The organism is Corynebacterium sp. c25Ua_47 (assembly GCF_039907205.1).
GTDB lineage: Bacteria > Actinomycetota > Actinomycetes > Mycobacteriales > Mycobacteriaceae > Corynebacterium > Corynebacterium hiratae.
Genome location: NZ_JASBOH010000002.1, coordinates 229915 through 345257, shown reverse-complemented (window position 1 = coordinate 345257; position 115343 = coordinate 229915). Strand labels below are relative to the sequence as shown.

The window sequence follows — 115343 nt, the reverse complement described above, 5'->3', positions numbered from 1 at the left end:
CGCGCGCAGCACCCTGGCATGATTTCGCTCAAGCACTGTTGAGAACTTCGCCCGTGAAGAAGGGGCGAGCGCAGTTATTGCGCGGGCTCAACGAGTGGAAAGACTCCATTACCTCTGTAGATCTTCAACTGGTCTTCCTCGTCGAGGAGCCGCCAAATGATTCTGTCTCCGTCGAGGATGCAGCATGGCCTATTCGTCTGCTGGTTCGCTCCGGCACGGATTCGCCGCTGCCGGTGCGGCAGGACCAGTTGGATCGGGGGAGCGTCGAGAAGCTGCGCGAAGTCCGCCGCCATGCCTTCGACGTGGCACCGCGGCTGAAGTACAACTCCGCCCCGGCGAGCCGGAATGCGGGTGACTGGGATGTGTACCTGACCACGGAGCAGCTCGTGGATTTTGTCACCCACGACGCCGCCGCCCTGCGCAAAGCCGGCTTTACCGTGCTGCTGCCCAAGTCCTGGTCCCACATGGAGACCAAGGCCAAGCTGGAAACCACGGAGGTGCGCGATCCAGCCGATGCCGCCACCAAGGCGCACATCGGCATGGAGAAGCTGTTCAGCTATGACTGGAAGCTCTCGGTTGGGGATACGCAGCTTACCGACGCCGAAATGCACGAGCTCATCTCCTCCAAGTCTGGTCTCATTCGCCTGCGCGGCGAGTGGGTCATGGCGGATACCCAGGCTTTGAACAAGATCTCGCAGTACATGCGCGAGTTGGCGGACACAGCCCGCAAGCGCGCCCTGAAGGAGCTGGAGCAACTCGCCGCGACCGCGGAGATGGCCCGTCAGCTGGAACAACCCGGCTGGGAAGAGCTCGTGGCCGAGGTGGAGCGCCGTCGCAAGGAATTCAATGAGGGCGAGCAGGAAGAAGCGGTCACGCTGGCGGATCTGCGCGAGATGGCATTGAAGTCGATGGCGGAGGACCCCGTTGCCTTCACCGGCTCCGAGTGGCACACGTCGCTGCTCGGCGGGCTGGATAGCACCGCGCCCGACCGCGTGGAGATCCCCGATACGGTCCATGCCGAGCTACGCGAGTACCAGCGCCGGGGTGTGGACTGGCTGTATTGGATGTCCCGCAACAACATCGGCGCGGTGCTGGCGGATGACATGGGGTTGGGCAAGACCCTGCAGCTGCTGTCTTTGTTGGCGGTAGAAAAGGCCGCCCATGAGTCAGCTGAGGAAGCGGAGGCGTGGAAGCCCACTCTGGTGGTTGCCCCGACCTCCGTGGTGGGTAACTGGGCTAGGGAGGCCAAGCGCTTCGTACCGGATTTTAAGGTCATGGTGCAACACGGCACCGGGCGCCTGAAGGGCGAGGAGCTGGTCACGGCGGCGCAGAACGCCGATATCGTCATCACCTCATATGGCACGGTCAGCCGTGACTTCCTGACCTTGAGCAAGGTGGAGTGGGACCGCGTGGTCCTCGATGAAGCCCAAGCGATCAAGAACGCCTCCACGCGCTCCTCCAAGGCCGTGCGCGCCATCCCCTCGCGCCACCGCGTGGCGCTGACCGGCACGCCGATTGAGAACCGCCTGTCGGAAATGCGCTCCATCCTGGACTATTGCAACCCCGGGATCTTGGGCTCTGCTTCCTTCTTCCGCAACCACTTTGCCAAGGCCATCGAGCGCGAAGGCAGCGAAGTCATGGCGGAGCGCCTGCGCCTGCTCACTGGCCCATTCATCCTGCGCCGCCTTAAGACGGATCCGAATATCATCGATGACCTGCCGGAGAAGTCCGAGCAGATCATCACCGTGCGCATGACCGATGAGCAGGCCGCCCTCTACAAGGCCCTGGTCAATGACGTGGAACAGGCCCTGGCAAAGAAGAAGGAGGGCATCTCGCGCCGCGGCCTCATCTTGGCGTCACTGACCCGCATCAAGCAGATCTGCAACCACCCAGCGCACTTCTTGGCCGATGGCAGCGCTGTCACCATCAAGGGCAAGCACCGCTCCGGCAAGGTGGAAGAACTCATGCGGATCATCGACCAGGCCATCGAATCCTCGGAGCGCGTGCTGGTCTTTACCCAGTACAAGGCCTTCGGTGACGTCCTCCAGCCCTACCTGTCTGAGCAGCTGGGCTGCGAGATTCCCTTCCTCCACGGCGGTGTGAGCAAGAATCGGCGCGACCAGATGGTAGAGGAATTCCAGGCCGATAACGGCGCGCCCGTCATGCTGCTCTCGCTCAAGGCGGGCGGTACCGGGCTGAACCTCACGGCGGCGTCGATTGTCGTGCACATGGACCGCTGGTGGAATCCGGCGGTGGAAAACCAGGCCACGGACCGCGCCTTCCGCATTGGTCAGCAGCGCAACGTGCAGGTGTACAAGATGATTACCGCCGGTACCTTGGAGGAATCCATCCAGGACATCCTCGACGGCAAGACGCAGCTGGCCGGTGCCGTCGTGGGCGAGGGCGAGGGCTGGCTCACCGAACTGAGCCCTGAGCAGCTGGCGGATCTCATGAGCTATAGGGAGCAGGAGAAGTAAATGGCACCGAAAAGTCCTGAGGATAATAACGTCATCTACGCCAACTTCGGCACCCGCAAGCGCGTGAGCACTCCGGAGGAGGTCAACCGCGTCGACCGCGTGCGCACCATGCAGCCGGCGGCCACGCGCCTGCTCAACTTTGTCAACCAGCAAACGGATTCCGGCCGAATTCGCCGCGGGCGCCAGTACGCCACGGAGGGCCACGTCGTGGGCCTCGATGTGCGCAATGGTGCGGTGCACGGAAAGGTCGCGGGCTCTCAGAACGAACCTTTCGCGGTGCTTATCCAGGTGCCCTACCGCAATAACGAGGACATCGGGCGGCTGTCGGAGATGTTCGCGCGCACGCCCAACTCCGTGGCGAAGGCCAGGGAGGGCATGCTTGCCGACGCCTCCCTCGACATCCTCATCGCCGAGTACCCCGACGACCTCCGCTTTTCCTGTACCTGCCCCGACCCGGAGTACGTGTGCAAGCACGTCGTGGCGGTGGCAGACCGCCTCGCGGCCCGGATGGATGCCGATCCTTCCGTGATTTTTGCCCTGCGCGGACTCGACTTCGCGCGGCTCGAGCAAGCGGTCATGGAGCAGGCTAAGGCGGCCTCGGAGGATTCCTACTCCGCGAGCGGGGCCGCAGACATCTCGCAGGAGGAACGCAATGCCTTGTTCTGGGAGGGGCGAGAATTGCCGCCGTTGCCGGAGCCCAAGACCGCTCCTGCGGTGGATGATTCCGACCCGGAACTGTTGCGCAAGGCCATGCGCTCCGTCAGCCATACGAACATAGATTTGCTTCGGGCGGTCTCCGATGTCGAGGACCTTTACTATCATCTGACGCACTAGACATTGCCACCTTAAGGGGAGGGGCTCACACGCCCAGCCCTGGACCACGTTGTAGGGAGTTTGCATGGCCGCGGTCACGTTCATCCACACCTCCGATTTTCAGCTGGGCATGACCCGCTGGTTTTTAAGTCCCGCGGCGCAATCGCGTTTTGATGATGACCGCGAGGCGGCGGTGTTGCGCCTGGGGGAGCTGGCCACCGAGACGGGTGCCGAGTTCATCGTCGTGGCCGGTGACGTGTTTGAACACAACTCCTTGAGCAAGTCCACGCTGCTGCGGGCGAAGGATATGTTCAAGCGCCTGCCGGTTCCGGTCTACCTGTTGCCCGGCAACCATGACCCTCTCGTGGCGGATTCCATCTTCTTCAGCTCCTTTGCGGATAACGTGCACGTGATTGCTGATTCGGAGCCGATTGCGGTGCGCCCGGGCGTGGAGATCGTCGGTGCTCCTTACCTGTCCAAGCGGGCTAACTATGACCTCGTGCGCCGCGCGCTGGAGCCGCTGCCGCCTGCCGAGGAGGGCGCGGTTCGCATCGCGGTGGGCCACGGCCAGGTGGAATCCCGCGCGGGCGAGGGCGAGGACTCGGATGCGGATACGATCGACCTCGCCTTCGTAGAGGAGTGCCTGGATAAGGGTGTTATCGATTACTTGGCGCTGGGGGATACGCACTCCACCGAATCCCTCGGTTCTACCGGCAAGGTGTGGTTCTCCGGCAGCCCGGAGACCACGGCCTTCGACGATAGAGAACGCGATTCGGGAAACGCCTTGGTGGTGACCGTTGATGGGGATCGGGTGGACGTCGTCAAGCACCGCGTTGGCCGTTGGGACTTCCGGGCGATTGATGCGGACATCGACTCCATGGAGGATGTCGAGGGCTTCCTGGAACAGCTGGACGCGGTGCCGGAGAAGATTCGCACTGCGGTCAAATACAGCTTGCGCGGCACCGTGGGTTTGAGCACGCAGGCCCGTCTGGAGCAGGGCCTGGCGGAGATGGAGGAGGTCTTTGCCTCCCTCAAGCCGCGCGAGAGAACCATGGATCTGCATCTGGCGCCCTCGGAAGAGGAGCTCAGCGAGCTGAGTTTGAGTGGGTACGCCGCCGATGCACTAGCGGAGCTGCTTGAGGATCTAGATAATCCCACCGCCCGCGACGCTGCCAACCTGCTGTTCCGCCTCAGCGCGAAGGGAGCCTAAACCATGATGCAGCTGCATTCTGTGGAACTGAACAACGTCCGGGGCGTGGAGCATCTGGAGGTCAAGGACCTTCCGGAGACCGGGGTGGTGGTCATCGGTGGGCCGAACGAGGCCGGAAAGTCCACGTTGGTGGAGGCCATCGATTTTGTGCTTACAGAAAAGCACACGGCCAATTCCAAGCCGGTGCGGGCGCTGCAGCCTGCCGGCCGCGACGTGGGGCCTGAGGTCACGCTGGAGGCGACCGTGGGGCCTTACCGCTTCCGCATTCGCAAGCGGTGGGTGAAGAAACGCACGTCGGAGCTGCACGTTTTCTCCCCGCGCCCGGGCCAGTGGACCGGAGCCGAGGCGGATGGGGAGCTGGATCGAATCCTCAGTGAGCACGTGGACCGCGTGCTTCTCGACGCCCTCTTCGTCCGCCAGGACGACGACCACCAAGGCATCGCCGCGGTGGGCATTCCTTCCCTGACCGCGGCGCTGGAGGAGCAGACCGGAGCGAGTGCCGCGGCGGAAGACTCCGAGCTGCTCACGCGCATCGAGGCGGAGTACAAGGAGTATTTCACCGCGAAGACAGACAAGCCGGCAGGAGACTATAAGGCTGCCATCGCCGCGCTGGCGGATGCTGAGGAGAAGCACGCTGCCGCCGAGGCCGCGCTGCGGGAGCTCGACGGTGTGGTGGAGCGCTATGAGGCTGCCGAGCTGAAGAAGAAGGAGGCTGAAGCCGCTCTGCCGTCGGCTGCGGAAGAATGCGAGCGCCGTGACGGTGAGCTAGTCGCTGCCCGAGCCGCACAGGAGAAGGTCACCGCGCAGGAGGCTGCGGTGACTCGGGCGGCGGAGGCCGTGACACGCGCGGAGGAGGAAGCACAGCGCCGTAAAGCTGTGGTTGCTGAGCATGACGCAGCCGTTGATGCTGCTGAGCGTGCCGCCGCCGCGGTTGTGGAAGCCCGCGAACGTGCTGAGGAAGAGGCCGCCGCCCGCACGAAACTAGAAGAAGAGCGCGCCGAGGTCCACAAGCGCTACGAGGCCGTGCGCGAGGAACGCCAGCGCGCCCGCCGCGCGCAGCAGCAAGCCGAGCGCAAGGCGCTGGGCACTCGTCTTGAGGCATTGAACAAACTGGAAGAGACTTTGGCGTCCCGCCGCCGTGAACTGGCCGCGACTCCCGACGTACCGAACCTTCAGGCCTTGGAGGACGCGGTTCGCGAGGTCACCATCCAAGAGCGCTTGCGGGCCGCCGCGGCGGCCAAGCTTTATTTTTCCGGTGAGGGCGCCTTTATCGTCGATGGCGAAGAACGTGCCCTGGAGAGCGGTCAAGAACTGGCAGTCGAACTGCGCGAGGGCACCACGCTGAAGGTCGGTGACATCACCGCCCGCTATGCGGCCGGTGCGGGCGATAGCGGTGAGGAAGGCGTGGAGAAGGCCCGCGTGGAGCTCGCACGCCTGCTGGAGGATGCCGGGTGCGAAGACCTTGAGTCCGCCCGCGCCACCCACGAAAAGCACGCGGAGCTGGCCTCCGCCACGGATACTGCTGCCCGCGAGCTTCATGCTGCGCTGGGCGGGGAGGACCTCGGTGAGCTGCGTGCGCGCTTTGAGGCGGGCGCGGCCGATGCTGAGGACGCCGAGGAGGCCGGCGGGACTACTGAGGACGACGCGAAGCCGCGGGAGCTCGACTTAGTGGAGCGTGAGGAAGAGGAGTTGCGCAGGAAGCTGGATGAGCTTGATCGCGCCCTGGCGCCCTACCGCGAGAACAAGGCGGGCGCGGCACTGGAGGTGGCTATGGTCCGTGCGGAGGAGGCCACCGCGCAGCGCGATGCCAAGGCCGCGGCAGTGGAGTCGGCGCGTGCCCAGCTAACGGATGAAGGCGTGACCGCCGCTATCGAAGCAGCACGGACCGCGCACACTGCTGAGAAGAAAGCGCTGGAGGAGATGTCCGCCGTCGATGTCGACACCGCGGAGCAGTTGGCGCGGGGAGCGCACACGCACGTTGAATCCTTGAAGGCAGCGGTTAATGCAGCGGTGGGGGATATGCGTGAGTTCCGCGGGCTTATCGATATGCACTCGGGCGCGGCCGAAAACGAGGAGAAGGCCGCTGCCGAACTCGACGTTGCTCGTGAGCGCCACGCTGCCATCCAGCGCCGCGCGGAGGCCGCGCGCTACCTGCGTTCGCTCATTCTGCGCCATCGCGACGCCGCCCGTCAGCGGTATGCCGCGCCTTTCGTCACTGCGCTCAACGGACTAGCCCGCACCGTGTTCGGCGGTGACGTGGACTTCGAGCTTTCCGAAGAGCTCAAGGTGCAGGCGCGCAGCCGCAACGGCGAAACCGTGGCCTTCGATGCGCTCTCCGGCGGCGCCAAGGAGCAGTTGAGCATCCTGACGCGCTTTGCCATCGCCCAGCTGGTGTCCAGTGAACCGGTACCCGTCGTTATCGATGACGCGCTGGGCTCCACCGACTCGCAGCGTCTCCAGCTCATGGCTGCGCTGTTTACTAAGGCAGGGAAGACAACACAGGTCATCGTGCTCACCTGTATGCCGCAGCGCTATTCCTGGGTACCCGGTCGCATAGACCTTGACATGGTGAGGCTTAGGAATGCTTAAGAGCCGGAGTGTAGGGTAAGTGCCATGACAGCGGATATTCGATGGCTCACCGGCAGCGAGCAAGAGCTGTGGCGCCAACTCCTGGCCAGCATTCGCAAGATTAATCGCGGCATGGAGGAAACTCTCTTGGCCTGCAGTGATATCTCGGCGGCCGAGTATTCGGTGCTTGTTTCGCTTTCGGAGGCACCCGAGCACACCCTGCGCCTGCGCGAGCTGTGCACAGAATTGGAGTGGGACCGCTCGCGCGCTTCCCACCAGATCACCCGCATGGAAAAGCGTGGGCTCGTACGCAAAGAAAAGTGCGCGGGCGATGCCCGCGGCGTGGAGGTCGTCATGACGCGGGCCGGCCGAGAGCGACTTGAGGCGGCGGTACCGGAGCATGTTGAGTCCGTGCGCCGCATGGTCTTTGACCATCTGGATCCCGCCGATGTTCCGGCGCTTCTGCGCTTTTGTGAAGGCGTGCTCTCGGAGAAAAACCTTCCGGGCTATGACGGCTTCGTGCCGGACGAGCGCCTGGGCACTCGTGACCACTAGCTGCGCCCACCGGGGTAGAGTAGGCCCCCGTCCGTTTACGCACCAGGAGGTGACCTGTCCACATCATGATGGGACAAGAATTGTTCGAGCACCCAGAGCGCCAATACACCACGTACGGCATCACGCCGCTGAAGGAACTCAGCGCTCAGGTAGGCCCCGCCGAGGACCTGGAAGAGCTCAGCGAGGAGCAAACCGCCGCACTCGAGCACGCCCTCGAACAGCACCCGGACGAGGCCCTGACCTACGATGATGCCTCCCAGTTGTGGATAATCGGCGCGGAGGATGACATCGAGCGCATGTTTCAGGACCGCGAGGACTTCGTCGAAGCGCTCAACAACAATGAGGACCCTGGGGTCTAGCCCACAGTCGGTGTCATACTAAAGGCGGATAGCGGCCGAAATATCTGCGTTTAACTACGGTCAGATCTGCATAAACTGCTAAGATACTCTGTGTTAATGGGCGAGCATCCCACACGCCACCAAGAGACTGTTTCCGCGAAAACTTCTCTGGCACAGGGAGCTAAGTGAAAGGACTAAACATGATCGTCGAGCGCGATTTGGCTCAGGAGCAGCGCGAAGCAGCTGCCCGTGACAAGGCTGATGGCTGGGTTTCCGTCTTCGTTGAGTGGATTCCCTCCATGCTTCTTTCCGTGGTGATGCTGGGCGCTTTGATGCTCGGCATGTACTACGTCGAGCACGGCACTCTGGACATCACCCAGCCGATCGTCAACCAGTACATCACCCAGTAACTGGTTCGCTCCTCACGCTGCCGCCCAGCGGGGAGTAGCTTGACTTAAAGCCCCAGCAGTGTTTCCTGCTGGGGCTTCATTCTTCTCACCTGCCGCAACACTCAACCTGTTCCTTTGAGCCCAAAGTCATTGCGGTTTGGGAAGGTTTCACGCATGCGCAGAATCATGTCCGGGCCGCGCAACTGCCCTAGTTGCCAAAACCATCGCTCTCTCTCGCAAGATCTGGTCAGATCTTTGGCAACTGGGGCAGTGTTGAGCCTGAGAGTTAGTTGCCGAGTCATCACTTCTTCGCCCTTCGCGCTCACCGAGAGCCCTTATCAGCCGCCGCCCGCGGCTTTCGGTGAGCGCGAAGGGCGAAGCTGTCTGATAGCCTGAACTCGATGGCCTCTCATATCTACGTTCGCTATCTCAACGGCCCGCTCCTGTGGCTGGGAATTATCGTTGGCCTTGCTGTCGTGGCAGCGGTGGTGCCAACGATGATCGATTCCACGTGGGCAGCCATCCTCTTCGGCACCCTGGTCATCGCTGCAACTGCAGCCTGCATCATGATGCGAGTGAAGATCGTCGTGAGTGACGACGACGTTATGGTTTCCATCCTGGGTATCTTCACGAAGAGGGTTCCACTCAGAGATATCACTGGGGTAGGTATTGGTCCCGTGACTGGGATTAAGGAAGGCGCGGGCCCACGCGTTGTCGACGGCGCACCGGCCTATATCGTTTCTGGGCCGACTGTGCGCATCGAGCAGGGCCGAAGCTCTCTCATCGCTTCGGCGAAGAATCCGGAAGAAGTGGTTGCGGATATTAAGGCGCGCTTGCGTTAGTTCCATATCCCCAGACCTCGAACCCGAAACCTCCAAGTGAGTGGCTTGGTGCCGTCAAGCGCTGGGTGACGCCCACCTGCAGGTTGCGGGTTTCAGGTCTGGGGGAATGCAGAATGGCAGAGTGCGAAAGGCTTTCCCGCACTCGCGGCATCATCAAAAATGCGGGCCGGGGTGCGGCCTATTGGGAGAGAGATGTGGGCATGAAAAAGTGCCCCTGACACAAAGTGCCCCTGACAGGGATCGAACCTGCGACCTTCGGTACCGGAAACCGATGCTCTAATCCGCTGAGCTACAAGGGCATTGCTGGCGAAATACCAACGATGCGATTCTAGCCTATAAAGACTGAAGCGCAGTAATTGGCCTCACGCCGATGGGGGTGTGGCGGGAGGAAGGGGCGGCTTAGCCAGCTAGCTAAGCTGCTCCTGCCTGGTTCTCGCTGTTCCTACTACTGGGCGGGCTGCTCCTGTGCCTGGGGCTGGTCAAAGAAGCCCGGCGCATCCGCGGTGTGGACCTCACCGGTGCGCAGGTAATCAACCACGATCTGGTCGACGGCCTTGTTACCCATCGCGAAGTGGCCGTGACCCGGGCCGTGGACAGTCACCACGCGGGACTGCATCGGATCCGAGAGACCGCGGTAGAAAGCGTACGGGGTCTGCGGGTCACCGGTGGCCTGCAGCTGCAGCGGCTTGGTCTGCAGGTTCTGGCCGGAGACGGCAATCGGGGTGTTGACCGGTGCGCGGCCACCGCAACCCGCGCCGGAGGCGTACATCGAGTTGAACAGAGTGAAGGGGTCAATCGTGACGTAGTTCGACCAGAGGAACGCCGGAATGAGGGTGGGATCCGTCGGCGCGGTGTTCTCATTGCACATGATGATGTTTTGCATGCTCACGGCATTGAGAACGTCCTGCTGAGCCTGCTGCGGATCCTGCTGGGCCTGCTGCTGTGCAGCCTGCTCCTCAAAGTTGATTGGCTCGATGCCGCCAATGTGCTTAGCCAGCGTGTCCCAGGACTCTGGGCGGGGGAGAAGCTCACGGGTCGCGGACAGCGTCGGCGAGGAAGCTTGGACAGCCTGCGGGTTGCGTACCTTGCCGGCGAGGTGCTCCGCCTGCACACGCAGCTCACCGGTAGCAGTCATAATGTTGGCACCTGGCTGGCCGGCGAACTCCAGTCCTGGGGGCAGGTCACCAATCTGGGCGTTAGGTGGAAGCACGGTGGGGCGCACGCCTGCCTCGGCGGCAACAATCTGGGACCAGCGCTCGTAGGCCTTCAGCGGGGTCTTTCCGGCGTGGTAGGTGGCGTCATTCTTGGCCACGTACGCAAAGAAGTCATGCAGCGCATTCTCGTAGCCTGCCTGCTGGGAAGCGAAGATCTGGTTCCACGCCATCTTCGGATTCATACCGGAATCCAGCACGACCTTGTCGGTGTGCTGTGGGTAGAGCGTGGCGTAGGTGGAGCCCAGGAAGGTGCCGTAGGAGAGACCGGCGATGTTGATTTTCTCCTCGCCGAGTGCCTGGCGGACAACCTCCCAGTCCTTTGCGGTGTTTTCCGTCGTCAGGGAGTCCGTGTAGCCGGGGGTGTTCTTCTCGCAGTCATTGCGGGTAATCGCGCCGATCTGCGTGATCTCCGCAAGGGGATTGGCGCCCAGCTCACTGGCCGTGCAGTTCACCTCTCCCGACTCGCGCAGGCCACGCGGCTGCACACCGATGATGTCGTAGCTCTGTTTGACTTCCTCCGGCCACGCGGCGAAGCTCACCCAGCTATACGCGTCACCGCCCGGGCCACCCGGGTTGGTAAACAGGGTGCCCTGTCGGTTTCCGGTGGCCTTGAGGCGGATGAGGCCGACGTCGATGGTGCCTTTCTCCGGGGCATCGTGATAGGTCGGAACGGTCACGTGCCCGCATTCAGCGCGCTCTTCGGTGACCCCTTCCGGGCACGGGCCCCAGTTGATGGTGGGTTGATCGGCGTGAGCAACAGCGGGCGCGGCAACCAGGCCGGCAGCAACAGCTACGGGCCCCAGCACCGAGCCTAAAACGCGAGAAAGACGCATAGAATAAGGCTCCTAAAATCGTTAATAAGTACGTGCCTTATCCTATGCGCCGGGGGTGATGTGAGCCGAGTGTTCGGAAGGGGCGGGTGCCCCCGAACGTCACACTACTTAACAATCACCACAATAAGATCGCGCGGGCCGTGGACACCCTCCACGCGGGAGAGCTCGATATCCGAGGTAGCGGAAGGGCCAGAGATCCACGTTGCCGGGCGCTCCGGGTTCATACGGGAAACCATCTCCGGGACACCGTAGACGATCTGGTCCTTGCGCACGATACACACGTGACGGTCCGGCACCAGGGTCAGCGCGCGACGGCCACAGGTCTCATTGGACTCAAGCACAATGGTGCCGGTCTGCGCGGAGGTGACGTGGGATTCGGTCACCACGGCATCGACAGCGTCGAGCTCGCGCGGGTCCTTGGCGTTGTCGTCTGGGGTGGTGGTGCCTTCGAAGCCGTCGAGAAGCCCAGCGTCCATGCCGGGTGCGTAGACGACGTTCGAGCAACCGCGCTCTTTAAGGATGTCCACGAGGGTGGAGTTCAACCCAGACTCATCGGTGACGTGCACATCAGCCTTGTAGTCTTCGAGGCGGTCCACCAGCATCTCACGCAGCTCATCCTCGTTGAGCGTGCCTTCCTTCTGGTACTCGCGCGGAATGTCTACGTGGTCCGGCAGGCCGGCCTGCTTCTGGGCGGCGGAAATGCGGTTGAGGATTTCCTCTTTGGCGGTGGTCACTTGATGCCCTCCTTCTTGGCTTGGGCGAGGAGTTCTTGAGCTTCGTCAGTGTCGAACCATTGGCGGAAGGACTTCTTCGGCGGAACGGCGGTGTCGCGTACGTCGGACCACCCAGACATGAACAGCGGCAGCTTGTCGATGACTCCGTTGAAACCGCCGAGGACACGGCCGAGCGCCACCATGTGGGTGATCTGGTTCCAGATCTTCGGGTTCTTCCACACCAGCTCAACTACCTGGAAGAGTTTCTCTTCGACCGGCGGGGTGGCGTGGGTGACCTTCTGGTAGCGGTTTTCCAGAATGACCTGGGAGAGCGGGATGCGCACCGGGCATACCTCGTCGCAACGGCCGCACAGGGAGCAGGCATAGGGCAAGCTTGCCGACGGATCGTTGTGGTCCTTCATGCCAGTCAGCTGCGGCGTCAGGGAGATACCAATCGGGCCCGGGTAAACGGAGCCATAAGCGTGGCCGCCGGCGCGCTCGTAGACCGGGCAGACGTTCAGGCAGGCAGAACAGCGGATGCACTTGAGTGCCTCGTGGCCCTTGGGGGAGGACAGAGCAGCGGTGCGGCCGTTATCCAGCAGCACGATGTGGAAGTTCTGCGGGCCGTCACCTTCGGTCACACCAGACCACATGGAGGTGTACGGGTTCATGCGCTCTGCAGTGGAGGAGCGCGGCAGAAGCTGGAGGAAGACCTCGAGGTCCTGGAAGGTCGGGGCCAGCTTCTCAATACCCATCACGGTAATAAGGGTCTCCGGCAGGGTCAGGCACATGCGGCCATTGCCCTCGGACTCCACGATGTTGATGGTGCCGGTTTCCGCCACACCGAAGTTAGCGCCGGAGATGGCAACCTTGGCCTTCATGAACTGCTCGCGCAGGAACTGACGGGATGCTTCAGCCAGTTCCGCCGGCTCGGCCTTGAGGGAGTCATCGGTATTCGGCATCTTGTTGACAAAGATGTCGCGAATCTCTGCGCGGTTGCGGTGGATAGCCGGGACCAGAATGTGGGAAGGCTTGTCCTCACCTAGCTGGACAATGAGCTCCGCCAAGTCTGTCTCTTGGGCGTGGATGCCTGCCTCTTCCAGGTGCTCGTTGAGCGCGATTTCCTGGGTAGCCATGGACTTGATCTTGACCACGTCGGTCTCACCGGTCTCGCGGATAAGGCCCTCGATGATCTCGTTGGCTTCCTTGGCGTCGCGTGCCCAGTGGACGATGCCGCCGCGCTTGGTCACCTGCTCTTCGAACTGAACCAACAGTTCGCCCATGCGCATGGCGACGTCATCTTTGAGTGCGGAGCCGGCGTCGCGAAGCTGCTCCCAGTCCGGGGTTTCATCCACGGCGTGCTGGCGCTTGTCACGAATGGTGGTGGTGGCGTGGTGCAGATTGCGGCGCTGGGTGGCGTTGTTGAGGCCCACGTGAGCTAGCGGCACGAAGGCCTTCGAGCCGCGCAGGTTGCCGTAGCCTTCAGGAGCGCGCGGAGGAGTGGTGTCGAGGAAGGAAGTCATTAGAGCATCTTCTCCTTGGAGTAGGCCGCAGAGGTAGGAGTCCACGGGTGTTCCTTGGTGGAGGCGAGGATTTCCGCCAAGTGGATAGCACGCACGCCGGAGCGCTGGCGAGCCAGAGCACCGCCGATGTTCATCAGGCAGGAGGAGTCACCGCCGGTGACGTACTCGGCCTCAGTTTCGCGGATGTGGCGGGTCTTATCACCGACCATTGCCGCGGAAACCTCGGCGTTCTTGAGCGCGAAGGTGCCGCCGAAACCACAGCATTCTTCTGCATTTGGCAGCGGGGCGAGGTCGATTCCCTCGACCTCCTTCAGTAGCTGGTAGGGGCGGTCACCCAACTTGAGGAAGCGCAAGCCGTGGCAGGAGGGGTGGTAGGTCACGCGGTGCGGGAAGAAAGCGCCGACGTTGGTGACCCCGGCGACGTCGACAAGAAACTCCGGCAGATCCAGGGTTTTGCCGGCTGCCTTCTTGGCGCCGTCCACATCAGCGGCGGTGCCGAAGCGGTTGGCAATCATCTCGTGTTGCTCGCGCACGGCGCCCACGCAGGAGCCGGAGGCGGAGACGACGTAGTCGATGGAGGGGTCCGCGAAGGCGTCCGCATAGGTGCGGATCATGCCCAAGGTCTGCTCCTGGTAGCCGGTGTTGATGTGCATCTGGCCGCAGCAGGTCTGCTCCTCTGGGAAGACGACGTCATAGCCCAGGCGGGAGAGGATGAGGGCTGTGGCCTTGTGGGCATCGGGGAAGAGTGAATCACCGATGCAGGTGGAAAACAATGCTATTCGCATTCGTGAGCGCTCCTTAATCTGCCTCCATGAGGCTTGTCCCGTGCTGGGCACAGCGGAGTTGCACTCGGATGCGCGCTACCAGGACAGCCGCACTGGGCATTTTTCGAGTTTGTACCTCTGAGCCTACCGCCCAAAACACACATTATCGAGACGGGATTATCCCTCCTACCTGGCTTTTTATCGCAACACTAATGTTGTGAAATTCCTAACGTGCAGTGATGCTCGCAGCGGTCGCGGCCGACATGAGTCAACCCCCAGACTGGGCGATGAAGACGCCCGAATCTGGGGGTAGTTAGCGGTGTAGAACTGTGTGGCTAAACCTTTTTAGGGGACCAAGAAGCCCAGCACGTTGGTCATGAGGAAGACGATGATGCACACGACGACGAGGAAGGCCACAGAGTAGCCCACGACGGCCTTGAAGATGCGGGATTCCTCGCCCTCCATCTGGACGGCGGTGGCGGCGATGGCCAGCGACTGCGGGGAAATCATCTTGCCCACGACGCCACCCGAGGTATTGGCGGCCAGCATGAGGTCAGGGTTAACACCGATGCGCTCAGCTGCGGTGACCTGGAGGTTGGCAAAGAGCGCGTTGGCGGAGGTATCCGAGCCGGTCACCGCGGTGCCGATCCAGCCCAGGACGGGGGAGAAGAGCGCGAAGATGCCGCCCACGGACGCCACGAACTGGCCGATGGAGATGGTCTGGCCGGAGTAGTTCATGGTGTAGGCCAGCGCCAGGACCAGGATGATGGTCAGCGCGGAGAACTTCATGCGGTTGACTACCTCGCCGAATTTGGCCACTGGTGCGGAGGCCTCCAGCGTGTAACGGCCGTTCTCATTGAAGGCCATGTAGATGATGGCCACGATGATGCCGGAGATGAGCAGCAAGGTGCCCGGGTTGCCCAGCACATTGAACTTGAAGGCGGTATCCATGGCTTGGCCTTCGGCGTCGAAGACGGTGCCGTCGAGAAGCGGCCAGGCAACGTTGACCTGCAGGAAGCCGAAGATGGCTGGCCACGCGGTGGCGATGGCGAAGACTGCAGTAACCACGGCATAGGGCAGCAGTGCCATCCAGATGCGGCTGCCGTTGAGGTCCGTGACCTCTTCCTGGGCGGGCAACTCCATGCGCTCACGCAGGCTGTCGACACCCTTGGGCTTCCATACACGCAGGAAGAGGAAGCCAGCGCCGAGGGAGACGATGCAGGCCACGACGTTGGTGAGCTGGTAGGCGAAGAAGGTAGCCGCGGCCCACTGGGCAATGGCGAAGGAGATGCCGATGACGGCCGCGGCGGGGCCGGCCTCCTTAACACCGCGCATGCCGTCAAGGATAAAGAGGATGAAGAAAGGCACGACGGCGGCAATGAGCAGGACCTGGAGGGAAATCAACGCGGCGATGTCAGCGGTCTGCTCGGCGGTGCGCCCGCCGACCGAGCCCGCGGTGGTGACTGGGATGCCCACCGCGCCGAAGGCCACGGGCGCGGTGTTGGCAATGAGCACCGTGGTGGCCGCCTTGAGCGGCTTAACACCCAAGGCCAGGATCATGGTGGCCGTAATCGCGACGGGAGCGCCGAAGCCGGCGAGGGCCTCCAAGAGGCCACCGAAGCAGAAGGCGATGAGGATGGCTTGGATGCGGATATCGCCATCGCCTAAGAGATCGAAGGTCTTGCGCAGGTCATTGAATCGTCCGGAAGCCACGGTCACTTCGTAGAACCAGATGGCGGTGATGATCACCCAGACGATGGGGAAGAGCCCGAAGAGCCCGCCGCGCACCGCGGAGGACAAAGCCATGCCGGTTGGCATGCCCATGCCGAAAATGGCGATGAGAACCGCTACGAGAAGCGCTACCGCGCCCGAGGTGTGGGCGCGGGCCTTGAGCCCCAGGAGCATGATGAAGAACGCGATGAGCGGCAGCGTGGACACCAGCGCGGTGAGCCCGACGTTGCCAGCGATGGCGTCGGTGGTGATGTTGAAGGTTGACATAAAGCTCAATTCCAGTTGGCTCCCGCCGGCGTCCCCGTGGAGGTCCCCAGGATGCGGCACCGCATGTGTCAGCCGAGCGAGAGGGCGAAAGGTTGGATCGATTCAGTTAACGCCTTTTAGGGTAGAACTTGCTGCTTTGCTGTGCTGCATTGTTCACCTGATGGGGGTGAGTGACCTTGCTAACCTCTGAGACCTGATAGCGCCTCCCAGCGGCGGAGACGATAGACTTTGGCCCTATGAATCCTGAAGATCTTTCCGTCCTGATCAAGAACACCGCCGCCGCCGTGCTCACCGAGCATGAGCTGGACGCCTCCGTCCTGCCGGAGACCGTGACCGTCGAGCGCCCGCGCAACCCGGAGCACGGCGATTACGCCACCAACCTGGCACTCCAGGTAGCCAAGAAGGCTGGCACCCAGCCCCGCGAGCTCGCGCAGTGGTTGGCGGACGCCCTCGCCGGCAACGACGCCATCGATGAGGCCTCCATCGCGGGCCCGGGATTCCTTAACATTCGCCTCGCTGCCGCGGCGCAGGGAGCCATCGTGGCCCAGGTCCTTAATGCCGGCGCAGACTTCGGCAGCAACACCACCTACCAGGGCAAGAAGATCAACCTCGAGTTCGTCTCCGCGAACCCGACTGGCCCGATCCACCTGGGCGGTACCCGCTGGGCTGCCGTGGGCGACTCGCTGGGCCGCGTACTCGAAGCCTCTGGTGCGGAGGTGACCCGCGAGTACTACTTCAACGATCACGGCGGACAGATCGACCGCTTTGCGCGTTCGCTGGTGGCCGCAGCTAAGGGCGAGCCCACCCCGGAGGACGGCTACGGCGGCGATTACATCAAGGAGATCGCACAGGGAGTCCTCGAGCAGAATCCGGACGCCCTCGACGGCGCCGATGCCGAGGTCCAGGAGGCCTTCCGCTCGGCGGGCGTGGAAATGATGTTCGCCCAGATTAAGGAGTCCCTCCACGAGTTCGGTGTGGACTTCGACGTCTACTTCCACGAAAACTCCCTCTTCGAGTCTGGTGCCGTGGAGAAGGCCATCCAGAAGCTCAAGGACAACGGCAAGCTCTACGAAGCTGAGGGCGCATGGTGGCTGAAGTCCACCGAATACGGCGATGACAAGGACCGCGTGGTCATCAAGTCCGATGGCAACGCCGCCTACATCGCCGGCGATATCGCCTACGTGGCCGATAAGTTCGACCGCGGCCACGACCTCGCCATCTACATGCTCGGTGCCGATCACCACGGCTACATCGCTCGCCTGCGCGCCTCGGCCCAGGCCCTGGGCTATGACCCGGAGGCCGTCGAAGTCCTCATCGGCCAGATGGTGAACCTCGTCCGCGATGGCCAGGCGGTCAAGATGTCCAAGCGTGCCGGCACCGTCATCACCCTTGATGACCTTGTCGAGGCTATCGGCGTCGACGGCGCGCGTTACTCCCTGGTGCGCTCCTCCGTGGATTCCAGCCTGGACATCGACTTGGGCCTGTGGGCTTCCCAGTCGGCGGATAACCCGGTCTACTACGTGCAGTATGGCCACGCCCGTATTTGCTCCATCCTGCGCAAGGCAGCAGAGCTGGGCTTCGACACCGCCGCGCTTGCCGACGGCCCCCTCGACCTCCTCACCCACGAGAAGGAAGGCGACCTCATCCGCACCCTAGGCGAGTTCCCCGAGGTTGTGGCCACCGCCGCCACGCTGCGCGAACCGCACCGCATCGCGCGTTACGCCGAGGAGCTTGCCGCCGTGTTCCACCGCTTCTATGACCAGTGCCAGGTGCTGCCGAAGGCTGGTGAAGAGACCGAGCCGATTCACTCCGCACGCCTCGCTCTGGCCAGCGCCACCCGCCAGGTCATGGCCAATGCCTTGACCATGGTCGGGGTTAGCGCACCGGAGAAGATGTAAGAAAAGGTATCGATGACTGATTTCAATTCTCTTCCGGCCCACGTGTGGCCGCGCAACGCTGCTCGTGATTCCGATGGTGTGGTCTCTATCGGCGGCGTTTCCCTGACCGACCTTGCCGAAGAATACGGCACCCCGCTCTATGTCTTTGATGAGCAGGATTTCTGCTCGCGCTGCCGGGACATGGCCCAGGCCTTCGGCGGTCCTGACCACGTGCACTATGCCTCCAAGGCTTTCATCACCAAGCGCATCGTGCGCTGGGTAGATGAGGAGGGCCTGTGCCTTGACGTGGCCTCCCTCAACGAGGCCAAGCTGGCGCTCGCTGCGGACTTCCCACCGGAGCGCATGACCGCGCACGGCAATAACAAGGAAGACGAATACCTTGAGCTGTGCGTCAACGAGGGGATTGGGCATGTGGTGCTGGATAACGCGGAGGAGCTGTCGCGTCTCAACAGCATCGCCGCGGCCGCTGGCCGTGTGCAGCCGGTGATGATCCGCGTCAAGCCTGGCGTGGATGCCCACACGCACGAATTCATCGCCACGGCTCATGAGGATCAAAAGTTCGGCATTTCTCTGTCCACCGGCGCCGCCTTCGATGTCGCTCGCACGGTGCTGGAATCCGCGAACCTGAAGCTCGTGGGCCTGCACTGCCACGTGGGCTCCTCGGTGTTTAATGCCGATGGCTTCAAGCTGGCCGCCGAGCGCGTGCTGAGCCTATATAAGCGCATTCACTCCGAGCTCGGCGTTGCCCTTGAGGAGCTGGACTTGGGCGGCGGCTTCGGCATTCCCTACATGGAATACGAGGAAGCACTCGACGTCGCCACGCTGGCCAAGGACCTGCTCGACGCCGTGGAGCGCACCGCTACTGAGCTCGGCATCAAGCCGCCTTTCGTGTTGGTGGAGCCCGGCCGCTCGCTGGTGGGGGCCTCCGCGGTCACCGTCTACCGCGTGGGCACGGTCAAGGATGTGGAGACCGGCAAGGCGGATCTGCCGATGCGCCGCTACCTCTCCGTGGACGGTGGCATGTCCGATAACATCCGGCCGGCGCTCTATGGCTCGGAGTACGACGTGCGCGTGGTCAACCGCCGCACCCAGGGCGAGCCCGTAGATTCGCGCATCGTGGGCTTCCACTGCGAGTCCGGCGACATTCTGGTCAACGAGCGCCGTTTCCCCTCGGATATCACTACCGGGGATCTCCTCGCTTTCGCCACCACCGGTGCCTATCAGTACATGATGGCCTCGCGCTATAACGGCGCTTTGCGCCCGGCAGTCGTTTCCGTGCGTGACGGCAAAGCCTCGCTCATGCTGCGCCGGGAAACGGTGGAGGACTTGCTGGCGTTGGACGTCGACTAGCGCGGCGTTGCCACAGCTCACCGCATTTTATTCACAAAGACATGGCCGGTCGCGCGTTGTGCCGGCCATATCGTATAGATATAGACAGCTCGTTCTGTATAGTGATGGGCTAGCACGTAAGAATCTTTTGCAATTTCAACAAGGGGACACCATGACGACGACGAACCGTAGCAAGAAGCCCGAAGGCGAACCCGTAGGAATCGCGCTGCTTGGATTTGGCACCGTGGGCGCTGAGGTTTTCCGCCTCGTGCAGGAGAACGCTGACGCTTTTGCACACCGCATCGGCGGTCCCGTGGAGATCCGCGGCGTCGCCGTGCACAACAAGAACAAGCTGCGTCCAGGCGTGCCGGCGGAGCTGCTGACCGACGACGCCAAGGCGCTTGTCCTGCGCGATGATATCGACCTCGTCGTCGAGGTCATCGGTGGCATTGATTTCCCGCGCGAGCTTGTCCTCGCCGCCCTCAACGCCGGTAAGTCGGTGGTCACCGCCAACAAGGCACTTGTTGCCGCGCACGCGGATGAGCTCGCTGAGGCTGCCGACCGCGCCGACGTTGACCTGTACTTCGAAGCCGCCGTGGCCGCCGCCATCCCGGTCGTCGGCATGCTGCGCCGCTCCCTGGCCGGTGACAAGATCCAGCGCATCTCCGGAATCGTCAACGGCACCACCAACTTCATCCTGGACGCGATGGAGTCCACCGGTGCCTCCTATGAGGATGCGCTGGCTGAGGCTACCCGCCTGGGCTATGCCGAGGCCGATCCCACCGCGGACGTGGAGGGCCACGACGCTGCTTCTAAGGCCGCCATCCTGGCATCCCTGGGCTTCTATACCCGCCTGACCTTCGACGATGTTTATTGCGAGGGCATTTCCAAGATCACCGCGGACGATATTGCCGCCGCTAACCAGGCCGGCTATTCCATCAAGCTGCTCGCCATCTGCGAGCGCCTCGTGGATGAGGAGACCGGTGCGGAATCCGTCAATGCCCGCGTGCACCCGACGCTGGTCCCGAAGGAGCACCCGCTGGCCTCGGTCAGCCAGTCCTATAACGCCATCTTCGTCGAGGCGGAGGCTGCTGGCTCGCTGATGTTCTACGGCAATGGCGCCGGCGGTAACCCCACGGCATCCGCTGTGCTGGGTGACGTCATCGGTGCGGCACGCAACATTGTCCACGGCGGCCGTGCGCCGGGGGAGAACACCTACGCCAACCTACCTATTGCGGAGTTCGGAGAAGTGGAAACTCGTTATCACGTCGACATGGAAGTTGAAGACCGCACCGGCGTGCTTTCTGCCATCTCCGGTGTCTTTGCCCGACACGGGGTCTCCCTGCGCACCGTGCGCCAGGAAGACGGCGACGCCACCGCTCGCCTCATCGTGGTCACCCACGCGGCGAAGGAAGCGGTGCTTGAGGACATCGTCGCCGCCCTCGGCGAGCTCGATGAGGTCAAGGCCGTCCACTCCGTCATCCGCCTCGGCGTCTAAGGGTCTTAGGTACAACAATGAGTATCGATATCGAAGTAGGTACCAAGGTCACCGTCCAGGTCCCGGCTTCCTCGGCCAACCTGGGCCCCGGCTACGACACCCTCGGCATCGCGCTGAGCCTTTACGACACCGTGGAGGTAGAAGTCACCCGCTCCGGCTTGGAGGTAGAAATCTTCGGCGAGGGCGCCGAAGAGCTGCCGCGCGACGGCTCCCATCTCGTGGTCAAGGCCATCCGTTCTGCGCTCAAGGCTGCCGACGTTGAAGTCTCCGGCCTGCGCGTGGTGTGCACGAATAACATCCCTCAGTCCCGTGGCTTGGGCTCCTCAGCGTCTGCCGCGGTGGCAGGTGTTGCCGCGGGCAACGGCCTGGCGGGGTTCCCGCTCTCGGAGGAACAGGTCGTGCAGCTGTCCTCGGCGTTTGAGGGTCACCCGGATAACGCCGCGGCCTCCGTGCTGGGCAATGCGGTGGTCTCCTGGACCACCGTGCCTGTCGACGGCCGCTCGCTTCCGGAGTACCGCGCCGCCACCTTAGAGGTTCACCCAAGCATCAAGGCCACGGCCCTGGTCCCGGACTTCCACGCCTCGACGCAGGCCGTGCGCCGCGTGCTGCCCTCGCACGTCACGCATGCCGACGCCGCCTTCAACGTCTCCCGCACCGCAGTGAACGTGGCGGCTCTGACCGCGTATCCGGACCTGCTGTGGGAGGGCACCCGCGACCGTCTGCACCAGCCTTATCGCGCTGACGTGCTGCCAGTTACCGCGGAGTGGGTCAACCGCCTGCGCAACCGCGGCTATGCCGCCTACCTGTCCGGTGCCGGCCCCACCATCATGGTCCTCCACACCGAGCCCATCGAGGAAGAGATCCTCGAGGATGCCCGCGGACAGAACCTGCGCGTGCTGGAGCTGGAGGTCGCCGGGCCGGTTTCCGTCGAGCGCGGTTAGGCTAGCTAGCTTCATTTTCCACGTTGATTCGGCACACGCCGTTTCCGGACTTTGGGATCAGTTTCAGGCTTAACCTCCCACCGGAATCGGCGGCCGCCTGCTCCAAGTAGCCATCGTGGATGGCACAGACAAAGGGGGAGGGCTCCACACCGGCGCTGACAAATGGGCAGGCGTGCAGTTGCACGGTGGTGCGGCCTTCCTCGGTGAATTGCTCCACCGAGGTTACCGGGTCAAAGCCCATATCGCGCATCGTCCGGTAGAGCGGGGCCAGCGCCTCAGCACCGTGGTCGGTGGCCGTGGCCTTCGCCCAAGCGCGGCCGATCTCTCGCGCTTGCTCGGAAGAAAAGTCATTGAGCTGATCTTTATCCGCCAGTGCTTTGACTAAGACGCTAATCAGCGTGACGTATTCCTCCGCCACTGAACGATTGTCGGGCACCCGTACTTGGAAGATCAGGGAGGGACGCCCGCGGCCTTGCGCTGGAGCAGTAACTACCCGCACCGCGCCGGCGCGAACCAGCTCATCCAGGTGGCCGCGCGCGGTGTTGACATGCATGCCCATTTTCTTAGCAATCTCTGCAGCCCGTGCTCCTTGCGGGAATTTCTGCAAGACCGAGAGGACGTCGCGCTGCTTGGGGGAGAGCTTCATCGTGTCAGGAAAAAGCTCGCTGGAGGAGCGGGGGCTAGGCGTAGCAAATGCGGACATGACTGTGACTCCTTGCAAAACTCTATGAGGATCCTACATCCGGCGCACTGAATTTCTCCCATTGCGGTGCTCAGAGGCGCCACGATCTGCGTGACGACGTGGGTAAAATCCCATGGATTAAGTACGGGTATAGACCGTGAGGGCGTCTGCATTGAGGGCCACGGACACCTTATTCCCGGGGGCGTTGTGGGGTGCTGGCTGGCCCACTGTGAGCCGTTGGCCGTCAATGTCAATAAGGGTGGTTTCGCCCAGATCGGCCACAATGGTGGCGCTCAGTGCGCCAGCGGGATCGAAGCGCAGCGCAGTCTGGGGAAAGGCCGCCCAGTGCTCGCCGTTGCGAGCTGGCTGAAATGCATCATTCTGGTGGTAGCCGCGAAGCACATTGACGCCCGCCAGCTCTGCCATAAAGGGGGTCGGGGGCTGTTCCAGTAGGCGCTCCGCGGGGCCTTGAGAGATGATGTTGCCGGCTTCCATCACCAGGATGTCGTCCGCCAGCGTGTCGAGGTCCACGCGGCTGTGGGTGACGATGACGGTGGTACGGTCAGCGGCTGAAAGGCGCAGTACGTGGCGCCAACGCGCGGCGGATTCTACGTCCATGGCGGCGAAGGGTTCATCCGCAACCAATACAGCCGGGCGCGCCGCCAGCGCGCGGAGAAGGGCAACCTGCGCGGCTTGACCACCGGAAAGCTCGGATACATGGACCAGCTCCTGCAGCCCGGCGGCGTTGAGCAGTTCCTCTGTCCTTTGCGGGTCTTTGGTCACCATCGTCAACGCTTGAGCCACGGTGGCAGTGGGAGGCAGCCCAGGGTTTTGAGAAAGCATGATCACGCGTTCGGCGTTGGTGTGTGCCCCTTGGAGTCGCCCGCTAATGAAACGCAGAAGCGTGGTCTTTCCGGCACCGTTGGGCCCGACCACCGCGGTCACGTGCCCGCCCCGGAACGTGGTGGTGGCGTTGCCGATAGTTACGGAAAGATCGTGGGCTGAGTCCACAGGGGTGGTGGCATCGCGAAGTGCCGCAGGATCCATCGGCTTGAGCATGCGCACCTTCGGCTCGCGGCGGCGTAGCAGCAGGGGCATTCCGGCCGCGGTGAGCGTAAGGATGGCTATTCCAATAAGCACGGCGGAAAGGGCATAGGCGTTGTCCGCGCTGACCTCGCGCTCTAGGTAGATTCCGCTCGGCATGGTCCGGGTCGAGCCGGGCAGGGAACCAGCGAAGGTGATAGTTGTTCCGAATTCACCCAGTGAGCGGGCGAAAGCCAGCGCACCACCGGTGAACACAGCGGGGCGGATGGCTGGGAGAATGATGCGCCGAAGGATGGTTCCCGCTCCCAAGCCGATGCCGCGCGCGCTGGCGATGACCTCAGGATCGAGTTGCCGCAGCGCGGAGTCCACCGCCACCACCGCGAAGGGAAGCGTGACGAAGACATGGGCTGCCACGACACCCGGGAAGGCGAAAGACACGTGCAGTCCAGCCTGCTCCAGAACAGGACCAAGCAGCCCACGGCGCCCCAGCAGCGCAGTGAGAGCCAAGCCGCCCACGACGGGAGGCATGGCCAAGGGGAGGTAGACCACCAGCCTCACCAGGTGGGAGACGCGGTGCAGCTGCTGCAGCCACAGCGCCAAGCAGGTGCCCAGCAACGTGGACAGCACTGTAGACCACGCCGCCGCGGACAGGCTGACGCGGAGAAGATCCTGGGTCGTCGGAGAGTTCAGCGTGTCAGAGAGTTGCCCCCAGGGCACCCGCACTCCCAAGGCGAGGACTGGGGCGAGAATGTAGAAAGCTGCGAGCGCGCCAGCGGCGATGACCGGCCAAGGGGCTCGTTGGCGCTGTTCGCGCAGAATCATGCCCGACACCTAGTTCACCGGAGTGAAGCCGAATTGTTCCCAGGTGCTGTCAAAATCCGACGCGAGAAGCGAGAGGACTTCTTGGGCTTCTTCATGCCGGGATGAAGAAGCCACCACAGCGCCCATGATCTCATTGCGGAAGTCTTCCGCGTGGTCGAGCGGAATAGCCTCGACGTCCTCGCTGGCGGCGGCGTCGGTGGAATAGACCCACCCGGCGTCCGCTTCACCGGAGGCAACCTTTCCCAGAACATCAGCCACTTGGCTCTCCAACGATGATGCGTGCAGATGCCAGCCATTGGCCTTCATAATGCGCGTGGATATGGCTCCGCAAGGCACGCTCGGGTCACAGAGAACTAGGCGTGCCGAGGGCTCCAGGTCTGCTGCGGAGCGCAGTCCTTGGGGATTACCTTTCGGCACGACCATAACCATGACGTTGCTTGCTAAGGGCACGGGCGTCTCCACGCTGCCCTGAGCAAGTGCATTCTCCATGGTCTCCCGAGAAGCAGTGAGGAGAAGGTCTGCGGGCGCTCCCTCATCGACTTGCTGCACCAAAGCAGAAGAGCCGCCGTTGTTGAAAGCCAGGGGAGTCCCGGAGGCGCTAGCAAGCTCGTCATTCAACACTCTTGTCGAGGATGCAGCAAACACCTGCAAGGGCTCTTCGGAGTCAGAGGCGCAACCGGCAACAGTCAGCGCGGCGGCGATGACGGGGATTGCAATCTTTGCGAGGTGCATGGTCAGTCAGCTTACGGAAGCTTTAGGCGGTTCGCGTGAATTTGATGTGGACGTCTTCTGGTTCTTTCTTAAGATACTCGCGAGCGAAAACCTCCTCCCGCTGGTCCACCTCGTTGAGCAGCGGAAGCGGGTCGTGCGGAGCTATGAGGATCATGGCTTCGCCGACGTTGAGGGTGCCGAGTGCCCCATGGATGGCGCCGTGGCGCACTGCGTGAGGGATTTCGGAGGCGTTGAGGGTGGGGATGTCATGGCCCTTGGAGGCGTCGATAAGCGGCAAGTTCATTGATCTTTTCCTTTTCGATTTTCTAGGGGGAGCGGGCGTTGCTACCCCTACAAGCAATTTACTACGATTATATCCGTGCAAATAAAAATGTCAGATGTGCCTCTGCGCGACGTCTCCTTGACTGCTCGCCGGCGCTGGCACACCATCGCCTTTAGCCTGGTTGCCTTGTGGATCGCGGTGGGCGTGGGAATCACCGTGGCGAACTATCTGGGAGCACCCGTGGTGTGGTGGGACCTCATTCATCCTTTTACTCTCGGAGCGCTGACCACCGCCATCCTGGTGTTTAGTACCCACTTCACGGAAGCACTGACCCGCACCCCGGCTGCCGGCTTCCACAGGGTAGGCGCGCGGGTAGGCCTGGTGCAGGTGGGGCTGGTTCTGCTACTTGTTGATCGCGCCGGCTACGACTGGGGAATGCTCGCGGATATTGGCTCCTCACTCGTCATCGTCGCAGTCACGTGGCACCTGTGGACGTTATGGACCAAGCTTCGAGGCTCTCTTTCTGGCTCTTTCGCAGTCACCGTGCCCTTTTATCTGGCCGCGGCCTGCTTCATGGTGGTCTCTGTGCTGTTGGTTATCCTGGCTGCGCACGGGATAGGAAACTATTCGCTGTTGGTAGCAGCGCACTCACGAGGGATGGTGTGGGGATTTGCTCTGCTTACCATCGTGGGCACCGTCGTCACGCTGCTTCCCACCTTGACCCGAACGCCAATTTCATCAGCCGCCCGGGCCCGGTGTGGTCGAGCATTGACCGTGCATTGCGTGGGGCTGGGGGTGGCCATGCTTGCCGACGCCTCCGGGCTCACCCGCGCCGCCGGCATGGCGCAGCTACTCACCGTCCTTGCCGCTGTGTTCATCATTCAGCCAGTACTCGCCGGCGCGCTTGGTGGCGTGAAAACCACGGCAAGCGTGTCCGCGATGGCGGGACTGGTATGGATGTTGGCACTTTGTGCCGGTGACGCGGCGGCCACTCTTGCTGGGGCCTACCCGCGCGCGGTGACGTTGCTGCTGCTACCCGCATTCGTCGGCGCCGGCCTCCTGCAGCTCGTGACCGGGGTACTCCACCACATGCTGCCCATCCTGGCCGGGGCTGCTCATCCCGCGCGGGGCCACCTTCCAGGGTTCGTGCGCGTAGCGCTCATCAACCTTGGCGGCGTGCTGAGCCTCACTGGCATTACTGGCGTGTCCTTCGCCGGGCTTATCATGATGGGGCTAGGCCTCATCGCCAATTGTGCGGCCCTAGTGTGGGCCGTCTCGTCATCTCAAGGAGAAGTTCATGTCAAGCGTGCCCGTTAAAAAGGAGCATTCTGAGAAACAGTGGGCATCCTGGCTCATCATCATTGTTGCCTTGGTGGCGGTCATTGCACTGGCAGTGACCAATTCGCGGATAGGCAAACAAGATCCGGCGATGGTAGCTTCCGCCGATGCCGTCACTGTGGATGTCTCTGTCGACGGCATGGCCTTTGTTCCGTCCTCTATCAACGTGGCTGCGGGCAGCCACCTGGTGGTGAACTTCCATAACACGGGCGACCAGGTCCATGACTTGAAGATCGGACGTGAGGAGACCGGGCGGGTAGAGCCGGGCGAGACCGTGCAACTCGATGCCGGAGTCATCGATGAATCCGTGGAAGGCTATTGCACGATCGCTGGGCACAAGATGCAAGGCATGACGTTTATGGTCAACGTCGACGAGCCAGCATCTGGGGACCATGAGCATGCGGGGGCGTCGGCAAGCAAGGGCACTGCTGGTGCCCCGGCGACGGTGCCCTCAGCAGCCGAGCGCATGGCGGCACGCGAGGGCTTCGACGCCGTCGATGCCTCCCTTGCCCCCGCGGAAGGCGACCTTCACGAGGAAACGTGGGTGATGACTGAAGAGGAAGCTGAGGTCGCCCCAGGAGTGCGCCAAACCCGTTGGCTCTTCAACGGGCAGGCACCCGGCCCAACCCTGCGCGGCAAGGTGGGGGATAGATTCCGCATCACCATCAAGAACGAGGGCTCGATGGGGCACTCGGTGGATTTTCACGCTGGTGAAGTCAACCCGGATAAGAACATGAAGACGATCCAGCCGGGGGAGTCGCTGACCTATGAGTTTGTGGCACACAGGGCGGGTATCTGGATGTACCACTGCTCAACGATGCCGATGAGCTTGCACATTGCCAACGGCATGGCAGGAGCAGTCATCATCGATCCGCGTGGTGAGGATGGACTGGGGGACGTTGACGCGGAGTACGTCATGACGGCCAGCGAAATCTTCCTCGCCACCGCGGGCAAGGAAGCTGAAGGTGCGGATGCGCAGCGCGTCAGCAATGGCGACTATGACCTCACCGCCTTCAACTACTATCCCAATCAATACGACGAGGGCTTAGCACCGCTGCGCGCCAAGGTGGGAGATACCGTGCGTATCTGGTTGGTTAATCTGGGCCCCGATCTTCCTTTGAGCTTCCACGTCGTGGGCGAGCAATTCGACACCGTGTACAAGGAAGGCGCCTACCTCATTAAGGGCGCGAAGGATTCCGGCTCCCAGGCGCTGGACCTCTTGCCCGCCCAGGGCGGATTCGTGGAGATGACCTTCAACGAGCCGGGTACCTACTCCTTTGTGAACCACCTCATGACGAACGCAGAGAAGGGCCAGCACGGGCAGATCATCGTTGAGTAGCTCGCCGCTCGCGGAGTTCGTCCAAGGTATCTATATCGCGTACTGCGGCGGTGCCTTCGACCTCTGTGATGTTCTTCGCGAGTCTCAGTAAGCGCATGACTGACTTATTGCGGGGGTTGCCGAGCTCGTGCAGAGCGCGGGTAATGGCCTCGGTGCGCCACAGTGCACACAGCGGTTGAAGGCGCCCATCGAAGGTGGCCACCGCGGCATCAGCGCCGGAGCTTTCTAAGGCCTGTTCGAGTACAGGCAGCATACGCGGGGAATCCGGGGCATCGACGGCCAAGATGGCGGTCGTGGACTCTGCGGCACCAACCAGCGCGGCGTGGCCCGCGGCGATTCCCGCGGCTGGCCCGCCGAAAAGAGGCCTTTCACATACTTGGGGCATCCCTAGGGGATAGGGTGAGACAACCGCCACCGGCGCATCATAAGGCAACTGGCGCAGGAGGCGGTCGATGAGGCGCTCACCGGCGAGAATGATACTTGCCTTGTCCACACCACCCATGCGTGTGCCGCGCCCACCCGCCAAAATAATGACACCTGACATTGTTCACTATCCTTCCTCACCCGGCAGGTCGCGGGACCAATCACCCGAGCGGCCGCCGGACTTCGCTGTGATGCCGCAGCGCCGGATATAAGCGGAGCGGTCCACGCCTTTCACCATGTCGATGAGAGCTAGCGCCGCAACGTTCACCGCGGTCAGCGCCTCCATTTCCACGCCGGTGCGGTCGGCGGTGTGAACGGTGGCTTCGATGAAGACGTGGTCTTCGCGCAGCTCGATGTCGACCGCGCACCCGTGCACGCCGATGGTGTGGGCAAGCGGTAGGAGATCCGGGACCTTCTTGGCGGCCGCAATACCGGCCACTCGAGCAACCGCAAGCACGTCGCCCTTCGGCACGGTTCCTTCCTGCAGCGCGGTGAGGACCTCCGGCGAGCAGGCCACCTCGCCTTGGGCGGTGGCGGAACGCACGGTGGGCTTCTTATCGGTGACGTCCACCATGTAGGCGGAGCCGGCCTCATTAAGGTGAGTGAACTTCATGGCTACAGCGGGTCCTTTCCTTGGGTGGACCTAGCCTATCTGACGAAGAGTGGGCCGATCCGGCGTTTAGAGGCGCGATCTTTGGCAACAACGGAGGGGTGGGGGATGTGGTGAAGCACCGTGAAGCTAGTAGGGGTAGACGGTAAGTTGCTCCCCTGTGGTGACGGGGCTCGTCAGCAGCGCGAAACCTTGCGTGCCGGGCAGTGCTGCAACGTGGTGGCTGCGCATGCGTGGTCCAGGCGGCGGGAAGGCGGTGATGCTTCCGTCCAGAGCAATCGAGCACGGCTGAATAAGCGGGCGGTGCGGATGCGGGAAGTCAGCCCCAGCGACGGCCGTCAGGTGCGGCCGGTCTAAAACTCCGGTGGGGCGGGGCAGCCCACGCAAGGAACGCATCAGCGGGGTGAGGTAGAGATGCGCGGAGACGAACGCCGCCACCGGGTTGCCCGGCAAACACACCACGGGAACACCGTCCCACAGCGCGTGGCCTTGCGGCGCGCCGGGGCGCTGGTTGACGTGTCCGAACCAATATGAGCCGCGCTCCACGGCATCCTCAACGACCGCGCGAACCACGTCAAAGGCTCCTGCGGAAACCCCGCCGGTGGTGACGATGAGATCGGAGTCAGCGGCAGCCGCGTCGAAGCGGCGGCGCAGCTCAACGGGTGAATCGCCACATACCGTGCGGGCGATGTCAACGGGGCCGGTAGTGCTAAGGAGTGCGTCGAGCATCGGACCATTGGAATCCGGGAGCTGGCCGTTGAGCAGCTCCTCACCCGTGGCAATGACGGTCACCCGCGGGGTGCGGTGGAGCACGGCGGTGTCGACGCCGGCGGAGAGGGCGGCGGCGATAAGGGAGGCGTCCACCAGCGTGGCGGCACCGGCTAGTTGGTGCCCGGCCTCGATGTGGGAGCCGCGCCGCCGGATGTGGTTGCGCTCGGGAAGGCGGTGCACCGTGACGGTCTCAGGCAGTGGCCCGGGGCCTGGTGGAATATCGGTGTCTTCCACGGGGATGACCAGACCATCAAAGCCCGCGGGTACTGGACCACCGGTCATGATGCGCAGCGCAGTGCCGGGCGGCAGGGTTTGGGCCGGCGCGCCGGCAGGCACATCACCCACGACAGGCAAAGTGAAGGGAACGGTGAGACTGTCTGGTGAGGAAGGCTGAGGAATGAGGAAGCCATCCATGGCCGAATTATCCTGCGGCGGGAGGGGAAGGCGGGCGACGAGGGGCTCAGCCAGGACGCGACCCTGCGATAAGGCAGCGCGTTCCGAAGGCAAGGCGCGGACCAGCGCGTGGAGGCGGTCGAAGTATTCCTCGATGCTTAAGTCAGTCCCGGTACTCGTCATTGCACCCAATCTAGCCACCGATGGCGGACATCGGGCGATCCGGCTGGAGGAAACCTTCATCATCCACCCCGTGGCCCGGTAATTTCCTCCACATTTCACCCGCCCACGCGGTGGCGAGCTCTTCATCGCTGGCGCCAGCGCGCATGAGGTCGCGCAGGGAGGTTTCCGAGTTGCCGAAGAGGCAATTGCGCACCGCGCCGTCTGCGGTCAGGCGCGTGCGGTCGCAGTCCCCGCAGAAGGGCCGAGTTACGGAGGCGATCACCCCGATGTGTCCTATGGGGAGGGAGCCATCGCGCGAGACCGCGGACCACAGTGCCGCCGGCGCGGAGCCGCGGGGTTTCTTAGCCGGGGTGAGCTCGAAGTCTTCGGCCAAGCGCGCCAAGATATCCTCCGCGGTGACCATCCGGGAACGCGCCCACTCCTCCCGTGGGCCCAATGGCATCTGCTCGATGAAGCGCAGTTGCGCGCCGCGTTCGAGGCAAAAGCGAGCCAAGGGAAGGATCGCAGACTCGTTGACACCCGGCATGATGACGGCGTTGATCTTGACCGGGTCCATGTCGGCGGCCAGCGCGGCGTCGATGGATGTGAGCACATCCGCTAGGCGGTCGCGCCGGGTGAGCCGGGCATAGAGCTCCGGATCGAGGGTGTCTAAGGAGATGTTGACGCGGTCGAGCCCGGCGCGCTGCAGCCCCGGCAGGCGCTTATCCAGGCCCAGCCCGTTGGTGGTGAGAGCAGTAGTGGGTGCCGTACCTTCGTCGGTCCGCAGGGCTTTGGTCGCGGCGATGATTTTCTCTAAGGAGCCGCGCAGGAGCGGCTCCCCACCGGTGAAGCGCACCTGCTGGATGCCGAGCTTGTCTACCGCGAGGCGGATGAGACGGATGGTTTCTTCATCGCTGAGCGTGTGTTCGGTGGGCAGCCACTCATAACCTTCGGCGGGCATGCAGTAGGTGCAGCGCAGATTGCAGCGATCCGTCAGGGAGACACGCAGGTCGCGGGCTTGGCGGCCGTAGCGATCCACGAGCGCGCGGCGGCCGTCGGGCCCTGGCGCCGGCAGGTCCGTGGGCGGAGTCCCCGCGCCCCGTACGCGCGGCAATGGCAGCGTCAGCGGGGCGGAGGTGTGTGGCGAAGGTTGGGATCGTTGGGCGGACATTGCTGGCAAGTCTAGATCGAAGCCTGCCGTATGAGTAGGAGGGGTGGGGCTAGTCCTCCCCGTCATCCTCTCCGGCATCGAGGCGCTGCGCCTCGCCCGGGCCCTTCAGCCGGATGATGTTGTACTCGCCCTCCGCCAGGTGGGCGCGCAGGTCCTTCTTGTCGAATTTGCCCACCGAAGTCTTATCGATGGATTTCACGAAGGTCCAGTACTCCGGCAGCATCCAGGAGGGAAGCTCAGAGCGCATCCCGTTGCGCAGGCGCTCGGCGGTCTCAATCGTGGGGCTGATGTCCGCGGCGAGCACGGTGACAGCCAGCGGGCGCTCGACCCATTGCTTGTCGGGGTAGCCAATGACGGCGCATTCCAGCACCACCGGGTTGGCCATGATGAGGTTCTCCAATTGGACGGAGTAGATCCACTCACCGCCGGAGCGGATGACATCGCGGGCGCGATCCTCCACGGTGAGGAAGCCATCCTCGGTGACGAAGCCGACGTCGCCGGTGCGCAGCCAGCCGTCGGCCGTGAACTTGGAGTCCGCGTCCTCGACATCCTTGCCACGGAACTCGTGGGCAGCACCGCCGTCCTCCGAAGCGGGCGAGTGGTAGTAAGAACCGGTGACCAAGTTGCCGCGGACCTGAATCTCGCCAGCGTTGCGGTCCGTGGTGTTGACCACGTGGCCGTCATTGACCACGCGGTATTCCAAGGAGGCCGGGAAGCGCCCCTGGGAAATGCGGTAGGCCCAGCGAGCCTCGCCCGAGGCGCCTGAGGGCGGGCGGGCCACCGTGCCCACCGTGGTGGTTTCCGCCATGCCCCACACGTGGACCACGTCCACGCCGTAGCGCTCTTCCCAGCTCTTGATGAGCTGCGGTGGAACAGGCGAGCCGCCAGCGAAGATCTCCGTCAGTGTCATGCGCTCAGGCGGGTTCTTGAGGTAGTGCACGAAGAGCTGAATCCAAATGGTGGGCACGCCATGGGCCACGCGCGGGGAGGTGGCGGCGATGATTTTGGCCAGGGTGGCGGGGGAGACGTCGGCGTCGGGAAGCACCAGCGGCGTGCCCGTCATCCACGCCGCAAAGGGAACACCCCAGCTCAGCACGTGATAGATGGGGATGCAGCACAGGAATGTCTCGCCGTGGGTCACACACAGGGAATCGGAGGAGCGCAGCTGCATTCCTTCCAAGTACAGAGCGCGGTGGGAGTAGAGCACGCCCTTTGGTGCACCAGTGGTGCCGGTGGAGTAACACAGTGCGGCGGCGGTGTGCTCATCCAAAACCGGCCAGTCATACACGGTGGAGCGCCCATCCAGCAGTTGCTCGTAGCTGTAGATTTCAACGTTGCCCGGCAGAGCGGTGCTGGGCTTGCCGACGCCCGTAAACACCACCGCACGCACACAGTCCACACCTTCCAGAACCTGGGCTAGCTGCTCGGCGAGGCGACAATCCGCGACGATGACGCGGACCTCAGCGTGGTTGATGATGTGCCGGATCTGATCATTCATCAGCTGCTTGTTGAGCGGGGTGAACACCGCTCCCTTACAGGCGGTGCCAAAAAGCACTTCGAGGTGCTCGGCGCAGTTCCACATCAGTGAGCCCACGCGCTCGTCACCGGTGATGCCGAGCGTGTCATGCAGGGCGTGGGCGAAGGCGGCGGCGCGGGCGCCGACATCAGCGAAAGTGGTTTCCTCGCGTTCATTGCCGGGATTGGCGCTGTGCCAGGTGATGACCTGGGTTTGGCCGTGGACGGAGGAACCGTACTCCAGGATGCGGGTGAGGGACAGCGGGATATCCTGCATTGTGGAGAGCATGCGCACTACTTTAGCCGTGTCAGTGTGAGCGCGGGGGAAGGATGCGGTATAGTTATCCGCGACTGGTGGGGAACGCTTTCCCCGCATCTCCGAGCTCCCTCCACGGCGCACACACCTGCGGTGACACTCTCATGGCAGTCCAACGGTGCGCGCGACGGTGAGAGGGGAGAGATACGCTCGCAGTCGCCTTCTTAAAATATCTCCCCGCGCTTGACCCGCGGCCGATTCCTTAAGTGCTTTCAGGAGTTCAACAAGGAGTCCTTCACGTTCCGTACCGCCGGGCCGGAGAGGGGGGAGAGCCAAGACAACCACCGCCCACGGGGATCGCGGTTGCGTGAACTCGCTGGTGGCGGAGGACCATCCCAATTACACACTGGCTTCCAACGCCCGCTTGGAACAGCACCACGCACAGTGCAGGTGCGGCAGACAAGACGGCGCGCGTTGGTGAAGCGACGAAAGGATATCCGTGAGCGATACGGACAAGACCGCAGCACAGGATCTCGCCTCCCTGAAGCTGCCGGAATTGCGCAAGCTAGCTGCGGAGCGCGGACTTCGCGGCGTCTCCGGACTGCGCAAGGGGGATCTCATTACTGCCCTGACCACCGGCCAGGTGCCGGCGCGCGGCGCGAAGGCCGCTGCCCAGGGCGAGGCTAAGGACGCACCCGCCGCAGAGGACTCCGCACAGAAGGAGTCGAAGAAGGACGCGCAGCCGCGCCGCGCGACCCGCAAGGCTTCCCGCCCTGCCGGCGCTGCTGACCAGGCCTCCGAGAAACCGGAGCCTGAGAACACCCATAAGGGCGAGGACGGTGCTCAGGAGTCCGAGCAGAAGGACGGCCACGACGAGCAGCGCTACGAATCCCGCTCCCAGGCCCGGCGCGCCCGCCGCAACCGTGCGCGCCGCCAGGAGCGCGAGGCCCGCGAAGAAGCCAAGGGCAATAGCAACGGTGCCGAGGACAAGCAATCCAAGGCCGAGGACAACCAGTCCCGTGGTGGTAACAATTCCGATAACCGTGACCACGGCAACGGTGGCAATAACGGGGGCGGCAACAACAACCGCCGCGATAACCACCGCAACGATGATGACAACAACGGCGGCGGTGGCCGCCGTAACCGCCGTAACCGTCGCAACCGCCGCGGGCGTGACCGCGATGGCGGCGGCAACGGTGGCAATGACCTGCAGATCCGCGAGGGCGATGAAGTACAGGTAGTGGGCGGCATCCTCGAGGTCGTCGACAACAACGTGGCTTTCCTGCGCACCACCGGCTACCGCGCGGCCAGCTCCGATGTCTTTGTCAACAACAACCTCGTGCGCCGCCTAGGCCTGCGCTCTGGTGACGCTCTGACCGGCAAGGTCAAAGTTTCCGGCCCGACCCACACCCACGGCAACGGCCGCAACCGCCGCAAGTACAACCAGCTGGTGGAGGTCGACACCGTCAACGGCCTGGATCCGTCCACCGCGAAGGAGCGCCCGGACTTCGCCAAGCTCACTCCGCTGTACCCGAACCAGCGTCTGCGCCTAGAGACGGACCCGAAGATCCTCACCACCCGCGTCATCGACCTGATCATGCCCATTGGTAAGGGTCAGCGCGCGCTCATCGTCTCCCCGCCGAAGGCCGGTAAGACGACGATCCTGCAAAACATCGCCAACGCCATCGCCACGAACAACCCGGAGTGCTACCTCATGGTCGTCCTCGTGGACGAGCGCCCCGAAGAGGTCACCGACATGCAGCGCAGCGTCAACGGTGAGGTCATCGCCTCCACCTTCGACCGCCCGCCGTCAGAGCACACTTCGGTGGCGGAGCTGGCTATCGAGCGCGCCAAGCGCCTGGTGGAGCAGGGCAAGGACGTCGTCGTCCTGCTCGACTCAATCACCCGCCTAGGCCGCGCCTACAACAACTCCTCCCCGGCGTCGGGCCGCATCCTGTCCGGTGGTGTGGACTCCAACGCCCTGTACCCGCCGAAGCGCTTCCTGGGTGCTGCCCGCAACATCGAGAACGGCGGCTCGCTGACCATCATCGCCACCGCCATGGTGGAGACCGGCTCCACCGGTGACACCGTCATCTTCGAGGAGTTCAAGGGCACCGGCAACGCCGAGCTCAAGCTGGACCGCGCCATCTCCGAGCGCCGCATTTTCCCGGCCGTGGATGTCAACCCGTCCGGCACCCGCAAGGACGAGCTCCTGCTGGTTCCGGAGGAAGCACGCATCATGACCAAGCTGCGCCGCATCCTCTCCGGCCTGGACTCCTTCGCCGCTATTGACCTGCTGATTAAGCAGCTCAAGAAGACCCGCTCCAACGGCGAGTTCCTCATGCAGGTGGCCTCGTCCGCGCCCATGGCGGCTGACACGGATGAGGAGGACTACAAGTAATGTCTAACCAGGTTTCCCTCGTCGATGACATTGTCTCCGAGTTCCAAGGCATCGAAATGCAGATGGCTGACCCGGAGGTAGCCGGTGATCAGTCCCAATTCCGCAAGCTGTCCAAGCGCTACGCCGAACTGCGACCCGTCGTCGCCGTGAACGACGAGTTGGTCCAGGCTCGCCAGGACCTGGCCGATGCCAAAGAGATGGCCTACGAGGACCACGAGTTCCAGCCCGAGGTCGACCGCCTTGAGCCGCTCGTCGTTCAGCTGGAGGAAAAGCTCGCGGACCTGCTGGCCCCGCGCGATGAGCATGACTCCGAGGACATCATCATGGAGATCAAGGCCGGCGCCGGCGGCGAAGAGGCAGCACTCTTTGCCGGCGACCTGGCCCGCATGTACGAGCGCTACGCCGATAAGGTCGGCTTCCAGTGGGAGGTCCTGGGCCTCAACGAGTCCGACCTCGGTGGTGTGAAGGACATGTCCATCTCCTTCAAGTCCAAGACCCCCTCGCGCGATGGCGCGTGGAGCGTGTTCAAGTTTGAGGGCGGCGTCCACCGCGTGCAGCGCGTGCCGGTGACCGAGTCCCAAGGCCGAATCCAGACCTCCGCAGCTGGTGTGCTGGTCTACCCGGAACCGGAAGAAGTCGAAGCCGTCAACATCGATGACAAGGACATCCGCGTCGACGTTTACCGTTCCTCCGGTAAGGGCGGCCAGGGCGTGAACACCACCGACTCCGCCGTGCGTATTACTCACCTGCCGACCGGCCTCGTGGTGACCTGTCAGAAGGAGCGCTCCCAGATCCAGAACAAGGCGCGTGCGCTGCAGGTGTTGCAAGCCCGTCTGGATCAGATGGAGCGCGAGGCCCGCGAGGCCGAGGCCGGCGAGCAGCGTGCGTCCCAGGTGCGCACCATGGACCGTTCCGAGCGCATCCGCACCTATAACTGGCCGGAGAACCGCATCACCGACCACCGCATCGGCTACAAGGCCAATAACCTGGATTCCGTGCTCAACGGTGACATGCAGGACCTCATCGACGCCCTGCAGGCCCAGGAGCGCGCAGAGCGCCTTGAGGCTGAGGACTAGAAGAGAAAAGGCACGGTTTAATTCGGTGACTTTTCACACCTATCGGGAGGCGCTTCGTGATGCCACGGAGCGCCTTCGCGCTGCCGGGGTCCCCTCACCCGAGTGGGACGCGCGGCTGCTGGCTGCCCACCTCATCCACTGCGGCCACATGGACATCCCGCTTAACGAGGCTCCGATGCCCGGCTTTGACGTGGCATATGGGGCGTTGGTGGGGCGTCGTGAAGCGCGCGAGCCCCTCCAGCACATCCTGGGCGTAGCGTGGTTCGGCCCCCTCGAACTCGAGGTGGGCCCCGGCGTGTTCATCCCGCGCCCAGAGACGGAGGTGCTCGCCGACTGGGGAGTTAAATTTCTTACGAAATTTAGCTCGGGGAAGATGACGAAATTTAACTCGTTGGGGACGACGAAACTTAACTCGCAATCTCCCCGCGTCGTGGATCTGTGCGCCGGATCCGGGGCGCTGGCGCTGTACGTCGCCCACTATGTGCCGCAGGCCCAGGTGTGGGCAGTGGAGCTTGCCGACGCCGCCCTGGCCTACACCCGGCGCAATGCCGCAACCGCTGCGCGCGGCCGGGCGGGTTCTGTGAACGTGGTGCAGGGCGACGTCACCGACGCCCAGCTCTTGTCGGAGCTGCACGACACCGTTGACCTCGTGCTCACCAACCCACCCTACGTTCCGGAGACCCCGGACCTGGACCCAGAGGTCTACCAGGATCCGCACGATGCGGTGTTTGGGGGAGCAGACGGCATGGAGACCATCACCGCGATGATCCCGACCATCGCCGCGCTGCTGCGCCCCGGCGGGCGGGTGGGCATTGAGCACGACGACGAGACCTCCCAACAAGTGCAGGAAGCCCTGCGCGCGCACGGCGGCTTCAGCGATATCGAGGTGCTCAAGGACCTCACTGGCACCGCACGATTTGTCACAGCGAAGCGGGGAGTACAGTAGATTGGTCGAAGATTGGTCGACAAGCCGATAGGAACGGGATTAAAGGAGAGACCAATGCAGGGACAGATTTATAACTGTGCGGACGTTGCTGAGCGCGAGGAAGGCATGGCACTTGCCGTCAAAGCAGCCAAGTCAGGCCGACTCGTCGTGATGCCCACCGACACGCTCTACGGGCTGGGCTGCGATGCTTTCGATAACGATGCCGTGGCCAGCCTTTTGGCCACCAAGCACCGCGGCCCGGACATGCCGGTGCCGGTGCTCGTCGGCTCCTGGGACACCGTCAAGGGGCTTGTCGCTTCGTTGGATGACACCGCGCAGACCCTCATCGAGGCCTTCTGGCCGGGTGGGCTGTCCATCGTGGTGCCGCAAGCGCCTTCGCTGCCTTGGAACTTGGGAGATACCCGCGGCACGGTGATGCTGCGCATGCCGTTGCACCCCATTGCCATTGAACTCCTCCGCGAGGTCGGCCCCATGGCGGTCTCCTCCGCGAACATTTCCGGACAAACCCCGCCGACCACCGCGATTGCCGCCAAGCAGCAGCTGGGCAAGGCCGTCACGGTCTACCTGGATGGGGGAGAAGCCGAGGTGGGCAAGCCCTCCACCATTATCGATCTATCCGGTCCGCGCCCCTACCTCTTGCGCGAAGGCGCGCTGAGCGCCGAGCAGATTGGCGAGGTCATCGGAGTGTCTGCAGAGTCCTTGCGCACCCGGCCGGGTAGCCAATCCTCTTAAGGAGACATCAGTGGCTGGAACCGGAGTGCCGCTGCGCGAACTGGCGTTGATCATTTTCGTCGCGGCGGCGTTTACCTACATCACCACCGGACTGGTGCGCAGCGTCTTGGTGCGCAGCGGCCAGGTGGCGGAGATTCGTCTGCGTGATAGTCACTCGCAACCCACCCCGCAGTTGGGTGGCGTTGCCATGTTCACGGGGTTTGCGGCTGCTGTCTATCTCGCGGGCCAGCTTCCAGCCTTGACTCGCGGGTTTATGCCGGTCACGCCGGAGATGAACGCTGTGCTGTGGTCAGCCGCGGCCATTGTCATCGTCGGCGTGGTGGATGACCTGCTGGAACTGAGTGCTCTGGTCAAGCTGATCGGGCAATTGGTGGCGGCGGCCATCATGAGCGGTCTCGGTCTGACGTGGACTCTTCTCTTCTTGCCCTTTGGTGATGGAACCACGGTCATCCTCGACCAGGTCCAGGGAACACTCTTGACTACGTTCTTTACGGTCCTGCTCATCAACGCCATCAACTTCGTGGACGGGCTCGATGGGCTGGCTGCCGGGCTGGGCATGATTGCAGGTGGTGCCATCCTGGTTTTCTCGCTGACCGTGCTGCACGACCAGGGTGGGGCGGTCTCCGCCTATCCGCCGGCGATTATCGCGGCGGCGCTGGTGGGCGTGTGCGCCGGGTTCCTCCCGCATAATTTTGAACCCTCCCGCATCTTCATGGGGGACAGCGGGGCGATGCTCATTGGCTTGCTGCTGGCGGCTGCATCCACCTCCGCGTCGGGCAAGATCAACATGTCGCTCTATGGAACCGTGGACATCGTGGCGCTGATGTCGCCCGTCATCGTCGTGGTAGCCGCCGTCTTTATTCCAGTCCTGGACCTTGTCTGGGCCGTGATCCGGCGCGTATCCCAGGGGCGCTCGCCCTTCGCCGCGGACAAGGCCCACATCCACCACCGGCTGCTCTCGCTGGGACATACACACCGCCGCACCGTGTTGGTGCTGTACCTATGGGTCTCTGCGGTGGCCTTCGGGGCGGTCTCTTTTTCCATCGTCCCCGCGCCCGTGGCCGTCGTACTAGCGCTTGTCGCGCTCGTCGTTGCCTTTGGCGTGACCCTAATTCCGCTGCGCCAGGGCAAGCTTGGGCGCCAGCCGCGTCCCACCAGCGTGGTGCTGGAAACGGATCCCTCCTGAGGTAGGGTATGGGGCTGTGACTGATTCAACGACCTCCGAAGAGCTTTCGCCGTACGACGATCATCGGCGTCCCCTCAAGCGTGCGCTCCGCCTTGGGGCCATCGGCCTTGTCGTCGTGACCATCGCGTCCCTGGCTATCTGGGGCGGTGTCCGTGGGTTGCCCGGAATCTGGGGTGTCCTCGTTGGCGCGGCCATTGGTGGCGGCTTCGTGCTCTTTACCGCGGCCTCAGTTCTTCTTACTGCGCGCACCACGCCGTCGACCACGATGGCGGTGGTGCTCGGCGGCTGGCTGCTCAAGGTGGTCATCCTCATCATGGTGCTGTTGCTGATTAAGGATCTTGAGTTCTACGACACGATGGCGCTGTTCGTCACCGTGCTGCTGGCGCTGGCGGTGACGCTCGGCACTGAGGTCTGGGGTGTGATTACATCCAACGTGACCTACGTGTCTTAGCCAACCTCGACCTTTTAGAGTGAGCCACTGCTTCCGGTGACCCCGGGAGGGTGGCTTTTTGTGTAGTTAAGTGGCCGCGGCGACAGCGCCCGTTACCCCCGTCAAGGTGGGAAAACACGGGTGTGTGACCAAATACACTTGGCAGGGTTTCGGCAGAATGTGGGCGTTTTATAGAGCCCACTGGCACTAGGCTGTGCCTTTAGGGCCGCAACGGGGCCCCCACGTGCGAAAACTTGAGGGCGAACTGATAGCATTCTCTTCGGGTTACCGCGGGTTAGCGTCATGCTATCCCGAAAAAGTACGGTTTATCCTTGCCCTGTTTACGCTGATGTGCGACGGAGTCCGTAGACAGGGCAAAGAGCTTGAGACGTCCATCGCACCACATAGCCTTCGACAAGCTGTGTGGCCCGAACACGGGAGAGAACGCTGAGCGTTACGACATTGGCCATGAAGGGTGAGTTTCACGCACCCGAACTGGATCCAGAATTTTTCCCGGGGCACGTAACCGATGATGGTGAAGTCGTCGATCTTCTTTTCGCCGATTTCGCCAACGGTTGGTTCGCTTTGGATCGCATCATGCTGGTTCGTCTGTTCATGGCGGCCATCCTGGTGCTCCTTTTTGTTGTCGCCTTCAGGAACCCGAAGCTGGTTCCTAAAGGATTGCAAAACGTAGCGGAGCATGCGATTGACTTCGTACGAATTCACATCGCAGAAGACATCTTGGGCCGCAAGGAAGGACGTCGATTCCTTCCGATCCTGGCCACGATCTTCTTCGGTGTTTTGTTCTGGAACGTAGCAACTATTGTTCCAGCTCTAAACATCTCTCCGAACGCTCGTATTGGTATGCCAATCGTGCTGGCTGTCGTCGCGTACATCGCCATGATTTACGCCGGCGCCAAGCGCTTTGGCTTCGGCAAGTTCATCAAGTCCTCGGTGGTTATTCCTAACCTGCCGCCGTTGCTGCACGTGCTTGTCGTACCGATTGAGGCTTTCTCTACGTTTGTCATGCGCCCAGTCACGCTGGCTCTTCGTCTGATGGCGAACTTCCTGGCTGGCCACCTCATTTTGGTCCTGTTGTACTCGGCAACGAACTTCTTCTTCTTCCAGTTCAACGGTTGGACTGCACTGAGTGGCCTGACGCTGGTCGCAGCGGTTCTGTTCACGATTTACGAAATTATCGTCATCTTCCTGCAGGCTTACATCTTCGCCCTGCTGACGGCGGTATACATCGAACTGTCGCTGCATGCAGATTCGCACTAACAACAACGCGAACCTCGCGGTTAACTAAATACCCCAAAACCACCACATCCCCCGCGGAAGAATCCGTGGGAAAACTTTGAAAGGGAACGACTTTCATCATGAACGAAATCATTCTTGCTCAGGCTGCTGACGAGTCCACCCTCAAGGGCCTCGGCGCCATCGGCTACGGCATCGCAACCATCGGCCCGGGTCTGGGCATCGGTATCCTCGTCGGCAAGACCGTCGAGGGCATGGCACGTCAGCCGGAGATGGCTGGCCAGCTGCGTACCACCATGTTCCTGGGTATCGCCTTCGTTGAGGCCCTCGCCCTGATTGGCCTCGTTGCAGGCTTCCTGTTCTAAAGAGCGCTTTACACAAAGTAAATCGAACTTTAAGAACGGAGCCCCATGAACAACGTCATTTACTACCTTGCAGCAGAAGGAAGTGAGCACCTGCCGCTGGAGAGCGGCAACTCCATCCTTCTGCCCAAGATGTACGACTTGGTCTGGTCTCTCATTCCGTTCACCATCATCCTGATTGTGTTCTGGAAGCTCGTTCTTCCGGCATACAACAAGATGCTGCAGGAGCGTGAAGACCGGATCGAAGGTGGCCTTAAGCGTGCGGAGGCTCAGCAGGCCGAAGCAAAGGCCGCTCTGGAAAAGTACAATGCTCAGCTCGCTGACGCGCGAGCAGAGGCTGCGGAGATTCGTGAGCAGGCGCGCGAGCGCGGCAAGCTGATCGAGGCAGAGGCTAAGGAAGCTGCAGAAGAAGAGTCTCGTCGCATTCTGACCGCTGGCGAGAAGCAGCTTGAAGCTTCCCGCGCACAGGTCGTGTCTGAGCTGCGTTCCGACATCGGACAGAACTCCATCAACCTGGCAGAGAAGCTGCTCGGCGGCGAACTTTCGGACGCCACCAAGCAGTCCTCCACCATTGATAACTTCCTGTCCGAGCTCGACACTGTGGCACCGGCCGGAAAGTAGGCAACGATGAAGGCAGCTAGCCGCGAAGCACTCGCTACCGTTGAGTCCAAGCTGGATGAGTTCCTCTCCGGTGACCGCTCGGTGGCGACTGCTACCCAGGCAGGCCAGGACCTCTTTGAGGTGGTCCGCGTTCTCGACGGCGACCGCGAGCTGCGCGTCGCGCTGACCGACGACGCCTCCACCTCCGAGGAGCGCAAGTCCCTGGTCCAGACCCTTTTCGGCGGCAAGGTTTCCCCGGTAGCACTGCAGATGCTCCAGGAGGCAGCCGCCGCACAGTGGTCGACCCCGCGTGATATCGCCCGCGGCCTTATCATCCTTGGCCGTCGCGCACTGCTGCGTGGCGCTGAGTTTGAGGGCAAGCTGGGCCAGGTGGAAGACGAACTCTTCTCCCTGTCGCGCGTGCTTGACCGCGAAGGCGAACTGACCCAGCTGCTTTCAGACCGTACTGCGACGTCCGACCGCAAGGTTGGGCTGCTGGCAAGCGTGCTCTACGGCAAGGTCACGATGGTCACTGAAGCGCTTGCGCTGCAGGCCATTGGCCGCCCGGAGCAGAACCCGATTGATGATCTCGCCGGATTGGCGGACACTGCAGCCAAGCTGCAGGGCCGTACCATCGCGCGCGTGACCTCGGCGGGTGAGCTGAACGATAGCCAGCGGGCAGCACTCGCTGAAAAGCTGGGCAAAATTTATGGTCGTGCGATGTCCATCCACTCTGAGGTTGACACCAGCCTCCTCGGTGGTATGACCATCCGCGTCGGCGACGAAGTCATCGATGGTTCGACGGCAGGCAAGATTGCCCGCCTTCGCGCGCAGATGGCATAAGCCGAAACGACAGAAACGATTAAGTAATTGCTGGAAGATACTACCGAGAGCAGGAAGAACATGGCGGAGCTGACGATCTCCTCCGACGAGATCCGTAGCGCGATTGCGAACTACACCTCGAGCTACTCCGCGGAGGCCTCCCGTGAGGAGGTCGGCGTGGTCATTTCGGCAGCTGACGGTATTGCGCAGGTTTCGGGCCTGCCGTCCGTCATGGCGAATGAGCTGCTCGAGTTCCCCGGCGGCGTAATTGGCGTCGCACAGAACCTTGACACCAACTCCATCGGTGTCGTGGTCTTGGGCAACTTCGAGTCGCTTAAAGAAGGCGACGAGGTCAAGAGGACCGGCGAGGTTCTCTCCATCCCTGTGGGCGAGGAATTCCTCGGCCGCGTTATCAACCCCCTGGGCCAGCCGATTGACGGCATGGGCCCGATCACCGCTGAAGAGGACCGCGTCCTCGAGCTGCAGGCACCGTCCGTGCTGCAGCGTCAGCCGGTGGAAGAGCCGATGCAGACCGGCATCAAGGCTATTGACGCGATGACCCCGATTGGTCGTGGTCAGCGTCAGCTGATCATTGGTGACCGTAAGACGGGTAAGACCGCCGTCTGTATCGACACCATCCTGAACCAGAAGGCTAACTGGGAATCTGGCGACAAGAACAAGCAGGTCCGCTGCATCTACGTCGCCATCGGCCAGAAGGGCTCCACCATTGCTGGTGTGCGCCACACCCTGGAGCAGCACGGCGCTCTGGAGTACACCACCATCGTGGCTGCTCCGGCATCCGACGCCGCCGGCTTCAAGTGGCTGGCACCGTTCTCCGGTGCAGCTCTGGGTCAGCACTGGATGTACCAGGGCAACCACGTCCTGATCATTTACGATGATCTGACCAAGCAGGCTGAGGCCTACCGTGCGATTTCCCTTCTGCTGCGCCGTCCGCCGGGCCGCGAGGCTTACCCGGGCGACGTCTTCTACCTCCACTCCCGTCTGCTGGAGCGTGCTGCAAAGCTCTCTGACGACATGGGTGCAGGTTCCATGACCGCACTGCCGATCATCGAGACCAAGGCGAACGACGTCTCCGCCTTCATTCCGACCAACGTTATTTCTATTACCGACGGCCAGGTCTTCCTGGAGTCCGACCTGTTCAACCAGGGCGTCCGTCCGGCAATTAACGTCGGTGTGTCGGTCTCCCGTGTTGGTGGTGCCGCACAGACCAAGGGTATGAAGAAGGTTGCCGGTAACCTCCGTCTCGAGCTGGCTGCCTACCGTGACCTGCAGGCTTTTGCGGCCTTCGCATCTGACCTGGATCCGGCTTCCAAGGCTCAGCTGGAGCGCGGTGAGCGCCTCGTCGAGCTGCTCAAGCAGTCCGAGTCCTCCCCGCAGCCTGTCGAGTACCAGATGGTGTCCATCTTCCTCGCAGACCAGGGCATCTTCGACGTCGTTCCCGTCGAGGACGTACGCCGCTTCGAGAAGGAGCTGCACGATCACCTCAACTCTGCAACCCCGCAGGTGTTCGAGCAGATCCAGGGCGGTACCGCTCTGACCGACGAGTCCAAGGATGCACTTGTTGCAGCAGCTAAAGACTTCATTCCGTCCTTCCGCACGACCGAGGGCAACAACCTCGGCACCGAGGCGCCGGTTGACCCGCTCGCCGCGGATGATGTGAATAAGACCGAGCTCAACGTCTCCCGCAAGACGGCCAAATAGAGTTTCGCACGCTCTAAGAATTAACCGTCTAGAAAGAGAAGGGAGGAGCGAACACCATGGCTAATCTTCGTGAACTGCGTGACCGTATCCGGTCCGTCAATTCCACCAAGAAGATCACCAAGGCACAGGAGCTCATTGCTACCTCGCGCATTACCAAGGCTCAGGCCAGGGTAGAAGCGGCGCAGCCTTATGCACGTGAACTGTCCAACGTGCTTAACAAGCTGGCGGCGCACACGTCCCTGGATCACCCGATGCTCCGGGAACGCGAAGATGCTAAGGTTGCCGCCATTCTCGTGGTCTCTTCTGACCGCGGTATGTGCGGTGGCTACAACAACAACATCTTCAAGAAGGCGGCCGAGCTGGAAGCCCTGCTTAAGAGCGAGGGTTTCGAGACCGTCCGCTACGTGACCGGCAACAAGGGCGTTGGCTTCTACAAGTTCCGTGAGGCCGAGGTCGCAGGCAGCTGGACTGGATTCTCGCAGGATCCGACCTGGGAAAAGACGCACGATGTGCGCCGCCACATTATCGACGGCTTCGTCGCCGGTTCGAATGGCCAGGCCAAGACCCGCGAGGGCATTAACGTGGAGGGCGAGACCGTTCGCGGTTTCGACCAGGTCCACGTTGTGTACACCGAGTTCGAGTCCATGCTGACCCAGACCGCGCGTGTGCAGCAGCTGCTGCCGGTGGTACCGGTTATTGAGGAAGAGGACTACAACATGGGTGAGTCCGCGCTTTCCGACGCCGAGCCGAACAATCAGATCACTCCTGATTACGACTTCGAGCCGGATGCGGACACCCTCATGGACGCACTGCTTCCGCAGTACGTGTCCCGCCTCCTGTTTGCGATGTTCTTGGAGTCCTCGGCCTCCGAGTCCGCCGCACGCCGTACCGCAATGAAGTCTGCAACTGATAACGCTACCGAGCTGGTCAAGGACCTCTCGCGCGTGGCCAACCAGGCCCGTCAGGCGCAGATTACCCAAGAAATCACAGAGATCGTCGGTGGCGCTGGGGCGCTCGCCGAAAGCGCAGAAAGTGACTAGATTATGACTACAGCTCTGCAAGAGCAGAACACACAGTCGTCGGCTACCGCCGGCCGTGTGGTGCGTGTCATCGGTCCGGTCGTCGACGTGGAGTTTCCGCGTGGCGGGCTGCCGGCACTGTACAACGCACTGACCGTCGAGGTGACCCTCGAGGCTGTTGCAAAGACCGTCACCCTTGAGGTCGCTCAGCACCTCGGTGACAACCTCGTCCGTGCCGTGTCCATGGCTCCGACCGACGGCCTCGTCCGCGGCGCTGCCGTGACCGACACCGGCAAGCCGATTTCCGTCCCGGTGGGCGATGTGGTCAAGGGCCACGTCTTCAACGCCCTCGGTGACTGCCTTGACCAGCCGGGTCTGGGCCGCGATGGCGAGCAGTGGGGCATCCACCGGGAGCCGCCGGCTTTCGACCAGCTCGAGGGTAAGACCGAGATTCTGGAGACCGGTATTAAGGTCATCGACCTGCTGACCCCGTACGTGAAGGGCGGCAAGATCGGCCTGTTCGGTGGTGCAGGTGTGGGTAAGACCGTTCTTATCCAGGAGATGATTACTCGTATCGCACGCGAGTTCTCCGGTACCTCCGTCTTCGCCGGCGTCGGCGAGCGCACCCGTGAGGGCACCGACCTCTTCCTCGAGATGGAAGAGATGGGCGTTCTCCAGGACACCGCACTTGTCTTCGGCCAGATGGATGAGCCGCCAGGAGTCCGTATGCGCGTGGCTCTGTCCGGCCTGACCATGGCGGAGTACTTCCGCGATGTGCAGAACCAGGACGTGCTGCTGTTCATCGACAACATCTTCCGTTTCACCCAGGCCGGTTCTGAGGTGTCGACCTTGCTGGGCCGTATGCCTTCCGCCGTGGGTTACCAGCCGACTCTGGCTGATGAGATGGGTGTGCTGCAGGAGCGTATTACCTCCACCAAGGGTAAGTCCATTACCTCCCTGCAGGCCGTCTACGTGCCGGCCGATGACTACACCGACCCGGCTCCGGCGACCACCTTCGCCCACCTCGATGCCACCACCGAGTTGGACCGTGGCATTGCTTCGAAGGGTATTTACCCGGCAGTGAACCCGCTGACCTCTACCTCTCGTATTCTGGAGCCGTCCATCGTGGGCGAGCGCCACTACGAGGTTGCACAGCGCGTCATCGGTATCCTGCAGAAGAACAAGGAGCTTCAGGACATCATCGCCATCCTTGGTATGGACGAGCTGTCTGAGGAAGACAAGATCACCGTTCAGCGTGCTCGCCGTATCGAGCGCTTCCTGGGCCAGAACTTCTTCGTCGCAGAGAAGTTCACCGGCCTGCCGGGCTCCTACGTGCCGCTGGCCGATACCATCGACGCTTTCGAGCGCATCTGCAACGGCGAATTCGACCACTACCCGGAGCAGGCCTTCAACGGCCTGGGTGGCTTGGACGACGTCGAGGCTGCGTATAAGAAGCTGACTGAGAAGAAGTAGGGAGAGGCACATGGCTGACATCACCGCCGAATTGGTTTCCGTCGAGCGCCTGCTGTGGACCGGCAAGGCCACCATGGTGACGGCTGAGACCACCGAGGGTGAGATCGGCGTGCTTCCTGGTCATGAGCCCATGGTCGGTCAGTTGATCGACAATGGTGTTGTGACCATCCACCCAGTCGACGGCGACCGTCGCGTCGCCGCTGTCCAGGGTGGCTTCCTCTCCGTGTCCGAGAACAAGATCACCGTCCTCGCCGATTGGGCCATCTGGGCCCGCGAGGTCGATGAAGCCCAGGCACAGGAAGACCTGAAGTCTGAGCGTGAGTTGACAAGGTCTCGCGGCGAAGCTGCACTGCGCGCCGTACGCCGCTTCAACAGCTAACGGATGAGCGGAGAGGGAACCGACGGGCAGCAATGACCGCCCTTCCCACTTTCACTTAGGAACCCCACAACCTCGCTAAGAGGGGGTGGGGTTCCTTCGTCTTCTCCGCCCCCAAGACGAGTAACTCTGAGCAATGACTAGCGTTGTCTACTCCAACGGCGGTACAATCAACCCATGAATTCTCAGGTGCTTCAGGGGCTAACAATTCTTTTAGGTCTGTGTGCACTGGTCCTTCTGGTTTTCCTCATCCTGGCGGCGGTGCGCTTTTTCACCGTGCGCTCCCGCGGCACGAGCATCCTTTTGCGCCAACTACCGTCGAAGGACTCTCATTCTTGGCGTCATGGTCTCGTGCGCTATGACGGCGAGTATATGAATTACTTTAAGCTTCGCTCCGTCATGCCGCGCGCCAACAAGCGTTTTAATCGCCTCGACATCGAATTGGGTAAGACTCGCCCGATGGACGATGACGAGGCTTCTTTTATGCCCTCGGATCACCAAATTATCCAGATTCGCATCGATGGGCGGGACTACGAGATTGCCTCCGATGCGCAGGGCATTATGGCCCTGAACGCGTGGGTGGAGTCGGCTCCGTCGAAGCGCCAAGAAAAGCTGGACTATCACCAGATGCGCCAACGGGCTACCCGTTTACCTAAGAAGTAGCGCTCAACGATAGGGTAGAGGACATGCGTCTTGTCATCGCCCAATGCTCCGTAGACTACGTCGGCCGCCTCGACGCCCACCTTCCGATGGCGGATCGGCTCATCCTCATTAAGGCCGATGGTTCGGTGTCCATCCACGCGGATGATCGCGCCTATAAGCCGTTGAACTGGATGACACCACCATGCACCTTTGAGGAGTCAGCGATTGAGGATATCGATGGCGAAGACACCGGGGAAAAGCTGTGGCTGGTGGAGAACCCCAAGGGTGAGCAGCTGCGCATCACCATTGCTGCGATCCACCAGGATATCGACATGGAGCTAGGTGAAGATCCGGGCTTGGTCAAGGACGGTGTGGAGGCCCACCTGCAAGAGCTGCTGGCCGAGCACATCGAAACGTTGGGGGAGAAGTACTCTCTGGTGCGCCGCGAGTACCCCACGGCTATTGGCCCGGTGGACATTATGGCGAAGAACGCTGAGAACGAGTTCGTCGCCGTGGAGGTCAAACGCCGCGGGGGCATCGATGGCGTCGAGCAGCTCACGCGCTACCTCGAACTGCTTAACCGCGATGATTTGCTAGCACCCGTGCATGGTGTCTTCGCCGCGCAGGAAATCAAGCCCCAAGCCAGGACACTGGCGGAGGACCGCGGCATTCGCTGCGTGGTCCTGGACTATCAGGAGCTGCGCGGTATCGAATCCAACGAGCTGCGGTTGTTCTAGTGCCACGCCGCAACCGCAGAATCCGCGAGGAGCCGCGCTCGCTGCCGCGCGATGGCAGCGCTTTCCTAGGCTCGCAGACGGTGGCAGGGCCGAGCTGGACCAATGGCGAGCCCTTCATCATGCGGCACGTCGGCAGCGCTGCCGCCCAGAAGTATTACGTCTGCCCAGGATGCAACCAAAACATCCCTCCCGGGGTGGCGCACATCGTGGCCTGGCCACGGGATACCGGTGGGCGCGGTGAGGACCGTCGACACTGGCACCGGCACTGCTGGGACCGGCGGTAGGATGGCGGGCATGATTGTTGCCTTTTCCGTAGCGCCCACTGTCGTGGGCGATGAAAGCGCTGAAATGTCCGAGGCCGTGGCCGAAGCAGTGCGTGTTGTCCGTGCTTCGGGCTTGCCCAATGAGACCAACTCCATGTTCACCATCATTGAGGGTGAATGGGACGAGGTTTTCGCGGTCATTAAGGAGGCCACCGATGCCGTACGCGCCGTGTCGCCGCGCACGAGCCTGGTGATTAAGGCCGATATCCGCGAAGGCGTGACCGGGCAAATCACCCAAAAAGTAGATTCCGTTAACCGTTACCTGGAGGAGAATAAGTGACCGGACCGTACGTAGGAGGAGCCCTCGACCTGGGTGCTATCAAGCAGCAGGCGGAGGCACGGGCGCAAGCCCAGACACAGGCTGCAAGCGCCGGAGCCGCTAGCTCCGGCGGAGGGATCGCGCCCTTCTTCGAGGTCACCGAGCAGAACTTCGAGAATGACCTGGTGCGCCGCTCCGCGGAAGTGCCGGTTATCGCCCTGATTGGCTCGCCGCGCTCCCCGGCCTCCGAGCAGCTCAAGAAGGACTTCGAGGAGATGGCGGCCGCCGGTGGGCTGAAGTTCATCGTCGGATATATCAACGCTGATGTGGTGCCCCAGGTGGCGCAGGTCTTCGGCGTGCAGAATCTGCCGACCACCGTTGCCATTGCAGCCGGCCAGCCAGTCACCAACTTCGAGGGCGGACAGCCGCGTGAGAACCTGGAGCAGTGGATCGCGGCGATCGTTGAGAAGCTCGGCCCCCAGCTCAAGGGCTTGTCTGAACAGGGCGAGGCGGGGGAGAGCCCCGCAGAGGAAGCAGCGGATCCGCGCCTGAGCCTTGCGGAAGACGCACTCAACCGCGGCGATTTCGATTCCGCCATCGCCACCTACGAGGAGATCTTGGCCGCCGAGCCAGACAACGTGGAAATCAAGCAGGCCCGCGATACCACGCTGTTGCTCAAGCGTTTGGACCCAGCTAATCGCAGCGAGGATCCCGTCGCCGCTGCGGATGCCGCCCCGGAGGATGTGTCCAAGCAGCTCGATGCCGCCGACGCGGAGGTTGTCGCCGGTGCCCCTGACCGCGCCTTCGAGCGCCTCATCGACGCCATGAAGCGCACCGGTGGGGATGAGAAGGAACAGCTCAAGACCCGCCTCTTGGAGCTCTTTGGGCTCTTTGACTCCGGCGATCCGCGCGTGCTGGCCGCGCGCACGAAGCTGGCGAGCGCGTTGTACTAAAGACGGCGTAGTAATAGTGCCCGGCTTGTGCTGGGGCCGAGAGTGACCTTCCAAGACTGTCGCGGGTTGAACCCTCAGGATGACTCCGTTGAGTCCTCTCCTGAGGGTCTTTTGCGTTAAATCTATTATGTGAGTTGAAGCATGCTAAATTCCTTCTAGTGTTATCACGCACACTTGTTGTTTAACTCTTTCAGGAGGACTCTCATGCGCAAGCTCCTCGGCGTCGTCGGCGCCACCTCTCTTGCTTTTACCCTTGCCGCCTGCGGAAGCGACGGCTCCGATAGTGCTGCTGGCTCCAACTACGTTCGCGTTCTGGGCACTGAGCCGCAGCAGGGGCTCATCCCTGCGATGACGAATGAGAACGGCGGCGGACGCATCGTCGACATGCTGTTTTCCGGTTTGGTGTACTACGACGCTGACGGCAACGTGCACAACGAGATGGCCGAGTCCATTGACAAGGAAGGGGACAAGACCTACAAGGTCACGCTCAAGCCGGACCTGAAGTTCTCCGATGGTTCTGCCGTAACTGCGGCCACCTTCGTCGATACGTGGAACTACGCGGTGGCGAACGAACAGCTCAATGAGAGCTTCTTCTCCTCCATCAAGGGCTACGGTGAAGGTGTCAAGGAGATGGAGGGCCTCAAGGTCATCGATGAGCGCACCTTCACCATCGAGCTAACCCAGCCAGAAAGCGACTTTCCGAGCCGCTTAGGCTACAACGCCTACTTCCCCGTCCCTGCGGCCGCACTGGAGGATCCGCAGGCTTTCGGCGAGACCCCGGTGTCCAACGGTCCGTACAAGATCAAGGAATGGAACCACAACCAGAACCTGATCATCGAGCCGAACCCGGAGTACAAGGGTGACCGTGCAGCACAGAACGACGGCATCGAGTTTGCCTTCTACGCCGACTCCAGTGCTGCGTACATGGACCTGCTGGCGAATAACCTCGATGTGCTCGAAGCGATCCCGGCGTCCGCCTTTGGTAGCTATGAGCAGGACTTGGCAGGCCGTCAGGAAACCAAGCCGGCAGCCACCTACTTGGAAATGTCCATCCACATGGAGACCCCGCACTTTAGTGGGGAAGAAGGCACGCTGCGCCGCAAGGCAATCTCGATGGCTATCAACCGTGAGGAGATCGCGGAAACCATTTTCCACGGCACCCGCACTCCGGCCCGCGAGTTCACCTCACCGGTGCTGAACGGATACAACGACAGCCTGCCCGGTTCGGAGAACCTGGACTATAACCCGGAGGAGGCGAAGAAGCTCTGGGCGGAGGCCGATAAGAAGTACGGTGCTTTTGAAGGCTCGTTCCCCATTAACTACAACACCGATGGCGACAACAAAGATTGGGCCGATGCCGTAGCCAACAACATCAGCAACACGCTGGGAATTCAAGCCGTGGGGAACCCCTACCCGGACTTCAAGTCCTTCCGCGATGCCTACCGCAGCGAGCGCATGGACGGCGCCTACCGCACGGCGTGGTTCGCCGACTATCCTTCCATGGGCAACTTCCTCGGGCCAAACTTCACCACGGGTGTCGCCTCTAATGACTCGAAGTACTCCAACCCGGAGTTTGATGAGCTCATCGTCAAGGCCAACGGCGCCGCAAATGAGGAGGAAGCCGCGAAGCTCTACAACCAGGCACAGGAGCTGTTGTTGCGTGACCTTCCTTCGATCCCGCTGTTCTACCCGAACGTGGTCGGCGGCTGGTCCGAGAACGTCCAGGACGTGACCTTCAACTGGAAGTCCCTGCCGGTGTACTACGCGGTGAAGAAGAACTAGCGCTCTGGTCCTACTGGCACACCGCAACACGATTACAGTAGGGTGGCATGACCTCCGTACTTTTTCTTTGTAATACCAACCGCGGTAAGTCCCAGATGGCGGCTGCCTTAGCCAGGAAGCATGCGCCCGATTGGGAGATTCACTCCGCAGGAGTAAAGACCACTGAACAGCATCGTGAGCAGGGCGTGAACGCCGAGGCGCAGGCCTCCCTTGCAAAGGTCGGCGCCGACATGGCAGGTACGCCGACGTTGATTGACCGCGACCTTGCGTCTTCAGTGGACCACGTCATCGTCGTCGGTGATGCCGACTATGACGGAGTGGCTGAGCGTTGGGAGATTGAGGACCCGTCCGTACGCGGCCTAGAGGGAGATGAGCGAATGGATGCGCTTCGCGATGACATCGATGCTCGCGTACGAGCTTTCCTTGATGTTCACGCGCAGGACTGAAAACTAAAACTGCCCGAGTTGCCAAAGATCCCCGCCGAGATCTCAAGATCTGGCCAGAACTTTGGCAACTGGGGCAGTTGTGTCTCTCAGGCCTTGCTTGCGACGAGCGTGAGCACGCGCCGAGCCAGGCTCGGCGCTAGGCCGCGCAGCTTAGCCGCGGAAGGCATACCATTGCACCGAGTTGGCCGGCAGGTGCAGCTGTACGTGGTTGCCTTCGGAGCGCACGCGCTGGGGTAGGTCGTTGCCAGCACCCTGGTAGACGGCGTCGTCTGTGTTGATGACTAGCTCCCATTCGCCGTCGCGCGGCACCCAGAGGTCATAGTTGGGAACCGAGCTGCCGGAGAAGTTGCACACCGCCAGCAGCGCGGAGCCATCCTTGCCGTAGCGCACGTAGCCGAGCATGTTGTTGTTAGCATCATCGGCCTTGACCCACTGGAAGCCGTCCTGGGTAAAGTCCTGCGTCCAGAGTGCCGGGTGCTGCTTGTACACCGCGTTGAGGTCGCGCACTAGGCGCTTGATGCCGTGGTGCCACTCGTTGCCCCAGCCCTCCAAGTTGGACCAGTCCCCGAATGGGCTGTCCAAAGGCTGTTTATGGGGTTCAAGAAGCAGTGACGCGCCCAATCGAAAGCTAAGTCAGCGGCTGCTGGTCTCCGATACTCCAGTGATAGTCAAAGGTTTTAAGCTCTGGTTGGCGCCAGTCATTTCGCTCTTCCAGATGAATCATTGTCCACACTTCATCAACGTCCGATCCGATATGACGGGCAAAGAGAACGGCCATCGAGATTTCCGTGTCGATTACGACTTCTTTCCACATCTGGTGTCTTTTCATCTCATCGTCGGAGTAGCTCACCACGCGGATGTAATGCTCAAACCCTGCTTTGGACGCCCGCGTAATAGACCGCGGATAGTGTAACCACGGTGGATTTTTAAACGTGTTACCCCAAAATTCCGGATACCGATTGTAGTAGAGAAATACGCTAGGTCCTCCAGCGCCAGAAGGTGGAGCACCTAGGTGGATTAACTGATTATTACAAGCATATGGGCCGTCGTGACTGATCTCCACGCCGTTTCTGAAGGTAATTAGTTCCGATTGAGCAGGATAAGCATCAACGTGATAGGTCGTGTAGTCAGTGAACGGTCCGTCTTCATCAGCAGTACCGTCGGGATAATAGATGCAATCGTACGAGACGTTTCTTGTGAGGTTATGTGCCATGAGCTGCTTCAGCACACCAGAGGAACACAAATCTACTATTTCTTCGCATTCAATCACTCCTTGGTTTTCGCAAAAATCATCCCACAGAAAGCTGTGCATATTTGACTCCTCCTTAATGGGGTTTACGTATGATCATCAATAGGATTGGTAAACTTACACAAATCAGCATGATGGGAATACTCGGGACAGTCGTAACGCCCGATAGCGAACCTGTACCCACCAAAGCTCTGGTTGTAGCCCCATTCAGGAACTTGAAGCGAGATACCATCTATTTCGGTAAAATAGGCTCCCGGCTTTTTAGGAATATCGTAGGTCACCTTATCTGCGTTGCTTAAGCCCGGCGCAGTTACCGTATTGGTTGACTCAGTAGCCGTATTGTCAAACCTGTAGGAATTATCTTTCCTAAGTCGGCTATTCACCTGGAAAGTGAAGCCAGGCAAATCTAAGTTTTCTACACTCACAGCTAGATCTCCATAAGCGCGCTGAATCAAGCTGTCAGAGACAGTCCAAGCAAATTCTCGAGACCATCTGGGTTCTATATTCTCGAAGGGAGAAGGCGGATCAGTTTCTCCAAAGCAGAAACTAATCTGTTTAACAGCCTTGTAATCCGATTTTCTGAACGGGCCGCTCATCGACCCAGACTCGTAAACATCGCATTCCACTCCAGTCATGCCCGTCGAATCTCTCGCGGACCATAATTCGGGGATAGGTATATTCTTGGCCACGTCCTCTACTGTGGGCATCCCAAAGTAGTCAAGGCCATTAGCTGTAATGGAAACCCCGCGGTTTGAACACATAAACTGCATTCTGTCTAGAATTCCCATTTCCTGTGAGATTCGAGAAACTGCATGTAGACATGAAAACGGCTGCCAGAAAACGTTAGGATCCCCGTAGAGGACTCCACCCTCGAAGTTCTGTTCCTGTCTTCCTTGGCTATTGATGAATACGTCACCAATCGGATATCCATAAGCACTTCTTTCGTAACCTTGTGTTGCCCAAGAAAAAAGTATGCCACCGCTGACTGAATGTGCTCCGTGTTTCGGTGTCCAGTAGATCATTCCGCCTTCGAATACGTTGTAGCGTCCAATCCCATCAGGAGTTGTTAATTCATCACTTATTGGGTAACCAAGTTCACTGTTTTGGGCGCCCATGGATTGCCACTTGTCATAGATTGCGCCCTGGATGCTGGCTTGCGATAGGGGAAGTGTATTGTGGGTGTAGACATGCCCGCCTTGGAAGTCCTGCTTATACCAAGCATTTCCCAGAGTAATATCGCTGGTAGTGGGGTACCCGAGGAAACCTCCTTCCCATCCGTGGCGCTCCCAAACTTTTGATACGGGAAGGCTAACAGTATGTGCTCCAGTTGTAGGGTGCCAATAGATAAATCCGTTGACGAATTCAGAGCGCTTCCCGACCCCATCAGGATTAGTTAACTCATTGGACTTGGGCAAAAGGAGAAAGCTGGTAGGTCCACCGATGCTGTCGTATTTCTCCTTAATCAGGCCGCAAACTTCAAAGCTTGTCGGCCAGTAGACGCTACAACCTTGACGAGCATACAAAGCCGGACTATCCGGGGCTGCAAGCTGTGCTTCCCGGATTTCTGCTTGATCAGCTTCTGATTTCTCAACTCTGGCAGGAATCTCTTCACGGTCAGAGCGCATCTGGCCAGGTATAACTTCGCTGTTGGGATTGGAGGTTGGGTGCCATTCTTCGAGCCCTTGTGGGTTAAGCTCTTCCTCTGTGGCCTGATTAACCACATAATCTTCAGCTCCCGGAGGCGTCGGAATACCCCACTGGGCAAATGGTCCATCGATTGTTGGTGCCGGCACCGCATCGCTATTCATGCCTGGTTCTTGAGATGCTTCGAGCGCCGGCTGTGACTGGGAATTTTGAGTTGAACCGGAAAAGGATGGTTGAGCTACTGCTATGCTCGACAAACTACTAATCAGAATACTTGTTAAGATAGCCGCGATTACTTTACGTGGGAGAACATTCATGACGATCCTTGGGCGAGAGTCAGAGATTGCTTATTAAGCTACCCTAAAGGGAGATGAAAGTCCGTGTTGCTGATGTGAAAAACCTCTCAATTTACAGGGGTAATCATGAAAGTCTTTACGCCCAGCCTTATATCGTTAGCTTGCGCGTGCATCGTACGAGGGTAACCTGCTCGTAGCAACTGAAGGCGATGATAGCGACTTAGCTACTCTGCAAGCAGTTCAGCTCCGGTAATCGTTGAATGAATTTTTGCTTTATGGCCCGTGATCCCGAGCCTAGATGACACTGAAGAAAACTGCATTCGATGCCACTGCATAGCAGGTTATTTAAGGAATGAATTTTGATTGACTGCGAATCACTAAGCCTCCAATTCACTTATTATGGATGGATCTTTTCGTCAGTAAGACGGGGAAGTGGTAGGCATCGCCGCTATTGATATGAAACCTTCGGCTGAGTATTGCGCCTATCAAAGGTGATAAAGGAATTAACGCCAAATTGAAACATTGGTTGTCGGCGTTCAAGCTGTACTGACAGGGGCATAGTCTGAACTCATCGGCAGGTTTGCCCCACGCAACCATTTTGGTAATTCGGGCAGTGGTGTTTCAACGGTCTTGTCACGGCGCGCCACTCAGCTTAGCCACGGAAGGCGTACCACTGCACCGAGTTGGCCGGCAGGTGCAGCTGGACGTGGTTGCCTTCGGAGCGCACGCGGTGGGCAAGGTCGTTGCCAGCGCCTTGATAGACGGCGTCGTCTGTGTTGATGACCAGCTCCCACTCGCCATCGCGCGGCACCCAGAGGTCATAGTGGGGCACCGAGCTGCCGGAGAAGTTGCACACCGCCAACAAGGCGGAGCCGTCCTTGCCGTAGCGGACGTAGCCGAGCATGTTGTTATTCGAGTCATCAGCCTTGACCCATTGGAAGCCGTCCTGTGTAAAGTCCTGGGTCCACAGGGCTGGCTGTTGCTTGTACACCGCGTTGAGGTCGCGCACCAGGCGCTTAATGCCGTGGTGCCACTCGTTGCCCCAGCCCTCCAAATTGGACCAGTCCACGGAGTGCCCCTCTGCCCATTCGGTGGTCTGGCCAAACTCCTGGCCCATGAACATTAGCTGCTTGCCCGGGTGGGAGAACATGTAGCCGTACAGCGCGCGCAGGCCCGCAGCTTTGTTCCAGTCATCGCCCGGCATGCGCTCCCACAAGGAGCCCTTGCCGTGGACCACTTCGTCGTGGCTAAACGGCAGTACGTAGCGCTCCGAATAGGCGTAGACCATGGAGAAGGTGAGCTCGCCGTGGTGGTAGCGGCGGTGAATCGGCTCGTGCTTGAAGTACTCCAGGGTGTCGTTCATCCAGCCCATGTTCCACTTCAGGCTAAAGCCCAGTCCGCCCTCATGCGTCGGGGCGGTTACGCCTGGCCAGGAGGTGGATTCCTCGGCGATGGTCAGGACGCCCGGGTGGTTACGGTTCAGCGTGGCGTTGGTCTCCTGGAGGAATTGGACTGCCTCAAGGTTTTCGCGCCCGCCGTAGATATTGGGCAGCCATTCTTCGCGGGAGTAGTCCAGGTAGAGCATGGATGCAACGGCGTCGACTCGCAGGCCATCCACGTGGAACTCCTCGGCCCAGTACAGGGCGTTAGCCACGAGGAAGTTGCGCACCTCGTTGCGACCGAAGTCGAAGACGTAGGTGCCCCAATCGGCCTGCTCACCGCGGCGCGGATCGGGGTGCTCGTAGAGTGCCTGCCCATCGAAGCGGCCCAGCGCCCATTCGTCCTTGGGGAAGTGCGCGGGAACCCAGTCAACGAAGACGCCGATGCCGGCGTTATGCAATTCGTCGATAAGCGCGCGCAGCTCATCCGGGGAGCCCCAGCGCGCGGAGGGAGCGTAGTAGCCGGAGACCTGGTAGCCCCAGGAACCGCCGAAGGGGTGCTCGGCCACGGGCAGCAGCTCCACGTGGGTAAAGCCGTGCTCAATTAGGTAAGGGATGAGCTCTTCGCGCAAGGTGTTGTAGTTAGCACCTACCTTCCAGGAGCCGACGTGGAGTTCGTAGACACTCATCGGGACATCGAGGTCCCCGGTGCGCTTGCTCATCCACTCCTCATCGCTCCACTTGAAACTGGAGCGGGCCACCACGGAGGCGGTCTCCGGCGGGGCGATGGTGCGCTTGGCCAGGGGATCAGCCTTATCGATGCGCGGAGAGTTCTTGCCGTGGACCGCAAACTTATAGCGCTCGCCTTCGCCCACACCGGGGATGAAGACCTCCCAAATGCCCGTGGAGCCAAGGCAACGCATGGGGTACTGGGTAGGGTTCCAGCCGCAGAAGTCACCGACGACGGCCACGCCCTCCGCGTTGGGCGCCCACACGGCAAACGCGGTGCCTTCGACTACGCCCATGTCGGTGGTGTAGCTCTTGAGGTTGGCACCGAGCACTTCCCACAAGCGCTCGTGGCGGCCCTCGCCGATGAGGTGCTGATCCAAGGTGCCCAGGGTAGGCAGGAAGTGGTAGCCATCCGCTACCTCGATGGCGGGCTGGCCCGGATAGGTGATGCGCAGGCGGTAGTCTGCTTCCTCTGCGAGCGGGGCCTCCCAGATATCATCCCCAACCGCGCGCATGGCGACGGTTTCAGTGGCGGTGACGAGCTCGACGGCTTCAGCACCGGGGCGGCGAGTGCGGACGGTTCCATCGTGCCAACCATAGAAATCATGGGGCGCGTGGTGGCGGCAGTGGTTGAGGCGTTCGAGGTCTGAGGCCGGGATGTTCATACAGACCAAATTACCCAAGAACACGTGCTCGCGGGGCCGAAAAGAAACCCCGCGCTACCCAGAAAGGGGGACGGAATCAGCGCGGGGCTATCTACTGGCCTGAGAGCTTAAGCGCGGTAGTCGTTCACCCGGCGCCACGCAATGCGTTCCTGCAGGTCATGGTGGGCCGGTGGGAGGATGAAGACGTGGGCGACGTCGCGCAGCGGCTCTAGGCGCACGAAGTTACGGTCGGACCACTCATAGGCGGCACCACTGATGGTGTCCTGCACCGTGAAGTGTTCACCCGGGTGGCGGCCCACGGCGGCCAAGTCCAAGAAGACCGTGGCCTCCTGTGCATTGCGCGGATCGAGGTTGACCACCACGAGCACCACATTGCCGGTAGCGGGATCGGCCTTGGAGTAGGCAATGATGGCCTCGTTATCCGTGTTGTGGAAGCGTAGCGTGCGCAGCTGCTGGAGGGCCGGGTTTTCGCGGCGGATGACGTTGAGTAGGCGAATATAGGATTCCAGGGAATCACCGGACTTCACAGCGGCCTGAAAGTCGCGCGGGCGCAGCTCGTATTTTTCCGAATCGAGGTACTCCTCGCTGCCCGGCTTGACGGCTTGGTGCTCGTAGAGCTCGAAGCCCGAGTACACGCCCCACAGCGGGGAGAGAGTCGCAGCCAAGGTAGCGCGAATGGCGAACATGGCGCGCCCGCCGGTCTGCAGAGATTCGTGGAGAATATCCGGGGTATTGACAAAGAGGTTGGGGCGGCAGATATCGGCCTGCTCCACGTGCATCTGCGCGAATTCAGTGAGCTCGTGTTTGGAGGTCTGCCACGTGAAGTAGGTATAGGACTGCGTAAATCCAGCCTTGGCCAGGCCGAACAGGCGCGGGGCGCGGGTAAAGGCCTCGGAGAGGAAGATGACCTCTGGGTGAGTCACGTGCACCTTGGAAATCAGCCAGTTCCAGAAGTTAGCCGGTTTGGTGTGGGGGTTGTCCACGCGGAAGGTGGTCACGCCAGCCTCCACCCAGATCATGACGATGCGGTAGATCTCCGCGTAGATAGCATCTGGGTCGTTATCGAAATTGAGCGGATAGATGTCCTGGTACTTCTTCGGCGGGTTCTCCGCGTAGGCGATAGTGCCATCGGCCAACACCGTGAAAAATTCCGGGTTGGTCTTGGCCCACGGGTGGTCCGGGGAGGCCTGCAGCGCTAGGTCCAGTGCTACCTCCAGGCCCAAGTCGGCGGCCTTCTTGACCAGTTCCTTGAAGTCCTCCATCGTGCCCAGCTCCGGGTGCGTGGTGGAGTGGTCCTGAATGGCCCACGGCGAGCCCACATCACCAGGCTCAGCCACCACCGAGTTGTTGCGGCCCTTGCGGTGCACTTCGCCAATGGGGTGGATGGGAGGGAAGTAGACGGTGTCGAACCCCATGGCAGCCACGCGCTCCAGTGCCTGCGCTGTGGTCTTAAACGTGCCGTGCACGGGGTTGCCCTCGTCATCCCACCCGCCGGTCGAGCGCGGGAAGAGCTCGTACCAGGAGTTGTAGAGGGCATCGCGGCGCTCTACCAGGACCTCGTGGATGTCACCTTCGACCAGCAGATGGCGCAGCGGGTGGTGGTGGAGGATCTCGGCGACCTCCTCGGAGAGCGCGGTACGCACGCGCTTGTCGACGTCCACCGTGTCATCCTTGAGCTCCTTCGACGCCTGAAAGAGCAGCTCCGCCTTATCGCTCGGGCACTGGATGGCCGCCTCCTCGAAGAGCTCGGCGCCGTGCAACAGATCGTTGCTGAGCTCCCGCGCCGATTGCCCCGCCTCCATCTTCTTGACCACCGCGTTGCGCCACGTGGACATCGGATCCGACCAGGCATCGATGCGGAAGAACCAACGCCCGGGAGTCGCCGGAGTAAACACCCCGTGGACTCGGTCCTGGTCTTCCGGGTCCACCGTCATGGTCACGGCGGAGGTGGAGGGGGATTCGGTGTTCCACACCGACAGCGTCGCGGCGACGGCATCGTGGCCCTCACGCCACACCAGCGCGGTGACAGGAACAACCTCTCCGACTACGGCCTTCGAGGCGGCATTACCGGAGAGGGAGGGGCGGACATCGTCGATACCAAGGCGTTGAGTCATGCCCATAGAATAATGCAGCTGTGTCAGTTTCACCGGGGAAGGAAGATATCGGCCACAATGGTGCGTGTGAACACTCCAGAGCAATTGAGCCAGCAAGACCCTGAACTGATGGAAACCGACGAGGATTGGTTGATTGACTTCCGCGGCGTCGAGCTACGACGCGGCGGGCGCACGCTGGTGGGCCCCGTCGATTGGCAGGTGGAGCTCGATGAGCGTTGGGTCATCATTGGCCCCAACGGCGCGGGCAAGACCTCCCTGGTGCGCATGGCCGCCGCCGAAGAATTCCCGTCCGCTGGCGTGGCTTTCCTCATGGGCGAGCGCCTGGGCAAAACGGATATGCGCGATCTGCGCGCCGCCATTGGCATCTCTTCCGCTGCCGTCCAGCACCGCATCCCGGACAACGAGCGCGTGGATGATCTCGTTGTGTCTGCTGGCTATGCGGTCCTCGGCCGCTGGCGTGAGGACTACCAAGACATGGACTTCTCCCGCGCCGACGACATTTTGGAACAAGTCGGCGCCGCGCACCTCGCAGAGCGGACCTGGGGCACGCTCTCCGAAGGTGAGAAGAAGCGCGTCATCCTCGCTCGTGCGCTCATGTCGAACCCTGAGTTGCTCATCCTGGATGAGCCCTCCGCCGGCATGGACTTGGGCGGCCGTGAGGACCTCGTGGGCTACCTCGGGGACCTAGCACTCGATGCGGATGCCCCGGCGATTGTCATGATTACCCACCACGTGGAGGAAATCCCTTACGGATTTACCCATGCGATGCTCCTGGATGAGGGTAAGGTCGTGGCCAAAGGACTCATTAACTCTGTCCTGACGTCGGAAAACCTCTCCAAGGCCTTCCACCAACCCATCCAGGTGGATCGCATCGGGGAGAGGTACTTCGCCCGACGAGTCCGCTAACCCCTAGTAGATAACTCTCAGTACAAAACCTCGGTACACACCCTCGACGTATACCTCTCGAATTCTGCCCCCAGCCTGCAGACACGGAAAGTTGCATGAGTCAGTCCATCCACGACAGCCTTGACGCCATCGACCCCGGCGAAACAACGGGCTTTAACGGGGCACGTCTGGCCGCTACTGTCCTCCTGTTGCGCGATACGGCCGAGGGGCTGCGCGTGTGGATCCAAGAACGCGTGCGCACCATGCGCAACTACCCCGGCCACGTCGTTTTTCCCGGCGGCGGGGTAGACCCGCGTGACTTCCCGCCCCGAACCTGGGACTCTGGCGAACTGTGGGCAGGCCGCTCAGTGGTGTCCATGGCACGCCGCATGGGCGTAACCAAGTACAAGGCCCACGCCCTTGTCTTCGCCGCCGCCCGGGAGCTTTTCGAGGAGGCCGGCACGCTGTTAGCCATCCGCGAGGACGGCTTGGTCTCCGACGCCTCGCGCTACCACCGCGAGCGCGAGCTGCTGGAAACCCACGAGATTTCCTTCACCGAGTTTCTTGAGCACAACGGCATGCGTGTCGACGCCGACATGCTGCTGCCTTGGTCCCGCTGGGCCGGTGAAGACAACAATCACTGGTTCGATACCTTCTTCTTCATCGGTGTGCTGCCCGAGGGCCAAGAACCCGATGGGGATACGGGCGAAGCCGATGACGCCGGCTGGTTCGACCCCCAACTGGTCCTCGACGGATGGCGCGCCGGGCTGGTCCGCCTAGCCATCCCGACGTGGGCCCAGCTCAAGCGCCTCACGTCCTATTCCAGCGTTAAAGAGGTTTTAGATGATGCCTCCTTCTCCGACTTACGCCCAATTATCGGCGACCCGCGCGATGACGAGCGCTACCGCGAATACTTCACCACTTTTCCCGTCGACCGCATTTAAGTCGGCCTCGGCCGGCCTTTAACCGATACAGAAGAATCCTGCATGAGCTACACCCTGGACGAAGTTGCCTTCCTACGTGAGAACGCTGCCGCCATCGATACCGCCGCAGCAGACCTGGAGGGGACCAAGAAGGCGCACCTGCGGGACGTCGCCAAGCTGCAGGCCCACTTTGGTGACTACGGGCGTGCCGTGGCCGAACTCATCCAAGCCCGCAGCTCCGGCAAGCTGCCGGGGCAGTGGCTCATGGACCATGACTCCGCCCAACAAGCCACTCCACCCGCAGTGGCGGCTTATCGCGCGCAGTTCCTTCAGGAACGCAACGTGGACATGGTCCACGACCTCACGTGTTCTATCGGCACCGAGGGGCAGGCTTATCGTCCCGGTGCTTATGTGGGCAGCGACCTGGACGCCTCACGCGTAGCCATGGCGCAGCACAACATTGAGCATCCCGTCTTTCGCGCAAATGCGCTGACAACAACGACGACCGCCGAAGTCTGCATCGCCGACCCTGCCCGGCGCCAAGGCGGCAACCGCATTACTCGCCTGGACCAACTTCTGCCCCCGCCAGCAGATCTGCTGGCCACCCACGGCGAGATGGCCATCAAATGCGCACCCGGCATCGACCACTCCGAATGGGAAGGCCTAGCCTGCGTAGTCAGCCTTGACGGAGGGGTGAAGGAAACCTGCCTGTACACCCCAGGCCTGGGAACAGGGAAGAGGGCAGTGGTCCTCAGTACCACGCCAGATGGAATCCACACGGACGTCATCGACGACGGCGTCGCAGAGCACGAGCTACCTGAGGCCGGCCCCATCGGCCGCTTCCTCATCGACCCCGACGGCGCCATCGTGCGCGCCGGGCTGGTGCGCCACTACGCCGCGCGGGAAGGCCTGCACCAACTGGACCCGCGCATTGCTTACCTCACCGGTGACCGCCTGCCTCACGGCACGTCCGGATTTGAATTCATCGAGATGGTCCCCATGAAGAAGCTCAAGGCGGCTATGGCGGCTCACGACGTTGGCTCGCTGGAAATCCTGGTACGCGGGCAAGACGTGAACCCGGATCAGCTGCGCAAGAAGCTCAAGTTGAAGGGGTCGACCGCCAAGACGCTCGTGGTCACACGCATTGGAACGAAGGGAGTCGCGGTGTTGTGCGGACCGCGAGTAGTATCGACCGAAGGTAATTACGCACCCTAATAGTTTCAAAATTTACGGAAGGGGAAGTGCCCACATGCCAGTCATTGTGGCTCTGGTCAAGCACGTACCGGATACGTGGTCAACCAAGACCCTCGAGGCGGACCACACGTTGGACCGCACCTCGGTGGATAACGTCATCGATGAGGTCAACGAGTACTCCGTCGAACAGGCACTGCGCCTGCGCGACGATAACGCCGACGCCGGCTATGAGGTCGTCGCACTCACCATGGGCCCGGCCGCTGCCGATGAGGCCCTGCGCAAGGCCCTGGCCATGGGCGCGGATCACGCCGTGCACGTGACTGACGACGCCCTCGCTGGCGCCGACGCCCTGGCCACCGCCTGGGTTCTTAACGCCGCCATCGACAAGGTGGCCGAGAAGTTCGGCGAGGTCCAGGTCATCACCCTGGGCAATAACTCCTCGGATGCCTCCACCGGGCTTATCGCCGGCCTGCTGGCCGAGTACCGCCAGCTGCCCGCGCTCACGGAACTCAAGGCAGCCTCCCTGGCCGGTGCCACTGCCACCGGTACCCGTGAGGATGTCCACGGCCACTGGGAACTCAGCGCCAACCTGCCGGCCATCCTGTCTTTTACCGACAAGGCCGACAAGCCGCGCTTCCCCAACTTCAAGGGCCTGATGGCCGCCAAGAAGGCTGAGGTCACCACGCTCGCCGTGGCGGATCTGGGCATCGACGGCGTGCCGTCCACCACCACGGTTACCGCCTCCGCACAGCGCCCGGCCCGTACCGCCGGTGAGGTCATCACGGATACTGATCCGGCCGTGGCCGCCGCCAAGGTCGCGGACTTCCTGGCCGCCAAGAATCTCATCGAGGGTTAAAGGAGAAAACACATGTCTCACGTTTATGTCCTAGTTGAGCACGAAGCAGAGCAGCTGAGCCCCGTTACCGGCGAGCTCATCACCGCCGCCCGCGCACTTGGTACCGTCTCCGCCGTCGTCGTGGCGAAGGATGCCGCTACCGCCGCCTCCTTTGATGCCGAGTTGGGCAACTTCGGTGCAGCCCAGGTAGTGCAGGCGACCGCCGCGGACTATGAGCAGCGCATCGTCACCCCGGAGGTCGACGCCCTGCACGCCCTCGCCGCTAATAACCCGGCGCCCATCGTGCTGGCCTCCACCCCGACCAACAACGAAATTGCCGGCCGCCTCGCGGCGCGCCTGGGCTCGGGTGCTTTGGTCAACGTCGACGGCATCAATGCCGACGGCAGCGCACACCACACCATCTTCGGCGGCTCGTACGAGACCTCCTCGACGGCTACTGGCTCCGTGGTCTACACCCTGCGCCCTGGCTCCGTGGCCGCCGAGCCGCAGCCGGTTAGCGCAGCTCCTGCTCCTTTCGAGCTGCCCGCTGCCACCGCGAAGGACGTCACCGTCACCTCCTTCACTCCGGCAGAGAAGACCGCCCGTCCGGAGCTGACCTCCGCGAAGGTCGTCGTCGCCGGCGGCCGCGGCGTGGGTGACAAGTTCGCCGACGTGGTGGAGCCGCTTGCCGACGTCCTCGGGGCCGCCGTCGGCGCCACCCGCGACGCCGTGGATGAAGGCTTCTACGACCCGGCCCACCAGGTGGGCCAGACCGGCGTGACCGTCTCCCCGAAGCTCTACATCGGCCTGGGCATTTCCGGTGCAATCCAGCACACCTCTGGCATGCAGACCTCGGAGACCATCGTCGTGGTCAACCAGGACCAGGACGAGCCCTTCTTCCAGATCGCCGACCTCGGCGTGGTGGGTGACCTCCACGAGATCGCCCCGGCCCTGGCTAAGGAGCTCGAGTCCCGCAAGGGGGCCGGCAACTAATGCCTCGCTACCTCGATTACGCAGCCACCCAGCCCATGCGCCAAAGCGCTATTGACGCTTGGGTCAATGCCTCCGGGGCCCTGAACCCGGGCTCGGCCTATGGCTCCGGGCGTAAGGCGCGATCCGTGCTGGACGACGCCCGCGAGACCGTCGCCGAGCTCCTCGGCTGCGAACCCATCGAGGTAGTCTTCACCTCCTCCGGCACGGAGGCGGATAACATTGCCATCCAGGGTCTTTTCCGTGCGGGGTCGGATACGACACCGCACATCATCTCGACCCCCATCGAGCACCCCGCCGTCCTTGAGACCGTGGAGAAGCTCCGCGCTGAGCATGGCGCCACCGTGGATCTGCTGCCGGTCGATTCCACCGGCCACATCAGCGACTTAAGCGCCCTGGATACCCCGGCCGCGGTTGCCACCTGCATGTGGGCCAACAACGAGACCGGCGCTATACAGCCGGTCGCGGACATCACTCAGCGCGCCGCCGCGCAGAACACCCCAGTGCACATCGATGCCGTGCAGGTCGCCGGTAAGCTGCCCATCAATTTCCATGAGCTGGGTGCCACCACATTGGCGGCCAGCGCCCACAAGTTTGGCGGGCCCCGCGGCATCGGCCTGCTGCTCGCACGCCGTACCCCGGAGCCTCAACCCATCGCCTTCGGCGGCGGCCAGGAGCGTGGCATCCGCCCCGGAACCGTGGACGTGGCCAGCGCGAGCGCGCTCGCCGCGGCCCTGCGCGAGTCCGTCGCGGAAATGGAGCAGGAGGACATCCGCCTGTCCGCACTTCGCGATAAGCTCAAGGCCGGCATTGAGGACAGCATCGACAACGTCATCATCAACTCCGCCGAGCCCACCCTGGCCTCCCACCTGCACGTGTCCTTCCCGGGGACGGACGGCGACAGCCTCATCATGCTGCTGGATGCCGCCGGTATCGAAGCCTCCGCCGGTTCCGCCTGCCACGCGGGAGTTAACCGCATGTCTCACGTGCTGGAAGCCATGGGCATTGACGAGGAACACGGGCGCGGCAGCCTGCGCTTCACACTGGGCCGCCTCACCACCGAAGAGGACATCAACGTGGTCCTGGCAGAGCTTCCGGAGATCATCCGCCGCGCCCGTTCGGTCTAGCGCGCGCATCCGATCAAAATCACAGTCATCCGGACATATTCACAGATAGTCCACAGCGCTTTCGACTCGGCGTGGGTCTATGTTTAATCCGTGAATAACTTCATCCAGTCCGTACTGGGCTTGCCGCTGACTGACCCCGTGAACGGCGGGATCTACATTGCTATCTTGGTCATCAGCGCGCTGCTCATTGCGTGGCGCCTGCGCAAACGCGACTTCGTGTCCTTCCTTCTCGCCGCAGTCATTGCTACCGTGGCCTACTTCGCGCTTAAGCATTGGGACGTCCCGTTCTACCTTTTCGTGGCCGGGCTCGTACCCATCGCGGCGCTTATCTCCCTCATTCACCATGCGGGCCGTCGTGTCCTTATGGCCGTGATAGCAGCATTCTCGGCACTTGCGGTGGCCGGCCTGGCCAATATGGAGTACCAGTCCTATCCGGACATCGCCTCGCTCGATCCCACGCCGGTGGCCCAGGAGATGGACTACGGCCAATTCAAGGCCATGAAGTCCGCGGATTCCGCTGCGATTGTGCACGTAGATCTCCCGGGTACCACCTCAGGATTCACTGCACGCCAGGCCACGGCCTATATCCCGCCGGCCTATTGGAGCAAGAAGGATATGAATCTTTCCGTCCTAGTCCTGCTCCACGGCAATCCGGGTGGGCCGGAGCAGTGGTTCGGCTCCGGCGAGGCGGCCGAAACCGCCGATGCCTTCCAACGCGCCAATGGGGGACTAAGCCCGATCGTCGTGGCTGTCGACGCTACCGGGAGCGAGACCGCCAACCCCATCTGCGCGGACACCTCCGTGGCCAAGGTCATGACCTACCTAACAACCGACGTGCCGACAGGAATCAAAACCGCTTTCCGTGTCGACGAGAATCAACAACATTGGACCGTCGCTGGTTTGTCATACGGCGGAACCTGCTCTCTGCAGATCCTCACCAATCATCCCGAAGCCTATGGCCAGGCAGTGGACATCTCCGGCGAGGCCGAACCCACTATTGGAAACCACGCCGCCACCGTGTCCAAGTTCTATGGTGGCGATGAAGCCGCCTACCAAGCCGCTAATCCTGCACACCTGCTGGCGACGAAAAAGTACCCCGACCACCAGGCCATCTTCATCGCCGGCAACCGCGACACTAACGCGGTGAAAGCACTCAGCCAGTTGAGTGATGCCGCCCGCGCCGCCGGCATGCGGACTTTCTACACCACCCGCCCGGGTGGGCATTCCTTCGAGGTGTGGCGCCCGGCTCTGCGCGAAACTTTCGCCTGGATCGCCCGCCAAGGTGGTTTGAAAGATGTGAACGATCCTTTTGATGGAGTCCAAGATGCAGATCTTCAGCGCTAACAACTTCCGACACCTCGCGCGGCGCATTCCGGTGACGTGGGTGTTGATCCTTCTGATGTGGGTATTGGTCATCGTGACCTACGCGGTTCCAGGGCTGGCGGGCATTACGCAAACGATCGGCCTGACCGGCCGTACCTTCGGCGCAGTTGTGGCACTCACCCTCATGGCCCTAGCTTTCGTTCTTCCTTCGGAATACCGGCTAGGTTCCCTGCGCACTCTCGCCGTTGGTATCGTCACGCAGCTCATCTCCGTTCCCTTGGCCTACGTAGCCGCCCACGGCATCGAAGAGCTCGGGCTAAACCGCTGGGGCGATGATCTTCTGAGCTCCACTGGCTTATCACCCATCGGTTTTATCGTGGGTACTGCCGGCTTCGCTTCTGCTTGGATGCCTCGCCTATGGCAGCGCCGCGTGCGTGTGAGCATTCTTGCCTTGACTCTCACCATGGCCCTGTACGGCGGTACGTTGAGCGACGTCCTCGGCGTCACCGCCTCAGTGCTTTCCATCGCGGCCGGCATTGCGTGGAGTGTCTTTGCGCCTCGCACAAATGCGCAGCGCCCCACTGCCTTCCACCGCGCCTCGGTACCTGAACGCCGCGTGCTCACCGCGCTCATCTTGGGCGTGGTAGCCATTGGCCCAGCCTTCGTGGCCCTTGACCCGCTGGCCGAAGGACCCTTCAGCCCAGTCACCCGGCTGATGTGGTCCTTCAACTCCGCTGCCTACCACGCCACTGAACTCTGCCAGGCTGGCCCCGCAAGCCAGGGGTGCTTAGCCGCCCTCGACGTTGCCCGCGTCCAAGGCGTTGGCCCGGCCATCGCCAGTTTTATGCCGCTCATCATCCAACTGGTGCTGTGCTTTGGCCTCATCCGTGGTCGCCGCCTAGCCTGGTGGCTTTCCGTCCTTACCCAGCTACTCGTCATCGCTGTTCTTCTAGCACAGCTGTGGGACTTTAGCCAAGAAGGCCTGGTGCTCTACGGCGTCAACCTAGCGGCCGTGGTCCTGCCCTGGGCCACCTGCCTCCTCGTACTAATCTGGAATCACCGCGTGTTCCACATCCACGAAAGCGCAGGTGCGCTGGGCCAGGCCGCTAGCAAAATCGCTGCTGCCTTCGCCCTCACAGCCGCTCTCTGGGGAGTCGGCGCACTACTTCTCAAGGACGGATTCGTCGAGACAGCCACTGCCGGATCGATCCTGGCCGAACTCCCGCTGCGCTACGTCCCACCAGTCGTGGCCACTCTGCTCCCGCTCGAACTTGCACCGACCACGTGGCTGACCTGGGCCCTCTACGAGTGGGTAGGCACACTGTTCTGGATGTACGCAGCGTGGGTTGCTTACCGCATGTTTGCCACGCCGGCTAACCCTGAGACCGCTGAGGCCCGCGAGCGTGCCCGCGCCATCCTGGAGCAGGGTAGCGGCGACCACCTTTCCGCCATGACTCTGTGGAAGGCGAACCGCTACTTCTTTAACGACAGCAACTACGTTGCCTACCGCGTCCACAACGGGATTGCGCTCAGTCTCGGCGAGCCGGTGGGCACTGACCCGCAGGCCACCGCAGCCGCCTTCGAAGAATTCGCCCGCGAACAGGGCTGGCGTCCAGCCTGGTACTCAGTACGGGAAAGCTTTACCCGCCCCGGCTTCCACTGCCTCGAAGTAGCCGAAGAAGCCGTCCTGGACACCTCTAACACCGAGTTCAAAGGCAAGAAATTCCAGAACATCCGCACCGCCCGCAACAAGGCCGGCAAGGAGGGAGTGACCACGCTGTGGACGGAGTGGAAGGACCTCGATCTTGCCACCCGCAACAAAATCGCCGAGCTCTCCGAAGAATGGGTCTCTGACAAAGCTCTCCCGGAGATGGGCTTTACTTTGGGCGGTGTTAACGAGCTGCGGGAGGAAGGCACCAAGCTACTGCTCGCGCTGGGGGAGGACGGCACGCTGCACGGCGTGACATCCTGGCTCCCTGTTCGCGAAAACGGCAGCGTGGTGGGCTACACCCTCGACGTCATGCGCCGCGCCGACCACGGCTTCAAGGGGGCAATCGAGCTACTCATCTCTGAAGCCATGATCATCGCCGCCGGCGAAGGCTGCGCCTGGATTTCGCTCTCCGGCGCTCCCCTGTCAGGAACACCGGAGGAGCCCGGGCTTCTCGACGCCCTCCTCACCCGCCTCGGCGAAGAAATGGAGCCCCTCTACGGCTTCCGCAGCCTGGCCGCCTCCAAACGCAAGTTCCAGCCGGAAGAGCACAAATGGTACCTAGCCTACAACGATGAGCTGGCACTGCCCGCCATTGGACTCGCCGTCGTTCACGCCTACGTGCCCGACATGCGTGCAGCCGACGCCGCCCGAGCTGTGAAGACGTGGTTGGCTGAGCGCAAGCAAGCCAAAGCGGAGCAAAGCGCAACGGAACCCAGCAAAGCAGATCCACGCTAAGACCAGTGTGTTGACAGAACCTCGTGCACACCTTCGGGCACAATGTTCTCATGTCGAAGTTCTCTGAGGTCCTAGAACAGCTGCGTGAAAACCAACCAAAGGCAAAGTATGGCATTGCCTTTGAGAAGCTGATGGTCAACTATTTCAAGACTGACCCAACCTTGAAGAACCAATTCGATGAGGTCTGTCGCTGGACGGATTGGCGCTACAACGGCGGCAAGGCAGATACCGGCATTGACCTGGTGGCCCGCCGCGTCGATGACGGCTCGTGGACCGCCATCCAGTGCAAGTTCTATGACTCCAAGGCCCGCATCCAGAAATCCCACCTGGATTCCTTTTTCGAAGCCTCCGGTCACTCCTTCGAAACGGAAGACGGCCGCCAGCACTTCGGGAGCCGCCTGATTATTTCCACCACGGACCACTGGTCCTCCCATGCGGAGGACGCCCTGGCCAACCAAATCATTCCCACCAGTCGCATTGGCATTTCCGCCATCGCGGAGTCACCCATCAACTGGGACGTGGCCTTCCCTGGCTCGGAAGTGCGCGATAAAACCATCCAGATCAACCTCTCCCAGCGCGAGACCTTCGAGCCCCGCCCACACCAGCAGGCGGCCATCGACAAAGCCATCGAAGGGTTCAAGACTCATGACCGCGGCAAGCTCATCATGGCCTGCGGCACCGGCAAAACCTTCACCGCCCTGCGCCTAGCGGAGCGCGTCGCTGAAGACAACGGCGGCAAAGCCCGCATCCTCTTCCTCGTGCCGTCCATCTCCTTGCTCTCCCAAACTCTGAAGGAGTGGACCGCCCAGGGCCGCCTCGACATGCGCGCCTTCGCGGTGTGCTCCGATAGCAAGGTTTCCAAGAAGGCCGAAGACATCGCTGTTTACGACCTTGAGGTCCCAGTCTCCACCGAAGGCAAGGACATCACCACGCGCTTTGAGTCCGGAAAGCGTGCCAAGGGCCTCAACATCGTCTTCTCCACCTACCAGTCCATCCAGGCAGTGCACGATGCCCAACAGGTCGGCCTCGATGATTTCGACCTCGTCATCTGCGATGAAGCCCACCGCACCACCGGAATCACCTTGGCTAATGAGGACGCCAGCAACTTCGTCCGCGTCCACGACGCCGACTACATCAAGGCAGCCAAGCGCCTCTACATGACAGCCACCCCACGCCTCTACGACGAAGCCGTCAAGGGCAAGGCCGAAGAGCACTCCGCGGAGCTGGCCTCTATGGATGATGAAGCCATCTACGGCCCGGAGTTCTACCGCCTCGGCTTCGGCGAAGCCGTGGACAAGGGCCTGCTCACTGACTACAAGGTGCTTGTCATGACCGTGGATGAATCCGTGGCCGCCCAAGCCATGGCCCACAGTGAGAACAACCAGGTCAACCTTTCACTAGCCTCCGCCATGATTGGTGCCTGGAACGGCCTGGCCAAGCGCTCCGGTGAATTGCAGGGCAAGAAGGGCGGCTTTGAGGAAGACGCCCAGCCCATGCAGCGCGCCGTGGCATTTGCCAAGGACATCAAGACCTCCCAACTCATTGCGGAGACCTACCCCTCGCTCATCGGCACCCACCAGGAACTGCTCAAAGAAAAAGCAGTGCTTAACGACGTCTCCCTCACCAACGTCGACCTCCACGTCGCCGCCCAACACGTGGATGGCGGCATGAACGCCATGGAGCGCGGCACCAAGCTCTCCTGGCTGGAGTCCCCAGCAGGGGAGCACGAGTCCCGCATGCTCACCAACGCCCGCTGCCTCTCCGAAGGCGTGGACGTTCCGGCGCTGGACGCCGTCATCTTCTTCAACCCCCGTAACTCCATGGTGGACGTGGTCCAGTCCGTCGGCCGCGTCATGCGCAAGGCCGAGGGCAAGGATTACGGCTATATCATCCTGCCCGTAGCCGTGGCCAGCAACGTCTCCCCGGCGGAAGCACTCAACGACAACCAGCGCTTCAAGGTGGTCTGGCAGATCCTCAACGCGCTGCGCGCCCACGATGACCGCTTCAACGCGAAGATTAACTCCATTGCTCTTAACGGCGATCCTGGTGATCTCCCGATCATCCCAATGCCAGTCAATCCGATTCCTGACGATCCAAGCGATGCCACGAAGGAGGAAGATCCACGGGAGAAACTCAACAGCAACGATGCGAATACTGGTGGCGGCGATAGTGACGAAGCAGAGCGACGCAGGGATCTCGCTCAACAGATGGCACTGTTCCCGCTGGAGCAGTGGCAGGAAGCCATTTACACCAAGCTGGTGGACAAGGTCGGCACCCGCACCTATTGGGAAGACTGGGCCGATGATGTCGCCACCATTGCGGAGAACCAAATCACCCGCATCAAGGCGCTTCTCGACGGCGCTGACGGCTCCCTCCGCACCGAATTCGACAGCTTCGTCGAAGGCCTGCGCAACAACCTCAACGATGGCATCAGCGAAGAGGACGCCATCTCGATGCTCTCGCAGCACCTCATTACAGCACCGGTCTTCAACGCGCTCTTTGAGAACCATGACTTCATCACCCACAACCCCGTGGCTCAGGTCATGGAGAAGATGGTCAAGGCCTTGTCCAAGGCGAACCTCGATACCGAGACCGAGTCTCTGGAGAAGTTCTACGAGTCCGTCCGCGTTCGTGCTTCTGAGGTGAACTCTGCCTCCGGCAAACAGCAGGTCATCAAGGAGCTCTACGAGCGCTTCTTCCGCAAGGCCTTCAAGAAGCAATCAGAAGCCCTCGGCATCGTCTACACCCCAGTCGAAATCGTCGACTTCATCCTGCGCGCCGCCGATGACGTATCCAAGAAGCACTTCGGTAAGGGACTGACCGATGAGGGCGTGTGCATCCTCGACCCCTTTGCGGGCACCTCCACCTTCACTGTTCGCCTGCTTCAGTCCGGACTTATCAAACCAGAGGACCTCGCTCGCAAGTACGCTAACGAGCTCTTCGCCACCGAGATCATGTTGCTGGCGTACTACGTCTCCGCGGTGAACATTGAGACCACCTATAACGCCCTGCGCGAAGAGGCAGCTCTGCGCAACGGCGAGCCCGCACCCGAGTACGTGCCTTTCACCAACATTGCTTTGGCTGATACTTTCCAAATCCACGAGGAAGGCGACATCCCGGACCTCAACATCTTCCGCGAGAACAACGAGACCATCGAGCGACAGAAGCAAGCGCCCATCAACATCGTGATTGGCAACCCGCCGTACTCTGCGGGGCAGAAGTCCGCCAACGATCTCAATGCGAACCTGAAGTATCCGAGCTTGGATAAGCGCATCGCGGAGACGTATGCCGCGAAGTCGACCGCGCAACTGAAGAACTCGTTGTATGACTCGTATTTGCGTGCTTTCCGCTGGGCCACTGACCGCATTGGTGACCAAGGAGTAGTCGCGTTCGTCTCTAACGGCGGATGGATTGACGGAAACACCGGCGATGGAGTGCGCCTGTCGATGGCAGAGGATTTCACTGACCTGTACGTGTTTAACCTGCGGGGCAACCAGCGTACCGCTGGCGAACAATCGCGCAAGGAAGGCGGAAAGGTCTTTGGTTCCGGTTCCCGCAATACTGTAGCGATCACGATCGGAGTAAAAGACCCTTCGAAATCTGCTTTCGACCTGCATTATCGAGATATTGGCGACTACCTCACAGCGGAAGAAAAGCTCCGTATCGTAGATGCCTCCTCGGTAGGGAATGTGGACTGGCAATCGATTTCTCCGAACAAAGAAGGCGACTGGTTGAGCCAGCGCTCTGAAGAGTTCTCAACTTGGCCGGTTCTCAGCGCGAAGAATGAAGGCATCGCGAAGAACAAGTTTTTCGTTTTGAACAGTGGAGGAGTTGCAACTGCCCGTGATAGTTGGGCGTACGCATTTGAACGGAGAAGCTTAATAAGCAATGTAAAATCCTCACTGGATTTCTTTAACCAGATTGGTGATGCTAAGCATTTAGACCCCGCAAGGATTAAATGGTCTTCACGATACGAACAGCTCAAGAAACGGGGCATAAGGCTTTCCTTCGACGAGCGAGACTGCAGGGGAGGACTGTATAGGCCGTTTTGTCGCCAACACCTCTATTTTTCTTCGGACTTTAATGATCGTCGTGGCCAACTTCCATCGATGTTTCCAACCTCAGAGCACCGAAACATAGGGTTCTACGTAGTTAACCCCGGAAGTGCGAAGCCGTTCTCCGCGTTAGCGACCGATTTGATTCCTGATTTGGCAATGTGGGGAAGTAACGCAGGCCAATTCTTCCCTCGCTTCACCTGGGCCGCCGTCGAAGCGGACGACGGTGGGCTGTTCGGTGAGGGAGGCGTCGTTAAGCAAGGTGAAGCCAGTGTCTACGGCTCGATTGGTGAGGTCGTCGACGGCTTCGTGCGCGTGGACAACATTACTGATGAGATTAAGGCTCTCTACCGCGATGCACTGGGCTCAGACATCACGGGTGATGACATCTTCCACTTTGTCTACGGCAAGCTGCATGACCCTGTCTACCGTACGAAGTACGCGGCTGACTTGAAGAAGATGCTTCCTCATATTGAAACGCCGAGCTCGCGCGCGGAGTTCGACAAGTTCGCTGCTGCTGGCCAAGAGCTGATGGACCTTCACGTCAACTACGAGACCGTGGAACCGTGGCCGTTGGACATTCAGGTCAAGGGCGATGAGGCCGACCGTGAGACGTGGCGCGTGCTCAAGATGAAGTGGGCCAAGCGCAAGGACCCAGAGACGGGAAAGAACGTCAATGACGTGACGAAGTTGATCTACAACAAGCGCGTGACCATCGCCGGTATCCCGGAAGAAGCGGATGAGTACATGCTGGGCTCGAGGTCGGCTGTCGCGTGGCTGATTGACCGCTACCAGGTCAAGAAGGACAAGGCTTCTGGCATCGTCAATGACCCGAACGATTGGGCCGACGAGGTAGGCAACCCGCGCTACATCGCGGACCTGATTGGGAAAGTAGTGCGCGTGGCTATGGAGACCGTGCGGATTGTGGATGGCCTGGGTTCCGAATAGCGATGCAATAAGCTGCGCCTCGTTATTCGTGGCTGCGGCTCATCCTGCTCTGAATCCCTGGATAACCTGAGTTCGTGAGCGTGGGCGGGACGTCGCCAAGCACTGCGTAATAGTCAGGGCTGTGGAGTTGGCGCCTAGGGTTAGCGCCTGGAGTCGGGCCCTAGAAAAAATAGATCGCTCAGAAATACGCGACGTTGGGGATCACCGTCGCTATCGAAAGCACGAGTGCGATGATGGCGTTGCGCTTGCGTTCTGGCACGTCAGATGAGAGCGACGCGATGGCGCTGAAAGCAAAGAGTGGTGCGAGAAAAGGCGTTGTAAAACGCAGCACCGTGAAGATGACGATGCCGGGGAGTCCGTACAAGTAGGCTTCTTCGATGCCCGATGCAATGCTGTCCGCGATGAGCAGGATGAGATACCCCAGTGCCCAGCTGCACAGAAGGATGGCAGAGCTCCATAGGGCGAGTTTCTCGTTGAAGACTCCTTCCCAGCCGCGGCGTGGGGGAAGCTCCGGTTCCGTGGGTTCTGAGCGCTGCTGTGGCTCATTGGAAAAGTGAGGATCGATGGAGGGCTGGTCCATGGGGGCTGTCCTTAGTCTGCATCAGTCTTTGGTGCTGACATTGGGCTGAGGTTGTTAAGGCTTAGACATCACAGAGGCAGCACCTAAAACATGTATTTCGGGCCGAAGTAGACAACGATGGGCATTATGCTCAGTATCGCCAGCACGAGTGCGATTCTGGCGTTGCGTTTGCGTTCTGGCACGTCAGAGTCGAGTGATGCGATGGCGATGAAGGCAAAGAGGGTTGCGAGAAAAGGCGTTGCGATACACAGCCCGATGAACGCGAAAATGCCGAAGAATCCGAAGAAGAAGGACACGGCATCATCAGTGCCCGAAGCAGCGCTGTCTGCGATGAGCAAGGAGAGCAACCCCAGCGCCCAGCCAGCCAGAAGGATAGCGGAGCCCCATAGGGCGAGTTTCTCGTTGAAGACTCCTTCCCAGCCGCGGCGTGGAGGTAGTTCCGATGCTTTGGACTCCTGGGGCGCGTTGAGCGCTTGGGGTGCGTTGGGCGTCTGTGGTTGTTGTGGCTCGTTGGGAAGGTGTGGGTCGATGGTGGGTTGGTCCATGGCGCTGTCCTTCGTCGGCGTCGTGTTCACCTGATGGGGTGGTGGCGATGTGAAGCGCAGTTTAGCAGCGGTTGCTGCTGTTGGGAGCGGCTGTTGGGGAGTTGAGTTGATGGTTGTGGCAAAAGAGTTCAATGTTTCGTGTGTTGCTTCAGTGATTAGTGTTAAAGCGGAGGTAGTGTGGCGCGCATGAGCCATGCACGTCGCCTTGTTACCGCCGCCGTTACCGCAGTAGCGGCCGTGGCACTGTCCGTATCCACCGCCGTTGCCATTCCGTCCTACGCACCTTCCGGTGTGGATGTCTCCGGAAATAACCACGCGTCCCTGCGCGGCATCGATTGGGATGCCGTGAAGTCGGACGGCCAGTCCTATGCCTTTGTCAAGGCCACCGAGGGCGTCGGGTTCGTCAACAACCACTTCGTGCGCGATGCCAATGCTGCGGCTGCTGCTGGTCTGAAGGTCGGCGCCTACCACTACGCGCGCCCGGCACGTGATGCTAAGCAGCAGGCGGCCAGCTTCGCCTCTCAGATCGCGTTGGTGCCGACGCAGACCCTGCCGCCGGTGCTCGATATCGAGGTTGATGAGGGACTGAATGCCGACCAGCTTGCTGACTGGATTGATACCTTCATGACGGAGGTGAAGTCCCTGACCGGGCGCACGCCGATGCTGTACACCTACAAGTACTTCTGGATGGGCCAGATGGGTAACACCACGCGCTTCTCCGAGTACCCGCTGTGGTTGGCGGCCTACCAGGACACCGCGCCGGACCCGGTCGGCGGCTGGGACAGGCTGGCCTTCTGGCAGCGCTCCGGCAGCGGACGCGTGGCCGGCATTGAGACCGACGTTGACCTGAACCTCTTCAACGGTACTGAGGCGCAGCTGCACTCTTTCTCTGCTGGCAACTACATCGACTTCGGCGGCATCTTGGATGACCTGGTCATTCCGGGCGTGGACCTGGGTGATGATGCCGGCGTGCTGATTGCCGGAATCCTGGCACTGGCAGCAGGCGCGGCGGCCGTTCCTGCTGTGGCCGATGCTGCGAAGGATGCGGGTCTAGACGTGGATCCGACCGGGCTTGTGAAGCAGGCAGAGAAGCTGCTCAACACCGGCGCTATTAGCGTTGATGACCTCAAGAGCCTGGCAAATAACGACGCCACCGTCGGCGACCTAGCCATCTTCCTGGATAACGCGCAGCACCTGCAGGACTTTGATGCCAACAACGTCAGCGAGCAGGACGTGGAGAATGCCAGCCGTGCTGCCCGCAGTGCTGGTCACGCCGCGGGTGTGGAGATCCCGGCATTTGATTCCAAGCAGGTGGCGGACCTGCTCAAGAGCCTGCGCTAATCGTCGGCGGTTGCTGCGACGTCGTGGCGTGGGCTCGCGCCGGTAAAGAAGCGGCGGGTCCAGGACTCGTCGCGGAAGTGTGCGGGAACCGCACCGGAGAGTAGCGGCTTGGCTAGGGCGGCGGCTTCGGGGGAGCCGTCGACAGGCAACTCGGTATCGGAGCCGATGAGGATGATGTTGCCGTAGCGCCGACCCTTAAGCATGGGAGGATCGGCGATAACGGCGACGTGCGCAAAGACCTCCGCCATGCCAGCCAGTTCCGCCTTCGCGCCCTGGAGATCGGAATGGTCACCGCAGTTGGCAACGTAAAGACCGCCGGGGGATAGGGTGGCGTGGGCGTGCTGGAAGAACTCTGTGGTGGTGAGAGGTTCTGGCGTGACAGCGCCCGCGAAGACATCGCGGATGATGACGTCGAAGCGGTTCGGCGGGAAACCTTCGGTGACCGCGCGTGCCTCGCCGGCGCGGATTTTCACGCGAGGAGCGGAAGGAATATCGGCCAGTTCCCGGATGAGCTCGGCCAATTTGGCGTCGAGCTCGACGACGGTGTTGTGGGAATCCGGCCAGAGATCCGCGAAGTAGCGGGGGAGAGAACAGCCACCGCCGCCCAGGTGGAGCAGGCGCTTGCCAGGCGCGAGGTTCTCCACCGCGGCGGCAATCCAGCGCATGTATTCAAACTCGAGGGTGCGCGGTTCATCGGGGATGAGATGTGAGGAGGGCACGCCGTTGATGTTGAGGATGAAGGCACCGTCGCGGAAGGGATCCGGCTCGACGACGAGCTCGCCGGTGGAAATCTCGTAGGTGCCCGCGATGGAATTGGTGGTGTTGCGCTTTCTGCCCATAGTGCCTCTTAGCTTAGGGAATAGGCTGCGTGGTTCGTGTGTTGGGGTATGAGGTGCACCGCGACTAGCCTTGGTGGGCGATAAAGAAACGAGAAGGGGAGAGCATGCGAGTATTGGTAGCCATGTCCGGCGGCGTCGATTCCTCGGTCGCAGCCGCGCGTGCGGTGGAGGCGGGCCACGACGTCATTGGCGTGCACTTGGCCCTGCACAAGGATGCGCAGCAGACACGTGAGAAGGCACGCGGCTGCTGCTCCTTGGAGGATTCCGCCGATGCCCGCCGCGTGTGCGACAAGCTCGGCATACCCTTCTATGTGTGGGACTTTTCCGAGGAGTTCAAGGAAGCCGTCATTGGTGATTTCGTGGACTCCTATGCCCGCGGTGAGACCCCGAATCCGTGCTTGCGCTGCAATGAGAAGATCAAGTTTGCAGCTTTGCTCCGCAAAGGCATGGCGCTGGGCTTCGATGCGGTGGCCACGGGCCATTACGCCACAATCGACGATGATGGCTACATGCGCCGCTCCTTGGATGAGAACAAGGACCAGTCCTATGTGCTGGGCGTTATCACTAAGGAAGAGCTGGATCACTGCTTCTTCCCGATTGGCGATACCCCGAAGCCGCAGATCCGCGAGGAAGCCAAGCGCCATGGCTTCTCCACGGCGGCCAAGCCAGATTCCTATGACATCTGTTTCATTCCGGATGGCAATACGCAGGCCTTTCTGGGCCGTTCCATCGGCCTGCGCCCGGGCATGATCGTGGACACTGAGGGCAATGAGCTCAAGGAACACGACGGCGCGTGGAACTACACCATCGGCCAGCGCAAGGGCCTCGACATCAAGACGCCGACTGCCGACGGCTCCCCGCGCTACGTCACCGACATCGACGCGGCCACCGGTACCGTCACCGTGGGATCGCGTGCCGACTTGGCCGTAACCCGCATCGAGGCTGACCGCCTGAAGTACCTGCACCCGGCTATGGAAGGTGACTTCGACTGCGAGGTGCAGGTGCGCGCCCACGGCTCTGTCGTTCCCTGCCGCGCTCACGTGGACCGCGAGGCCGACCGCATGACGCTGGAACTGAAGGAGCCTCTTTCCGGTGTGGCTCGTGGCCAGGCGGCTGTGCTCTATCTGCCGAGCCCGGATGAGCTGGGCGATATTGTCCTGGGCTCCGGCACCATCTGCGGGACGGTGTAGATGACGGGATTCGCCCTTGGCCCCATGCCCGGTACCTCCATGGCGGAAGCAGCGGACATCATCATGGGGGAGACCGAGCTTCCCGCCATCCCGCAGCTGCCCGAGCGTGGGCTCGGCTCCGATGCTGTGGGCCGCACGGCCAGCATGCTAGATGCGATCTCCATCGACCGCGGCCCGCGCTCGTGGCGCATGACGGCGCGCCCGCAGCTGCTGACCCGGCGTACGTGGGACCGCTTGGAGCGCGACCTCGATGAGGTTCAGGAGGTCTGGGGCGAGACCGTGCCCCGTATTAAGGTGCAAGCGCTCGGTCCCTGGTCGCTCGCGGCGAGCATTGAGCTTTCCGACGGCCACCGTGTCCTTACCGATCGCGGCGCCTTCAACGAACTCGCAGAGTCACTTCTCTACGGCCTCCGTGCCCACGCCGCGGATGTTGCGCGCCGTTTCCACGGGGAGGTCGTCGTCCAGCTCGACGAACCACTCCTCGCAGACGTTATCGCCGGCCGAATCCCCGGCACCACCGACTTCGATACCATTCCGGCGGTCCCAGACGAGGTAGCTCTTGAGCAGCTTCTCGTCTTCGAGGCCGACTACCTGCACGCCCCGCCGCTGTGGTCAGTGGCGCCTGCAGCCACGACCTTCCTCACGGATTTCCGTGGTCTGGAGACCCCGCGCCACCTGGACGGACTGGGTGAGCACCTCAACGCGGGCCACCGCATTGGTCTGGGCCTTGAAGGTTCCGATGCCCGCGCGGAGGCCATTGCGCTGGCCCGGCATCTCGACCGCATCGGCATGCCGCGCGAGCTCCTCGTCGACCGTTTCGACGTCTATCCCGTCAAGGCTTCCGCTCGTTCTCTGCGCTCGGTTAACGAGACCGCCGGCATTCTCACCCGCGATGCTGGGGATCTCTAATTGAGCTTTCACCTGACCTAGGCCTCGAATATGAACCAGAACAGGCTAGATATCTATTGCAGCATGCTTTCTTTTGAAGGATAATCCCTGATTAAATCCCTCGTTGTCCTAGAGAAAGAACCACCTGCCATGCCAGAGTTCACAGCACAGGTTAAAGCGTTACGTTCGATGATCGAGTCCGGAGAGCTCGTCTCCGAAGATGCCGATGACCTAATCCAACTTGCCAAGCCAGGCGTCGTCCTTCCCTACTCCAACGGCACTCCCACCGAACATGGCTCGTACTTCGGAGGTAGACCGTATCTTCCGGAAGGTTCGACATGGCCCATTTCAAAGAACGGTCAGCCATTACTCCATATCATTCAGCTAAATTTTGCCGATATTGTCTGTCATGTGCGTGCGGAGGGGGCGTCGGAAAGCGAAGCAACTCTCGACGGATTGATTCCGGAGTCAGGAATTTTTCAACTCTTCGTCGGTGCTGATCCGTTCTTCGGCGGTTTCGATTCGGATTCGCCTGGCGATGGCATGGAAATTCGCTATATCCCTGAGCCTGCGGAAGGCTTTGGCAACCACAGCTTTCCTGGACCTCATACCGCGGAGCCTGCTGCCTTCGATGAAAAGCACGAGGATTTTTGTTCCCCGTTTAGCAAGGATCTTGGGGAGGTTATGAACTCTCCGATCTCCTTGTCTAGTGCAGTGGCAATGGTCCCTCCCACCGACTATGCAGTGTACGAGGCTTTGAAGTCTAGAAAAGGCGATGACTTTCTTGAAGAGTTTGATTACTTTGACGAGCTGGTTGAGTTGCGAGCCGCAGCCAGAAACCAAAGCGACATTATGCTTGGCGGTTTCCCAGCCTTCGCACAAGACCCTACGCAGCCTGAAGGGTACGTTCACTTCCTAGAAATCGATTCCACATATCTGGAAGAAGAAGAGCTTCCTTTCGAGGCCATGTGGGGTGACCTCGGTGTGGCCCACGTATTTCTGCACCCGGACGCATTGAAGAAAATGCAGGCTGGCGAGGCTGTCGTGTACCGCTCCGAAAACACTGGCAGGGCCGATGGTGCTGTCTTTTACTGGGATTGCGGCTAGTTTTGCTTCCCCAATTTCCCTTTTAATCAATCCTCCCCAGGCTGTCCGTCGCGGTGAAGTAGGCCTCCATATAAGGGATGACGAACTGGAGTTGGCCGTGTGCGGTGGGCTCGATCAGGTCGGCGTCGATAAGCCTTTGGCGCGTGGCCGACAGTGAGCGCACCGTCCGGTCCTGGTGAGCGGCGATGTTCTTGATTTCCGCCGTGCCGTTCTCCATAACCGCGCTCATCGCTTCGAGGAAGAGGCGCTGCGCTGGCGGAAGCGCCAGGGTAGCGGGCTGGTGGACCTGGGCGCCGAGAACCGAGATCGCCTCGGCTGACACTGCCGCGACGTCACCCTCCTCGATGCGGCTTCCACCCTCGCGCTGCGCCTTTCCCCAGGCCAATGAGCCCACCAGCTGCACCATGTAGGGGTAGCCTCGGGACAGCCGCACCGCAGCCGCAACCGCATCCTCGGTGAATTCGAGTCCGGACTGCGCCGCGGTTTCTGTGAAGGCCACCTTGGCGTTCGCGGGGGAGAGCGGCCCCAGAACGAACTTCTGCGCGCGGCGCAGGAAGGTCACACCCGGCAGGTCCAGCAGGCGGTTGACTCCCTGCGGAAGGCCCGCGGCGACAATAGCGACATCGAGCTCATCGCGCACCAAGTCTTGGTAGGTCACGGCCAGGGAGGTGAGGTCCTCGGCGTCTGCGTCCTGCACTTCATCGATGGTGAGCAGTACGCCAGTGCCTTTGAGCAGGCCTAAAAGCTCGCGCAGGCGGGTGTTCAACGTCGGTTTATAGGCTTCCTCGGTGTTGTGCTGGATGCCGATGGTTGCCAGGCCGCCAATACCGACGCGGTTGACCTTGCTCTTATCCGCCGGGGCAAGCTTGTCTATGATGCGCGGGATGGTGGTGTCCACGAGTTCCTCCACCAAGGAGCTGCGTCCCGAGGCCCGCAGGGTAATCCACCCGCGGCTAGAAGCGATATCTTCGAGCTCATTGAGCAAAACCGTCTTACCGATACCGCGGGCACCGCTGATGATGAGCGAGCGGCCCGGGCTGCCCGGCTGGGAGTCGAGTGCAGCCCGGAAGGTGTCGAGCACTGCCGTGCGCCCAACCCAAAAGAGTGGTGGAACGCCGAAGGTGGGGCGGAATGGGTTCTCATGTGGGGACATAGTCTCAATCCTAGGGCATTGGGAGATTTGGGAGACTTTTCTAAAAGCGGAGATTTGGGAGACTTTCGTCCCCCAGGTGGAATTAGGCGTCCCGCCCCGCCCGAATGGCGCCGACGATGTCAAAATCGCCGTTTATAGCTATAGGGTCACGCTGGGTGAGCTCCGCGAGCTTTTCCTGGACGCTGGGACGCGGCGAAAATTCAGGGCGTGAAGCTGTGGTTGTCAGGAGATCGCGCAGGTAGTTTTCCAAAGAAACCCCAGCGGCGTCAGCGCGCTTCTGAAGGGTGGCAATTACGGAGGGATTGACGTCGTGGATATGGACCGTGCGGTAAGCGGGAGCAGTCATAACGTCAGTGTACGGGAGGACTTAGATTGTGCTTGCGGGCTTCGAATCCATAGCCCGCCAGGCCACCGCACCGGCGTACACAGCACATGCGGCGACGAGGCCATACCACCAGAAGAAGTGGAGGTCCGCATTCCAGGGCAAGGTATATCCGATGAGCACGATGACGATGGCAGTGATTGCTACGGAAATAACGCGCGAGGCTGTCTTCCCTGGGGTGGTGAATGCCTTCCATGCGGACCATAGAAGGGAGGCGATGATAACGATCATGCTGATGGTGAGTAACACGGTGTCTCCTTAGGATCCGAGCTCGTCGAATAGAGCTTGGGCGAGGTCTTCGGTACCGGCGAGGGAATCGTTGTTGGCGAAGGCAGCGCGTTTGGTCTCTGGTTCGATGATGAGCATCGTCGAGTAACCGTATGTACCGCCGTTGTGCCAGTACCCAGCATTGTTTTCGCTGGGAGGCTGCCAGCCGAAGTCGGTATCGCCGTTGTCCATGAACCACTCGGCGAACTTGGCCATGTCACTTGCCGTGGAGCGGATGGCTCCCGCGGGTGCGGAGCCTTCCATCTCCCACGGCTCAGCGTGGCGGCCGGTGGGGGTTAGGCCGCGTGGAGCGTCGTCAGGCACAGAGCCCGGCGTCATGAGATAGGTTTCTGTCATGCCAGCTGGCTCGAAGATGCGTTCTTTGAGCATCTGTTCATAAGGTTGCCCGTCAACGGTCTCGAGCATGTGGCCCAGGAGCCCATAGCCAAGGTTTGAATAGGATTCTTTACCGCGGTCTTTTAGTTCGGCCTCCGTGGCGGCAGCCACGATGTCCTCAATGGTCTCACCTTCATAGGGGTTCGAGCCGGTGACACCCGAGGCGAGATTGCTGAGGAGGCTCGCGCTCGCCAGTCGCGGTAGGCCAGAGGTGTGGTCGAGCAATTCTTGGACGGTGACGTCAGCGACGGGCGCATCGCCAACATTGAGGACCTCGCCCACAGTGGTGTCAGTTCTCAGTTTTTCCTCTTCGACGAGCTGGTGGGCCAGTTCGCCAGTGAACATCTTGGTCACGGAGCCGATTTCGACCTCCGTGTGCTCGTCGCTGCCCAGTCCCGCAAAGGTGACCTTGCCGTCCTGGAGGGTAAAGGCAGTGAGGTTTTGGAAGCCGGACTCTGAGTGCTCTTTCAACTGGGCAGCTAAGGCTTCGTCACCAGTTTTGTCTTTTGCCAGGGTAATCCTTTGCGGCCCTGTGATGAGCAGGATGGCTGCAACGGCAATGGCAGCGATGACGGCTAGGGACATTCTACGCATTAGTGGTCCTCGCTCGCGGTGATGATGGTGAGAAGGGGGATAACTCGGGCGGGGCGGATGGAATACTCGCCGCCAGACTTCGTGGTCCAGCCGGCATGGGTCAGCGCGCTCAAGTGGTGGTAGGCGGTGCCGGTAGAGGAGACGATGTCTTCTTCGACAAGCTCTGCGGCTGTCGCGGGTGCGGCGAGCAGGCGGCGCAGGATTTCGCCGCGGACTGGATGGGCAAGAGCGGATAGGCGCTCGAGGTTTTCTGCCCAATCCTCGTCGGTGACGAAGTTCGTGGGGCGCTGCCATTGATAGGCATAAGTGCGCTTGCCGACGTTTATGTTGCCGCCAAAGATGATGGAGCCGTCGGGAAGCTGCTCGTTGGGTGCGAGGGCGTCGACCAGCCAGTAGGCCGAGCCTTCTTCCGCGGTGGATGCGGGGCCGGCGTCGGTGGGCGTGGTGCGCCCCTCAAGCGCGGCGACGCGCGCTTCGAGTTCGGCGAGGCGTGCTTCGACTGTCGTTTCCATGGTTTCTAGAATTCCAGAACTCTAGAAAACTGGCAAGTGCTATTTGGGTGAGGGGGTGGGAGTTAAGAAATCATCGGCCACGCGGTGGAGACATCCGAGGCGTCCCGCCCGCGGCCTTCCAGGTACTTCTTGAAGGATTCGCGGTCCTTGTACCACTCGACGGCCTGGTACTCCATGAGCTCGTTGGTATCCATCTGGGCTAGCTCAGGGAAGTGCTGGCGCACCTGCTTCCAGGCCACGCGGGCGGCCGCGAGGGCGTCGGCAGTCGCCTCATGCGCGTTGCTCAATTCCACGCCGTAATGGGCGGAGACCTCCTCCAAGGTGCGCTTGCCCTTGCGCCACTTATCCTTAACGCGGTCGATAACGAAAGGATCGAACACCGGGCCGTTGACCGTGAAGTCCCCGGTCAGCGCGCGCAAGACGGAGAGATCGTAGGCAGCGTTGTAGACAATGAGCGTGAGTCCCTCGTCCCAGGCCTGATAGATGGAATTGACCGTCTCCTTGAGCACCTCCTCGTGGGGGCGACCTTCCGCGCGGGCCTTCTCAGTAGTGATGCCGTGAATCTTGGCGGCTTCCTCGGGGATCTCCACGCCGGGGTCGGCGAGCATTTCCCGCTTGTCTACTTCACGCCCGTCGATACGCACCAGGGCAGAGGTGACGATGCGGGCTTCTTTGGGCTTTACGGAGGTGGTCTCGAGGTCGAAGGAGAGCATGCGGGTGGCGTCGAAGTTCATGGACAACACTCTAGCGCCCGGCTCGGACACGCACTGTGGAAGTGCTGCAGAATGACGGACGAACTCTTGCAGAATGACCATCCGCAGGTCACAGGCTTGTCCAGAGTCCCCGCTACACTAGTGACTCGTGAGTGATGCAGTAGATATCCAACGCGAATGGTCCGAGCTTGCCCAGGAAGTGCGCAAGCACCGTGAGTTGTACTACAACGGTGAGCCGTCAATCCCGGATGCGGACTTTGACGCGCTCTTCCAGCGCTTGCTGGCGCTTGAGGCGGAGCACCCGGAGCTGCAGACCCCGGATTCGCCAACCCAGCAGGTCGGTGCTGCGCCGGAAGGTGCTGTCGACATCGAGCACCTGGAGCGCCTGTACAGCTTGGACAACGTCTTCAGTGCGGATGAGCTGCAGGACTGGCTGGACCGCACGCCGGCCGAGGCTTATCTGACCGAGCTCAAGATTGATGGCCTGTCCATTGATTTGGTCTACCGCGATGGCAAGCTCGTCACGGCGGCCACGCGCGGTGATGGTCGTGTGGGCGAGGACATCACCGCCAATGCACGCGTTATCCCCGATATCCCGCACGAGCTGACGGGTACCAAAGAGTATCCGGTGCCGTCCCTGGTGGAGGTCCGCGGCGAGGTGTACATGCGCCCGGATGAGTTTGAGGAGATCAACTCCGCGCGCCGCGAAGACGGCAAGCCCACCTTTGCCAATCCCCGTAATGCGGCGGCGGGCGGGCTGCGCATGAAGGACCCAGAGGACGTCAAGAAGCGTCGGCTCCACATGGTCTGTCACGGCATTGGCGCGCGCGAGGGATTCCAGCCCACCTCGCAGCACGATGCTTACAAGGCCCTAGAGGCTTGGGGATTTCCGGTGTCTCCCTATACCCAGCGGGTCACCACAGCCAAGGAGGTACAAGAGCGGGTCACGTACTGGGAGGAGCACCGCCACGATGCCTACTTTGAAATGGACGGGCTTGTCATCAAGGTCGATGACCTGGCCAGCCAGCGCGCCTTGGGCGCGACTTCGCGCGCGCCGCGCTGGGCTATTGCCTATAAATACCCGCCGGAGGAGGTCACCACCAAGCTGCTCAACATCGAGGTCGGTGTGGGACGTACCGGGCGCGTGACGCCTTTCGCCATCATGGAGCCGGTCTTCGTCTCCGGCTCGACCGTTTCCATGGCCACCCTGCACAACCAATTCGAGGTCAAGAACAAGAATGTCCTCATCGGGGATACCATCATCATCCGCAAGGCCGGAGAGATCATCCCTGAGGTCCTCGGCCCCGTTCTGGACAAGCGCGATGGCAGCGAGACTGAATGGGTCTTTCCGGAGAATTGCCCTGCCTGTGGTACGAAGCTGGCTCCGCAGAAGGAAGGCGACCAGGACTGGCGCTGCCCGAACACTCGTAGCTGCCCGGCCCAGCTGGCGGCACGCCTGGAATACCTGGCTTCCCGCAAGGCGCTCGACATTGGCGAGCTGGGGGAGAAGGCTGCCGCGGATCTGATTTCCTCCGGAGTGCTCAAGGATGAGGCGGACCTCTTCGATCTCGATGAACAAGCACTCCTCAAATCCTCGGTCTACACCACGCAGAAGGGCGCGCTCAATGCTTCGGGTAAGAAGCTGCTGGAGAACCTCAAGACGGCCCGCCAGGCTGAATTCTGGAGGGTGCTCGTCGCGCTGTCGATCCGCCACGTCGGCCCCATTGCGGCACGTGCACTAGCCACCCGCTTTGGCTCCATGGAAGTGCTGCGCGCAGCATCGGTCGAGGAGCTGGCGGATACCGATGGTGTGGGCACCATCATCGCGGAATCCTTCAAGCAGTGGTTCGAGGTGGATTGGCACGACAACATCGTGCAGAAGTGGACCGCCGCCGGGGTCACCATGGAGGAGGAAGCCAGCGATAAGCCGGCGCAGACCCTTGAAGGCATCACCGTGGTGGTGACCGGTACCTTGGAGAACTTCACTCGTGATTCGGCCAAGGAGGCCATTATCACCCGCGGCGGAAAGGCATCCGGTTCGGTGTCTAAGAAGACGAACTACGTCGTGGTCGGAGAGAATGCCGGATCCAAGGAACAGAAGGCCCGCGATCTGGGGCTGACCATCCTGGATGAAGAGGGCTTCACCCGTCTGCTGGAAACGGGCGAGGCATGAAGCTAGCCGCCTTCGACCTCGACGGCACCATCTACTTCGATGGGTATATGCCTGAGGAAGTCCCAGAGGCCATTGCGCAGTGGCGCGCTGCAGGCAACCTCGCCGTCGTGGCCACGGGTAAGTCGCCGCACTCGGCGCGGCGTGCGCTTGAGCCTTTCGGCGTCGAGTTCGATTACTTCCTGCTGTGCAACGGCACCGTCATTATGGATGGCGACTATGAGTTGCTCTATGAAAGCCACGTGCCGCCCGAAGTAGTCCGCGCTGTGTATGAGCGGGTTCGTGATATCCCGAAGCTCGACCTGTACTGCACGCGCCTGGAAGGCCTCGATGGCCACCTCGTGCGCAACGTAGCGGGCGTTCACAATCCCATCATCAGCGAGCCTGAGGCGGTCGCGCCTGAGCGCATCGAGAAGGAGGTCTTTCCCCTCGTAGCCGCCTGGACGCCGGGTAACCCAGAGCTACAGAAAGAGATCGCGCAGTGGGTGACGGACCGCTTTCCCGTCGGCACCGCGATGAACCGAAACTTCTTCGATATCACGCCGCCCGGCCACGACAAGGGCTTTGCCTTGACCTGGCTGCTTCAACGTCTCGGTCACGAGCGTTCCGCGACTGAGCTCATCACCTTAGGCGATGGTCACAATGACCTGCCTATGCACGCGCTTGCCGACGTCTCCCTGACCTTCCCCTGGGCGCAACCCGACATCCAGGAGGCGTGCACCGCGGTGGTGGACTCGGCCGTGAAAGGTCTAATACACTACGGGGCATGAAGATTGCGGCTTTGGACATGGATGGAACCGTTTACGTCAACGAAGACATAACTGAGGCCGTAAAGGAAGCCATCGCTGCGTGGCGGGCCGCTGGCAACCTCGCCATCTCCGCGACGGGCAAGTCCATCGCCAATGCACGCAACACCCTTGAGCCATTCGGCGTGGAGCTGGATTACCACGTGCTCTACAACGGCACCGTCATCACGGACGGCGATTACTCGATCCTCCACGAGGAGCACTTGCCCAGCGATATCGTCCAAGCCGTCATCGACCGTTTCACTGGGCTGCCGTTGAATATCTACCTCACAGGCTTGTCTGGAGCAGACCAGGTGGTGTGGGATGGGCTGGCTGGCCGGGAATCCTCGATGGTGGCGAATACGGAAGTGATGGATCCGGGGGACGTCGCCAAGCGCAGCACCGTTCTCATGTCCCTGTGGATTCCAGGCAACGCTGAGCTGCGCCGCGAGGTCGACGAGTGGGTCCGCGCGAATTGTGCAGTCGAGTCCTCGTTCAACTGCGACTTTTACGACATCATGCCGCCCGGGCACAACAAGGGCGAGGGCTTGACGCGGTTGCTTGGCCACCTCGGTCACGAAGGAGCTGAACTCTACACCTTCGGCGATAGCTTTAACGATCTCTCGATGCACTCCATCGCCACCGAGTCCTTCACGTTCCCGGGAACGCAGATTACCGACGAGGTGGACCACGTGGTTCCTGACGTCGCCGCGGGACTCAACGCATTGCTAACTAGGTGAGGAAGGCGCCCAAGATAGCGCCCAAGTCACCCAAGTGCTCGACCTCGGAGGCAAGGTAGTCCGGTCCGCCGACGCGGCCCATGACGACGACATACTTCGTGCCCACGAGGGGAGCGGCAGCCAGCGCGGATTCGATCAGCGTCCACGACTCAGGAATCCACGTGTCCTTCTCCGGATTGAGCACGCGCGCCGAGGTGATGTTGAGGTCGGTGGGGATCGAGCCGTCGTCGGCAGGCGCGGCGTCGGAGGCAGCAATGCGGCTGATCTTGTCGTCATTAGCAATGACGATGGCCCAATTGGAGGTCAGCGCCTTCGGGATTGCTGCACACACCTCCTTCATCGCGGCGGTGACGTTGCGTTGCGAAGCCACCTTAGCCAGCACGTGGATCTGCCCACGGCGGTCAACGCGTCCACTGAAGGGGCGGATGGAGTCAACTTCTACGCCCTCCACGGTCTGTGCAGCGGTGATGATCTCATCAGCCATGGTGGACTGGGGGAGATCGAGGACGATGTCATCCATGACCGTGCCGTCCGGGAAATTCTCCACGATATCCACGGAACGAATATCGGCCTCGATGCTGCCCATCGCGTTGGCGAGGAGGCCAAGGCTGCCGGGAGTGTCAGGGAGTAGGACACGGACGAGATACGACATATCGTTCTTTCTGGGGGAAGATGACTAGGTAGGGAAATCGCTGATGCGAATAGTTTGTACAACTTGATCGATGGTACCCAACGTATCGAATACTATTCAATAGCTTCAGTGGTGTGTAGGGGGAGGAGTGGTGGTGGCGTGGCACCAGCCGTGCAGTACCATGGGTGCTTAGCTATCAACCGTCTCAATGAATAAAAGGATGGAGTTCGCGTGTCTGATATTTCGCGTGACGAGGTCGCGCACCTGGCAAAGCTGTCGCGATTGGCCCTGAGCGAGGAAGAACTAAAACAGTTCGCCGCGCAGATCGACGAGATCGTGGACTCGGTGTCCGCGGTTGGCAAGGTCGAGGCTGAAGGTGTGGAGCCGATGTCGCACCCGCACTCCGTTAACGCCGCGATGCGTGAGGATGTCATCGTGCGCACCCTCACCGCTGAGCAGGCTCTGGATCAGGCGCCCGCGACCGAGGATGACCGCTTCATGGTTCCGCAGATTCTGGGTGGAGGAGACGAATAAGAATGGCACAATTCATTGCGCCCACCGAGGGCATTACCGCACTGACCGCCGCCGAGCTGGCTGAGAAGATTCACTCTCGCGAGCTCACCTCCCGCGAAGTAACTCAGGCCTTCCTGGACCGAATCGCGGAGACCGATGGTGATCTCAACGCCTTCCTGCACGTTGGTGCTGAGGAAGCGCTGGCGGCTGCCGACGCCGTCGATAAGTCCCTCGACGCCGGCGAAGAACCAGCCTCTGCCCTGGCTGGCGTGCCGCTGGCGCTCAAGGACCTGCTGGTGACTACCGACGCCCCCACAACCGCCGCCTCCAAGATGCTGGAAGGTTGGGTCTCACCCTATGACGCCACGCTGGTGACCAAGCTGCGCGAGGCCGGTATTCCGATCCTGGGTAAGACGAACCTCGATGAGTTCGCGATGGGCTCCTCCAACGAGAACTCCGCTTATGGTCCGGCCCACAATCCGTATGACACCGAGCGCACTCCGGGCGGCTCCGGTGGTGGTACCGCGGCAGCCCTTGCTTCTGGTCAGGCTCCGCTGGGTATCGGTACCGACACCGGTGGCTCTATTCGCCAGCCGGCCGCTCTGACGAACACCGTGGGCGTAAAGCCGACCTATGGCACGGTGTCTCGCTACGGCCTCATCGCCGCTGCAAGCTCCCTGGACCAGGCTGGTCCGACTGCCCGCACGGTTTTGGATACCGCACTGCTGCACGAAATCATTGCTGGTCACGACTCCTTCGACGCCACCTCCGTGGACAAGCCGGTTGCGCCGGTAGTCGCCGCTGCCAAGGAGGGCGCTAATGGCGATCTGTCCGGCGTCAAGGTTGGCCTGATCAAGCAATTCGAGCGCGATGGCTGGCAGCCGGGTGTGATGGAGGCCTACCACGCAGCCGTTGAGCAGCTAAAGTCTCAGGGCGCAGAGATCGTTGAGGTCGACTGCCCGCACTTCGATGACGCTCTCGCTGCCTACTACCTCATCATGCCGTGTGAGGTCTCCTCCAACCTGGCCCGCTTCGACGGCATGCGCTACGGCCTGCGCGTGGGTGATGATGGAACCCACTCTGCGGAAGAGGTCATGTCCCTGTCCCGCGCGGCTGGCTTCGGCCCCGAGGTCAAGCGCCGCATCATGCTGGGTACCTACGCCCTGTCCGTCGGCTACTATGACGCCTACTACCTCCAAGCGCAGCGTGTTCGCACCCTCATTGCACAGGACTTCGAGCGTGCCTTCGAGCAGGTCGATGTCCTCGTTTCTCCGACCACCCCGACCACAGCCTTCAAGCTGGGCGAGAAGGTCGAGGACCCGATGGAAATGTACAACTTCGACCTGTGCACCCTGCCGCTGAACCTCGCCGGCGTGTGCGGCATGTCTGTGCCTTCCGGCATGGCATCCGACACCAACTTGCCCACCGGCCTTCAGATCATGGCACCGGCATTTAAGGATGACCGCCTGTACAAGGTCGGCGCCGCCTACGAAGCAGGGCGCAAGTAGTACACACACTTCGGACCAGCCCCTAGTGCGCATGAGCCGGGGTCTTTCACTGACGTGGGAGGCCGCCGGCCTTCGTCGTTTTATCCGACGGTGTGTGTTCATTGGTTCGTAGTCTTTCTCTTTTCCTTTCAGTTTCCTTGGTCGGGTTTCGTCGTTTGAAACGACGAGTCTGGGTTCAGCCTCCGCGGAGTGTGTCTGAGTTCTTCGTCGTCTGGAACGACGGGGTTTAGAAGGGGATGTCGTCGGTGCCGGCATCAGCGTCGGTCTTGCTCTCATCCTTGGCTTCGGCTTCTGCTTTGGCTTTGGCTTTGGCTTGTTGTTGTGCGTAGTCGTCGAGTTCTTGTTTTAAGTGTTGGGCTTGCTCGCGTACGCGTTTCCTGGTGGCGGTGATGTGTTGGGCTACTGTTTGTGCCCATCGTTTCTGTTTTGGTGCTAGTGGCCCGTCGGCTTCGGTAATAGTCCAGGTGCCGTCTTCATATAGCCAGATGACATCCCCGCTGTAGGGGTCGAGCAGGTATTTGAGGCTGCCATCGGTTTTCATGTTGTGATGACCCTGGCATAAGCACGCCAGGTTCTTCGGGTGGGTGGGCCCGCCTTCAGCCCAGTTATGCCGGTGATCCAACTGGCTAAGGAAAGCTGGTTTGCCACAGCCGCCGACCCGGCAGGTACCGTCGCGTCCTTCGACATGTTTGCGCATGATGATTCCTGGTTGGTAGCCATCTGCTTCGGCGACGTCACCGGTTAAGTCCCGGGTCTTATCATGCGGCATCGGCTTAGCCCGCCAGCCGAAGCCTTCAATAAAGGTTGGTGCATCCTCAATGTCGCAGGCCTGGTAGGTGTGTAACACCACGGTAGCTGGAGGCTTAATCTCACCGGAGAGCAGTTTTATGACTGCCTCCGGGACAGTGATGTCTTCCTTAGCGGCGGTGTGGTGGATGAAGGCGTCGAGTTTAATGCCGGTGTCTTCATCACAGTGCAGTTCCAGCCAGGCTGAGGTGCCGTTAGAAGAAAACCGGTACGTATTTTTAGGGCGGGTGTCCTGGTAGGCGATGGAGTTATCGAGGGTTTTGCAGATGTCGCGGACTTTGCGCCTGATTTGACTGCGTGTGGGAAAAGCCTGATTCGGCTTAGAAGGGGTGAAGAAGTCAGCCAGGAGAGTGTCGATAAAGTCCAGGGTTTCATCAGTCAAGGCTGTCAGTGCTGACATGGGCTGATCAATAGCAATGAGGGACTCGATGTCGAGCAGGCAGTGGGTGTCTTGTATGGCTTTGACTTTCGGCAGGCTATCTAGGCGGTGGATAGCGCGCAGGCCGGATTTGATGTGGCCTTCGGGCAGTGACCAGGCAGCAACTAGGGATAGTGCGGTGGTGTTGATATCAGCCTGCAGGCTGGGCATAGCCCCGACCCAGGTGTCATAGGCAGCTCGTCGTGCTTTCGCGCGGGCTATGGCGTGTGGGTTATTCGGGTTAGTAGTTGAGAAGAAAAAGGTTGGTGGGCGTGTGGCAGTGGTCATGGGTATCTCCCCCGAGATAAACATGTGTTAGAAGAAGTGTTCTAACCATGATTCTAGTACCACACACTCCGTATGGCTATAGCTCGTGGTGAATTCGTGTCAAGTCGTTACTATAAACGGGGGTAGACACCATGCGTTAGCCAGCACGTTCGATGGCACAATGTTGGATCCTTCGCCTGTGCAAGAGCGCAAAACGCCCCCTCCGTCCGTCAGTGACAGCGCGAAGGGGGCGTGGGAGGGGGATCTACTTGGCGTCGGAAAGCGCGTAGGCAGCGCCGGCGCTCGCGGCAGTGACGGCAAGAACTGCGGGCCAGGAACCCATCTTCTTAGCCAGCGGGTGGGAGAGGCCAAAGGCGCCGGTGTACAGAGCCGCAAGGCCAGCGGTAGTGGCCGGGTTCGTCTTAGCCCACCAGCTGCGGCCCGCCCACACGCCAGCGGCGGCAAGCACCACGCCGCCAAGCGGGCGAATGCCAGTCTCCCGGGCGGTGAGCCAGCCGCCGATAAGTCCCAGCGTGACGGTCGCTGCCGTCGATACGTCCTGCGGTTTCTTGATATCAATCATTCCCATGCGCCTCAGTTTAGGCCGCGTGAGCGTGCGGTGGCTAGACTTCGCTGCATGAAACTCGGAGGAACGCCGCCGTCGGAGAAGCAAGCGTGGCTCGCCATGACCGCGCTATCACTGGGCTTTTTCATGTCCTTGCTCGACCAATCGATGATTGCCGTCGCGCTTCCCGACGTTCGCCGTGGGTTCCATGCCGATGTCAACCAGGTGCTGTGGGTCTCCGCCATCTATCTGCTCGCCGTGGTCGTGCCGCTGTTGTTTACCGGGCGCCTCGGCGATATCTACGGCCAGAAGAAAATGTTCCAGTTGGGCGTCGGGCTCTTTGGCATCGGCGCGCTGCTGTGCGCGCTAGCGCCCTCGGTGGAGTTTCTTATTGCAGCAAGAGCCTTGCAAGGTTTCGGCGCGTCGATTCAAATGCCGCAGACTATGGCCGTCATCAACCGTATCTTTGCCCGGGAGCGGCGCGGCCGTGCGCTCGGCGTCTGGGGAGTGGTTGGGTCTTTGGCCACACTTGCCGGGCCGCTCTTGGGTGGCTTCGTCGTCGCTGCATTTGGCTGGCAAGCTGTTTTCTGGATTCATATTCCTTTTGTTGTCGCCGCAATCGTCTTATCTGGCCTGTGGGTGCCTTCCTTGCCGACGGCGACGGGGAAGATTGACTTCGTCTCAGTGGGGGCGTCGTTTATCGCGTTAACGTGCTTCGTCTTCGCAGTGCAACAGGGCCCAGAGACGGGTTGGCCGTGGTGGATTTGGGTCCTGCTTCTTGCTGGTGTGCTGGGCATGTATTTTTTCGTGCGCCTGCAATCGGCCCGGGGGATGGCGGCGCTCGTCCCGCTCGTGCTGTTTAAGGACCGCAACTACTCCGCTGGTTCGGTAGCCATCGTGTCCATGGGCTTTATGGCGGCGTCGATGATGATTCCAATCATGATGTGGCTGCAGGTCGAGCAGGACATGTCGGCGCGCGATGCCGGAATCATCGTCACACCCATGGCGCTGGTCTCTTTGTGCGTGTCGCCCTTGGCGGGCATTCTGGCGGATAAGCTGCACCCACGTCGTTTGGCGGTCGCGGGCTTCGGCATCCTGATTGCGACCTTCCTCGCACTGTGGTTCCTCATGCAGGCCGAAGTGTCGGCCTGGTGGTTGTGCCTGCCCTGCGCGGCGCTGGGGGCGGGACAGTCCTTCATCTGGGGTTCCAACGCCGCGACGACGATGCGCGATATTGATGCAGATCTCATGGGCGCGGCATCCGGCGTCTATAACACGTCCAGGCAGGTGGGTTCGGTCATTGGAGTGGCCGCCGTGTCAGCGGTCATGCAGGTGGCGGGGGCCGCGGATTCCCTCGTGGTCATCGTTGCGATGCTAGCGGCGGGGTGTGTGGCTTCGCTCTTTTTCCGCGACACCCTGCATGCGGTAGCGGAAACTGCGAGGCTATAGGGAAGCGAGTAGATTGGATGTCATGCGTCTTGCTGTACTGACATCCGGTGGTGATTGCCCCGGTCTGAATGCTGTTATCCGCGCGGTCGTTCGCACCGCATCCAACGAGTTCGGCGATACGGTCGTCGGCTACGAGGACGGCTGGGTTGGTCTGATGGAAGACCGCCGCCGTGACCTTTATGACGACGCAGAGATCGACCGCATCCTCCTGCGCGGCGGAACCATCCTTGGCACCGGCCGCCTCCACCCAGATAAATTCAAGGCTGGGTTGGACACCATCAAGGCCAACATGGCTGATGCTGAGGTCGATGCGCTCATCGCCATCGGCGGTGAGGGAACGCTCAAGGGTGCCAAGTGGCTCTCCGATAACGGTATCCCGGTCGTCGGCGTGCCAAAGACCATCGATAATGACGTCAACGCTACCGACTACACCTTCGGTTTCGACACCGCAGTATCCGTGGCGACTGACGCGATCGACCGCCTCCACACCACCGCTGAATCCCACGACCGCATCCTCATCGTGGAGGTTATGGGCCGCCACGTTGGCTGGATCGCGCTGCACGCTGGCATGGCCGGCGGTGCGCACTACACGGTGATCCCTGAGGTCCCGTTCGATATCGCCGATATCACCAAGGCCATGGAGCGCCGCTTCCAGATGGGTGAGAAGTACGGCATCGTTTGCGTCGCTGAGGGCGCGCTGCCGAAGGAAGGCACCATGGACTTCGAAGAGGGCGGTGTGGACCAGTTCGGCCACCAGACCTTCAACGGAATTGGCCAGGTCATCGGTGATGAAATCAAGAAGCGCACTGGTTACGACGTGCGCACCACCGTCCTCGGTCACATCCAGCGCGGCGGTACGCCGACGGCCTATGACCGCGTGCTGGCCACTCGCTACGGCACCCATGCCGCCCGTGCTGCGCACAACGGCCAGTCCGGCATGTGTGTGGCTCTCCATGGCGAGAATATTGACCTCGTGCCTCTCGAGGACGCAGTGGGCAAGCTGAAGGTGGTTCCGGCCAAGCGTTATGCCAACGCACAGGCCCTGTTTGGCTAAACACCACCGTTAGCTCATCCATAGTTTCTAAAGGTAGCGATGACAAGCGTATTAGCTTATCTGGCTGAGCAGCCGGTCCTCTTGGTGTTTCTGCTCATAGGTGTCGGCATGGCACTCGGCGGCATTAAGACGCGGGGCATCAGCTTGGGCGCGGCAGCCGTGCTTTTTCTCGGCATCGCCTTCTCGGCAGCCGCATCAGCTGCCGGGGTGGAGGCCTCCGTTCCTCCTATTTTGGGCATGTTCGGCCTGGTGCTTTTTGCCTTCGGCATTGGCAATAACTCCGGTGTGTCCTTCTTCAAGTCGCTGAAGACGGCCACGGGGCCGGTGCTCTCCATGATCGGGGTTTTCGTCGTTGCCGCCCTTGCTGCCTGGGGTCTGGGCACGTATGTTTTTGGGCTGTCGAATGCCACCATCGCTGGTACTTTCGCCGGTGCGGTGACGAATACCCCGGCGTTGGCGGCGGCGTCGGAAGCCACGGGCGATCCGGGCTCGGCTACAGTGGGCTACGCGGTGGCTTACCTTTTCGGTGTCATCGGCATGCTCGGTGCGACGGTGCTCGTGCTTCGCGACGCCGGCAATGACGACGACACCCTGTCACCCGTCACGCGCCAGCACATGCAGATTCAACGCGAGATCTCAGTCGCGGAGATCGCCGATATTGGCAATGGGGAAGTGCAGGTAACACGCCTGCGCCGCGTGGGCAGCAACCTTATCGTCTTGCCGAAATTCTTCGATGTGCTGCACCCCGGTGACGTGGTCACGCTCGTTGGTGCCCCGGAGGACCTGGACAACATCATCGAGCGAGCCGGGCGCGAGTCCCCGCAGATCCTCAATGATGACCGCCACGAGTTGGACTTTCGCCGCATCACTATTTCCGAGCACAGCTTGGCGGGCCTGACCATCGCGGAGCTCAATAACCAGCTGGCGGATCGCTGGGGTGCGCGCATCTCGCGAGTTCGTCGCGCCGATAATGACCAGGTCGCTATCCCCGAACACATCGTGGAGCTCGGCGACCGCGTGCGCGTCGTCGGTTCCAAGAAGTCCCTGCGGGAGATTTCCACTTTTCTTGGTGATTCCTCGCAAGGCCTGACAGATATCAACCCGGTGTCTTTGGGCCTCGGCATGGCCCTCGGCGTTTTCGTGGGCCACCTCGAAATCCCGCTCCCAGGCGGCTCTTCCTTTAGCCTTGGTGCTGCCGCGGGCGTCCTCATCGTGGCGTTGAGCATGGCGCGTATCGGGCGCATCGGCAATACCGTCACCGCACTGCCGCACTCGGCCAACACAATCCTCTCCGAACTCGGACTGCTGCTCTTCTTGGCCCAGGCCGGAACAAACGCGGGCGGGGAAATCGCCGGTGCCTTTACGGGTGGAGCCTGGTGGAAGATTCTCCTGCTCGGCATGATCATCACGACGCTGGTGGCGACTGGATTCGCACTCGTCATGCGCCGCTTCCTGCGCGTCGGTGCCACGAAGACCGCGGGTGCTATGGCGGGCGCGCAAACCCAACCGGCGGTGCTCGCTTTCGTGAACAATCGGACGAACACTGACCAGCGCGTCGCCTTGGGCTATGCCATGGTGTATCCGGCGGCGATGATAGCCAAGATTCTCATTACGCACGGCATCACCTTGTTGGGTTAGGCGGTTGCGCACGGTGTCGCGCTGACATACTAAGATGGCACGCATGACTGCTGCGATGTATGACCTGATGGACTATGACGAGGTCCTTGAAAAGTTCGAACCCGTTATGGGCATGGAAGTTCACGTGGAGCTCAATACGGAGACCAAGATGTTCTCCACCTCGCCCACGAACTTCAACGCAGCCCCCAACTCCAACGTGGACCCGGTGTCCCTCGGCCTGCCGGGCGCATTGCCGGTAGTGAACTCCAAGGGTGTGGAAGGCGCCATCAAGATCGGCCTGGCGCTGAACTGCAAGATTGCGGAATCTTCGCGTTTCGCCCGCAAGAACTACTTCTACCCAGACCAGCCGAAGAACTACCAGATCTCCCAGTACGATGAGCCGATTGCCTACGACGGCTACCTCGACGTCGTCCTCGACGACGGCACTGAGTGGCGTGTAGAGATCGAGCGCGCTCACATGGAGGAGGACACCGGCAAGCTGACCCACCTGGGTGGTGCCGATGGCCGCATTCACGGCGCAACGACCTCGCTGGTGGACTGCAACCGTGCCGGCATCCCGCTAATCGAGATTGTGACCAAGCCGATCATTGGTGCTGGCGAGCGCGCCCCCGAGGTCGCCCGCGCCTATGTCTCTGCTCTGCGTGAGCTCGTCGCGGCGCTGGGCGTTTCCGATGCCCGCATGGATCAAGGCTCAATGCGCGTGGACTCCAATGTGTCTCTGCGCCCGGTGGGCCAGGAGGAATTCGGCACGCGTACCGAGACCAAGAACATCAACTCCCTGCGCTCGGTGGAGCAGGCGGTGCGCTTTGAGATGCAGCGCCAGGCGCAGGTGCTTGTCGACGGTGGCGAGATCGTCCAGGAAACCCGCCATTACCAGGAAACGGATGGCTCGACTTCCAAGGGCCGTCCGAAGGAAACCGCCGAGGACTACCGTTACTTCAACGACCCGGACCTGCCGCCGGTGATTGTCTCCCGCGAGTGGGTCGAGGAAATCCGTCAGACCCTGCCGGAGATGCCGTGGATTCGCCGCGCCCGCATCCAGGAGGAGTGGGGCCTCAAGGACGAGGAGATGCGTGACCTGGTCAACGCTGGCGCTCTCGATCTCATTATCGAAACCGTGGAAGCCGGCACCACTCCAGACGAGGCCCGCTCCTGGTGGGTGTCCTACCTGACCGGTAAGGCCAATGAGGCTGGCGTTGAACTGAGCACTCTCGGCATTACCCCGGCGCAGGTCGCTCGCGTTGTTGAGCTGGTCAAGGAAGGCAAGCTGACCACCAAGCTGGCTCGCCAGGCGGTCGACGGCGTGCTGGCCGGTGAGGGTGACGTCGACGAGGTCGTCGCCAAGCGCGGGCTCGAGGTCGTGCGCGATGACGGAGCGATCGAGAAGGCCGTCGATGATGCCCTGGCCGCCAACCCGGACATCGTGGAGAAGTACAAGGCCGGCAACAAGAAGGTCACCGGTGCCATCGTGGGTGCGGTCATGAAGGCCACCCAGGGTAAGGCTGACCCGGGACAGGTCAATAAGCTGATTGCGAAGAAGCTCTCCTAGTCGGTAGAGATTTCCATTAGGCAAGGTCAGGCGGCTGCGGGGTACCGTGGTCGCCATGACTATTTCTACTAAAGCACTGCAGAAGACCGGTCCGAACGAGCCCTTCGAGGTCGTCACCATCCAGCGCCGTGACCCGCGCGCCGATGACGTTGTCATCGACATCAAAGCAGCAGGCATCTGCCACTCGGATATCCACACCATCCGCAACGAGTGGGGCGAGGCGCACTTTCCGCTGACCGTTGGCCACGAGATCGCCGGCGTGGTCTCCGCCGTGGGGGAGGAGGTCACCAAATTTAAGGTGGGTGACCGCGTTGGCGTGGGTTGCCTGGTGAATTCCTGTGGCGAGTGCGAGCAGTGCCAAGCCGGAATGGAACAGAACTGCCTCAAGGGCGGTGTAGGAACCTATAACTCCACGGATGTCGATGGCACGATTACTCAGGGCGGCTATGCGGAAAAGATCGTGGTGAATCAGGACTTCGTCCTACGCATCCCGGAGGCCCTTGATTTTGACGTGGCAGCGCCGTTGCTCTGCGCTGGCATCACTACGTACTCTCCGCTGGCCCGCTGGGATGTCAAGGAAGGCCAGAAGGTGGCCGTCGTGGGCTTGGGCGGTTTGGGGCACATGGGCGTGCAGATTGCTGCCGCAAAGGGCGCGGATGTCACGGTCATCTCGCGCACCTCGCGCAAGGCAGAGGAGGCCAGGAAGCTGGGGGCGAGCCGTACCCTGGCCACCACCGAAGAGGAAGACTTCTTCAGGAACCACCGCGGCGAATTTGACCTCATCCTGTCCACCATCTCCGCCGAGTATGACCTCGAAGATTACCTGCGCCTCCTCAAGCCGCGCGGCATTATGTCGGTGGTCGGTCTACCGCCGGAAGCACTGCCGCTGCGCCTTAACCGCCTGGTCGGCGGCGGCAAGGTGCTGACCGGCAACAATATTGGTGGCATCGCGGAAACCCAGGAGATGCTGGACTTCTGCGCCGAGCATGGCCTGGGCGCGGTGATCGAAAAGGTGGGCGTCGATGAGGTAGACGCGGCCTACGAGCGCGTCGTCGCGGGTGATGTGAAATTCCGTTTCGTCATCGATACCGCGACGTTTGCCGAGCGCTAAGAGGTGAGCCGGCTCATGCTTGAGCGGTTGTAGGAGCAATCTCTCCACAGCCGCACACATGTTTTCCTATCAGGTCGGCGTAAGGTAGAGCCTATGTAACGCCATGCTTGTGCCAAAGTATGGCGCGTTTTTATGCACTAGCCACTAAGCATAAAAAGAAGAAACTAGAAAACAGATAGGAAAACGTGTCTTATAAAAACGTCGTGGGCATCGCTTTGTCCTTCATTGGCTTGCTCGTGGGTGCGGGCTTTGCCACGGGACAGGAAGTTGTCCAGTACTTTACGTCCTTTGGTATTCCTGGCATGTGGGGAATCCTGGTAGCCGGCTTGGTCATGACCCTCGCCGGCACGGTGTTCCTTCAGCTGGGAAGCTACTTCCACGCCAGCGAGCACAACCAGGTCTTCCGGAACATTACTCACCCGATCATTTCGCGCATTCTGGATGTCGCGGTGATCCTCACGCTCTTTGCGGTGGGCTTTGTCATGCTGGCTGGCGCCGGTTCCAACATGCAGCAGCAGTTTGGCTGGCCGGCGTGGGTGGGTTCCCTGCTCATGCTCGTGCTTGTCCTTATCACGGGCATGTTCGACGTCGATAAGGTGTCACAGGTCATTGGCCTTCTTACGCCGACCATCATCATTGCGGTGCTCTTCGCCGGCACCTACACGCTGCTGCACATGCCGGACAACGTCGATGCGGCGATTGCCGCTTCTGAGGCGATTGAGTCCCCAATCCCGCACTGGCTCATTTCCGCGCTGAACTACAACGGCCTGGCCCTCATCCTGGCGGTATCGATGTCCCTGGTGATCGGCGGCGATAACATCAGCCCGCGCGAGGCAGGCGTCGGCGGCATCGTGGGTGGCGCGGTCTACGCGGTGCTCATGGCCATCGCCGGTTTCTCGCTGCTGATGAACGCGGAGAACGTCGGCGATTCCGATATCCCGATGCTGACCTTGGTGGATAACGTCCACCCGACGCTTGGCGTCATCATGGCCATCATCATTTACCTGATGATCTTCAACACGGCCATCGGTATGTTCTACGCGCTGGGCAAGCGTTTGTCTTCTGGTAAGGAATCGAAGTACCGCATCATCTTCATCGCCGGCTGTCTCGCTGGCTTCGCCGTCTCCTTCGCCGGCTTCAAGGCTCTGATGCAGTACGTCTACCCGGTCCTGGGCTATATGGGCATTGTGCTCGTGGCCATCTTGGTGATTGGGTGGCTGCGCTCCCTGGGCAAGATTAAGGACGAGGGCCTGCGCCGTGAGCGCATCCGCGCCCTGCTGCACCTCAAGCTGCACCCCGACACAGAGTACGACGCCGCGCGTTACGACGATGAAATCGGCCAGCAGATCGCTGACTCCAACATGGACGATGAAGCCCTCTTCGAGGACCTCGTCTCCGATGTGGTGGAGGAGCTGGACTCGGATGAACAGCTCGACTTCGACAAGGAAAAGTGGGAGGAAAACCGCAACGACCACTCCTACTACACCGAGCGCGAGGCTGTGGAGCAGGATCGCACCGACGAAGAAATCAAGGCCTGGGTCGAGGAAACCGGCGCGGTGGGAGACCCCGCCGAAGACGAAGAGCTCCCTGAAGAATCAAAGAAGAACTAGAGAAGCAGGAGCTTCGCCGTCAGCGCAAGCATGACGCAGCCGATGACGATGTTGACTACGCGCCACGTCGTCGGCTTGGCCAGCACGTGGGAGAGCTTGTAGGCACCAAAGCCGAGGGAGGGGAACCACACGGCGCTGGCCACAATCGCACCGCCGGCGAAGACCCAGCGCTGGTCGCCATATTGGTTGGCAATGGAACCCAGCATGACCAGCGCGTCGACGTAGGCCAAGGGATTGAGCCACGTGAGCGCCAACGCGCCGAGGACCGGCTTGACCCAGGACGATGAGCGCACGCGGGGGCGAATTTTGGTGAGCACGGAGGTTCCCGGTGCTCCCGAGCTGCCCGAGTTCTCTTCAACGACCTGCGCCACTGGTTCGGTTTCCTCAATGACCAGTGATTCCTGTTGCTTCTTAAACGCATCGCGGAAGCACGTGAACCCAAAGTAGATGAGGTAAGCCGCGCCCAAGTACTTGACCACGATGAGCGCGGTGGGGAAGCGCTCGACAAGGACGCCGACGCCGGCGGTGCCGCCGGTGATCAGGATGACGTCGGAAAGCAAGCATGCCAACAGGATAGGCCCGACATGATCGCGTTTAATGCCCATCTTGATGATGTAGGCATTCTGCGGTCCGATGGCAATGATGAGGGACAAACCCAGCGCAAATCCTGCGAGCAAAACTGACATGGCTTCTAGTGTGCGTATAACGGCATATGAAGTCCAGTTAAATCTTCTACAGCTGGTTTAAAATAGCTTCATGAACCCGCTCCATACTGAAACTCTGCTGGCCATCATCGATGAAGGCTCCTTCGAGGGCGCTGCGGCTGTGTTGGGAATCACTCCCTCGGCCGTTAGTCAGCGCATCAAGGCGCTGGAAGTATCGACTGGTCGAATCCTTCTGCGCCGCGGAACTCCCGTCACCGTGACCGAGGCAGGGGAGATTGTCGCCCAAGCCGCGCGGCGCATGGCTCTGGTCCAAGCCGAGGCAGATGCGCGGCTCACCGAGCGCCTCTCCCGCGTGCCGTTGACTGTCGCGATCAACTCGGATTCCCTGGCCACGTGGTTCAGACCTGTAATCCAGCGCACCGCCGAGCGCGGTGAGGCGGCGCTGCGCATTCGCATCGAGGATGAGGCCCGAACGCTCGCGATGCTGCGCCGGGGTGATGTGCTGGGCGCGGTCACGCGCGAGCAAACCCCGGTCTCCGGCTGTGAATCTACATACCTCGGGACCATGCGCTACTTTGCCGTCGCCGCGCCCGCTCTGGCGGAGGGCTTCGAGGATTGGGAGACCCTGCCCATCGTGGGCTTCGGGCCGAACGACGCCACCTTGGATGACGCCATGCGCGAGCGCTTCATCGACTCCCACGTGTTACGCGCACGAGTTTCCCAGATCCCCTCCTCGGAGAGTTATGTCGAAGCAGTGCGCTACGGCCTGGGATGGGGCTTAGTGCCGCGCCTGCAGGCACAGCCTTTGCTGGAGACCGGAGAGCTGGTGCTTCTCGACGACTTCCCGCTCGACATCGACCTCTACTGGCAACGCTGGCGGTTGGAGTCGGAGTTGCTCGCGGACCTCACGGCGGATGTCTTAGACGCAGGCCGTGCGGTTTTAGCTTCGCGCCGCGCCGATAAAGATGCGCCATAAAGGCACAGTGCTGCCTTAAGTTGGAGGCATGAGCGATAAAACTCCTGATAAAGCCACCAACTTTGATGACGATATCCCCACCTACACGGGGCCGGACTCCGCGAAAGCCAGCGCGCCGGAGGAAGTAGAGACTGAGAAGCCCAAAAAGAGCAGCCTCTTCCAGCGCCCCGGCCGCGCCGAGCCGCAGGTGATTAAGCCGAAGAAGGTAGAAGAGCCAGCGGCTGAGACTGCAGCTGAGCCTGCCGCGGAGGCTAAGACCGAAACCTTTGAAAGCCCTTCCCGCGGTTCCCTGTCCTTCGACAGCGCTGCAGCAGAAACCGAGACCACCGCATTCCCGCGTGCGGAGGCAATGGCTGAGCCTGATGAGCAGACAACGGCTATGCCGGTATCGGCAACCGCAGCCTCGGAAACCCAAACCGAACCAGCAGCAACAGAGAACTACGAGGAAGTTCCCAGCACGGTTGCTGTCGCTGACCCCGCCGTCGACTCTGAAACTGCAGCAGTGGAGGAGAAGCCGGAACCAGCGCGCCGCGGAACCATCGATTTTGGCCTGCTTTTCGTGCGCCTAGCGCTGAGTGTCTACTTGCTCGTGGCGGGTGCTTCGACCTTCTTTAAGCTCGGTGGCAACGAGGGCCTGGCTGGTCTGGAGAACGAGTTCGGTGAATACACCATGGCAGCTGCACTCGCCATCGGCGTGCCGACTGTTCAGCTTATCGCCGGTGCTTTCCTCCTGCTTGGACTAGTCACCCCGCTCGCGGCTATGTTCGGACTTATCGTCACGGGCTTCTCCGCCATCCATGGCCTCAACGCCTCCGAGGCAGGCTTAGACGTCTTCGCGTGGAACGAGAACGTCTGGTTGGGTCTCGTCCTCTTCGTGATCGCGGTGGCCCTGCAGTTCACTGGCCCTGGATTCATCTCCCTGGACTTCAACCGCTCCTGGACCCGCCGCCCGCTGGCGACGTCCTGGATTTTCGTCGTCATCGGCGTGGCCGCACTGGTCGCCATCTGGTGGTTCGGCGCTGGGGTTAACCCGCTGAACTAGGCCTACCAGCCCGGCTTTCAAGCTCCCTGCCTGCAGTTATGGGGTAGCCGTTGTTGTTTTCCATTATGTAAAGTAAGTTGTTTTCTGTAGTGGAAAACAATGACTTTGGTGCCGCAGGAGGGGAGCTTTAGTTTTGCCGAATCAGAATGTTCTGGACGCACTCGCATTTGAGGAGCAACAACGGTTGGCCGCGGCCAAACGGCCACCCGTCTGGCTGAGCCTGCTCGCAGCGGCGGCGTACGGTGCGTGGTTTGCTTACATGTGGATCAAAGTTGACGTCCATCCGCTCGTCCTCGTCGGCGGACTTCTTCTTGTGCTCGGGTTATTGGTGAGCCTTGCCTTCTTTTACCGCACGGGGGTGAGGGATTCGATGCGCCAGAAGGTTGATCCGCACGCCTCCCGGAGCGTGACCTGGCGCTTCTACGCAGGATTGGGATTTATGATTCTGCCGTCGCTCTTCAATCCCTTCGTCGAAGGACACGTTATTCCCTCATGCATTGCAAGTGTGCTGTGCGCCTTGGCGGTCTTGTGGACACTACATACTGGTGCGCTGGATCGGAGGCCGCGATGAGTGAACTTGACCCGGTAATCCACCCGCTCAATCGCTTTAAGATTTGCGCCACACTTAATGCCTTCGGAGCCACGCAGGGCGGGGAGGTAAACCGAGAGATGAAGTTCGCCATGTTGCGCGCTCGCACGGAGCTTTCCGATGCCTCCCTGTCCAAGCAGCTCGGAGCTCTGGAAAAAGCCGGCTACGTGACTCGCTTCCGCGAGTACGGCACCAGCCGTGCGAAGGACTCGGTGTGGGTCGCATTGACTGAGCAAGGCAAGATTGCCTTCGACGGCCACTTGGCAGCACTCAAGGAATTAGCTGAGGGTTGAGTTGGGTGCATAGTACGGCCTCGCTGAGGTGCCCTTGTTGCCAAAGTTTTCCCGCCCGCCGCAGGCGGTTTCAAGTGGTGGATGCATCACTTGAATAGTTCTTGGATTCTCTCTTCTGGTGTGTACCAGTTGAGGACTTCTCTGGGGCGCCCGTTGAGTAGGTCTTGAATGTGTTGAACGCCTTTTGAAGCGTCAGGGTACTAAAGTCGCTTCCTTTGGGTAGGAAGTCTCGGACTAGCCCGTTGGTGTTTTCGTTGGTAGGACGCTGCCAGGGTGAGTGTGGATCGCAGAAGTAGACTGCGAGCCCACGTTCGATGCTCAGCCTGTCTACTTGGGCTAGTTCCACACCTTGGTCCCAGGTCAGTGTTTTGGTGTTGTTGCGTATTTTTCCGGTAAACATCTCGATTAACTTATCGACAGTCGTGGCGGAATCATGCACATCAAGCAGCGAGCCCATACGACTACTTGTTCAAGCCGGTTAGAGTCCAAGCACTACCCGGATTATCCAGAGAAAAACTGAGAGCAACTGTCGTTGACTCCATGATTAAAGAAGGCGGACTTGATGGAGAACACAGATCGAGAGCCTGTCGAGAGAACCTCACCCATTGTTCGCTGTCGCCCTTTCCTCTAAGAAAGAGGAAGTTTGCCTCTTCGGTGAAGCCGTGTTCTGGAACAGGGGGATCATCAACCACAAGTGTTTCTTTGACTGTTTGATACGGAGTGTATGGGCACACGAGCGAAAACTCAGTCCACTCTGGTCCGTAGAGTTCCTCCAGTGTGATGGACTCAGTAACGGGGATTGCATTTCCCGATCGTTCTAGGGACGCGAGATGAGAAGCCAATGGGTCATTAAAACTACAAGAGGAGAGTGATAGGGAGACAATACTAGTGAACCCTATCCGTGCCATCATGCGTCTCATTAACATAACCTCCTTCTCGTGCCTATCCTAGGAAAGTGTAGATAGCAGTCCAATCCTTGCCCAGAGGGCGCACTGGTTCAGAGCAGCAGCTTCGTCGCCACTACTTGCGAAAGCAGATCCAAGAAATCGACCTTGGGCATTGTTATACAGGTCCATGCGGGTCTGATCCGCTGGCCCTTGAGCGACAGTTTCGTGGTTAGTAGCAATGCGTTCAGCTGCATCTGCACCGATTCTCATCGTCATCAGGGCATTCCACGAGCAGTGCCGAAAAGCATCGCCCTTTCCATTGCGGAGTGATGTGGCGCCAGGAAACCGGTTCTGCGCTTCCGTACTCGCGGTTGTGGCTGCCTGATTGGCGATGCCGCATGATACTACATCGACCAGCGCGATGCAGGACAGCATTTCAAGGCCCTGGATATATATCCGGTAGGGGTCCGACTGGGTGGTCGCAAAAGGCGCTACCTGAGGATTGATGTCAGTGACCCTGGCACGTTCAACTGCAGCAATGATTGCGCGTTGTTCATTAGCTGACAGGGATGCGAAGTAACCGTACGGGTCGGCGGACTCGTTCATCACCTTGATCTCGTCTTGAACATTCATGATGTCCTCATCTGTGACATCACTGGTGTCTACGCGAATTTCAGCGTCTAAGTCAATTGTTGATGCGGGCAAGGGGGTAAGATTCCCCAGGTTTTGGGCAGCAGCACTTGGTGGAATGATTAAACCAAATGCGAGAACTGCTGCTGTAGATAAAGTCATGATGAATCTTGTGGCGCGATTGCGCATAAGAAATCCTGTAAATTTCGTGAAAACGATTATCCGTGACGAGGGAAACACGCATATTAGGTGCTCCTTACCCAGAGTAACAGATAATTCCTATTAGGAAACTAACAGTTGTAAAATCACCCCTAATTAGGTGTATATCCCCTGCCAATTTATCGATCACAGCTCCACACAGAAGTAACGAAGTACTACTAGTAACGCTCGTAGATTGAAGTGCCCCGAGTTTTGTTCCTAGGGGGGGCAGGGCTCAGCAGCCAAGGGGAAGGTGACCACTTCGTGTTCAACTCCTCGATGACAAAGGCCCGCAACTGCGGGTTGGTATCGAGTTTACGGGGTTTAGGCCTGGCTAAACGGTCTACAGCCCGCTTTTGCGCCACGAGGGCATCGTAGCCATGCTCAGTCATCCCACGGGCGATTTCCCTGCTAATCGTCGACTGATTCCGGCCAAGGTGGGCTGCAATCTCACGGTGAGTAAGACCCTGATCAAGCAGATAGGCTATCGCTATTCGGTCATGGCGGATAAGACGCTTTCCGCGTCCTACCTTCGATTCGGATTCAGTGGGATGATCATTGAGTACCCAACGCCCATACATGCGATTATGGTGCCACGTTTTCACCGTGGCAGTGCAGCGATCAACAACCTGGCCGGCCTGTTTATAGCTTTTGCCAGCATCCACAAGTTTCAAAGCTTGGGCAATGCGATCCCGCTCGTGTTGTATGGCTCCACCGCGACTGGTATTGGCGAGTTCGATACCGTCTTGCGCAAGGTATCGGTAAGCGGTCTGTGGGAAACCTGTCTCTTTCAGTGCACTATGCGCAGACCGACCGCTTTCTACAATAGCAATGATCTTTTGGTATTGATCTTTGTACTTATCCTCATTCAGGCTCCGACGGCGCTTGCCACGGCTAAGGCCCTCAGCCTGGCGCCACACCTTCGCCGTAGCCTTCGAGCCCCCCAACTCCTTGAGGATCACCGACATCGGACGCGCATCATGCAGATACGCCTGCACATACCGCTCACGTAGCTTTCTATCGCCTAACATCTACACAACCTCCTAGCTGTATAGATGCATTCACCACCTGAGCCCGCCGCAGGCGCGGCGAACAACTTTGTCAGAACAGGCAGTTTTGCGTTTCGGGGCTTAGTTGGTTTGGGCCGCAGCGAGCTCAGTATGTGGCTTGTCGGATTGAGTGCCTCGAGCCTTGAGGCAGATGGCGTAGAGAATCCAGCTGAGTAGTGCCAGCCACACGAAGTCATCGACCAAGAACTTCTGGTACAGCGGCATCGCGTGGACATCGATGCTGTCACCAAACCACCACTTCGGCGGAACGGTCAGCAGCATGCCCACCCAAGCGGCGAGTACAGCCAGCAGGCTGCCGGCGACCCAGGTGGAATTGCGCCAGGACCAGGCGCGGTAGACCAGAACCGGCACGATGAGCGACAGCCACACCCAGTGGTGCGACCACGAAACAGGCGAGATGAGCAGCATGATGGTGGCGGTGGTGAGGTGGGCATCGACAAGCAGGCTTCGCCGCATTTGCGCCAGGATGAGTGCCGAGCCAACACCGATGATCACGAGCGCCGCGACCAGCCATAGCACATTAATAAGCGTGCCGTGGTTGTCCATGGCCTCCTGGGAGGTAAAGAGGCGCTGGATAACGCCCTTGAGCGAAGAGTTGGATTGATAGTCCGTGGCCACGCCGAAGTCCGCGCCCTTGCCCATATCGAGAAGCTTCGAGGTGAAGAATTCAACGAAAGCCTCCCAACGGTAGGCGGCGGCCAGCAAGGTGGCCAAGACAGCGGAGACGAAGGCGGTGAGAATTGGCTTCCATTCGCGGCGCAACAGGAAATACAGCAGCATGGCCAACGGGGTAATTTTGATGGCCGCCGCGAGACCTATCAGCCAGCCTTGTGGAAGCTTCCGCTTGCGGGGAACCAGATCGAAGATGACCAGCGCCATGATGACAATGTTGATTTGCGCAAAGCCGTTGTTGAGGCGGATGGGCTCAAAGAACATGGCCGCGGCCCACGCGATCGCCACGGTGGGCCACAGGTTCGGTACCTTTAGCGCGCGGAAGATAGCGTAGAGGCAAGCGAAGACTAGGGCGTCCGAGAGGACGATCATGATATCGCCTGCCAGGGAGTCACTCATCCACTCAAAGGCAGTCAGCGGCACCATGACGAGCGCGCCGAAGGGTGGATAGATGAAGGGGAGCGTCAAATCCCCGGCGTACATCGGCTCCGAATAGACCGAGCGCCCCTCCATGAAGGCGCGCACGCCCTCGCGGTAAATGATCATGTCCACTGGGAAGTCCGTGTGGAGGATGTGACGGATGACGCCTACCAGGCCCACGATAAGCCCGGCGGCGGTCAGGAGTGTGCGCCTTGCGGCGTTAGTGGCGAATTTCATCGCCCCATACTCTAATTGACGTAACCATCCACCACGCGCACCGCACCACGGTCAGCGGACGTGGCCATGTTGGCATAGGCGCGCAGGGCCTTGGTGACCGGGCGGTTGCGGTCCTTCGGCGTCCAGGGCTTCTCACGCTGCTCCTCGATGGCGCGGCGGCGTTCGAGAACGTCCTCGTCGACGTCGAGGGTGAGCTGGCGCTCGCGGATGTTGATGGTGATGGGGTCACCGTTTTCCACCAGGCCGATGAGACCGCCGTGGGCAGCCTCGGGGGAAATGTGGCCGATGGACAGGCCGGAGGTACCACCGGAGAAGCGACCATCCGTAATCAAGGCGCAGGCCTTGCCCAAACCGGAGCCCTTGAGGAAGGAGGTCGGGTGCAGCATCTCCTGCATGCCGGGGCCGCCCGCGGGGCCCTCGTAGCGGATGACGATGACATCGCCGGGCTGGACTTCCTTCTTGAGGATGATGGAGACGGCCTCCTCCTGGGACTCCACCACGCGGGCCGGGCCAGTGAAGGTCCACAGCTCTTCCTCCACGCCGGCGGCCTTGACGATGGCCCCGTTGGGGGCGAGGTTTCCGCGCAGGACAACCAGGCCGCCGTCGGAGGAGAAGGCATGCTCGGCGTCGTGGATGCAGCCATTGGCCGCGTCGGTGTCGAGCTCATCCCAGCGGTTGGACTGGCTGAATGGCTCGGTGGTGCGCACACCGCCAGGCGCGGCATGGAAAAGCTCGAGGGCGGCCTCTGTGGCCTTGCCGCCGCGGATATCCCAATCGTCCAGCCACTCCTCGGCGTTGTCGTAAAGCGCGGTGTGGACCTTGAGGTTCAAGTGGCCGGCGCGGCGCAGCTCGCCCAAGATGGCGGGGATACCGCCGGCGCGGTGCACGTCCTCGATGTGGTAGGTGCCGTTGGGTGCCACCTTGGACAGGCAGGGTACGCGGTAGGAGATCTCGTTGATGTCCTCGAGGGTGAAGTCCACCTCGCCCTCCTGCGCGGCGGCCAGCGTGTGGAGGATGGTGTTGGTGGAACCACCCATAGCCATGTCCAAAGCCATGGCATTGCTGAAGGCTTCCTTGGTGGCGATAGAGCGCGGAAGGACGGCGTCGTCTTCGTCGCCGTAGTAGCGTCGGCACAGGTCCACGATGGTGCGGCCGGCCTGCTCGAAGAGATCGCGGCGGGCGCTGTGGGTAGCCAGCGTGGTGCCATTGCCTGGAAGGGCCAAACCGAGCGCCTCGGTGAGGCAGTTCATGGAGTTGGCGGTGAACATGCCGGAGCAGGAACCACAGGTGGGGCAGGCGGATTCCTCCACCTGAGCCAGGCCCTCATCGGAGACGGCATCGCTGGCCGACGCCGTGATGGCCGTAATCAGATCCGTCGGCGCGTGCGCCACACCGTCGACGACGACGGCCTTGCCGGCTTCCATCGGGCCGCCAGACACGAAGATGGTAGGGATGTTGAGACGCAGCGCGGCATTCAACATGCCCGGGGTGATCTTGTCGCAATTGGAGATGCACACCAAGGCGTCGGCAGTGTGCGCGTTGACCATGTACTCGATGGAATCGGAGATGATCTCCCGCGAGGGCAGGGAGTAGAGCATGCCGCTATGGCCCATGGCAATGCCATCGTCAACAGCGATGGTGTTGAATTCCTTGGGCACGCCGCCGGCTTCGCGCACGGCGTCGGCCACGATGTCGCCGACGTTCTTGAGATGGACGTGGCCGGGAACGAACTGGGTAAAGGAGTTGGCGATGGCAACGATCGGCTTGCCAAAGTCGCTCTCCTTGGAGCCGGTAGCGCGCCACAGTGCGCGTGCACCGGATGCCTGGCGGCCAACGGTGGTGACTTTAGAGCGGAGAGGGTACACGGTTAATCCTTCAGTTCGGGGTGTTTCTTGAGGTACTCGGCGTATTCCTCCTTGGTAAGGAGGATTTGTTGGCCATCGCGGTGGACGATGACGACCTTGTCATCGGCGGCTTCGCGGCCAGCGGTCAGGGCGTCGGGGATGCGGCCGTTGGAAGCGGCGGCAAGGCGGGGGAGAGAGTTAAAAGTCACGCCCGGCAGGTTGAGGTTGTCGCCGCTGGTGGTGCGAGCGTAGGCCTTCGAGCGCTGGAATCCGATGCCTTTAAAGTCCTTCCACGCGATGTCCTTGGGGCCGCGGAAGCCATAAGTGATGTGGATGCCTTTCGCGTCCACGGTGGTGCGGGCACGCAGGACCCACCAGATGGCCAACACCGGGAAGATGAGGATCCAGAAGAGGTATTTCGGGGCCCAGCCAATGCTGAGAAAAGCGATGGCGGCGAGGATGCCAATGCCGAGGAGGTGTTCGCGGGTGGGCTTGAACGTTTCGGCCGTGGGGTGTTCGGCGCGAGAAGATGCGTTCTGCGGGTGTGAGGACGTCATAGTGGGTCATCGTAATTGACAGCGTGGCGCGGTGGCGAACCGCCCCACCTGTGCAATCTCGCAAAATGAGAAAAAGATCCCAAAAATGGGGGTAAATGCCTGCGGTGGCGTTTCTATCAGTGTACAGTTTAGCCCATGATCATTATTCGACTTCACCTCGTAGTAGTACCCGGGCGGCGCGAGCCGTAGCGAGTCCACTAGTGACGTCGACCAGCAAGCGCCCCCGTTACCTTCACACCCAGGAAGGACAGCGGGGGCGTTATTAGTTGGATGATCTCTCCGATATCCATCCCCACTGAAGGAGCACAACAACCGTGACAGCTTCCACTCCGCCACAGCGGGCGCCCGAGCGCATCACGGGCGCACACGCCATTGTCCGTACCCTCGAAGATTTGGGCACCGAGCTTGTCTTCGGCATTCCGGGCGGCGCCGTGCTTCCGCTGTACGACGCCCTCTTTGAATCCACGAAGCTGCGCCACGTGCTCACCCGCCACGAGCAGGGGGCCGGCCACGCCGCCGAAGGTTATGCCCAGGCATCCGGAAAGGTAGGCGTCATGATTGCCACCTCCGGTCCGGGTGCTACCAACCTGGTGACCCCGCTGGCGGACGCCAACCTGGACTCCGTGCCGGTCGTGGCCATCACCGGTCAGGTGGGCAGCTCCTTGCTGGGCACCGACGCCTTCCAGGAGGCCGATATCCGCGGTGTGACCATGCCGATTACGAAGCACAACTTCATCGTCACCAAGGCAGAGGACATCCCGGGGGCTATTGCTGCCGCGTTCCACCTGGCGTCCACCGGACGGCCGGGCCCGGTCCTCGTGGATATCCCGAAGGATGTCCAGAACGCCCTGATGGAGTACTCCGGCCCAGTCATGCCGGACCTGCCGGGGTATAAGCCCACCACGACCCCGCACCCGCGCCAGATCACGCAGGCTGTTCAGCGAATTGCCCGCGCGGAGCGCCCGGTGCTCTACGTTGGCGGCGGCGTCATTAAGGCGGAGGCTTCCCGCGAGCTGCGCGAGTTTGCTGAGCTGACCGGCATCCCGGTGGTGACCACCCTCATGGCGCTCGGCGCCTTCCCGGATAACCACCCGCAGCACATGGGCATGCCCGGCATGCACGGCACGGTGCCGGCGGTGGCGGCGCTGCAGCGCGCGGATCTTATTATCGCCGTGGGCGCGCGCTTCGATGACCGCGTGACCGGTGATACCGATACCTTTGCTCCGCACGCTGAGGTCATCCACGCCGACATCGACCCGGCCGAGATTGGCAAGATCCGTGAGGTTGCCGTTCCCATCGTGGGTGATGCGCGCGAGGTGCTCCTTCGTCTGACCAAGGCTTATGCCAACGACGCGGAGTTGGACGCTCCGAACCTCGGTGACTGGATGGAGTACCTGGGAGATTTGCAGCGCCGCTACCCGCGCGGTTTCGAGCCGACGTCGGACGGGCTGCTCAATCCGCAGGAGGTTATCCAGAAGCTCAGCTCCATTGTGGGGCCGGAGGCTATCTACTGCGCGGGCGTCGGCCAGCACCAGATGTGGTCGGCACAGTTCCTCGACTTCGAGCACCCGCGCAGCTGGATCAACTCCGGCGGTGCCGGCACGATGGGCTACGCCGTACCCGCAGCGCTGGGCGCTAAGGCCGCATGCCCGGAGCGTGAGGTTTGGGCGATTGACGGCGATGGCTGCTTCCAGATGACCAACCAAGAGCTCACCACCGCCGCGGTGGAGGGATTCCCCATCAAGGTGGCTGTCATTAATAACGGAAACCTGGGCATGGTGCGCCAGTGGCAGACGCTCTTCTATGAGAACAAGTACTCCCATACCAAGCTGCGTGAGCACGATGAGTACGTCCCGGACTTCGTCAAGCTCAGCGAGGCCCTGGGGTGCGAGTCCATTCGCGTCACCACGGCAGAAGAGATTGGCCCCGCGATTGAGCGCGCGCGCTCAATCAATGACCGCCCGGTGGTCATTGATTTCATCGTGGGCCAGGATGCCCAGGTGTGGCCGATGATTGGTGGCGGCGCCTCCAATGAGGAAATTCAGTACGCCCTGGGCCTGCGCCCGCTGTTTGATGAAAACGAGTCCGCGGCCGAGGATCCGGCCGACATTCACGAATCCCTCGAGGAGGCCTAAGAACAATGGCTAAAGACGACATCACCCGACACATCCT

Annotated in this window: 102 protein-coding genes, 1 tRNA gene and 1 pseudogene (2 of these 104 only partly in view); 66 read left to right on the top strand and 38 right to left on the bottom strand. The window is 61.2% G+C overall.

Annotation, left to right across the window (positions count from 1 at the left end):
• From QKE52_RS03830 to QKE52_RS03795, 8 genes are all read left to right on the top strand, one after another.
• Positions 1-2477, top strand: the 3' portion of a protein-coding gene (locus tag QKE52_RS03830; RefSeq protein ID WP_347948189.1) for a DEAD/DEAH box helicase. It extends 595 nt beyond the left edge of the window; only the last 2477 of its 3072 coding nucleotides appear in the window; its start codon lies off the left edge, out of view; it ends in the stop codon at positions 2475-2477.
• Positions 2478-3311: a hypothetical protein gene (locus QKE52_RS03825; protein ID WP_046648905.1), complete on the top strand. Its 834-nt coding sequence runs from the start codon at positions 2478-2480 to the stop codon at positions 3309-3311. It begins immediately after the preceding gene.
• A 64-nt stretch (positions 3312-3375) separates the two neighbouring features.
• Positions 3376-4500, top strand: coding sequence for a DNA repair exonuclease (locus QKE52_RS03820; protein ID WP_347948188.1), 1125 nt, complete (start codon positions 3376-3378; stop codon positions 4498-4500).
• A 3-nt stretch (positions 4501-4503) separates the two neighbouring features.
• Positions 4504-7089, top strand: a complete 2586-nt coding sequence (locus QKE52_RS03815; RefSeq protein WP_347948187.1) for an AAA family ATPase — start codon at positions 4504-4506, stop codon at positions 7087-7089.
• Positions 7090-7113: 24 nt separating this feature from the next.
• A complete protein-coding gene (locus tag QKE52_RS03810) occupies positions 7114-7623 on the top strand; it encodes a MarR family winged helix-turn-helix transcriptional regulator (protein WP_046648908.1) in 510 nt (169 codons plus the stop codon).
• Positions 7624-7688: 65 nt separating this feature from the next.
• A complete protein-coding gene (locus QKE52_RS03805; protein WP_347948186.1) occupies positions 7689-7982 on the top strand; it encodes a molecular chaperone GrpE in 294 nt (97 codons plus the stop codon).
• 179 nt (positions 7983-8161) lie between these two features.
• A complete protein-coding gene (locus tag QKE52_RS03800) occupies positions 8162-8371 on the top strand; it encodes a hypothetical protein (RefSeq protein WP_046648910.1) in 210 nt (69 codons plus the stop codon).
• Between the two features lie 380 nt (positions 8372-8751).
• The gene (locus QKE52_RS03795) at positions 8752-9192 is read left to right on the top strand and encodes a hypothetical protein (protein ID WP_347948185.1); all 441 of its coding nucleotides are present in this window, start codon (positions 8752-8754) and stop codon (positions 9190-9192) included.
• Positions 9193-9417: 225 nt separating this feature from the next.
• Here the strand turns inward: QKE52_RS03795 and QKE52_RS03790 are convergent.
• The 6 genes from QKE52_RS03790 to QKE52_RS03765 all read right to left on the bottom strand — a co-directional run bounded on the left by QKE52_RS03790 (position 9418) and on the right by QKE52_RS03765 (position 16237).
• Positions 9418-9491 (bottom strand) — tRNA-Arg (locus tag QKE52_RS03790).
• A 146-nt stretch (positions 9492-9637) separates the two neighbouring features.
• Complete coding sequence (locus tag QKE52_RS03785) at positions 9638-11239, bottom strand: alpha/beta fold hydrolase (protein WP_347948184.1); 1602 nt, start codon at positions 11237-11239, stop codon at positions 9638-9640.
• Between the two features lie 104 nt (positions 11240-11343).
• Positions 11344-11973 carry an LUD domain-containing protein gene (locus QKE52_RS03780; protein ID WP_070443739.1) on the bottom strand — a complete coding sequence of 210 codons (630 nt, stop codon included), beginning with the start codon at positions 11971-11973 and terminating at the stop codon, positions 11344-11346.
• Positions 11970-13475 (bottom strand): LutB/LldF family L-lactate oxidation iron-sulfur protein, encoded by a 1506-nt coding sequence (locus QKE52_RS03775; RefSeq protein ID WP_347948183.1) that lies wholly within the window; start codon positions 13473-13475, stop codon positions 11970-11972. Before QKE52_RS03775 ends, QKE52_RS03780 begins: the two co-directional genes overlap by 4 nt.
• Entirely contained in the window at positions 13475-14260 is a 786-nt protein-coding gene (locus tag QKE52_RS03770; RefSeq protein WP_070754403.1) for a (Fe-S)-binding protein, read from the bottom strand. The genes QKE52_RS03775 and QKE52_RS03770 overlap by 1 nt, the downstream gene beginning before the upstream one ends.
• A gap of 324 nt (positions 14261-14584) precedes the next feature.
• Positions 14585-16237: an L-lactate permease gene (locus QKE52_RS03765; protein ID WP_347948182.1), complete on the bottom strand. Its 1653-nt coding sequence runs from the start codon at positions 16235-16237 to the stop codon at positions 14585-14587.
• Between the two features lie 236 nt (positions 16238-16473).
• Between QKE52_RS03765 and argS the strand changes: the two genes are divergently transcribed.
• From argS to thrB, 4 genes are all read left to right on the top strand, one after another.
• Positions 16474-18135 (top strand): arginine--tRNA ligase, encoded by a 1662-nt coding sequence (gene argS / locus QKE52_RS03760; protein WP_347948181.1) that lies wholly within the window; start codon positions 16474-16476, stop codon positions 18133-18135.
• Between the two features lie 12 nt (positions 18136-18147).
• Positions 18148-19485 carry a diaminopimelate decarboxylase gene (lysA, locus tag QKE52_RS03755; RefSeq protein WP_347948180.1) on the top strand — a complete coding sequence of 446 codons (1338 nt, stop codon included), beginning with the start codon at positions 18148-18150 and terminating at the stop codon, positions 19483-19485.
• Between the two features lie 151 nt (positions 19486-19636).
• Positions 19637-20962 (top strand): homoserine dehydrogenase, encoded by a 1326-nt coding sequence (locus QKE52_RS03750; RefSeq protein WP_347948179.1) that lies wholly within the window; start codon positions 19637-19639, stop codon positions 20960-20962.
• Between the two features lie 17 nt (positions 20963-20979).
• Positions 20980-21903: a homoserine kinase gene (gene thrB / locus QKE52_RS03745; RefSeq protein WP_347948178.1), complete on the top strand. Its 924-nt coding sequence runs from the start codon at positions 20980-20982 to the stop codon at positions 21901-21903.
• A gap of 1 nt (position 21904) precedes the next feature.
• Here the strand turns inward: thrB and QKE52_RS03740 are convergent, their stop codons facing one another.
• The 4 genes from QKE52_RS03740 to QKE52_RS03725 form a co-directional block, all read right to left on the bottom strand.
• The gene (locus QKE52_RS03740) at positions 21905-22606 is read right to left on the bottom strand and encodes a helix-turn-helix domain-containing protein (RefSeq protein ID WP_347948177.1); all 702 of its coding nucleotides are present in this window, start codon (positions 22604-22606) and stop codon (positions 21905-21907) included.
• A 117-nt stretch (positions 22607-22723) separates the two neighbouring features.
• Positions 22724-24451: an ATP-binding cassette domain-containing protein gene (locus tag QKE52_RS03735; protein ID WP_347948176.1), complete on the bottom strand. Its 1728-nt coding sequence runs from the start codon at positions 24449-24451 to the stop codon at positions 22724-22726.
• A 9-nt stretch (positions 24452-24460) separates the two neighbouring features.
• Positions 24461-25183, bottom strand: coding sequence for a molybdate ABC transporter substrate-binding protein (modA, locus tag QKE52_RS03730; RefSeq protein WP_071409773.1), 723 nt, complete (start codon positions 25181-25183; stop codon positions 24461-24463).
• Positions 25184-25205: 22 nt separating this feature from the next.
• Positions 25206-25466 carry a DUF2249 domain-containing protein gene (locus tag QKE52_RS03725; RefSeq protein WP_071409772.1) on the bottom strand — a complete coding sequence of 87 codons (261 nt, stop codon included), beginning with the start codon at positions 25464-25466 and terminating at the stop codon, positions 25206-25208.
• A gap of 96 nt (positions 25467-25562) precedes the next feature.
• Here QKE52_RS03725 and QKE52_RS03720 point away from each other — a divergent pair, with 96 nt between their 5' ends.
• Together QKE52_RS03720 and QKE52_RS03715 are read left to right on the top strand one after the other, a co-directional pair.
• Positions 25563-26762, top strand: coding sequence for a beta-carotene 15,15'-monooxygenase (locus QKE52_RS03720; RefSeq protein ID WP_071409803.1), 1200 nt, complete (start codon positions 25563-25565; stop codon positions 26760-26762).
• The gene (locus QKE52_RS03715; protein WP_347948175.1) at positions 26743-28122 is read left to right on the top strand and encodes a multicopper oxidase domain-containing protein; all 1380 of its coding nucleotides are present in this window, start codon (positions 26743-26745) and stop codon (positions 28120-28122) included. The genes QKE52_RS03720 and QKE52_RS03715 overlap by 20 nt, the downstream gene beginning before the upstream one ends.
• Here QKE52_RS03715 and QKE52_RS03710 read toward each other — a convergent pair.
• The 5 genes from QKE52_RS03710 to QKE52_RS03690 form a co-directional block, all read right to left on the bottom strand.
• A complete protein-coding gene (locus QKE52_RS03710; RefSeq protein ID WP_347948174.1) occupies positions 28109-28666 on the bottom strand; it encodes an NTP transferase domain-containing protein in 558 nt (185 codons plus the stop codon). The two genes, QKE52_RS03715 and QKE52_RS03710, sit on opposite strands and share 14 nt — an antisense overlap.
• Positions 28667-28672: 6 nt before the next feature.
• A complete protein-coding gene (gene moaC / locus QKE52_RS03705; RefSeq protein ID WP_049155083.1) occupies positions 28673-29158 on the bottom strand; it encodes a cyclic pyranopterin monophosphate synthase MoaC in 486 nt (161 codons plus the stop codon).
• 126 nt (positions 29159-29284) lie between these two features.
• The gene (locus QKE52_RS03700; protein ID WP_070511563.1) at positions 29285-30502 is read right to left on the bottom strand and encodes a molybdopterin molybdotransferase MoeA; all 1218 of its coding nucleotides are present in this window, start codon (positions 30500-30502) and stop codon (positions 29285-29287) included.
• Positions 30503-30512: 10 nt separating this feature from the next.
• Complete coding sequence (gene moaA, locus QKE52_RS03695) at positions 30513-31652, bottom strand: GTP 3',8-cyclase MoaA (protein ID WP_347948173.1); 1140 nt, start codon at positions 31650-31652, stop codon at positions 30513-30515.
• A gap of 49 nt (positions 31653-31701) precedes the next feature.
• Positions 31702-33456 carry a long-chain fatty-acid--CoA ligase gene (locus QKE52_RS03690; RefSeq protein WP_049155160.1) on the bottom strand — a complete coding sequence of 585 codons (1755 nt, stop codon included), beginning with the start codon at positions 33454-33456 and terminating at the stop codon, positions 31702-31704.
• Between the two features lie 466 nt (positions 33457-33922).
• Here QKE52_RS03690 and rho point away from each other — a divergent pair, with 466 nt between their 5' ends.
• From rho to QKE52_RS03585, 21 genes are all read left to right on the top strand, one after another.
• Positions 33923-35824: a transcription termination factor Rho gene (gene rho, locus QKE52_RS03685; protein WP_347948172.1), complete on the top strand. Its 1902-nt coding sequence runs from the start codon at positions 33923-33925 to the stop codon at positions 35822-35824.
• The gene (gene prfA / locus QKE52_RS03680) at positions 35824-36900 is read left to right on the top strand and encodes a peptide chain release factor 1 (RefSeq protein ID WP_070754411.1); all 1077 of its coding nucleotides are present in this window, start codon (positions 35824-35826) and stop codon (positions 36898-36900) included. Before rho ends, prfA begins: the two co-directional genes overlap by 1 nt.
• A gap of 25 nt (positions 36901-36925) precedes the next feature.
• Positions 36926-37846 (top strand): peptide chain release factor N(5)-glutamine methyltransferase, encoded by a 921-nt coding sequence (prmC, locus tag QKE52_RS03675; RefSeq protein ID WP_347948171.1) that lies wholly within the window; start codon positions 36926-36928, stop codon positions 37844-37846.
• Positions 37847-37900: 54 nt separating this feature from the next.
• Positions 37901-38578, top strand: coding sequence for an L-threonylcarbamoyladenylate synthase (locus QKE52_RS03670; protein ID WP_347948170.1), 678 nt, complete (start codon positions 37901-37903; stop codon positions 38576-38578).
• Positions 38579-38588: 10 nt separating this feature from the next.
• Positions 38589-39764 carry an MraY family glycosyltransferase gene (locus QKE52_RS03665; RefSeq protein WP_049155071.1) on the top strand — a complete coding sequence of 392 codons (1176 nt, stop codon included), beginning with the start codon at positions 38589-38591 and terminating at the stop codon, positions 39762-39764.
• 16 nt (positions 39765-39780) lie between these two features.
• Entirely contained in the window at positions 39781-40215 is a 435-nt protein-coding gene (locus QKE52_RS03660) for a hypothetical protein (RefSeq protein ID WP_049155069.1), read from the top strand.
• A gap of 447 nt (positions 40216-40662) precedes the next feature.
• Complete coding sequence (atpB, locus tag QKE52_RS03655; protein ID WP_102234376.1) at positions 40663-41475, top strand: F0F1 ATP synthase subunit A; 813 nt, start codon at positions 40663-40665, stop codon at positions 41473-41475.
• Between the two features lie 98 nt (positions 41476-41573).
• Entirely contained in the window at positions 41574-41816 is a 243-nt protein-coding gene (locus tag QKE52_RS03650; RefSeq protein ID WP_010187073.1) for an ATP synthase F0 subunit C, read from the top strand.
• Positions 41817-41861: 45 nt separating this feature from the next.
• Positions 41862-42434, top strand: coding sequence for a F0F1 ATP synthase subunit B (locus QKE52_RS03645; RefSeq protein ID WP_070515580.1), 573 nt, complete (start codon positions 41862-41864; stop codon positions 42432-42434).
• A gap of 6 nt (positions 42435-42440) precedes the next feature.
• Positions 42441-43256, top strand: a complete 816-nt coding sequence (locus QKE52_RS03640) for a F0F1 ATP synthase subunit delta (RefSeq protein WP_347948169.1) — start codon at positions 42441-42443, stop codon at positions 43254-43256.
• 60 nt (positions 43257-43316) lie between these two features.
• Positions 43317-44957 (top strand): F0F1 ATP synthase subunit alpha, encoded by a 1641-nt coding sequence (atpA, locus tag QKE52_RS03635; protein ID WP_070528750.1) that lies wholly within the window; start codon positions 43317-43319, stop codon positions 44955-44957.
• 56 nt (positions 44958-45013) lie between these two features.
• Positions 45014-45997: a F0F1 ATP synthase subunit gamma gene (locus tag QKE52_RS03630; protein WP_347948168.1), complete on the top strand. Its 984-nt coding sequence runs from the start codon at positions 45014-45016 to the stop codon at positions 45995-45997.
• A gap of 3 nt (positions 45998-46000) precedes the next feature.
• Complete coding sequence (gene atpD / locus QKE52_RS03625) at positions 46001-47449, top strand: F0F1 ATP synthase subunit beta (protein ID WP_010187062.1); 1449 nt, start codon at positions 46001-46003, stop codon at positions 47447-47449.
• Positions 47450-47459: 10 nt separating this feature from the next.
• Positions 47460-47828, top strand: coding sequence for a F0F1 ATP synthase subunit epsilon (locus tag QKE52_RS03620; RefSeq protein ID WP_049155064.1), 369 nt, complete (start codon positions 47460-47462; stop codon positions 47826-47828).
• A gap of 174 nt (positions 47829-48002) precedes the next feature.
• Positions 48003-48488: a DUF2550 domain-containing protein gene (locus QKE52_RS03615; protein ID WP_070511579.1), complete on the top strand. Its 486-nt coding sequence runs from the start codon at positions 48003-48005 to the stop codon at positions 48486-48488.
• A gap of 23 nt (positions 48489-48511) precedes the next feature.
• Positions 48512-49204 carry an endonuclease NucS gene (gene nucS / locus QKE52_RS03610; RefSeq protein WP_049155061.1) on the top strand — a complete coding sequence of 231 codons (693 nt, stop codon included), beginning with the start codon at positions 48512-48514 and terminating at the stop codon, positions 49202-49204.
• Positions 49204-49488 carry a hypothetical protein gene (locus QKE52_RS03605; protein ID WP_080975079.1) on the top strand — a complete coding sequence of 95 codons (285 nt, stop codon included), beginning with the start codon at positions 49204-49206 and terminating at the stop codon, positions 49486-49488. Before nucS ends, QKE52_RS03605 begins: the two co-directional genes overlap by 1 nt.
• A gap of 10 nt (positions 49489-49498) precedes the next feature.
• Positions 49499-49807, top strand: coding sequence for a thiamine-binding protein (locus tag QKE52_RS03600; protein ID WP_049155059.1), 309 nt, complete (start codon positions 49499-49501; stop codon positions 49805-49807).
• A complete protein-coding gene (locus QKE52_RS03595) occupies positions 49804-50739 on the top strand; it encodes a tetratricopeptide repeat protein (RefSeq protein ID WP_347948167.1) in 936 nt (311 codons plus the stop codon). The genes QKE52_RS03600 and QKE52_RS03595 overlap by 4 nt, the downstream gene beginning before the upstream one ends.
• A 204-nt stretch (positions 50740-50943) precedes the next feature.
• On the top strand, positions 50944-52521 hold the full coding sequence (locus tag QKE52_RS03590) for an ABC transporter substrate-binding protein (protein WP_347948166.1): 1578 nt from the start codon (positions 50944-50946) through the stop codon (positions 52519-52521).
• Positions 52522-52568: 47 nt separating this feature from the next.
• On the top strand, positions 52569-52967 hold the full coding sequence (locus tag QKE52_RS03585; RefSeq protein ID WP_347948165.1) for a low molecular weight phosphatase family protein: 399 nt from the start codon (positions 52569-52571) through the stop codon (positions 52965-52967).
• A 150-nt stretch (positions 52968-53117) separates the two neighbouring features.
• Here the strand turns inward: QKE52_RS03585 and QKE52_RS03580 are convergent.
• The 5 genes and pseudogenes from QKE52_RS03580 to QKE52_RS03560 form a co-directional block, all read right to left on the bottom strand.
• Positions 53118-53531: pseudogene (locus QKE52_RS03580) on the bottom strand (alpha amylase C-terminal domain-containing protein); the annotation flags it as partial.
• A gap of 64 nt (positions 53532-53595) precedes the next feature.
• Complete coding sequence (locus tag QKE52_RS03575; RefSeq protein WP_347948164.1) at positions 53596-54279, bottom strand: hypothetical protein; 684 nt, start codon at positions 54277-54279, stop codon at positions 53596-53598.
• A 23-nt stretch (positions 54280-54302) separates the two neighbouring features.
• The gene (locus QKE52_RS03570) at positions 54303-56177 is read right to left on the bottom strand and encodes a hypothetical protein (RefSeq protein WP_347948163.1); all 1875 of its coding nucleotides are present in this window, start codon (positions 56175-56177) and stop codon (positions 54303-54305) included.
• Positions 56178-56808: 631 nt separating this feature from the next.
• Positions 56809-58929 carry a 1,4-alpha-glucan branching protein GlgB gene (gene glgB, locus QKE52_RS03565; protein ID WP_347948161.1) on the bottom strand — a complete coding sequence of 707 codons (2121 nt, stop codon included), beginning with the start codon at positions 58927-58929 and terminating at the stop codon, positions 56809-56811.
• A gap of 107 nt (positions 58930-59036) precedes the next feature.
• On the bottom strand, positions 59037-61043 hold the full coding sequence (locus tag QKE52_RS03560; RefSeq protein WP_347948159.1) for a maltotransferase domain-containing protein: 2007 nt from the start codon (positions 61041-61043) through the stop codon (positions 59037-59039).
• Positions 61044-61100: 57 nt separating this feature from the next.
• Between QKE52_RS03560 and QKE52_RS03555 the strand changes: the two genes are divergently transcribed.
• From QKE52_RS03555 to QKE52_RS03515, 9 genes are all read left to right on the top strand, one after another.
• Positions 61101-61949 carry an ABC transporter ATP-binding protein gene (locus QKE52_RS03555; protein ID WP_144013521.1) on the top strand — a complete coding sequence of 283 codons (849 nt, stop codon included), beginning with the start codon at positions 61101-61103 and terminating at the stop codon, positions 61947-61949.
• A 95-nt stretch (positions 61950-62044) separates the two neighbouring features.
• Complete coding sequence (locus tag QKE52_RS03550; RefSeq protein WP_049154926.1) at positions 62045-62872, top strand: NUDIX domain-containing protein; 828 nt, start codon at positions 62045-62047, stop codon at positions 62870-62872.
• A 42-nt stretch (positions 62873-62914) separates the two neighbouring features.
• Positions 62915-64066, top strand: coding sequence for an SAM-dependent methyltransferase (locus QKE52_RS03545; RefSeq protein ID WP_347948158.1), 1152 nt, complete (start codon positions 62915-62917; stop codon positions 64064-64066).
• A gap of 34 nt (positions 64067-64100) precedes the next feature.
• Positions 64101-64901, top strand: coding sequence for an electron transfer flavoprotein subunit beta/FixA family protein (locus QKE52_RS03540; protein ID WP_049154930.1), 801 nt, complete (start codon positions 64101-64103; stop codon positions 64899-64901).
• Between the two features lie 12 nt (positions 64902-64913).
• On the top strand, positions 64914-65873 hold the full coding sequence (locus tag QKE52_RS03535) for an electron transfer flavoprotein subunit alpha/FixB family protein (RefSeq protein WP_347948156.1): 960 nt from the start codon (positions 64914-64916) through the stop codon (positions 65871-65873).
• Positions 65873-66997 carry a cysteine desulfurase family protein gene (locus tag QKE52_RS03530; protein ID WP_347948155.1) on the top strand — a complete coding sequence of 375 codons (1125 nt, stop codon included), beginning with the start codon at positions 65873-65875 and terminating at the stop codon, positions 66995-66997. The genes QKE52_RS03535 and QKE52_RS03530 overlap by 1 nt, the downstream gene beginning before the upstream one ends.
• A gap of 90 nt (positions 66998-67087) precedes the next feature.
• Positions 67088-68341 (top strand): alpha/beta hydrolase-fold protein, encoded by a 1254-nt coding sequence (locus QKE52_RS03525; RefSeq protein WP_347948153.1) that lies wholly within the window; start codon positions 67088-67090, stop codon positions 68339-68341.
• The gene (locus tag QKE52_RS03520) at positions 68322-70766 is read left to right on the top strand and encodes a DUF2156 domain-containing protein (protein WP_347948152.1); all 2445 of its coding nucleotides are present in this window, start codon (positions 68322-68324) and stop codon (positions 70764-70766) included. The genes QKE52_RS03525 and QKE52_RS03520 overlap by 20 nt, the downstream gene beginning before the upstream one ends.
• Before the next feature lie 50 nt (positions 70767-70816).
• Positions 70817-75769 (top strand): DEAD/DEAH box helicase, encoded by a 4953-nt coding sequence (locus QKE52_RS03515; protein ID WP_347948151.1) that lies wholly within the window; start codon positions 70817-70819, stop codon positions 75767-75769.
• Positions 75770-75947: 178 nt separating this feature from the next.
• On the opposite strand, the gene QKE52_RS03510 is transcribed toward QKE52_RS03515, so the two are convergent.
• Both QKE52_RS03510 and QKE52_RS03505 read right to left on the bottom strand, forming a co-directional pair.
• Complete coding sequence (locus QKE52_RS03510) at positions 75948-76349, bottom strand: hypothetical protein (RefSeq protein WP_195914072.1); 402 nt, start codon at positions 76347-76349, stop codon at positions 75948-75950.
• Positions 76350-76432: 83 nt separating this feature from the next.
• Positions 76433-76894 carry a hypothetical protein gene (locus QKE52_RS03505; RefSeq protein ID WP_158395340.1) on the bottom strand — a complete coding sequence of 154 codons (462 nt, stop codon included), beginning with the start codon at positions 76892-76894 and terminating at the stop codon, positions 76433-76435.
• 186 nt (positions 76895-77080) lie between these two features.
• On the opposite strand from QKE52_RS03505, the gene QKE52_RS03500 reads away from it, so the two are divergent.
• Complete coding sequence (locus QKE52_RS03500; RefSeq protein ID WP_347948149.1) at positions 77081-78235, top strand: glycoside hydrolase family 25 protein; 1155 nt, start codon at positions 77081-77083, stop codon at positions 78233-78235.
• On the opposite strand, the gene QKE52_RS03495 is transcribed toward QKE52_RS03500, so the two are convergent.
• The gene (locus QKE52_RS03495; protein WP_347948147.1) at positions 78232-79074 is read right to left on the bottom strand and encodes a fused MFS/spermidine synthase; all 843 of its coding nucleotides are present in this window, start codon (positions 79072-79074) and stop codon (positions 78232-78234) included. The genes QKE52_RS03500 and QKE52_RS03495 overlap by 4 nt on opposite strands.
• 104 nt (positions 79075-79178) lie before the next feature.
• Here QKE52_RS03495 and mnmA point away from each other — a divergent pair, with 104 nt between their 5' ends.
• From mnmA to QKE52_RS03480, 3 genes are all read left to right on the top strand, one after another.
• The gene (gene mnmA / locus QKE52_RS03490) at positions 79179-80264 is read left to right on the top strand and encodes a tRNA 2-thiouridine(34) synthase MnmA (RefSeq protein WP_347948145.1); all 1086 of its coding nucleotides are present in this window, start codon (positions 79179-79181) and stop codon (positions 80262-80264) included.
• Complete coding sequence (locus tag QKE52_RS03485) at positions 80265-81173, top strand: methionine synthase (RefSeq protein ID WP_347948144.1); 909 nt, start codon at positions 80265-80267, stop codon at positions 81171-81173. It abuts the gene before it with no gap.
• A 129-nt stretch (positions 81174-81302) separates the two neighbouring features.
• The gene (locus QKE52_RS03480) at positions 81303-82259 is read left to right on the top strand and encodes a DUF1963 domain-containing protein (protein WP_046649330.1); all 957 of its coding nucleotides are present in this window, start codon (positions 81303-81305) and stop codon (positions 82257-82259) included.
• A 22-nt stretch (positions 82260-82281) separates the two neighbouring features.
• Here QKE52_RS03480 and QKE52_RS03475 read toward each other — a convergent pair whose 3' ends face one another.
• The 6 genes from QKE52_RS03475 to QKE52_RS03450 form a co-directional block, all read right to left on the bottom strand.
• Positions 82282-83412 carry an ATP-binding protein gene (locus QKE52_RS03475; protein ID WP_046649331.1) on the bottom strand — a complete coding sequence of 377 codons (1131 nt, stop codon included), beginning with the start codon at positions 83410-83412 and terminating at the stop codon, positions 82282-82284.
• A gap of 82 nt (positions 83413-83494) precedes the next feature.
• Positions 83495-83758, bottom strand: a complete 264-nt coding sequence (locus tag QKE52_RS03470; protein WP_070515603.1) for a hypothetical protein — start codon at positions 83756-83758, stop codon at positions 83495-83497.
• Between the two features lie 21 nt (positions 83759-83779).
• Entirely contained in the window at positions 83780-84043 is a 264-nt protein-coding gene (locus tag QKE52_RS03465) for a hypothetical protein (RefSeq protein WP_070547392.1), read from the bottom strand.
• A gap of 9 nt (positions 84044-84052) precedes the next feature.
• Positions 84053-85051, bottom strand: a complete 999-nt coding sequence (locus QKE52_RS03460; RefSeq protein WP_347948143.1) for a serine hydrolase domain-containing protein — start codon at positions 85049-85051, stop codon at positions 84053-84055.
• Positions 85051-85563 (bottom strand): helix-turn-helix domain-containing protein, encoded by a 513-nt coding sequence (locus tag QKE52_RS03455; RefSeq protein WP_049157229.1) that lies wholly within the window; start codon positions 85561-85563, stop codon positions 85051-85053. Before QKE52_RS03455 ends, QKE52_RS03460 begins: the two co-directional genes overlap by 1 nt.
• Before the next feature lie 62 nt (positions 85564-85625).
• The gene (locus tag QKE52_RS03450) at positions 85626-86297 is read right to left on the bottom strand and encodes a 3'-5' exonuclease (protein ID WP_347948142.1); all 672 of its coding nucleotides are present in this window, start codon (positions 86295-86297) and stop codon (positions 85626-85628) included.
• A gap of 127 nt (positions 86298-86424) precedes the next feature.
• Between QKE52_RS03450 and ligA the strand changes: the two genes are divergently transcribed.
• The 3 genes from ligA to QKE52_RS03435 are packed head-to-tail and all read left to right on the top strand — an operon-like array spanning position 86425 to position 89971.
• On the top strand, positions 86425-88449 hold the full coding sequence (gene ligA, locus QKE52_RS03445; RefSeq protein ID WP_046649339.1) for an NAD-dependent DNA ligase LigA: 2025 nt from the start codon (positions 86425-86427) through the stop codon (positions 88447-88449).
• Positions 88446-89216 carry an HAD family hydrolase gene (locus tag QKE52_RS03440; protein ID WP_175972871.1) on the top strand — a complete coding sequence of 257 codons (771 nt, stop codon included), beginning with the start codon at positions 88446-88448 and terminating at the stop codon, positions 89214-89216. The genes ligA and QKE52_RS03440 overlap by 4 nt, the downstream gene beginning before the upstream one ends.
• Positions 89213-89971 (top strand): HAD family hydrolase, encoded by a 759-nt coding sequence (locus QKE52_RS03435; protein ID WP_070511618.1) that lies wholly within the window; start codon positions 89213-89215, stop codon positions 89969-89971. Before QKE52_RS03440 ends, QKE52_RS03435 begins: the two co-directional genes overlap by 4 nt.
• Here the strand turns inward: QKE52_RS03435 and QKE52_RS03430 are convergent.
• Positions 89964-90623, bottom strand: coding sequence for an amino acid-binding ACT domain protein (locus QKE52_RS03430; RefSeq protein WP_046649342.1), 660 nt, complete (start codon positions 90621-90623; stop codon positions 89964-89966). The two genes, QKE52_RS03435 and QKE52_RS03430, sit on opposite strands and share 8 nt — an antisense overlap.
• A gap of 210 nt (positions 90624-90833) precedes the next feature.
• On the opposite strand from QKE52_RS03430, the gene gatC reads away from it, so the two are divergent.
• A complete protein-coding gene (gatC, locus tag QKE52_RS03425; protein ID WP_347948140.1) occupies positions 90834-91136 on the top strand; it encodes an Asp-tRNA(Asn)/Glu-tRNA(Gln) amidotransferase subunit GatC in 303 nt (100 codons plus the stop codon).
• Between the two features lie 2 nt (positions 91137-91138).
• Positions 91139-92623 carry an Asp-tRNA(Asn)/Glu-tRNA(Gln) amidotransferase subunit GatA gene (gene gatA / locus QKE52_RS03420; RefSeq protein WP_347948138.1) on the top strand — a complete coding sequence of 495 codons (1485 nt, stop codon included), beginning with the start codon at positions 91139-91141 and terminating at the stop codon, positions 92621-92623.
• Positions 92624-92849: 226 nt separating this feature from the next.
• Here the strand turns inward: gatA and QKE52_RS03415 are convergent, their stop codons facing one another.
• On the bottom strand, positions 92850-94136 hold the full coding sequence (locus tag QKE52_RS03415; RefSeq protein WP_347948137.1) for an HNH endonuclease signature motif containing protein: 1287 nt from the start codon (positions 94134-94136) through the stop codon (positions 92850-92852).
• 244 nt (positions 94137-94380) lie between these two features.
• Positions 94381-94704: a hypothetical protein gene (locus tag QKE52_RS03410; protein ID WP_347948136.1), complete on the bottom strand. Its 324-nt coding sequence runs from the start codon at positions 94702-94704 to the stop codon at positions 94381-94383.
• A 48-nt stretch (positions 94705-94752) separates the two neighbouring features.
• On the opposite strand from QKE52_RS03410, the gene QKE52_RS03405 reads away from it, so the two are divergent.
• The 6 genes from QKE52_RS03405 (at position 94753) to QKE52_RS03380 (ending at position 103091) form a co-directional block, all read left to right on the top strand.
• Positions 94753-96129: an MFS transporter gene (locus QKE52_RS03405; protein ID WP_347948135.1), complete on the top strand. Its 1377-nt coding sequence runs from the start codon at positions 94753-94755 to the stop codon at positions 96127-96129.
• A gap of 22 nt (positions 96130-96151) precedes the next feature.
• Complete coding sequence (locus QKE52_RS03400; protein WP_010186971.1) at positions 96152-97183, top strand: 6-phosphofructokinase; 1032 nt, start codon at positions 96152-96154, stop codon at positions 97181-97183.
• A 39-nt stretch (positions 97184-97222) separates the two neighbouring features.
• Positions 97223-98821 carry a TrkA C-terminal domain-containing protein gene (locus tag QKE52_RS03395; protein ID WP_347948134.1) on the top strand — a complete coding sequence of 533 codons (1599 nt, stop codon included), beginning with the start codon at positions 97223-97225 and terminating at the stop codon, positions 98819-98821.
• Positions 98822-98864: 43 nt separating this feature from the next.
• Positions 98865-100370 (top strand): Asp-tRNA(Asn)/Glu-tRNA(Gln) amidotransferase subunit GatB, encoded by a 1506-nt coding sequence (gatB, locus tag QKE52_RS03390; RefSeq protein WP_010186967.1) that lies wholly within the window; start codon positions 98865-98867, stop codon positions 100368-100370.
• A 55-nt stretch (positions 100371-100425) separates the two neighbouring features.
• On the top strand, positions 100426-101481 hold the full coding sequence (locus QKE52_RS03385) for an NAD(P)-dependent alcohol dehydrogenase (protein WP_347948132.1): 1056 nt from the start codon (positions 100426-100428) through the stop codon (positions 101479-101481).
• A 185-nt stretch (positions 101482-101666) separates the two neighbouring features.
• Positions 101667-103091, top strand: coding sequence for a hypothetical protein (locus QKE52_RS03380; protein WP_347948130.1), 1425 nt, complete (start codon positions 101667-101669; stop codon positions 103089-103091).
• Here the strand turns inward: QKE52_RS03380 and QKE52_RS03375 are convergent.
• Positions 103088-103777: a LysE/ArgO family amino acid transporter gene (locus tag QKE52_RS03375; protein WP_347948129.1), complete on the bottom strand. Its 690-nt coding sequence runs from the start codon at positions 103775-103777 to the stop codon at positions 103088-103090. The two genes, QKE52_RS03380 and QKE52_RS03375, sit on opposite strands and share 4 nt — an antisense overlap.
• A 70-nt stretch (positions 103778-103847) precedes the next feature.
• On the opposite strand from QKE52_RS03375, the gene QKE52_RS03370 reads away from it, so the two are divergent.
• From QKE52_RS03370 to QKE52_RS03355, 4 genes are all read left to right on the top strand, one after another.
• Positions 103848-104732 carry a LysR family transcriptional regulator ArgP gene (locus QKE52_RS03370; RefSeq protein ID WP_102233859.1) on the top strand — a complete coding sequence of 295 codons (885 nt, stop codon included), beginning with the start codon at positions 103848-103850 and terminating at the stop codon, positions 104730-104732.
• Between the two features lie 28 nt (positions 104733-104760).
• Positions 104761-105774: a DoxX family protein gene (locus QKE52_RS03365; RefSeq protein ID WP_102233860.1), complete on the top strand. Its 1014-nt coding sequence runs from the start codon at positions 104761-104763 to the stop codon at positions 105772-105774.
• 133 nt (positions 105775-105907) lie between these two features.
• Positions 105908-106345 (top strand): hypothetical protein, encoded by a 438-nt coding sequence (locus QKE52_RS03360; protein WP_049157207.1) that lies wholly within the window; start codon positions 105908-105910, stop codon positions 106343-106345.
• Positions 106342-106656: a transcriptional regulator gene (locus tag QKE52_RS03355; protein WP_049157204.1), complete on the top strand. Its 315-nt coding sequence runs from the start codon at positions 106342-106344 to the stop codon at positions 106654-106656. Before QKE52_RS03360 ends, QKE52_RS03355 begins: the two co-directional genes overlap by 4 nt.
• Positions 106657-106726: 70 nt before the next feature.
• Here QKE52_RS03355 and QKE52_RS03350 read toward each other — a convergent pair whose 3' ends face one another.
• Both QKE52_RS03350 and QKE52_RS03345 read right to left on the bottom strand, forming a co-directional pair.
• Complete coding sequence (locus tag QKE52_RS03350; RefSeq protein WP_070511640.1) at positions 106727-107113, bottom strand: IS30 family transposase; 387 nt, start codon at positions 107111-107113, stop codon at positions 106727-106729.
• A 490-nt stretch (positions 107114-107603) separates the two neighbouring features.
• Positions 107604-108362 carry a hypothetical protein gene (locus QKE52_RS03345; protein ID WP_347948127.1) on the bottom strand — a complete coding sequence of 253 codons (759 nt, stop codon included), beginning with the start codon at positions 108360-108362 and terminating at the stop codon, positions 107604-107606.
• 389 nt (positions 108363-108751) lie between these two features.
• On the opposite strand from QKE52_RS03345, the gene QKE52_RS03340 reads away from it, so the two are divergent.
• On the top strand, positions 108752-109384 hold the full coding sequence (locus tag QKE52_RS03340) for a hypothetical protein (protein ID WP_246822414.1): 633 nt from the start codon (positions 108752-108754) through the stop codon (positions 109382-109384).
• 117 nt (positions 109385-109501) lie between these two features.
• Here QKE52_RS03340 and QKE52_RS03335 read toward each other — a convergent pair whose 3' ends face one another.
• The 3 genes from QKE52_RS03335 to QKE52_RS03325 are packed head-to-tail and all read right to left on the bottom strand — an operon-like array spanning position 109502 to position 113171.
• Positions 109502-110770 (bottom strand): glycosyltransferase 87 family protein, encoded by a 1269-nt coding sequence (locus tag QKE52_RS03335; protein WP_070528626.1) that lies wholly within the window; start codon positions 110768-110770, stop codon positions 109502-109504.
• 11 nt (positions 110771-110781) lie between these two features.
• Positions 110782-112635 carry a dihydroxy-acid dehydratase gene (gene ilvD / locus QKE52_RS03330; RefSeq protein WP_347948125.1) on the bottom strand — a complete coding sequence of 618 codons (1854 nt, stop codon included), beginning with the start codon at positions 112633-112635 and terminating at the stop codon, positions 110782-110784.
• A gap of 2 nt (positions 112636-112637) precedes the next feature.
• The gene (locus QKE52_RS03325; RefSeq protein WP_070516400.1) at positions 112638-113171 is read right to left on the bottom strand and encodes a PH domain-containing protein; all 534 of its coding nucleotides are present in this window, start codon (positions 113169-113171) and stop codon (positions 112638-112640) included.
• 314 nt (positions 113172-113485) lie between these two features.
• Between QKE52_RS03325 and QKE52_RS03320 the strand changes: the two genes are divergently transcribed.
• Positions 113486-115306, top strand: coding sequence for an acetolactate synthase large subunit (locus QKE52_RS03320; protein ID WP_070701967.1), 1821 nt, complete (start codon positions 113486-113488; stop codon positions 115304-115306).
• A 5-nt stretch (positions 115307-115311) separates the two neighbouring features.
• Positions 115312-115343, top strand: the start of a protein-coding gene (gene ilvN, locus QKE52_RS03315) for an acetolactate synthase small subunit (protein WP_010186907.1). The gene runs 484 nt beyond the window's last position; the window shows 32 of its 516 coding nt (coding positions 1-32); it begins with the start codon at positions 115312-115314; its stop codon lies off the right edge, out of view.

Excerpts from the sequence above, each read along its gene's own strand:
- QKE52_RS03440 (WP_175972871.1), top strand. The coding sequence starts at position 88,446 with ATGAAGCTAGCCGCCTTCGACCTCGACGGCACCATCTACTTCGATGGG.
- QKE52_RS03575 (WP_347948164.1), bottom strand. The coding sequence starts at position 54,279 with ATGCACAGCTTTCTGTGGGATGATTTTTGCGAAAACCAAGGAGTGATT.
- QKE52_RS03515 (WP_347948151.1), top strand. The coding sequence starts at position 70,817 with ATGTCGAAGTTCTCTGAGGTCCTAGAACAGCTGCGTGAAAACCAACCA.
- QKE52_RS03505 (WP_158395340.1), bottom strand. The coding sequence starts at position 76,894 with ATGGACCAACCCACCATCGACCCACACCTTCCCAACGAGCCACAACAA.
- QKE52_RS03645 (WP_070515580.1), top strand. The coding sequence starts at position 41,862 with ATGAACAACGTCATTTACTACCTTGCAGCAGAAGGAAGTGAGCACCTG.
- QKE52_RS03740 (WP_347948177.1), bottom strand. The coding sequence starts at position 22,606 with ATGTCCGCATTTGCTACGCCTAGCCCCCGCTCCTCCAGCGAGCTTTTT.
- glgB (WP_347948161.1), bottom strand. The coding sequence starts at position 58,929 with ATGAACATCCCGGCCTCAGACCTCGAACGCCTCAACCACTGCCGCCAC.
- QKE52_RS03395 (WP_347948134.1), top strand. The coding sequence starts at position 97,223 with ATGACAAGCGTATTAGCTTATCTGGCTGAGCAGCCGGTCCTCTTGGTG.
- QKE52_RS03485 (WP_347948144.1), top strand. The coding sequence starts at position 80,265 with ATGACGGGATTCGCCCTTGGCCCCATGCCCGGTACCTCCATGGCGGAA.
- QKE52_RS03725 (WP_071409772.1), bottom strand. The coding sequence starts at position 25,466 with ATGAACTTGCCGCTTATCGACGCCTCCAAGGGCCATGACATCCCCACC.
- QKE52_RS03405 (WP_347948135.1), top strand. The coding sequence starts at position 94,753 with ATGAAACTCGGAGGAACGCCGCCGTCGGAGAAGCAAGCGTGGCTCGCC.
- QKE52_RS03620 (WP_049155064.1), top strand. The coding sequence starts at position 47,460 with ATGGCTGACATCACCGCCGAATTGGTTTCCGTCGAGCGCCTGCTGTGG.
- QKE52_RS03585 (WP_347948165.1), top strand. The coding sequence starts at position 52,569 with ATGACCTCCGTACTTTTTCTTTGTAATACCAACCGCGGTAAGTCCCAG.
- thrB (WP_347948178.1), top strand. The coding sequence starts at position 20,980 with ATGAGTATCGATATCGAAGTAGGTACCAAGGTCACCGTCCAGGTCCCG.
- QKE52_RS03750 (WP_347948179.1), top strand. The coding sequence starts at position 19,637 with ATGACGACGACGAACCGTAGCAAGAAGCCCGAAGGCGAACCCGTAGGA.
- QKE52_RS03340 (WP_246822414.1), top strand. The coding sequence starts at position 108,752 with ATGCTCAGTCATCCCACGGGCGATTTCCCTGCTAATCGTCGACTGATT.
- QKE52_RS03815 (WP_347948187.1), top strand. The coding sequence starts at position 4,504 with ATGATGCAGCTGCATTCTGTGGAACTGAACAACGTCCGGGGCGTGGAG.
- QKE52_RS03810 (WP_046648908.1), top strand. The coding sequence starts at position 7,114 with ATGACAGCGGATATTCGATGGCTCACCGGCAGCGAGCAAGAGCTGTGG.
- QKE52_RS03710 (WP_347948174.1), bottom strand. The coding sequence starts at position 28,666 with ATGTCAGGTGTCATTATTTTGGCGGGTGGGCGCGGCACACGCATGGGT.
- QKE52_RS03415 (WP_347948137.1), bottom strand. The coding sequence starts at position 94,136 with ATGACCACTGCCACACGCCCACCAACCTTTTTCTTCTCAACTACTAAC.
- nucS (WP_049155061.1), top strand. The coding sequence starts at position 48,512 with ATGCGTCTTGTCATCGCCCAATGCTCCGTAGACTACGTCGGCCGCCTC.
- QKE52_RS03385 (WP_347948132.1), top strand. The coding sequence starts at position 100,426 with ATGACTATTTCTACTAAAGCACTGCAGAAGACCGGTCCGAACGAGCCC.
- QKE52_RS03550 (WP_049154926.1), top strand. The coding sequence starts at position 62,045 with ATGAGTCAGTCCATCCACGACAGCCTTGACGCCATCGACCCCGGCGAA.
- QKE52_RS03820 (WP_347948188.1), top strand. The coding sequence starts at position 3,376 with ATGGCCGCGGTCACGTTCATCCACACCTCCGATTTTCAGCTGGGCATG.
- QKE52_RS03500 (WP_347948149.1), top strand. The coding sequence starts at position 77,081 with ATGAGCCATGCACGTCGCCTTGTTACCGCCGCCGTTACCGCAGTAGCG.
- QKE52_RS03700 (WP_070511563.1), bottom strand. The coding sequence starts at position 30,502 with ATGACGAGTACCGGGACTGACTTAAGCATCGAGGAATACTTCGACCGC.
- QKE52_RS03475 (WP_046649331.1), bottom strand. The coding sequence starts at position 83,412 with ATGTCCCCACATGAGAACCCATTCCGCCCCACCTTCGGCGTTCCACCA.
- QKE52_RS03325 (WP_070516400.1), bottom strand. The coding sequence starts at position 113,171 with ATGACGTCCTCACACCCGCAGAACGCATCTTCTCGCGCCGAACACCCC.
- QKE52_RS03335 (WP_070528626.1), bottom strand. The coding sequence starts at position 110,770 with ATGAAATTCGCCACTAACGCCGCAAGGCGCACACTCCTGACCGCCGCC.
- QKE52_RS03350 (WP_070511640.1), bottom strand. The coding sequence starts at position 107,113 with ATGGGCTCGCTGCTTGATGTGCATGATTCCGCCACGACTGTCGATAAG.
- mnmA (WP_347948145.1), top strand. The coding sequence starts at position 79,179 with ATGCGAGTATTGGTAGCCATGTCCGGCGGCGTCGATTCCTCGGTCGCA.
- QKE52_RS03510 (WP_195914072.1), bottom strand. The coding sequence starts at position 76,349 with ATGGACCAGCCCTCCATCGATCCTCACTTTTCCAATGAGCCACAGCAG.
- QKE52_RS03520 (WP_347948152.1), top strand. The coding sequence starts at position 68,322 with ATGCAGATCTTCAGCGCTAACAACTTCCGACACCTCGCGCGGCGCATT.
- QKE52_RS03735 (WP_347948176.1), bottom strand. The coding sequence starts at position 24,451 with ATGATTCTGCGCGAACAGCGCCAACGAGCCCCTTGGCCGGTCATCGCC.
- QKE52_RS03670 (WP_347948170.1), top strand. The coding sequence starts at position 37,901 with ATGCAGGGACAGATTTATAACTGTGCGGACGTTGCTGAGCGCGAGGAA.
- QKE52_RS03470 (WP_070515603.1), bottom strand. The coding sequence starts at position 83,758 with ATGACTGCTCCCGCTTACCGCACGGTCCATATCCACGACGTCAATCCC.
- QKE52_RS03775 (WP_347948183.1), bottom strand. The coding sequence starts at position 13,475 with ATGACTTCCTTCCTCGACACCACTCCTCCGCGCGCTCCTGAAGGCTAC.
- QKE52_RS03800 (WP_046648910.1), top strand. The coding sequence starts at position 8,162 with ATGATCGTCGAGCGCGATTTGGCTCAGGAGCAGCGCGAAGCAGCTGCC.
- atpA (WP_070528750.1), top strand. The coding sequence starts at position 43,317 with ATGGCGGAGCTGACGATCTCCTCCGACGAGATCCGTAGCGCGATTGCG.
- QKE52_RS03570 (WP_347948163.1), bottom strand. The coding sequence starts at position 56,177 with ATGAATGTTCTCCCACGTAAAGTAATCGCGGCTATCTTAACAAGTATT.
- moaC (WP_049155083.1), bottom strand. The coding sequence starts at position 29,158 with ATGAAGTTCACTCACCTTAATGAGGCCGGCTCCGCCTACATGGTGGAC.
- lysA (WP_347948180.1), top strand. The coding sequence starts at position 18,148 with ATGACTGATTTCAATTCTCTTCCGGCCCACGTGTGGCCGCGCAACGCT.
- QKE52_RS03690 (WP_049155160.1), bottom strand. The coding sequence starts at position 33,456 with ATGCTCTCCACAATGCAGGATATCCCGCTGTCCCTCACCCGCATCCTG.
- QKE52_RS03795 (WP_347948185.1), top strand. The coding sequence starts at position 8,752 with ATGGCCTCTCATATCTACGTTCGCTATCTCAACGGCCCGCTCCTGTGG.
- QKE52_RS03410 (WP_347948136.1), bottom strand. The coding sequence starts at position 94,704 with ATGGGAATGATTGATATCAAGAAACCGCAGGACGTATCGACGGCAGCG.
- QKE52_RS03715 (WP_347948175.1), top strand. The coding sequence starts at position 26,743 with ATGTCAAGCGTGCCCGTTAAAAAGGAGCATTCTGAGAAACAGTGGGCA.
- QKE52_RS03560 (WP_347948159.1), bottom strand. The coding sequence starts at position 61,043 with ATGACTCAACGCCTTGGTATCGACGATGTCCGCCCCTCCCTCTCCGGT.
- QKE52_RS03345 (WP_347948127.1), bottom strand. The coding sequence starts at position 108,362 with ATGCGCAATCGCGCCACAAGATTCATCATGACTTTATCTACAGCAGCA.
- QKE52_RS03400 (WP_010186971.1), top strand. The coding sequence starts at position 96,152 with ATGCGTCTTGCTGTACTGACATCCGGTGGTGATTGCCCCGGTCTGAAT.
- QKE52_RS03450 (WP_347948142.1), bottom strand. The coding sequence starts at position 86,297 with ATGAACTTCGACGCCACCCGCATGCTCTCCTTCGACCTCGAGACCACC.
- QKE52_RS03535 (WP_347948156.1), top strand. The coding sequence starts at position 64,914 with ATGTCTCACGTTTATGTCCTAGTTGAGCACGAAGCAGAGCAGCTGAGC.
- QKE52_RS03375 (WP_347948129.1), bottom strand. The coding sequence starts at position 103,777 with ATGTCAGTTTTGCTCGCAGGATTTGCGCTGGGTTTGTCCCTCATCATT.
- QKE52_RS03805 (WP_347948186.1), top strand. The coding sequence starts at position 7,689 with ATGATGGGACAAGAATTGTTCGAGCACCCAGAGCGCCAATACACCACG.
- argS (WP_347948181.1), top strand. The coding sequence starts at position 16,474 with ATGAATCCTGAAGATCTTTCCGTCCTGATCAAGAACACCGCCGCCGCC.
- QKE52_RS03480 (WP_046649330.1), top strand. The coding sequence starts at position 81,303 with ATGCCAGAGTTCACAGCACAGGTTAAAGCGTTACGTTCGATGATCGAG.
- QKE52_RS03540 (WP_049154930.1), top strand. The coding sequence starts at position 64,101 with ATGCCAGTCATTGTGGCTCTGGTCAAGCACGTACCGGATACGTGGTCA.
- modA (WP_071409773.1), bottom strand. The coding sequence starts at position 25,183 with ATGCACCTCGCAAAGATTGCAATCCCCGTCATCGCCGCCGCGCTGACT.
- QKE52_RS03555 (WP_144013521.1), top strand. The coding sequence starts at position 61,101 with ATGGTGCGTGTGAACACTCCAGAGCAATTGAGCCAGCAAGACCCTGAA.
- moaA (WP_347948173.1), bottom strand. The coding sequence starts at position 31,652 with ATGTCCGCCCAACGATCCCAACCTTCGCCACACACCTCCGCCCCGCTG.
- QKE52_RS03590 (WP_347948166.1), top strand. The coding sequence starts at position 50,944 with ATGCGCAAGCTCCTCGGCGTCGTCGGCGCCACCTCTCTTGCTTTTACC.
- QKE52_RS03430 (WP_046649342.1), bottom strand. The coding sequence starts at position 90,623 with ATGTCGTATCTCGTCCGTGTCCTACTCCCTGACACTCCCGGCAGCCTT.
- QKE52_RS03765 (WP_347948182.1), bottom strand. The coding sequence starts at position 16,237 with ATGTCAACCTTCAACATCACCACCGACGCCATCGCTGGCAACGTCGGG.
- QKE52_RS03650 (WP_010187073.1), top strand. The coding sequence starts at position 41,574 with ATGAACGAAATCATTCTTGCTCAGGCTGCTGACGAGTCCACCCTCAAG.
- atpD (WP_010187062.1), top strand. The coding sequence starts at position 46,001 with ATGACTACAGCTCTGCAAGAGCAGAACACACAGTCGTCGGCTACCGCC.
- QKE52_RS03355 (WP_049157204.1), top strand. The coding sequence starts at position 106,342 with ATGAGTGAACTTGACCCGGTAATCCACCCGCTCAATCGCTTTAAGATT.
- gatA (WP_347948138.1), top strand. The coding sequence starts at position 91,139 with ATGGCACAATTCATTGCGCCCACCGAGGGCATTACCGCACTGACCGCC.
- QKE52_RS03630 (WP_347948168.1), top strand. The coding sequence starts at position 45,014 with ATGGCTAATCTTCGTGAACTGCGTGACCGTATCCGGTCCGTCAATTCC.
- atpB (WP_102234376.1), top strand. The coding sequence starts at position 40,663 with ATGAAGGGTGAGTTTCACGCACCCGAACTGGATCCAGAATTTTTCCCG.
- QKE52_RS03770 (WP_070754403.1), bottom strand. The coding sequence starts at position 14,260 with ATGCGAATAGCATTGTTTTCCACCTGCATCGGTGATTCACTCTTCCCC.
- QKE52_RS03365 (WP_102233860.1), top strand. The coding sequence starts at position 104,761 with ATGAGCGATAAAACTCCTGATAAAGCCACCAACTTTGATGACGATATC.
- QKE52_RS03435 (WP_070511618.1), top strand. The coding sequence starts at position 89,213 with ATGAAGATTGCGGCTTTGGACATGGATGGAACCGTTTACGTCAACGAA.
- QKE52_RS03370 (WP_102233859.1), top strand. The coding sequence starts at position 103,848 with ATGAACCCGCTCCATACTGAAACTCTGCTGGCCATCATCGATGAAGGC.
- QKE52_RS03530 (WP_347948155.1), top strand. The coding sequence starts at position 65,873 with ATGCCTCGCTACCTCGATTACGCAGCCACCCAGCCCATGCGCCAAAGC.
- QKE52_RS03545 (WP_347948158.1), top strand. The coding sequence starts at position 62,915 with ATGAGCTACACCCTGGACGAAGTTGCCTTCCTACGTGAGAACGCTGCC.
- QKE52_RS03615 (WP_070511579.1), top strand. The coding sequence starts at position 48,003 with ATGAATTCTCAGGTGCTTCAGGGGCTAACAATTCTTTTAGGTCTGTGT.
- gatB (WP_010186967.1), top strand. The coding sequence starts at position 98,865 with ATGACTGCTGCGATGTATGACCTGATGGACTATGACGAGGTCCTTGAA.
- QKE52_RS03495 (WP_347948147.1), bottom strand. The coding sequence starts at position 79,074 with ATGGGCAGAAAGCGCAACACCACCAATTCCATCGCGGGCACCTACGAG.
- QKE52_RS03600 (WP_049155059.1), top strand. The coding sequence starts at position 49,499 with ATGATTGTTGCCTTTTCCGTAGCGCCCACTGTCGTGGGCGATGAAAGC.
- QKE52_RS03785 (WP_347948184.1), bottom strand. The coding sequence starts at position 11,239 with ATGCGTCTTTCTCGCGTTTTAGGCTCGGTGCTGGGGCCCGTAGCTGTT.
- prfA (WP_070754411.1), top strand. The coding sequence starts at position 35,824 with ATGTCTAACCAGGTTTCCCTCGTCGATGACATTGTCTCCGAGTTCCAA.
- QKE52_RS03455 (WP_049157229.1), bottom strand. The coding sequence starts at position 85,563 with ATGGAAACGACAGTCGAAGCACGCCTCGCCGAACTCGAAGCGCGCGTC.
- QKE52_RS03640 (WP_347948169.1), top strand. The coding sequence starts at position 42,441 with ATGAAGGCAGCTAGCCGCGAAGCACTCGCTACCGTTGAGTCCAAGCTG.
- QKE52_RS03825 (WP_046648905.1), top strand. The coding sequence starts at position 2,478 with ATGGCACCGAAAAGTCCTGAGGATAATAACGTCATCTACGCCAACTTC.
- QKE52_RS03460 (WP_347948143.1), bottom strand. The coding sequence starts at position 85,051 with ATGCGTAGAATGTCCCTAGCCGTCATCGCTGCCATTGCCGTTGCAGCC.